This window comes from Caenimonas sp. SL110 (genome assembly GCF_001044395.1).
Classification (GTDB): domain Bacteria; phylum Pseudomonadota; class Gammaproteobacteria; order Burkholderiales; family Burkholderiaceae_C; genus Ramlibacter.
On the sequence record NZ_JANU01000042.1, the window covers coordinates 56306 to 169304 of the forward strand.

The window sequence follows — 112999 nt, forward strand, 5'->3', positions numbered from 1 at the left end:
GCTTCGACGATCTGGGCGTGCTGCAGGTGTCGCGCGCATTCGAGCTGATACGGGATGCGCAGCATCCGTGGCCCGAGCCACCGTCCGAAGTGCTGCGCCATCTGGACTGACTGCCGGTTGAACCATGTTGGCTGACAGCCTGGGCAACCCCGTCACGCTGGAAGACGAGAGCGTCCTCTTGGCGGTGAACGACTTCGTCGAAGGCTTTATCGCCAGCGAGGCGCGGGCCGTGAACATCCTGGCCGCAGCCGAGACCGACCCGAGCGCGATCGTGCAGGCCTATGCAGCAGCGGTCCACATGTTTGCCGAGAGTCGGGACGCGCCATCGAACGCCCGGCCGTACCTTGATCGCGCGTTGCAGGCCCAGGCGCAATCCACACCCCGCGAGGGGCGCTTCATCGCCGCCATCGACGCGTGGGCGCGCGGCGACATCCCCGGTGCCATCCGGCTCCACCAGGAACAGGCGAACGAGCACCCACGCGATCTTGCATCGCTCAAGCTCGGTCACTATCACCTGTTCAACGCAGGCGATTCGCCCGGCATGCTTGCGATGGTCCAGCCTGCGCTCAAGGAAGCGGGCGATGTTTGCTACACACACGGCATGGCGGCCTTTGCGTGGGAGCAGTGCCACGGGCTGGCCGAAGCCGAAGAACAGGCGCGTCAAGCGATTGCGATGTGCCGCAAGGAGCCGTGGGCGCATCACGCGCTGGCGCACGTCATGCTGACGCAGGGCCGCATCGACGAAGGGCACGCTTTTCTGGCTGATGTGAGCGACACCTGGACGGGCCTGAACTCTTTCATGGTCACGCACAACTGGTGGCACCAGGCGCTGTTCGCCATCGAGATGGGCAGGCCGGACGAAGTGCTCGCGCTCTACGACCAGCAGATCTGGGGTGTTGCCCGGGAGTACTCGCAAGACCAGATCAATGCGGTGTCATTGCTGGCGCGCCTCGAACTCGCAGGTGTAGCTGTGGGCGACCGCTGGCAGGACGTGGGGCGTTACCTTGCGGCAAGGCAGCTGGACCATGTGCTGCCCTTCCTGGACATGCAGTACCTGTACGGCCTGGCGCGTGCCGGTCTTGATGCGAAGGCCGACGCCATGATGCGAGGGATAGCGGCGCACGCGGCGGGCGTGCCCGAACATGCGGCGCACGCCTGGCAACAGGTGTGCGTGCCCGCCAGCCGCGGCATGCTGGCGCACGCCAGGGGCAACTGGCAGGAAGCCGCAGTCGAACTGGACAAGGCCCTGCCCCATCTCGCCGAGATCGGCGGCAGCCATGCACAGCGCGACCTGTTCGTCCGCGTGCACCGCGATGCGGTCAAACGCAGCTCGGCTCAATAGCGCCATGCCTACGCTGGTCCTGCTCCCCGGGCTCGCGGGCGACGCCCAGATGTGGCGATCGCAGGTCGATGCGCTGGCAAAGTGGCGACCTGTGGTGACCGATGTCCACTCGCGGCACGACAGCATCCCCGAGATGGCGTCGGCCCTGCTGTCCGAACACGACGGCGACCTGGTGCTGTGCGGCGCGTCCATGGGCGGGATGCTGGCGATGGAGGTCGCGCGGCAGGCACCGGAGCGGATCGCCGGCCTCGCCCTGCTCGGCACCAACGCCAACCCTGAAACCCCAGCGATGCGAGACCTGCGCGAAGCGGCAATCATTCTGTTCGAACAGGGGCGCCTCGCCGAGGTGATAGAGCCCAATGTCGCAATGGCCTTTCACCCGGACCATGCGCGTGACGATGCGCTGGTCAATGCCTATCTGGAGTTTGTGTATCGCGCGGGCGCTGCCCAGTTGGTGGCGCAAAACCGCGCAGTGATCGCCCGGCCGGACGCCAGAAATCATCTGCCGACCGTACGCTGCCCCACCCTCGTGATGTGCGGCGACACCGACCGGCTGGCGCCCCTCATGCACTCCCAGGAAATTGCGTCGCTCATCCCCGGCGCGCAGCTGGTGATCGTGCCGCGCTGTGGGCACATGCTGACGATGGAGCGGCCTGCGTTCGTGAATGCCACGCTGGCCCAGTGGCTGGGCAGCCTTGCTTGATGAACCAGTTCGACTGACTGGTCGCGATCCTAGTCGCGACCCAGGCTTCTGACTTTTTCTGCGAGGCGTTGTTGCACGGTGGCGGAAACGAACTTGTCCACCTCGCCGCCCAGCACCGCAATTTCGCGCACGAAGGTGCTGCTGATGAACTGGAACTTGTCGCTGGGCGTGAGGAACACCGTTTCCACGTCTGGCATCAGGCTGCGGTTCATGCCGGCCAGCTGGAATTCGTAGTCGAAGTCGGTGACGGCCCGCAGTCCCCGGACCATTGCCTTGCCGCCTCGCGCCACCACGAAATCGCGCAGCAGGCCCGAAAAGCTTTCGACGGTGACCTGCTCGTAAGGCTCGGAGACGACCTTGGCCATCTCGATGCGCTCCTGCAGCGTGAACATGGCTTTTTTGTGGTGGCCCGCCGCGACCGCGACGATCACCTTGTCAAAAAGCTGGATGGCACGCCGGATCACATCTTCATGGCCCAGCGTCATGGGATCGAAGGTCCCGGGATAGACGGCGATTACGTTGGTGGCCATGGTTGTCTCCAGAGCGGGCGGGGGCACAATTTGTTGCAGTGCATTATGACGTGCGCCGCAGAAGGTGCGCATGCACCGCACCAGCCTTCACATGTCGCACTTGCGTCAGGCCAAAAGGCTCCAGTCGCGCGTCGTCCCAGGCGGTGGATGCCTCCAGGTAGATTGCACCGTCGGGCTTGATGGCGCTGGCTGCAGGCTTGAGCGCCTTGCTCCACAGGTCGGATTCAAAGGGCGGATCCAGAAGGACGAGGTCCATCGACGAGGGCGCGAGCCGCCCTAGCGCCGTGAGGCCGTTGCCGCGCTCGATGTGCACGGTCGTGGCCGCCAGCTTGGTTTGCAAGGAACGAAGTTGCGCGACGAGCTGCGGGTCCTGCTCCACGAGCAACACATCCACCGCGCCGCGCGAGGCCGCTTCAAACCCGAGCGCGCCGGTTCCTGCGAATGCATCGATGCAGCGCCATCCGGTGAGGTCCTGGCCGAGCCAGTTGAAGAGGGTTTCCCGGACGCGATCCGGCGTGGGCCGAAGGCCGGGCTTGTCGAGAACCGCAAGCCTTGTGCGCTTCCATTGGCCGCCGATGATCCGGATTTCGTGAGGAGGGATGCCCTGCTTTTTCATGGCGTGCAGCTTAAGCCCAAACCTGCGCGCAAAACAAAATGCCGGGGCCGCTTGAAGCGACCCCGGCATTTCCCCATTTCTTGTTTTTCAGAGCATCTACTAACTTGAACCCCGGCACCGCATTGAAGGGCACCGATCGTGTGACAGCGATAGACGGATTTTCGACCGCCTGAGACCCTTCGTGTTGCCAACCCCTGTCAACGTTGACAGGGGTTGGTCGTAAAAAAGTGCCCGAATCACACTGCTCTATCCTTTAGCCTCATTCAACGCGGGGCCGCCGCTGCGCCCACCGTGACCGTCACCATCCGTTGCGGCTGCAACTTGCGCGCGAATGCGGCCTTGATGTCAGCCGCTGTGATGCGCTGCATGTTGGCCGTCCAGGTGTCGAGGTAGTCGAGCGGCAAATCGTTCCAGGCGATGTTTGCAATGTTGTCCAGCAGCTTGCGATTGCTGTCGATCAGCAGCGGAAAGCCGCCAATCAGGTTGTCTTTCGCGGCCTTGAGCTCCTGCGGCGTGGGGCCGTCTGCGATGAACTTCGCCACCGCATCCTGCGCCACCTTCACGGCTTGCGCCGCCTGGTCCGGACGCGTCTGCAGTCCCACGGTGAACGCGCCCGCGTGAAGGCCGGGTGCGAAATAGCTGTAGACGCTGTAGCTCAGCCCGCGCTTTTCGCGAACTTCATCGGCCAGCCGTGAAACGAGGCCCCCGCCGCCGAGCACATAGTTGCCCAGCACGATCGCGAAGTGATCCGGATCATTGCGCTTGTAGCCGGGCTGGCCGATCAGCACATGCGCCTGAGCGGAAGAAAACGGCACGTCACGCACGACGGGCGCCGTGAGCGGCTGGACTTCGGTGACTGCAGGCAAGGCATCGCAGCGGCCCGCTGCGGGAAGGCGCGCCAGAATCGAAGTCACGATCGAATCGGCCTGCGCACGATTCACGGCGCCCACGACGCTGACCTTGGCACGGCAGGCCTGAACGAGTCCGTACATCTGCCTCATGTCCTCGACGCTGATCTTTGCCAGCGTTGCTTCGGTCGTGTCGTGTCCATAGGGATGGCTGCCGTACACCGCTGCGCTGAAGGCGCGGTTCGCGAGCGTTGCCGGCTTGGTATTGGCCTCACGGATTGACGCCGCCATCCGCTGGCGCTCGCGCTGCCAGATCGCTTCGGGAAACGAGGGTTCGCCCATCTGCCGCGCCGCCAATGCCACCGCCTTTGGAAGGATCTCCGGGTAGTTGAGCGTTCGCAGCGAAAAGCTCATGCGGTCGGCCCCGGCGCTCGCACCGAAACCCGCGCCCAGATCGGCCCAGGCTTCGCCCAGCTGGTTTTCGTCCAGGGCGGGTTCATTGCCGCGCGCGGCAACGCCCTTGGAGATCATGCCGGCGGTGACGCTGGCCAGACCCGCCTTGTCTGCAGGTTGGCGGCGCGAACCTGCATCGAACTCCAGTCGCACGTCCACCATCGGCAAGGTGGGGCTCTCGACGAGATAGACCTTCGCGCCGCTGGGCTGCACCCAGTGCTGGATCGGGATCGCGGCCCATGCCTGCGATGCGAGTGTCGACATTGCAACGAGAACCGCGGCAGATGCGGCCTTCAGGCCTGAAGAGAATTTGATGGGTGTGTTGCGCATGACTTTCAGCCCGTTCTAGTGGCGAAGGCCCGCTGGGGGCGTGCGCGGTTTGCGATTGGGATCGACCGGCTGCGGCCGCAGGATGCCCACGGTCAACTGGTCGTCACCAAAGTACTTCGCCGCCACGGCCCTGACCTGTGCAGCAGTGATCGCGCGAAGGCGCTGGATCAGGCGCTCGTCGGCGTCGAGCGGCAGTTGCTGTATCCAGTAGCTACCGAGTTCGCGCGCCTGGTTCATGACCGAGTCGCGCTTGTAGACCTGCGCAGAAATCCACTGCGTCTTCACGCGACTGAGTTCGGCTTCGCTGATGCCGTCGCGTGCGACCTTGGCGACTTCTGCGCGCAAGGCAGCTTCGACCTGTTCGGGCGTCTTGCCCGGTGCAGGCACGCCGTCGAGCGTGAACAGCTGCGGGCCGCGGCCCCACAAACCGTTGCCTGCGCCGACGCTGTCGGCAACCCGGTCCGGACCCTGCGTCAACGCGCGGTCCAGGCGTGCGCCGGAGTAGCCATCGAGCACAGCAGCGAGCACCGTGAGCGCGAGCGCATCGTCATTGCTCGGGCTTGCGTCAAACGACGTGAGCTGCGGCGCCTTGAACGCGAGTGCTACATAGGCCTGGTCCGCCGGTGCCTTGAACTCCAGGCGCCGCACACCGACCTGCTCGGGTTCGATGCGCGGCTTGCGCCCCGGCACAGGACGCGCAGGGATACCGCCGTAGTATTTCTGCGCAAGACGCCGCACCTGTGCGGGATCGACATCGCCGGCAACGACGATGACTGCATTGCCCGGCACATACCAGCGCTTGTAGAAGTCACGAGCATCCTGCGCGGTCATCGCATCGAGATCGCTCATCCAGCCGATGATGGGCCTGCGATACGGCGACGACTGATACACCGTGGCGTTGAGTGCTTCCCACATCAAGGAGCGCGGTTCATCTTCGGTGCGCATGCGGCGCTCTTCCTTCACCACTTCCAGTTCGCGCTTGAACTCGTCGTCAGGCCACTGGTTGTTCGCAAACCGGTCGGCCTCCAGCTTCATCACGTCTTCGAGCTTGTTGGCCGGAATCTGCTGGTAGTAGCTGGTCGCATCGTGCATCGTGAACGCGTTCTCCTGTCCGCCCAGGGCTGCAACGCGTTTTGAAAATTCATTGGGCTTGAGCTGTTTCGTGCCCTTGAAAAGCATGTGCTCGAGCATGTGAGCCAGGCCGGAGGAGCCATCGACCTCATCCATGGCCCCTACGCGCAGCCACACCATGTGGACGGCGGTTGGCGCTCGCTTGTCCGGCTTGACGATCAGCGTGAACCCGTTGTCGAGCTTGAATTGCTCGGTACGCGGTGGAGATGCCTGCGCAAGCGCCGATGGCGCAAATGCAAGAGGCAAAAGCAGGGAAAGGCCACAGAGGGCGAGTTGCAAGGTGCGTTTCATAGAATCCTGTGATTCTAGAAACCTTATCAATGTTCAGTTTCTTCCGAAAAAAGCCTGCAGCCACACCCGCCCCAACGCCGGCACCTGCGGCTTTTTCCACATCTCCATCCAGCGCGCCGCCCCCGGGTTACCCGTCCGGCGGCGGACTCATCGGCAGTGCGCTGGTGCAGCCGATGGAGATTCCGGTCCCCGCGCCGATCGCGCCAGAGCGCCAGCGCTGGGTCGACAAGCTGAGCGCCGGGCTGCGCAAGACCTCGACGGGCATCGCCCAGGTCTTCACCGGCGGCCAGATCGACGACCAGCTCTACGAAGAACTCGAATCTGCGCTGCTCATGGCCGACACCGGCGTCAGGGCCACCCAGCATCTGCTGGATGAAGTCAAGCGGCGCGTGCAGGCCAGTGGCGCCACGCGGCCCGTGCAGGTCAAGAACATATTGATCGATTCGCTCACGCAGCTCTTGAAGCCGCTGGAAAAGCCGCTGGTCATCGGCGAATTCAAGCCCACCATCATCATGGTCGCTGGTGTCAACGGCGCGGGCAAGACCACCTCGATCGGCAAGCTCACCAAACATCTCGCCGATGAAGGCGCATCGGTGCTGCTCGCGGCAGCCGACACCTTCCGCGCGGCCGCACGCGAACAGCTCGCTGTATGGGCAGACCGCAACACGGTGGAGATCGTGAGCCAGGCGGGCGGCGATCCGGCTGCGGTCACGTTCGATGCGGTCAGTGCCGGCAAGGCGCGCGGCAAGGACGTGGTGCTGGTCGACACGGCAGGCCGCCTGCCCACGCAGCTTCACCTGATGGAAGAACTGCGCAAGATCAAGCGCGTGGTTCAAAAAGCCGATCCAACGGCGCCTCATGAAGTGCTGCTGGTCATCGACGGCAACACCGGCCAGAACGCACTGGCCCAGGTGCGCTCGTTCGACGAAGCGCTAGGCCTCACGGGCCTCATCATCACCAAGCTCGACGGCACCGCCAAAGGCGGCGTGCTCGCAGCCATCGCCCAGGAAAAGCCCGTGCCGGTGTACTTCATCGGCGTCGGCGAGACGCTGGAAGACCTAGAAACCTTTAACGCGCGCGAGTTCGCCCTCGCCCTACTGCAATGACCGAACCACGCCTGACCTCGCTTTCCCACGGTGGAGGCTGCGGCTGCAAGATCGCCCCCGGTGTGCTGTCTGAAATCCTCAAGGGCACGGCGCGCATGCCGATGCCCAAGGAGCTGCTGGTCGGCATCGAAACCGCCGATGACGCGGCGGTCTACCAGCTCAATGACGAACAGGCGCTGATCGCCACCACCGACTTCTTCATGCCCATCGTTGACGATCCGTTCGACTTCGGGCGCATCGCAGCAACCAACGCGATCTCCGATGTCTATGCGATGGGGGGCCGGCCGATCATGGCGCTCGCGCTGGTCGGCATGCCGATCAATGTGCTCAGCACGGCCACCATAGGCCGCGTGCTGGAAGGCGGCGAGTCGGTCTGCCAGCAGGCGGGTATTCCGATCGCGGGCGGGCACACGATCGATTCTGTCGAGGCGATTTACGGGCTGGTCGTGATGGGACTCATCCACCCCAAGCGCGTCAAGCGCAATTCGGACGCGCAGGCCGGCGACGTTCTGGTCCTGGGCAAGCCGCTTGGCGTCGGCGTGCTGTCGGCGGCCCTCAAGAAGGAGGCGCTGGATGCGCAGGGCTACGCGCAAATGATTGATACCACGACGCGCCTGAACACACCGGGCCCTGAACTTGCGGCCCTGGAGGGTGTGCACGCGCTCACCGACATCACTGGTTTCGGTCTGGCGGGCCATGCGCTCGAACTGGCACGCGGGGCCAAGCTCGAAGTGCGAATCGACTGGTCCAGCGTTCCGCTCCTGGCAGGCGCGCGCGACCTGGCAGACCGCGGCTTCGTCACCGGCGCGTCGGGGCGCAACTGGGCCGGTTATGGCGAGAGCATTGCCTTGCCAACCGGTTTCGGCGCGACCGACCAGGCGCTCCTGACCGATCCCCAGACCAGCGGCGGCCTGCTGGTGTCATGCTCGCCGCAAGCCGTTGATGAAGTGCTTGCCATCTTCGCGCGCCACGGATTTGACCAGGCCGCCGTCGTTGGCGAAATGGCAGCGCAGTCCAGCGGCGCGCGAGTGGTTGTGGCTTGACGGCGCACTAGACACGGTACGCTCAAGTTCCGAGAATCGGGGCAGAACCAAAACTGCTGGAGACACCGATGGACACCCTCACCCATGGCGAAGGCCAAAGCGCCGCCACCCGCAAGGTCGACCAGCTGCTGGCGCACTATGGCGAGAGCCACCGGAACCCGCGCAACGAGACCATCCACTTCGTTGCCATCCCGCTCATCATGCTGAGCCTGGTCGGCCTGCTCTACGCTGCGCATCCGTGGATCGCCTATGCCTTCATTGCGGCGAGCATGGTTTATTACGCGCGGCTGTCGCTCGTGTTCCTGCTCACGATGGCTGCGCTGTCGGCCGTGGCCCTTGTGCTTGTGAACGCGATGGGCGCCCTGGTGCTTCCGGCGTCGATTGCGATCTTCGTCCTGGCCTGGATCGCGCAGTTCGTCGGGCACAAGATTGAAGGCAAGAAGCCGTCGTTTTTCGAAGACCTGCAGTACCTGTGGGTCGGCCCCCTGTTCGTCCTGAGCAGGCTGTTTCTCAAGCTCGGTATTCGCTGGTAGGCCGTCAGGGCGAAATTAGGCCTTTTAGGTCAATCTCACGGCCCCTGAGCGGCCGGATTGGTCCCTGTCCCACACACGGGAAAACCCTGAAGGCGTATGCTTTACAGGTGAACTTTCCATTGCTTGATCGGTCTGGCAGCAGCCTCGCTAACACCCGCCTAAGCATTGAACTTCACACTTAGCACTCGCTCTAACCGAGTGCTAATATTGTCTCCATACATGAAAGGAACTTCCAGCATGACCACTTCCACGGCACCTGGCACGGCGCTGGCGATGGCCAGCCCCTGGGCGGTTGTTCCCTCCCTGGGTAACCTGGACGCGTATATTTCGGCCGCCAACCGCCTGCCGATGCTGACGCTGCAGGAGGAGCAGGAATTCGCCCGCAAACTGCGCGATCACAACGACCTCGAAGCGGCAGGGAAGCTCGTGCTGTCCCACCTGCGCCTCGTCGTGTCGGTCTCGCGCAAGTACCTGGGTTACGGCCTTCCGCACGGCGACCTGATCCAGGAAGGCAACATCGGCCTGATGAAGGCCGTCAAGCGTTTCGACCCTGACCAGGGCGTGCGGCTGGTGAGCTACGCGCTGCACTGGATCAAGGCCGAGATTCACGAGTACATCCTGAAGAACTGGCGCATGGTCAAGGTCGCGACGACCAAGGCCCAGCGCAAGCTGTTTTTCAACCTGCGCTCGATGAAGCAGGGCTTCAAGGACGATGCCGACGCACAGACTCACCGCGACAGCCTGACCGACTCGCAGATCGAGTCGATGGCCAAGCAGCTGAACGTCAAGCGCGAGGAAGTCATCGAGATGGAAGCGCGGATGGCCGGCGGCGACGTGATGCTTGATCCCGCCCCCGGCGACGACGGAGACGAGGCGTTCGGCCCCATTGCCTACCTTGCCGACGCTGGCCATGAGCCCACCGAGGTGATCGAGTCACGCCAGCGTGATGTGATGGCCACCGACGGCATCGCCGCCGCGCTGAACCAGCTCGACGAGCGCAGCCGCCGCATCGTCGAAGAGCGCTGGCTCAAGGTGAACGACGATGGCTCGGGCGGCCTCACGCTGCACGACCTGGCCAGCGAGTACGGCGTGAGCGCCGAGCGCATCCGCCAGATCGAATCTGCAGCGATGAAGAAGATGAAGAAGGCGCTGGCCGCTTACGCGTAGTCGCGACGCGGCGGTTGCGCGACCAGAGCAGGCCCGGCATTGTCCGGGCCTTTTTTTGGGCTTCGTCATGGACCGATTGCGGTAACAATTGGCCGGTGAGGCGCATGCGAACGTTCCTGGGCTTGTGGGGCGCCCTGCTGATCCTGGCAGGGTGGTTGGGTCTGGCGCATGCACAGGCCCAAGCCCAGGCCCAACCCGTACCCGTGCCGGCTCTGGCCCCGATATCACTCACCCCCCAAAACCGCGTCTCCACCATCGATTTGCGCAGCCGGTTCTGGGTCGACCCCACCGCGCGGCGCACGGTCGAAGAAGTCGCCACCGGCGCGACGGCCTGGGCTGTGCGTGAACCAGGCCGCTCCTACAACATCGATGGCCGGGCGTTGTGGATCGAGTTTGTCGTACAGGCACCGGCTGGCGGGCGCTGGTTTGTGGAACTGCAAAGCTCGGGCATTGACCGGGTACAGCTGTTTCGGCCCACCGCCGATGGCCGGTGGGTGCAAGAAGAAGCCGGCGATTCACGCGCGGTATCGCGGTGGCCGCTGCCCGGGCGATTCCCCACGTTCGAGCTGGCGACGAGTGCATCGGTGCCCATGCGCCACTTCCTTCGCATTGAGCACGCACGAGTCGACTTCGCGACGCCCATCGCCATCTACGACCATGCCTCGCTGCTGGCATCGCGCGAGAGCGAGCAGTTCTTGCTGGGCGGTTATTTCGGCCTGGCCCTCCTGATCGGGGTGGTGTCTGCGGCCAACGCCATCGCGTTTCGTGACCGCAACTTCGGCGTGTATGCCGTATATGTCCTGGCGCTGGCGGTGGGCCAACTCGCGTACCTGGGCGTCGGCGCGCAACACATCTGGAACGAACAGCTGGACTGGAACCAGGTGGCAACCTTCGTGCTGCCGGGAATCTCCGCCGCTGCGGGGCTCTGGTTCGCGCGCACGGTCACCGAGCCTGCGCGCTTTTCGGCTCGGCTCGACCTGTTTGTTTGGGTGCTGATCGCCGTCCTGCTGGCCTGCGTCGCCCTGGATACCGCGCTTTCTACCCGCACCACGTTTGCGGTGCTAATGCTCCTGACAGTCGTCGCGCTGGTCGTCATCTTCGGACTGGTCGCGATGGTGTGGGCCAAGGGAGACGATCCGAATATCCGCCTCATTGCACTGGGCTTCGTGCCGGTTGTCGTGATGGCGCTGTTCCCGCTGGCACGCGGCCTCAACCTGGTTGCTGCGAGTGGCTGGACGCGGTATGGGCTTTCCATTGGCGCGGCGCTGGAGATGCCGATTCTTTTCTACGCGCTCAGCCTGCGGGGCAGCCGAAGGCGCGAGTCGCAGGTGCGCGCGGCAGCGCTGTCGCACAGCGATGCACTGACGGGACTGGCCCACGAACGCACGCTGCTGCAGCGCCTGGATGCTGCGCTGGTCCGCGCGCGAAGCATGCGCCATTCGTGCGCGCTGCTTGGCGTGCGCATCAGCAATTACGACGTGATCGTTGCAGATCTCGGCGCCGGGGTTGCCGAACGGGCGCTCGTGGTCGCAGCCTCACTGATGCGCGGGGCCATCACCGACATCGACCTGGCCTCCAGGGTTGGCGAACATGAATTCGTCCTGCTGCTGGAAGGACCGACCACCACTGAGAACGCGATGAGCCGCGCCCAGCAGCTGGTGGCCAGCGGTCTACGCCCATCGCCTGCGTTGCCACCGGGCACGACCCTGAAGTTCCACATTGCCGTGGCCGTGTTGCCCGAGGCCTCCCTGGACGCAATCTCCACCGTGAAATGGCTCCTTGACGGGCTCAAGACCATGCGAGCCGACACACGCAAGCTGATCCGGCCCCTGAACTTCTGACGGCACGCGCTAGCATTGACCCCATCTGAACATTCCAGGAAAGAAGTAGCCCCATGTCCTCGCGCCAGACTTTGCGTCAACCGCTTCGCCGCACCCTCCTCGCCCTGGCGCTTGCCGCCGTAGCCGGCACCTCCTTCGCCCAGAAGGCCAATGCACCCGCCAAGGCTGCGGCATGGCCGACCAAGACCTTGCGCATCATGGTCGGATTTCCGGGTGGCTCCACGCCGGACCTGGTCGCACGCACGATCGCCGAGCCACTGTCCCGGGCGCTCGGCCAGCCCGTCATCGTTGAAAACCGGCCGGGCGCGGGCGGCAACATCGCTGCAGACATCGTGGCGAAGTCGACCGACGAACACACCATCGGCGTGATGATCAACGGCAACATGACGATCGCGAAGCTGCTCAATCCAGCCACGCCTTTCGATCCGCTCACCGACCTCGCACCGATCAGCCTGATAGCAACCGCGCCACTGTTGCTGACCGCACCGACTTCGACGCCGTTCAACAACGCGCAGGAATTCTTTGAAGCAGCCAAGGCTGCCGGCAACAAGTGGAGCTACGGCACGCCGGGCGTGGGTACGGTCGGGCACATCGGCATGGAGTTGCTCAAGACCAAAGCGGGCATCGATCCTGTGCACGTCCCCTACCCTGGCAACCCACAGGTGATCAACGCGATGTTGAGCGGGCAGATCCAGCTGTCGCTGCTGCCGCCAGGTCTGGCTGCAGCGCAGATTCGCGCAGGCAAGCTCAAGGCGGTGGGCGTGACATCGAGCGGCCGCAGCTCGCTGGTGCCGGAGTATCCGAGCCTGGGTGATGGCGGCGTCAAGGGATTCCAGCTGGAGATCTGGACGGCGGCGGCAGGACCGGCTTCGCTGCCCAAGCCGATCGTCGCAAAGCTATCGTCACTGATCAGCGAGATCGCCCGCTCGCCTGAAGTTCGCCAGAAGCTGTTTCAACAGGGCTGGCAAGTAGCAGGCACTTCGTCCGAAGGGCTCGCCAACCGCATCAAGGCCGACACCGAACTGCTCGGCGGCGTGATCAGGATGCGGGGAATCAAGGCGGAGTGACATACCTGATGCCTGTCATCGGTGATCAACCGCAGTAGCCGCTTCGCAGTGGATGCCGGATCGAGTCCGGCATGACAGACCTGGCGTCATCCACCTCGCAGGCTTCGTCTCGCGCGTTTGGCGATGTACAAAGTCGCCGGCGCGCGTGACTCGCGCGTCCATCGCTCGCACAGCTCATCGACCCATTGCGGCTGCGTCTTGCTGGCATCGTTCAGCCAGTTGGCCACCGAGTTCTGCACGTAGCGGCTAGGGTCGGCTTTCAAGGGTTCGAGCAGCGACACAGCTCGCCAGGGCTGCGATTTCAGCAGCTCGATCTGCGCGCACCACACGCCGCGCGGCCTTGTGGCTTCACTGGCGAAGCGGCGGATGTTGGGGTCGGCATCGATCGCCCACGGCTGCAACAACCCGACCGCTGCATCGACATCGCCAGCGATCTCATCGCGCACCGCCATCCATGCGACCTCGCGAACACCATAATGCGCGTCGGCAGCGAAACGGCGGACGCACGAGAGCTTCGCCGCCAGCGGCATCGCTGAAAACATCACCCACTGCGCCGCCCACGCGCGCGCGACATCGCTGGCGTGGGTGGCCAGCGCATGCGCCACCCGGTCACGGTCTTCACGGACTTCGGTCAGGTCATAAAGCGCACGCGCCACATGTTCATGGCGCTTCACAGGCTTGAACGCGCCGAGCATGGCCAGCGTGTCGACGAGGCGTTCAACGTCGGACGGCAAGCCGATGTGCCGCGCCACCGCCGGTGCGAGGCGCGCGAGGTCGATTGCCAGAAATTCGTTGAGATTGACGGTCGGAATGACTCCGTCATGCAGCGCTTCGAGCACCTCGGCCGGTATCAGCGCGATGCGCGCCGCGCCGCGCCTGGCCAGAAGGTGCTCCGCCTGCAAGCTATGCCTGCTTGAGCAGCAGCCTCAGGTCGTCCGCCAGCGCTTGCGCACCGCTGCCGTAGCGCGTGTACAGGCGCAACTGGCCCTTGGTGTCGTACACGAAACTCGCGGCCGAGTGATCCATCGTGTAGCTGGTTGCGGTCTTGCCTTGCACCTTCTTGTAGAAGACCTTGAAGTCCTTGGTGGTTGCAACGACTTGCTCGGGCGTGCCGCGCAGCGCCAGGAAAGTCGGGTCGAAGTTGGCCATATAGGCCTTGAGCACCTCGGGCGTATCGCGCTCGGGGTCCACCGTCACGAGAATGCCCTGGATCTTCTCGCCGTCGGGGCCCAGAAGGCCCTTGGCCTGCGCGAGCTCGGCCATCGTGGTCGGGCAAACATCGGGGCACTGCGTGTAGCCGAAAAACAGCACGACGATCTTGCCCTTGAAGTCCTTCAACGTGCGCACCTGGCCGTTATGGTCAGGCAACTGGAAGTCCTTGGCGTAATCAGCGCCGGTCAGGTCGATCGACTTGAATTGCGCTTTAGGTTCCATGCAGCCGGCGAGAATCGCACCGGCACCGAGCGACGCGGCGATGGAAAGAACTGCATTGCGTCGATTCATGGGATTCTCAAAAAACGTAGTGGTCCACCAGCAGCGCCGCGAACAGCACGCTCAGGTGGATGAGTGAAAAACGGAAGGTCTTGCGGGCGAGCGCATCCGAGTAATTGCGCCACAGCGCAAACGCATACCCGGTGAAGCCAAAGCTCAACACCACTGCTGCGAACAGGTACAGCCACGAGCTCATGCCATAGGCGAACGGCATCAGGCAGGCCGCGAACAGGACCAGCGTGTAGAGCAAAACCTGCAGGCGCGTGAACTCATTGCCATGCGTCACCGGCAGCATCGGCAGGCCCGACTTGCGATAGTCCTCGACGCGGTAAAGCGCCAGCGCCCAGAAATGCGGCGGCGTCCACAGGAAGATGATGAGAAAAAGAATCATCGCCTCGGGACCGACATCGCCCGTCATCGCGGCCCAGCCCAGCACCGGAGGCATCGCGCCCGATGCACCACCGATCACGATGTTCTGCGGCGTGAGCGGCTTGAGGATCACGGTGTAGACCACGGCGTAGCCGACGAAGGTTGCGAACGTGAGCCACATCGTCAGCGGATTGACCCACGCATAGAGGAGCCACGACCCCATCGCACACAAGACCGCCGCGAAGAGCAGCGTCTGCCAGTCACTCATCTCGCCCTTGGCGGTGGGGCGCCATGCAGTACGGCGCATCTTGGCGTCGATGCTCTTTTCGACCAGGCAGTTGAACACCGCTGCGGCGCCGGCGACCAGCCAGATGCCCAGGCAGGCGATGGCAGCCGTGCGCAGGTTGCCGAGCGTCGGCACACCCGGCACGGCCAGCACCATGCCGATCAGCGCGCAGAACACGATCAGCTGGATCACGCGCGGCTTGGTCAGTGCGTTGAACTGGCGCCACTTTGACATCGCGGGCGAAGCGGCGGTTTGCGTGCTGGCGCTCATGCCGACATTCTCCGCGCGGTCAACAGGGCGCTTGCTTCGCTGGAAACACAAACGCGGCTCTCGCGGATCGCCCACGTGAGAACGACAACCATTGCCGCTGCGCCAGCGGTGTGCATCAACGCGGCGACCATCGGCCAGCCGAGGATGACGTTAGACAGGCCCGTTGCCAGTTGCAGCACTGCCAATCCCGCGAGCCAGTTGCCCTGCACACGAAGCACGCCCGCCTTGTGCATCAAGCCCACCACGGCGGCCAGCCCGAACAACACGACATAGGCAAACAGGCGGTGCACATAGTGAATCGCCGACAACGCGGCAAACGTGATGTGCTCACCGGCACCCGTCTTGCCCAGCTCGCGCCACAGCTCGAAGCCTTGCGAGAAATCCATCGCAGGCCACCAGCTGCCCTGGCATTTGGGGAACTCGCTGCAAGCCAGCACCGCGTAGTTGGTACTGACCCAGCCACCCAATGCGACCTGCACCCACAGCAATGCGAAAACCGTGATCAGCCATGCACGAAGCTTCGGGCTGATGATCGCCGCGGCGTGGTCACCACGGCTCGCCTGCGCATAGGCCACGGCCTGTGTGCACAGCAGCGCGAGCCCCAGCAAGCCGCCCAGGAGGTGGGTGGTCACGATCGCCGGGAAGAGGTTCATCGTGACGGTCAACGCGCCGAATGCGCCTTGCAGGCACACCCACACCAGCGTCGCAGTCGGCCACCACGGATTCACCGCGCCGGGCTCGCGCCGATGCTGGCGCCAGCTGGCCAGTGTGAGCGTGAGGATGAGAACACCAACACCGGTGGCAAGGTAACGGTGGATCATTTCGACCCAGGCCTTGGTGTGCGTCACGGGGCCGGTTGGCATCTCAGCCTGCGCGCGACTGATTTCGCCGTGTGCGCCAACCGGACTCGCATTGCCGTAACAGCCCGGCCAATCGGGGCAACCCAATCCGGAATCGGTGAGCCGTGTGAACGCACCGAACACAACGAGATCGAAAGTCAGGAACAGCGTGATCAGCGTCAACGCCTGCAAGCGGCGCGCCGGGGTCGCCTTTGCATTGCGCAGCCACACCCATGCCAGGGGGCCGAGCGCCAGGGCGATGCCCATCAGCATCATGCGTATCGCGGGAGAAAGGTCCAGGAGGGGTTGCGCGGCCATGGCGTCCTCAGCGGCTCTCGCGGCCGGGCTTGTCCCACGAAGCGGCGGCGCGCATCAGGCGGTCGAGATCGCGCTTGATGTTCTTGGCTGACACTGCTTCGGCCTCGGATGCGGGCAAGGCCGGGAAGCGCATCATCCAGTTGCCGATGGGGTCGACCAGGTAGAGATGATCTTCAAGGCGGGAGCCAGCAGCCGGTGCAAGCCATTGGCCCAGCTGCGCGGGATCGACACGCAAGATGGTTGCCTGCCCTTGCGTCAATGCAGGCAAGAGCGCGGGCTTGACCTGCGCCTGGTCAGTCACGAACCACACCCAGTCGAGCCGCTCCTTGTCCTTGCCCAGGCCCTCGCGCAGCTGGCGCTGCAGGTAGAGATGGCGCTCGCAGGCGGACTCGCACGCTCCACCGGAAACGCTGATGAGCAGCCATTGACCACGCAGCTGCGGCAGCTGCAGCGGCTTGCCGTCCAGTGAGTTCGCAGCGATTGCCGGGAGCGGCTTTTGCGGATCGATCAGATCGCCATGATTGCGACGGCCCTCGGGCCGGATGACGTAATACGTGAAGTACGAGGCCACCACCGGCGCAGCACACACGGCCAGCACCATCAGCATCTTGAGGCGGCCGATAGCGGTGCGGCGGCTGTCCCCTTCGGCCGCGTCCTGGGGGCGCGGAATGGAGTGCACGGTGAGGCCAAGCGGCTCGTCATGCATGGTGGCTCTGGCCGGCTGGGCGTTGCCGGCGGCGGGGGGCGATGAACTGGAACCAGGCATAGAGGATTGCGATCACGAGCGCGAGCGCCCACCACTGGAAAAGATAGCCGTAATGTTTTTCGACACCGGTGGCCGGCTGCGGCCAATTGCGCAGCAGGCCTTCGGAGGCATCACCCAATTGCTGCACGGTCAGGTCGGGCAGATCCAACCCTGTTTCCGAACGGAACAGGGCCAGGTCGAGATTTTGCCGGATGGCGCCCTTGGGCGCTCCGTCGAATTCATATAGCTTGGCTGGCGGCGGGGCCACACGGCCCCGGACCTCGACGAGGCCCGCCGGCGTCTCGACGGGCGGCAACTGGGTACGGTCCATGAAGTTGCGCTGCGCCCAGCCGCGCTCGACCAGCACGGCCTTGCCGCTGCCTTCCAGCTGGAGCGGCGTCAGCACATAGAAACCCGGCTTGCCCTGCATCTGGCGGTTGTCGAGAAACACTGTTAACGCGGGAAGCCAGGACCCGCGCAGCACGATGGGGCGGTGGACAACTTCGGCCAGTGGGCGCTCCAGGGCCTGCGCGGTCAAAGGCGGCATTGCGCGACGTCCGTCGATGGCGGCCTGCAGCGCCAGCTTGTCGTTGGCACGGCCGAGTTGCCAGAAACCCAGCGCGGCGGTGACCGCGATGCCGATCAGTGCGGCTGCAGTTATGACCCAGAAACGCCCCCCGGGTGGTGTCCGGTCTTTGCTCACGGGATAATCCTGCCCATGAAATACCTGGTGCTCGCAGCGTTTGTCCTCATCATCGGCAGCCTGGCTTCCGCGCTCTTTTTCATGATGCGCGACGGCCAGGACGGCAAACCCAAGACGAGCAACATGGCTCGCGCGCTCGCGTTCCGTGTCGGGTTCTCCATCCTGCTGTTCATCTGCATCCTCATCGCCTGGAAATTCGGCTACATACAGCCGACGGGCATACCGGTCGGCAAGTAACGACTTTCGGCTGGCCCGCAAGGACAAAGGGCCGCTTGCGCGGCCCTGTTGCTGGAATCATTTCCCGACCTAGAGCCAGTAAACGAGGGTGTAGAGGCCCAGCCAGACCACGTCCACAAAGTGCCAGTACCAGGCGGCGCCTTCAAACCCGAAATGCTTGTCGGCCGTGAAGTGACCCTTCATCAGGCGCAGCGTGATGAACAGCAGCATCAGCATGCCGATGAGCACGTGGAAGCCGTGGAATCCCGTCAGCATGAAGAAGGTCGAGCCATACGCGCCAGACGTGAGCTTGAGGTTCATGCCGGTGTACGCGTGGTAGTACTCGTAGCCCTGAACCGCAACGAAAGTCGCGCCCAGTGCCACGGTGATCCACATCCACATGATGGTGGGACCACGCTTGCCGTCGCGCAGCAGGTGATGCGCAATGGTCAAGGTCACACCGGAAGTCAGGAGCAGCGCCGTGTTGATCGTCGGCAGCCAGAACGGCGTCATGGTCTCGAAGGGCTCGATGATGCCGCCCGGCGAAGCCGTCGAGCCTGGGGCCACCGTCGGCCAGACAGCCTTGAAGTCAGGCCAGATCAGCGCGTTGTCGAGGCCCCCGAGCGCAGGAACCGAATGGGAACGCATCCACCACAGGGCGGTGAAGAACGCGCCGAAGAACATCACTTCAGAGAAGATGAACCAGCTCATGCTCCAGCGGAACGAGAGGTCGATCTTGTGGCCGTACAGGTGTCCTTCACTCTCGCCGATCGCCTCGCTGAACCACTGGTAGAGCACGTAGAACAGCCAGAGGAAGCCGAAGTACATGATCCACTTGGCCCAGTCGGCGCCGTTGATCCACTGGCCCGCGCCGAACATGATGCAAAGCAGGCCAAACGACGCCATCACCGGGTGGCGCGATGGCGCGGGAACGAAGTAATGGGGCGTTGTGCCGGGTGCGGTATTGCTCATCTCAACTCCTGATTTTCCGTATTCTCTGTTGTCTGTGTGCCAGGGCGAACCGGGTCAAACGACCCAATTCACCAACGCGATCAATCCGCCCACGAAGATGCCGACCCCGACCAACGCAACCAAAATGATGTGCAGCGGATTGAGCTTGCCCAGGTCATTGCGGTAGTCGCTGTTCTTGCGGATGCCCAGGAACGCCCAGGCAACGGCTTTGGCGGTATGCAAAACACTCATATCGGCGCCGGCGGCGTCTTGCCGCCTACTTCGAAGAATGTGTAGGAGAGCGTGATCGTCGTGACGTCTTTCGACAGCTTGGGATCGATCACGAACGCCACCGGCCATTCCTTGCGCTCCCCGGGCTCCAGCGTGTACTGCTGGAAGCAGAAGCACTGCACCTTGTTGAAGTGCGCGGCGGCCTGATTGGGCGCGTAGCTGGGAATGGCCTGCGCCGACATGCGACGGTTCTGGACATTCCTGAATTCGTACATGACCGTCGTGAGTTCGCCAGGATGCACCTGCACCGAGCTGCTCGCCGGCTTGAACTCCCATGGACCGCGCACATTCGCGTCGAATTCCACGGTAATGGTTCGGGTCTTGTCGACCTGTGTATTGGCCACGTCGACGTTGCGTCCTGCCGAGCCGCCGCCCGGCACCTGCTTTTCAGAAAGCGACAGGATATTGATTCCCGTCATTTCGCAGATGTGCTTGTAGATCGGGATCAGCGCGTACCCGAACGCAAACATGCCGACCGTGATCACGGCCAGCTTGCCCACCATCCGGAGATTCTCGCGGCGATTCGTCATGTGATTTCGGTTTGCCGGGTCAGTGCGAAAGCAGGACCATCTTGGCCATGAATCCAAAGAAGAACACAGCCACCACCGACGCCAGGATCAGTCCCAGCCGGCGGTTGCTCTTTTTCTGCTCTTGAGGCGTCATGGACAAGTTTCCCGCAGTTGCATCAGTGGGCGTGGGTGCCGGGTGTCACGTGTTCGACACGCTCGGGCATCACGCGTGCATCCAGCACCTTGGTCGCCGTGGGGTCCAGGCGGGGAGGCGTCTCGAAGGTGTGGAAAGGAGCCGGTGACGGCACTTCCCATTCCAGGCCTTCCGCGCCCTTGCCGTCCGCGTCGTTCCATGGACGCTGCGGGGCGGTTGCGCCCTTGCCGCGCATCATGGGCAGCACGACCCAGAAGAAGAAGTACACCTGTGCCAGGCCGAAAGCAAAACCGCCCAGCGAAGCCACCATGTTGAAGTCCGCGAACTGCATCGGATAGTCGGCGTAGCGGCGCGGCATACCGGCCAGCCCCAGGAAGTGCATCGGGAAGAAGGTGATGTTGAAAGCGATCAGCGACCACCAGAAGTGGATCTTGCCGCGCGTCTCGCTGTACATCACGCCCGTCCACTTCGGAGCCCAGAAGTAGAAACCGGAGAACATGGCGTAGAGCGATCCGGCCACCAGCACGTAGTGGAAGTGCGCCACCACGTAATAGGTGTCCTGCAGCAGCAGGTCAATCGGGGCCATGGCCAGGATGAGGCCGGTGAAGCCGCCCATCGTGAACACGAAGATGAAGCCAACCGCGAACAGCATGGGCGTCTCGAACGTCATCGAGCCCTGCCACATCGTTGCAATCCAGTTGAAGATCTTCACCGCTGTGGGCACCGCGATCAGCATGGTGGCGTACATGAAGAAGAGCTGGCCGGTCACCGGCATGCCGGTCGTGAACATGTGGTGCGCCCACACGATGAACGACAGGATGGCGATGGACGACGTGGCGTACACCATCGATGCGTAGCCGAACAGGCGCTTGCGTGCGAATGCGGGGACCACGTGGCTGATGATGCCGAAGGCCGGCAAGATCATGATGTAGACCTCGGGGTGACCGAAGAACCAGAAGATGTGCTGGTACATCACCGGGTCACCGCCGCCTGCGGGGTTGAAGAACACCGTGCCGAAGTGGCGGTCGGTCAGCGTCATGGTGATGGCGCCTGCCAGCACGGGCATCACGGCAATCAGCAGGTAAGCGGTGATGAGCCAGGTCCAGCAGAACATCGGCATCTTCATCAACGACATGCCGGGAGCGCGCATGTTGAGGATGGTGACGATGATGTTGATCGAGCCCATGATCGACGAAGCACCCAGGACGTGCATCGCGAAGATACCGGCGTCCATGGAGGGACCCATCTGGAGCGTGAGCGGTGCGTAGAGCGTCCAGCCTGCAGCGGGTGCGCCGCCAGGCATGAAGAACGAACCGACGAGCATGACGCCAGCCGGGATCAGCAGCCAGAAGCTGAAGTTGTTCATCCGCGCGAACGCCATGTCAGGCGCTCCGATCTGCAGCGGAATCATCCAGTTCGCGAAGCCCACGAAGGCCGGCATGATGGCGCCGAACACCATGATGAGGCCGTGCATGGTGGTGAGCTGGTTGAACAGTTCGGGGTTGATCAGCTGCAGGCCGGGCTGGAACAGCTCGACGCGGATCAGCATGGCCAGAAGCCCGCCAAACATCAGCATGAAGAACGAGAACAGCAGGTAGAGCGTACCGATGTCCTTGTGGTTGGTCGCATAGACCCAACGGCGCCAGCCTGTCGGCGCGTGGTGGGCATCGTGATCGTGGTGATCGTCGTGGGCAGGATGTTCGAGAACGGCGCTCATCTTGGATTCCTAGTCGATTCTTTGCGGGTCACTTGCCGCGCTGGGCCAAAATTTCGGACGGCTGCACGAGCTGGCCGGTCTTGTTGGACCAATTGTTCTTGGTGTAGGTGATGACTGCTGCGATATCCGTATCGGACAGTTGCTTCCATGCAGGCATTGCACCCTTGCCATTGAGCAGCATCTGGATTTGCTGGTTCTTGTCCGCATCGAGCACGATCGCCGAACCGTCAAGCGCCTTGATCGGGCCTGCGCCCTTGCCATTGGCCTGGTGGCAGGCCGCGCAGTTCGCTGCGTAGACCTTCTCGCCGCGTTGCGAGATATCGGCCTGCGTCCAGACCTTGGCCGGATCGTCCAGCTTCGCGGCCATCAGCTTCTTCTGGCCATCGACCCAGGCGGTGTATTCAGCCGTGGAAACCACTTTGACATGGATCGGCATGTAGGCGTGTTCCTTGCCGCACAACTCGTAGCACTGGCCGTAGAAATCGCCCGTCTTTTCGCTGCGAAACCAGGTGTCGCGAACGAAGCCGGGGATCGCATCCTGCTTGACGCCGAATGCGGGCACGCCCCAGGCGTGGATCACGTCGTTGGCGGTGGTGATGATGCGAATCTTCTTGCCGACGGGCACGACCAGCGGGTTGTCGACCTTGAGCAGGTAGTTGTCGGGCACGTCGCCACGGGCGCCATCGTTGGACATTTCGCGGTGGGTGCTGTCGAGCGTGGCAAGGAACGCAATGCCTTCGCCTTCGCCCTTGAGGTAGTCGTAGCCCCACTTCCACTGGTAACCGGTTGCCTTGATGGTCAATTCGGCGTTCGTCGTGTCCTTGGACGCCACCAGCACCTTGGTGGCCGGAAGTGCCATGCCGATGACGATGAGGAAGGGGACGATGGTCCAGATCACTTCGACGGTGACGGACTCGTGGAAGTTGGCCGGTTTGTGGCCCACCGACTTGCGGTGCTTCCAGATCGAATAGAACATGACCGCGAAGACCGCGATGAAGATCACGATGCAGGTGATCAGCATGAACCAGTGCAGCCAGGCCTGTTCTTCAGCGATGCGCGTGACCGCCGGATGCAGGTTGAGCTGCCGCACGGCCGGGCCGCCCGGCAGGTCATTGACTGCGTGTGCCGCAGTGCCCAGCGCGCCGAGTGCTACCGCCGACGCCACGGCCGGTGCTTTGTGCAGCAGCGAAGCAAACTTGTTGGAAATGCTCATCATGGTTTTTAACTAGCTAAAGCCTTTAATCAAACCTACGCACCACGGTCCCGTGCACCGCAGCCCTATGCACCGCGGCCCTATACACCGCGAAGGGCCCTGCGGATTTCCCTCGCCAGCGCCGGACGCAGCTCAGGCCGCACATAGCGCCCCACATTCACCCTCCGTCCCTGCCCCGACAACTCGATCAGCGACCGGTCGTCGGCACTGGGCTCAACCCGCACCCAGTCGCGGTTGAATTCAGCTCGCTCCAGGTGGCCGGCGTTTTCCAGCTCCACCACCAATTGCCTGCCCTTCAGCGATATCCGCTCGCCATCGCCTGCGTGGCGAGCGTAGATCATGAAGGCGAATCCGACAGCTGCCAATTCGATCCATGCAAACGGCAACACAAGCGGCGCGCCCTGGAACCAGAAAAAAACCCCGATTCCAAGCGAGACAACGCACAGCGACGCGTAAAGCCAACCCAGCTGGGCCGGCGTTACCGAGCAGTTGCGCTTCAGGAACCAGATGATGTTCTGGTCCTGGACAGTGGCGAAATGAAACACAGGGTTCGACACGGGTGACGCTCAAAAATCAACCCGGCATTGTAGCGCGGCTTCTTTTTGCACCCCGCAGAGGCCGGGGCCATTGCTACACCTCATGACGGTGTGCGCCCACCGCGCAGGAGCGTTCGCATGTCCTGCAGCGACACCGAGCTGCTTTCGCTCATGCGAACCCTGGGCGCCGGCTTGAAGGCGTGGCCATAGATGATCTCGAAGATCAGGGCGAGACGGCCGTCCGCACCGGTGAGCGCTGCGGCGAGTTCGTGCTCCAGCCGCAACCGGAATGCGCGCCCGCGCAACGCGCCAAAGCGGTGCGGATGCAGGTTCGCGCCCAGTTCGCGCAGTTCCTGCAGCAGCCGCGCGGGTGTCTCCCAGGTGAGCGTGATGCGCTCCATGTCCATGACAGGCTCGGCAAATCCGGCATGGACCAGCATGTCGCCCCAATCGTGCATGTCGGTGAAGTCATGCGCTGGCGGTGGCCATCCCAGCGCCCGATAGACCGCGCGCAGCTCACGCAGGCTGTCCGGTCCCAGGCACGAAAACATCAGGAATCCGTCGGTTGCGACTGCGCGATGCCACTGTCCGATCAGCGCCTGAGGTTGCGCCGACATGTGCAGCGCCATGTTCGCCCAGAGCATCTGGACGCCCGAATCCGGCAAGGTGCCGATGCTCAAGGCTGGCGCACCCATGCGCCGCCACCACGGCCTGGACAGTTGCTGCGCTGCGACACCCGCGCGCACCGGCTGCATTTCGTGGACGAAGCACCTGGCCTGCGGGTAACGCTGCTGGACCAGCGCGTGCGCCTCCATGCCGCCTCGCACCGGCTCCCAGTCGGCCCAGGCCCCAGGCCGCAGCTTGATCCATTCCAGCCGTTCCTGCATCCGGCGACCTACTTCTTCGTGCAGCCACGGCGAGCGAGCCGGCGCAGCGCGATGCCAGTGGTCGGCGGCGGCCGGGTCTATGGTGGGCGGGCGGTCTTCGGTCATGGGGCACAGCAGTGCGAACGAGTATATTGACCCGATGCTCGGCCGATTGACCCAAGGGCTTGCTTCCCGCCTGCCGGGCCAATGTGCGGTATGCCGCCGCTGGCCCGCGCAGCCCGTTTGCGAGCCGTGCGTGTCGCGGTTCGCGCAGCCGGCGGCACGCTGCCGTCGCTGCGCCCTGCCGGTCCAGGGCGGGATCGCCGAATGCGGCCGCTGCGTCGCATCGGCCCCGCCGCTCGATGCATGCCATGCGGCGGTGTCGTACGACTACCCGTGGTCGTCGCTCATCACGCAATTCAAGTTCAACGGCCAGGCAGGATGGGCCCAACCCTTTGGCGTGCTGATGCGAAGCGCCCCCTGGATGGAGCCCGCACTCGATTCGGCGGACGTGGTGGTACCCATGCCGCTGTCGGATGAACGGCTTGCAGAACGCGGCTTCAACCAGGCCTTGCTGCTCGCACGCGAACTCGCGCCTGCGAAGACCTGGCCGGACTTGCTGCTCAGGATTCGCCACACCACACCGCAAGCGGCGCTCAACCGGCAGGGCCGGCTTGCCAATGTCCTGGATGCTTTCGCCGTCGATCCTTTGCGAACGGGCGATGTGCGCGGCAAACGCATCGCACTGATCGACGATGTGATGACGAGTGGCGCTTCCCTGTTTGCCGCAGCGCTCGCATTGCGCCAGGCCGGCGCTGTCCACATCGCGGCGCTGGTATTCGCCCGCACCGATGAGTCAGCCTGACCTCATATTCCCCAGATTCCCATGTTCCCATGTTCCCATGTTCCATATCGTCCTGGTCAACCCCGAAATCCCTCCCAACACCGGCAACATCATCCGGCTCGCGGCCAACACAGGCTGCACCCTCGACCTGATCGAGCCGCTTGGTTTTTCGATGGAGGACCGGCTCATGCGACGCGCCGGGCTGGACTATCACGAGTACGCACAAGGGCGAAAGCACGCGAGCTGGGATGCATTCATCGCAGCACACGCGCCTGAACCGGCGCGCATGTTCGCGCTCACCACACGCGGCACGCGAATCGTTCACGACACGGCATTCCAGCCGGGCGACTGGTTCGTCTTCGGTTCAGAGACAAGCGGACTGCCGCCTGCGCTGCGCGATTCATTTGACGATGCACAGCGACTGAAGTTGCCGATGCGAGAAGGCCAGCGAAGCCTCAACCTGTCGAACGCGGTCGCGGTGACGGTGTTCGAGGCGTGGCGGCAAAACGGATTCGCCAGCGGATGACGTAAATGCGTGATTCGTGATGGAAGTCCGGATGCACATCTCGTTACCAGCGAAGTGACATCCAGTGGGGGTGATGCCTGCGTAAAGGAATCACTTCAACCCAAAAGGAACTTCATCATGAACACCACCCGCCAACTCGCTATCGCCGCCTTCGCCGCCTTTGCAGGATTCGCCACGGCACCGGCCATGGCCGACGAAGCCGACGCATCCCAATTCGCGCATCCCTCGACGGTTGTGCGCGCAGTCGCCGACGTCAAGGCCGAAGCGCGCAATCCCGTTCGCATCACCAATGGCGGCACCGGGTTCATCGGCGTCATGCAATCGGCAGTCGATCCCGTGGCCGTCAAGACCGAGGGCGTGAAATCTGCCCGCAACGGCCAGACGGCGCGCGGCGAATTCGGCCCGATGTAAATACCTGCTCAGGGATAGCGCCGGGTCAGCGATTCGGCGATGCATGCCGGCTTGTCGCTGCCCTCGCGCTCCACGGTGACGAGCCATGTCATCTGCATGCCGCCGTTATCGATGGCATCGCAAGCCAGCAGCTTCATGTGGCCGCGCAGCCGGCTGCCCACCGGCACCGGCGACGTGAAGCGAACCTTGTTCAGTCCGTAGTTCACGCCCATGCGCGTCTCGCGAATTTCCATCGAGGTTTCAAAGAACTTCGGAATCAGTGACAGCGTGAGAAACCCGTGCGCGATCGGCCCGCCGAAAGGCCCGGCCTTTGCGCGTTCGACGTCCACGTGAATCCATTGATGGTCACCGGTTGCCTGCGCGAACAGGTTGACCTGCTCCTGCGTGATGGTGACCCAGTCGCTCACGGCGACGTCCTGGCCGACCAGGGTGGTGAGTTCGGCAAGATTCTGGAATGACTTCATCCCTGCAATGTAGCAAGCCGCACGCTCGCTACTTGTCCAGCCAGCGACAGATGCCTTCCCACTGCTGCAGGTCGCGCTCGACACGACCGGCGGCTACATCAAACAGCGTCAGGCCCCGCGCCGCCAGGTGGATGTAGTTCTGCGTATGCCGCAAATAGCCAAGCACGGGCAGCCCCAGGCTGTCGACGAACTCGTGCAGTTTGTCGGCGGCGATGGTGCGCGGATCAACCCGCATCCCTACGATGCCCACCTGCATCTTGCCCGCCTTGCGATGCTCGGCAAGGTCGTCGAGAAATTGCCGGGTCGCAAAGATGTCGAACACGCTCGGCTGCAGCGGCACCACAACCTTGTCAGCGAGCGCCAGCGCACTGTGGAACAGCTTGCCCTGCATGCCGGCCGGCGTGTCCAGCACCACGTGCGTCGTGCCCTTGGGCGGCTTTGCAATGTGCGAGTCGCCCGCCTCCCAGGTCGAGATCGGCCGGGCCCCTGGCGGTCGCAACTTCAGCCAGAGCGCGGACGACTGCTGGCGATCGGCATCACCGAGCATGACGGCGTGGCCCTTCGACGCGAAGTAGCCCGCGATGTTGGTAGCCATCGTCGACTTTCCGACACCGCCCTTGGGATTGGCAACGACCACGACAGGCATTGAGCTCTCCTCGATTCGCGGCTTGTGCAGATGGATGACCCGCGATGCGCTATGTTAACGACATGGATCAGTTGACAACACAGGCAGCCAGCGCACACATCGTTGTGCTGGCTGCGCACCCGAACTGGCGCGAGTCGCGCGTGAACCGCCGCCTGTTCGAAGCGGCGCGTACCATGAGCGCGGCAATCGAGGTTCGCGACCTTTACTCGACCTACCCCGATTACGACATCGACGTCACCGCCGAAAAGCGCGCCGTTGCCGGCGCCAGCCTCATCGTGCTGCTGCATCCGGTGCAGTGGTATTCGATGCCCGCCCTGCTCAAGCTCTGGCTGGACGAAGTGCTCACTTACGGCTGGGCCTATGGTCCGGGCGGACAGGCACTGCAAGGCAAGGACCTCTGGCTGGTGGCGACCACCGGCGGTCCCGAGCATTCGTACCACCCGCAAAGCTACAACCGCTACTTCTTCGACGCTTTCCTGCCGCCCTATGAGCAGACCGCCGCCCTGTGCGGCATGCGGTTCCTGCCGCCGCTCCTGCTGCACGGCGCCCGCAGCGCCAGCGAAGACGCCGTGAAGCAGCACGTGGACGTCTTCAGCGAGCGGCTGCGAAGCTACCCGGACTGGCCGGAAATGGATGACATCGAGAGTTGTCCCGCGTGCGCAGTGCCCACGACCGACCGACCGCACAAAACGCCCGAGTGAACATGGAACACGCCCCCTCCTGGCTCATCAACAGCCTGATCTACCTGAGCGCAGCCGTCATCGCCGTGCCGGTGTCGCGTGCACTCGGCCTAGGCTCGATCATCGGCTACCTCGCCGCTGGCATCGCCATCGGGCCCTGGGGGCTGGGCCTGGTGAAGAACGTGCAGGACATCCTGCACTTCGCTGAATTCGGCGTCGTCCTGATGCTGTTCCTGGTCGGGCTGGAGCTGGAGCCCCGGCGCCTGTGGAACCTGCGCCGGCCGATCTTCGGCTGGGGCAGCGCGCAGGTGCTGGGCTGCGCGGCCCTGCTGGGTGCCGCGGCCATGATGGCTGGCGTGCCATGGCGCATCGCGGTTGTGGCCGCTCTGGGACTGGCGTTGTCCTCCACCGCCATCGCACTGCAGGTCATGGGCGAGCGCAACATGCTGCCTACCTCCAGCGGCCAGGCGGGCTTCTCGATCCTGCTGTTCCAGGACGTGGCCGCAATTCCCATCCTGGCCTTGCTGCCGCTGCTCGCCACTGCGCCGCAAGCCAACGGCGCGCCAGCCAGCGTCTGGTTCGAGGCGGGCCGCATCGTCGTCGTCGTGGGCGGCATCATCCTGGGTGGCCGGCTGTTGCTCAGGCCACTGCTGCGCTGGATCGCCAAGAGCAACACGCCGGAGATCTTCACGGCGGCCGCATTGCTGCTGGTGGTGGCGATCGCTGCGCTGATGCAGCTGGTGGGCCTGTCGATGGCGCTGGGCGCTTTTCTCGCGGGCGTGCTGCTGGCAGAAAGCGAATACCGGCGCGAACTCGAAACCGACATCGAGCCTTTCAAGGGCCTGTTGCTGGGCCTGTTCTTCATCGCGGTGGGCATGAGCATCGACTTCGGCGTGCTCGCAAAATCACCCGGCCTGATGGCCCTCATCGTCATTGGTTTTCTGGCGATCAAGGCGGCGGTGATCTACGGCCTGGCGCGCGCCATGGACCTGCCCCTGCAGGAGCGCCCGGTCTTCACGCTGCTGCTGGCGCAAGGCGGTGAATTCGCGTTCGTCGTCTTCCAGACCGCCACCGGCGCACAGGTGATTTCACCGTCGGTTTCTTCGCTGCTGATCGGCGCGGTCGCCGTCTCGATGCTGGTGAGCCCTCTGCTCCTTGTGGCCGTCGACAAGCTGCTGCTGCCGCGCTGGGCCAACTGCAACACGCCGCAGCTCCAGGAGATCAGCGAACAGCAGGACAAGCCGGTCATCATCGCGGGCTTCGGCCGCTACGGCCAGATCATCGGGCGCATGCTGGCCATGCAGGGCATAGGCGCCACGGTGCTGGACCACGACGCCGACATGATCGAAGCCGCGCGGTCATTCGGCTACAAGGTCTTCTACGGCGATGCGACGCGCCTGGACCTGCTGCGCACGGCAGGCGCATCGACAGCAAAAATCCTGGTCGTCGCGGTGGATGACACCCGGCAGTCGCTGGCCATCGTGGACCTCGCGCGCGAGCACTTCCCGCACCTGGAACTGGTCGCGCGGGCCAGGGACGTGACCCACTGGAACGAGTTGCGCGATCGCGGCATCCTGCGCGTGGAACGCGAAGTGTTCGAGGCCAGCCTGCGCAGCGGCCGCACGGTGCTCGAAGTGCTGGGCTTCACGCCACATGAAGCCCGCAATCAGGCGATGCGGTTTCGCCGGCACAACATCGACCTGTTCGAGCAGATGTACCCGCACCACCTGGACCGCGCAAAAGTCATCGCAGTCGCCAAGCAGGGCCGCCGCCAGCTCGAAGAGCAGATGGCGCAGGAGCGCGCCGAGAACGAACGGCGACGGGCCGAGACGCAGGCGCGCCCTCCCGGCTGGGGCGATTGACCGGGCATCCCGCCAAAACACCTACCCGCGTTAGGCAATTTGCCTATGAGTTGCACCCCCCCGGATGGTCTCATCGGTTCTTTCGAAACCGCGAAAGAGCCGCATGGATCGCGCCCCCGACGACCTGACAGCCGCGCTGGCCGACTCCGGCCGCGTCGCCACGACGCTGGAAAGCGAACTGGCACAGGCACGTCAGGCGCTCGCCGAGGCGCTGCAGCGGTCCAGCGAATTCGAAAAGCGCCTGGAAACGCGTAACCGGCAGTTCGAGGCACTGCGCAGCGGGCATGAAGTGCTCGAATCCACGCTCGACGCGGCCAGTGACGGCATCCTCACGCTGCAGTTCTCGGACGACTCGATCTACTACAACATCCGCTTCATCGAGCTGTGGCGCCTGCCCGAAGAAGAACTGGACACGCTGAACGCCGCGCGCCTGCTCGCGCTGCAGACCGGACGTGTCAAAGATCCCGCAGGGCTTGTCGCGCTCGTCGAGCAGGGGCGCACCAATCCCGATGCAGAGGACCTTTCCATCGTTGAGCTGCAGGACGGCCGTACCCTGGAGCGTCATTCGATTCCGCAGCGGGTCCACGGCAAATGCGTAGGCAGCGTCATCACCTATCGCGACATCACCGAGCGTCTTCGATACGAGGACAAGATGATGTTCAACCACCTCGTGCTCGAGAGCTCGGGGCCGATGTTCTGGCTCGGCAAGGACACGCTGACGGTGACCTACGCCAATCCGGCTGCATGCAAGCATCTCGGCTATCCGCCGCAGGAGCTGCTGGGATTGCACCTGACGGACTTCGACGTGAAGTTCCAGGTGTCGCAGGACCTGCCGCTGGTGAACGCAGCGCTTTCAGAGCTTCGCCGCCCGCTCACCATGGAGACGCGCCATCGGCGCAAGGACGGCACGCTGCGCGACATGGAAGTCACCGTGTTCCTGGCCCAATCCGCCGGCAATGCGATGTACATCTGCTCGGTGAAGGACATCACCGCACAAAAGCGCGCGGAGGCCGAGCGCAACAAGCAGGAGGCCACGCTCGAAGCACTCATCAACTCCATATCCGACCTCATCGTCTACAAGGACCGGGAAGGCCGCTACATCCGATGCAACACGGCGTTCGCCGCGATGGTGGGCCGTCCGGTCGATGAGCTTCGGGGTCTGACCGCCAGCGACCTGTATCCCGCCGACGTTGCAGCAAGGGTGCGGGAAACCGACGAGCGCACGATGACGCTGCTGCGCGAACAGTCGTCCGAGGAATGGATTGGGTCGTTCGACGGCCATCGGACGCTCTACGACACCGTCACCTCGCCGCTGTGGGACGAAGATGGCAATGCGCAGGGCGTGCTTGCGATCAGCCGCGACGTGACCGCCCGCCGCAAGGAAGAAGAAGAGCTTCGCCGCGCCAAGGAAATCGCGGAAGACGCGACGCGCATGAAGTCGGACTTTCTGGCCAACATGAGCCACGAGATCCGCACGCCAATGAACGCGATCATCGGGCTGTCGCACCTGGTGCTCAAGACCGACCTGACCGAACGCCAGCGCGACTACATCGCCAAGGTCCAGACTTCGGGCAAGCACCTGCTGGGCCTGATCAACGACATCCTGGATTTCTCCAAGGTCGAGGCAGGCAAGCTCGATCTGGAGCAGGCCGATTTCGAACTGCAGAACCTGCTGGACACCACAGGCAGCCTCATCGGCGAAAAGAGCCACGCCAAGGGCCTGGAGCTCGTGTTTGAAGTCGCACCCGATGTACCGGCGCACCTCACTGGCGACTCGCTGCGCCTGGGGCAGATCCTGCTGAACTACGCCAACAACGCAGTGAAGTTCACCGAAAAAGGCGAGATCGTGGTGTCGGTCCGGGCCAGCGAACGCACGGCCACGAGCGTGTTGCTGCACTTTCGGGTGCGCGATACCGGCATCGGCCTCACCGCAGAGCAGCGCTCGCGGCTGTTCCAGAGCTTCTCGCAGGCAGACACGTCCACCACGCGGCGCTTTGGCGGCACTGGCCTTGGGCTGGCGATCTCCAAGCGGCTGGCCGAACTGATGGGCGGCGAAGTGGGGGTCGAGAGCGAATTCGGCAAGGGCAGCACCTTCTGGTTCAGTGCCCGCGTGGGCATTGGCGCCGCAGCCCAGCGCGATCTCATGCCCAACCCCGACCTGCGCGGGCGGCGCGCGCTGGTGGTGGACGACAACGACCACGCGCGTGCGGTGATCACGGACATGCTGAAGGGGATGACCTTCATGGCAAGCGCAGCATCGACGGGAGCCGGCGCCATCGAGGAAGTGCGCCGCGCTGCCGCCGCCGGCTCACCGTATGACGTTGTCTATCTCGACTGGCGCATGCCCGGCATGGACGGCATGGAAACTGCGCGGCGAATCCGCTCGCTGGGCCTGCAGTCCACACCCATCTTCCTGATGGTGACGGCGCACGGTCGCGAGGAAGTGATCAAGGAAGCCACGTCAGCCGGCATCCAGAACGTATTGGTCAAGCCAGTCAATGCCTCGGTGCTGTTCGACACGACGATGGACGTGCTGGGCGGCCGCCGGCACGCGGGCACCGCGCGGATCGAGTCCGCCGTGGTCGCGCCCGACGACCGCATCGCGCAGCGTCGCGGCGCACGGCTGCTGCTGGTGGAAGACAACGACATCAACCAGCAGGTCGCGCGCGAACTCCTTGAAGACGCCGGGTTCGTCGTTGACGTCGCCGACAACGGCCTGGTCGCATTTGAAAAAGCAAGCACGAGCCCCTACGACCTGGTCTTCATGGACATGCAGATGCCGGTGATGGACGGACTGACCTGCACTCGCCAGATTCGCAAGCTGGCCCGCCTGAAGCACTTGCCGATCGTCGCGATGACGGCGAACGCGATGGAACAGGACCGTCGCCGTTGCATGGAGGCCGGCATGGACGACTTCCTGGTCAAGCCTATCGACCCCGACGCGATGAGGGCGATCCTTGTGCGCTGGATTCAGCCACGGCAGGCATCGGCGGCAGTGGTCCCCGGCCTGCCTGCAGCAGCAACGGGAGCCGATGGCATCCCGGTGGGCATCGCAGGCCTGGACACCGCGCTGGGTCTCACGCGCATGATGAACAAGAAGCCGCTGTACCTGGCGATGCTCAAGCGCTACCTGGCGGGCCAGCAGCACATTGCGCGCGACATCCGTGCCGCACTGTCGGCTGGTGACGTCGAGACCGCATTGCGACATGCGCATACGAGCAAGGCAGTCGCAGGAAACATCGGCGCGTCGCTGGTGCAGCAGGCTGCCGGCGCGCTCGAAACCGCGCTGGGCAGCGGTGCGCCCTGCGCCCAGGTCAACGACCTGCTCGCTGATTTTGAAACCCCGCTGGGCGCGCTATTGCACGACCTGGCTCACGTCCTGTCTGAAGAAACCGCACCCGCATGACCACAAAAGAAGCAACACGTGCGCCCCAGGCGCAGACAGTCGGCATGGGAGACCTGGTCAATCGCCTGACGCAGGAGCTGGCCCACGAACGGCGCGCGCTCGCGCAGGCAACGCGCAAGCTTGCAACGGCCAGTCGCAGCCTGGAATGCCGCACACAGGACCTGACCGAAGCCAAAGCCGCGCTTGCGCTGCTGCTGGCCACGCTCGACTCGACGACCGACGGCATCGTCGCCATGGGTTACTTCGGCCGCGCGATGCATTTCAATTCGCGCTTCATCTCGATCTGGGGCATTGCCCCGGACAAGCTGGCCACCCTCAGCGACGCGAGCCTGATGGCGATACAGCTGTCGCAAGTGACGGACCCCGCGCGCTTCCTGGCCAATGCAGAAGCACGAAAGGCCAACCCCGATGAGCCGCAGCAAAGCATCGTCGAGCTGACCGACGGCCGCATTCTCGAATGCAACGTGATCGCACACCGCGTGAACGGCAAGCGCGCAGGTTCGGTCATGAGCTATCGCGACATCACCGAGCTGTATCGCCTGAAGAACCCCTTGAAAGAGCCGCTCAAACCCGCTCGAGGATGACGGCGATGCCCTGCCCCACGCCGATGCACATCGTGCACAGGGCGTAACGGCCGCCGGTGCGGTGCAGCTGGTTCACCGCTGTCGTCGCCAGTCTCGCGCCCGACGCGCCCAGCGGATGGCCCAGCGCGATTGCGCCGCCGTTGGCATTCACGCGCGGGTCGTCATCAGGCAGGCCCAGCGTGCGCAGCACGGCGAGTCCCTGCGCCGCAAACGCCTCGTTCAACTCGATCACGTCGAGTTGCGCGAGCGTGAGGCCGGTGAGCGCCAGCACTTTTTGCGTCGCCGGCGCGGGGCCGATGCCCATGATGCGCGGCGCGACGCCGGCCGTGGCCATGCCCACCACACGCGCTTTGGGCGTCAGGCCGTTCTTCGCTGCGGTCGCCTCGTCGGCCAGCAGCAACGCGCACGAGCCGTCGTTGACGCCACTGGCGTTGCCCGCGGTGACAGTGCCATCGGGCCTGACCACGCCCTTGAGCCTGGCCAGTGCCTCCATCGAGGTTTCGCGCGGATGCTCGTCCTTGCCGACGACGATGGCTTCGCCCTTCTTTTGCGCAATGCTGACCGGCGTGATCTCGGCGTCGAAAAAGCCAGCCTTCTGCGCCGCAACAGCCTTCATCTGGGACGCGAGGGCCATGCGGTCCTGCGCCTCGCGTTCGATGCCGTAGTCGGTGGCGACGTTCTCGGCGGTTTCGGGCATGGAATCAACGCCGTGCATTTCCTTCATCAGCTTGTTGACGAAGCGCCAGCCGATGGTGGTGTCGTAGATGGATGCGGCGCGGCTGAAGGCGCTATCGGCCTTGGGCATCACGAAGGGCGCGCGGCTCATGCTCTCGACGCCGCCAGCGATCATGAGCGTCGCCTCGCCCGCGCGGATCGCGCGCGCTGCCGTGCCGACCGCGTCCAGCCCGGAGCCGCACAGTCGGTTGATGGTGGCGCCGGGCACCTCGATCGGCAGGCCGGCCAACAGGCTTGCCATGTGCGCGACGTTGCGGTTGTCTTCACCGGCCTGGTTGGCGCAGCCGTAAAGCACATCGCTCACCGATTGCCAGTCGACATTCGGGTTGCGCGCCATCAACGCCTTGATGGGAATGGCCCCAAGATCGTCGGTGCGCACCGAGGACAGCGCCCCGCCGTAACGACCGAAGGGCGTGCGAATGGCATCGCAGATGAAGGCGTGATTCATGGGTACTCCTGAAAATGATGGGGTGATGGCTATGGCGCAATGTCGAAGCCGACCATTGAGACGAGTTCGGCGTGTGACAGGCCATCGACGCGGTCGATGCAATGCAAGCCGGTCGCTGTGACTTCGAGTGTGGCCACGTCGGTGTAGATGCGCTTGACGCACGCGAGTCCCGTGAGCGGGTAGCTGCATTCGCGCACCACCTTGCTGGTGCCCTCGCGGGTGAGCAGGTCCATCATGACCCAGGTCTGCAATGCCCCAGTGGCCAGATCCATCGCTCCTCCGACGGCTGGAATCGCCCCGGGCTCGCCGGTGTGCCAGTTGGCCAGGTCGCCCTTCTCGCTGACCTGGAACGCGCCCAGCACGCAGATATCCAGGTGCCCGCCGCGCATCATCGCGAAGCTGTCGGCATGATGAAAGAACGAGGCGCCCGGCAGGAGCGTCACCGGTTGCTTGCCTGCGTTGATGAGGTCGTAGTCTTCCTCGCCCTTGGGCGGCGCCGGCCCCATGCCAAGGATGCCGTTCTCGCTCTGGAGAATGACTTCGCGGCCGGCCGGAATGTGATTGGCCACCAGCGTGGGCATGCCGATGCCCAGGTTGACATAGGCGCCCTCCGGAATGTCGCGTGCGACACGGGCGGCGAGTTGATCCTTGGTACGGCGCTGGAAGGTCATGGCACGACTTCGTTGTTCTTGTTTTCAGGCCGTGTTGCGGATGCCGCCGGCCTGCGTGGCGACGCGAGGCACCTTCACGATGCGGTGCACGAAGATGCCCGGCGTCACGACTGCCTCGGGGTCCAGCGCACCGAGTTCGACAATCTCGTGCACGCTGGCCACGGTTTGCTTCGCGGCCATCGCCATCACGGGGCCGAAGTTGCGCGCGGCCATGCGGTAGGTGAGGTTGCCCCACCGGTCACCGCGCTCGGCCTTGATGAGCGCCAGGTCGGCGTGGATCGCATGTTCGAGCACATGCATCCGGCCGTTGATTTCGCGGGTCTCCTTGCCCTTTGCAAGCTCGGTGCCGTAACCGGTGGGGGTGAAAAACGCGCCAATGCCCGCGCCTGCAGCCCGGATCCGCTCGGCAAGATTGCCCTGCGGCACGAGTTCGAGCTCGACCTTGCCCGCGCGGTACAGCGCATCGAACACATGGCTGTCGGCCTGTCGCGGAAAACTGCAGATGATCTTGCGAACGCAGCCTGCGGCCAGCAAGGCAGCAAGTCCCTCATCGCCGTTGCCCGCGTTGTTGTTGACCACTGTCAATCCGCGCGGTCGTTGCTCAATGAGCCCTGCAATGAGTTCGGAAGGAATGCCTGCCGTGCCGAAGCCACCGATCATCACGGTGGCGCCTTCGGCAACGCGGGGAAGTGCTTGCGCCACCGAAGCGGCGATCTTGTCGATCATTTGAATGTCCTGGCGAAATTCTATGACCTCCCGGCACGGCGCTGCTCGCACAGGGGGCAATCCGTGCGTGCTAGGCTGCGCGCATGTTCAATCCTTCCCAGTCGGACGTGCGGCGCTTTTTCTGCGCGGTGCACGCGAAATCAACGGACGGGCAGCCGATGGACGCGCTGGAAACACTGGCGGGTCAGTGGCTGGCCGAGCATCCTGAATACCACCCGGATGTGGGTGATGCGGACGCGGCCGTGGCCCGCGCCTATGACGGCGCCGACGGCAAGACCAATCCGTTCCTGCACCTGTCGATGCACCTGTCGATCAGCGAGCAGTGCTCCATCGACCAACCGCGCGGCATCAGGCAAGCGGTCGAGTTGCTGGCTGCGCGCCGGGGATCCTTGCACGACGCGCATCACGAGGCGATGGAGTGCCTGGGCACCATGCTGTGGGAGAGCCAGCGATCGGGCCGGCCCCCGGACGGCAATGCGTATGTGGAGTGTGTGCAGCGGCGGGCGACCAGCGACTGATCAAAGCCCCGCCCCAATAGAAAAGGCCCCTCGCGGGGCCTTTTGACTGTTCGCTGCGGCTGGAACCGGGTTCAGCGAGCGCCCGTACGGAACCGGCTCTCAGGCTTGGTTTCGAGGTCGCCATTGAGCGAGCCGATGTAGCCGGCCATGGCCTTGAGTTCGGCGTTGGTGAATTGCTTGGCGATGCCGGCCATGATGCCGTTGCTGCGGCCGGTGGTGGCGTTGCCTTCGACCTTGTACGCCTTCAGTGCAACGAACAGGTAATCGGGGTGCTGACCTGCAATCTTGGGATAGCTCGGATCGATAGGGCTCGCAAAATTGGCGCCGTGGCAGGAGACGCATGCGGCCTTCTGCATCAGGGCAGCGACTTGCGGGCTGGCGTCGCGGTTGGGAGTCTTGGCCAGCGGCTTGGCATCTTCCATGCCTTCGCGCTCGTAGTAGCCAGAAATGTCGGCGATGTCCTGGTCGGACAGGCTGGCCGCGACGCCGCGCATGGTCGGGTGCTTGCGGTCACCGTTCTTGTAGGCGTTGAGTGCGCTGGCGATGTACTTGGCACCCTGGCCCGCAATCATCGGCACACGGTACACCTCGGGGAAGGTCGCGTGGTAGCCCTTGATGGCGTGGCAGCCGACGCACATGGCGATCTTGGCTTCCAGGGACTTGGCGCTGGCCGGTGTGGCCGGCGCCGCCTTGGCAGCAGGCGCGGGCGCAGCTGCTGCGGGCGCGGACGCCTGGGCGTACGACGATACCGTCACGGAAGCGACAGCCAGGGCGAAAAGCGTGGTCAACAACTTGTTCATTTTGCGCGCACAATTGAGTGAGAGGTCAGACTTCGAATCAACCTTTGATTATATCGGGCGCGGCGCGATGCCCATTTCCATACCCTCCGTTCAAGCTCACCACATGAAGTTCCAAGGCTCCCAGAACTACGTCGCCACGCAAGACCTGATGCTTGCAGTGAACGCATCCATCACTCTCCAGCGCCCACTCCTGGTCAAGGGCGAGCCCGGCACCGGCAAGACCATGCTGGCTGAGGAAGTGGCCCAGGCACTGGACATGCCGCTGTTGCAATGGCACATCAAATCGACCACCAAGGCGCAGCAGGGCCTGTACGAATACGACGCGGTGAGCCGCCTGCGCGACTCGCAATTGAAGGACCTGGACGGCGGCGAAAAGGTCAAGGACATCCATAACTACATCGTCAAGGGTGTGCTGTGGCAGGCCTTCACAGCCGACAGGCCTGTCGCGCTGCTCATTGACGAAATCGACAAGGCCGACATCGAATTTCCGAACGACCTGCTGCGCGAACTCGACCGCATGGAGTTCTACGTGTATGAGACGCGCGAAATGGTGCGCGCCAAACACCGGCCGCTCGTTTTCATCACCTCCAACAACGAAAAGGAACTGCCCGACGCATTCTTGCGCCGGTGCTTTTTCCACTACATCAAGTTTCCCGATGCGGAAACGATGCAGCAGATCGTGGACGTGCATTTCCCCGGCCTGAAAAAGGAATTGCTGACGGCCGCGATGAAGACGTTTTATGACGTGCGCAATTTGCCGGGCTTGAAGAAAAAGCCCTCGACCAGCGAACTGCTCGACTGGCTCAAGCTTCTGGTGGCCGAAGACATTCCCCTGGCCGCCCTGCAAAGCAAGGACGACAAGGTTGCGGTGCCGCCTCTGGTGGGCGCGCTGCTCAAGAACGAGCAGGACGTGACGCTGTTCGAAAAGCTCGTGTTCATGCAGCGTCACAACCGCTAGGACCGCGACATGCATCCGCTTCTCGTTGAAGGATTGACTGACGCCGTGGGTTTCATGGGCGGAGTCCTCATCGCCTACTTGCTGGGCAAGCTGGTCGGCTTCGATCCACTGGCGCAGGGCTACGACGGCAGTGCCATCGGCGGCATCCTGATGGCCGGCATTGGCGGCGGCCTCGGGCTGCAGGGCGCCAGGCGCTGGCGCGCGTCTCGAAGGAAAAAGGAAGACTGAGTTGAAGACACCGGAACCCTGCACCCTCGCAACGCCGCTGGTGCGGCTGGAACCGATGACGGCCGATCACGCCGGCGAGATCGAAGCCGCAGCGCATGACGGGCAGTTGTGGAACCTGCGCATCACCTCCGTGCCCGCACCTGGCGAAGCGGCCGCTTATGTTGCCTTCGCATTGAAGGGGCAGGCCGAGGGACACATGCTGCCGTTCGTTGTGCGTGATGTCGCCAGCGGCAAGCTCGTCGGCACGACGCGCTATCACGACATCGTCCCCGCCATCGAGCGCCTGGAGATCGGCTACACCTGGTATGCGAAAAGCTGGCAACGCAGCCACGTCAACACCACCTGCAAGCTGCTTCTCATGACGCACGCATTCGAGACGCTGGGCGCAAAGCTTGTGGGGTGGCGAACCGACAACTACAACTTTGCGAGCCAGCGCGCGATCGAGCGGCTGGGCGCACGAAAAGACGGCGTGCTGCGTCACCACGCGCCACGGCGTGACGGCACTGTTCGCGACACGGTGATGTACAGCATGACAGCCGGTGAATGGCCGGAAGCCAAGTCGCAGCTTCAATACCTTTTGTCCAGGGACCGAAGCGAATGATCGCTTTCTCGACACCCGCCAACGCCACGAAATGGAATCGCTGGCTCGTCTATTCGCCGGGCGCGCGCATTGCGATTTTCATCGGCATCTTCGCAGGCGCGATGTTTCTGCTGAGCGTCCTGTTCGCGGCACTCGGATGGGATGGCAGGCAAGCCCCGCAGCCACAGCGCAGCATCGGCATCTTCCTGCGGCAACTGGTTCCCGCGCTGTTGGCTTACCTCTTTCTTGTCTATGTGATCGAACGGCGCAAACCGGTTGAACTGGCATGGCGCCGGGTGGTGCCGGACGGCCTGCTGGGCTCGGTTCTGGGCGTGCTCTTCATTGGAAGCGTGGTGGGCGTTCTGTGGCTTGCAGGCAGCTACGAAGTGACGGGCACCAACCCGCAGTTCGACTGGATCAGGCCGCTGCTGCTCACGGGGCTGGGCACGGCCATCGCCGAAGAAATCATCTTTCGCGGCGTTCTGTTTCGTATCAGCGAAGAGGGATTGGGCACCTGGTGGGCGCTGGCCATCTCGGCGCTGTTCTTCGGCGGTGTGCACATCATGAACAAGGGCGCGACCGTCTGGAGTTCGATTGCCATCGCCGTCGAGGCGGGTGTATTGCTGGGGCTGGCGTACAACGTCACGCGCTCGCTGCCGCTCGTGATGGGCATTCACATGACCTGGAATTTCACACAGGGCGCGATCTTTGGCATACCCGTATCGGGCACCAACGCATCGGGTTATCTGGTCTCGACGCGACCCGGCCCCGAGTGGCTGTCGGGTGGCGGCTTCGGCGCAGAGGCATCTGTTGTCGCGGTGCTGATCAGCATCATCGCCTCTGCGTGGCTGGTGATGCAGGCCCGCCGCAAGGACACGATATTCGTTCGCCGATGGGGCAAGTCGCACGCTCCCACCATCGCCGCAACCCCCACGCAAGGAGCGCCATGCTGACCGACTTTTTCTACACGCTGCGCAGCGCAAAGCTGCCGGTGTCAGTCAAGGAATACCTGGTGCTGCTGGAAGCGCTGAAGAAAGGCGTGGTTGGCCCGGCAAGCCAGGATGAAGACGGCGGCGGCTGGAGCATCGACGACTTCTACTACCTCTCGCGCACGACGCTGGTCAAAGACGAAAAGCACTACGACAAGTTCGACCGTGCGTTTGCTTCGTACTTCAAGGGCGTCGAGATGGTTGCCGACTTCACCAAGGACTTGCCGCTCGAATGGCTGCGCAAGAACCTGGAGCTGGAACTCAGCCCCGAGGAGCGCGCCAAAATCGAGAAGATGGGCTGGGATGAGCTCATGGAAACGCTCAAGAAGCGCTTCGAAGAGCAGAAGGAGCGTCACGAAGGCGGCAGCAAGATGATAGGCACGGGCGGCACATCGCCGTTTGGCGCGTATGGCGTGAATCCGCAGGGCATCCGCATCGGCCAGGAAAAAAGCCGCAACAAGAGCGCGGTGAAAGTGTGGGACCAGCGCGCCTACAAGGACTACGACGACACGCAGGAACTCGGCACGCGCAACATCAAGGTCGCGCTGCGCAGGCTGCGCAAGTTCGCGCGCGAGGGCGCTGCCGACGAGCTGGACCTGGACGACACGATCAAGTCCACGGCCGCCAATGCGGGCTGGCTCGACATCAAGATGATTCCCGAGCGGCACAACAACGTGAAGATCCTGCTGCTCATGGACGTGGGCGGCACGATGGACGAGCACATCCACCGGGTCGAGGAAATGTTCTCGGCTGCCAAGGCGGAGTTCAAGCACCTGGAGTTCTATTACTTCCACAACTGCGTCTATGACTTCATGTGGAAGAACAACCGCCGCCGCTTCTCCGAGAAGTTCGCGACCTGGGACATCATCAGGAAGTACAACAAGGACTACAAGCTGATCTTCGTGGGCGACGCGACGATGAGCCCTTACGAGATCCTGCAGCCTGGCGGCAGCGTTGAGTACAACAACGAAGAAGCCGGTGCGGAATGGATGCAGCGCCTGACCAATGCGTTTCCGAAGTTCGCCTGGATCAACCCCGAGCCGCAGGGCGTCTGGCAATACCGGCAAAGCATCAGCGTGATCCAGCAACTGGTGAACCAGCGGATGTACCCGCTCACGATCAAGGGGCTGGAAGAGGCGATGCGGTTGTTGTCGAAGTAGCGGCTTTCGCTGGCTCTCCGGGCCTTTGGTACCACCGACGGGAATCGAACCCATATCTAGCGCTTAGGAGGCGCTCGTTCTATCCATTGAACTACGGCGGCAGGCGGTCCAATTGTAGTTGGCCGCAAGTTGCCGGTTTTTTTCGCGGCGTCGGCGCTGTCCTACAGACAGGCATCTCGCAAGGAGTAAATTGCTCCCAGCCCCAGGGGAATCCAATGACGTCAGCCGACTACCGCATTGAAAGCAACCAGCCCATCAACGGCCTGCTCTGGCCCGCCCGAGGCGCTCACCGGTTCGAGGTGAAAGACCGCGCATTGGCCGTCACCCTCGCAGCGAAATCATTCACGCTGCCTTCCAGTGAAATCCGCGTGGTTCATGTGCCCACGGGCGAGATCGTTTTCCGGAAACAGGCTTCTTCGCAGGCCGGCATTTCCGACGAAGCGTGATCAGCGCTCACCGCTCCTGAGCGTGCGGCTGAGCAGCATCACCGGCACCAGCCCCACCAGCACCAGCGCGAGCGACGGCAAGGCCGCCTCGCCCAGGCGCTCATCGCGTGCCAGCTGATAGGCAACCACCGCGAGCGTATCGGTGTTGAAGGGCCGCAGCACCATCGTCGCGGGCAGCTCCTTCATCACGTCGACAAACACCAGCAAGGCTGCGGCCATCGACGAGCGCCGAAGCAGCGGCCAGTGCACACGCGACAGCAGGCGCGCGCTGCCTGAACCCAGTACACGCGCCGTGTCATCAAAGCTGGCAGGGATGCGCGCGTACCCGCTCTGGATGGATTGCAGCGCGACGGACACGAACCGCACGAGGTAAGCCCACACCACCCCCAGCACGGTGGCTGTGACCAGCCCGCCGATGCCCGATTGCGGAGCCACCGACTGCAACCAGCCCACCGGCAACAACAGGCCCACCACGATCACCGCGCCCGGCACCGCATAGCCAAGACCCGCCAGTTGCACGACGCCCCGATTGATCGAATGGGGCGCGCGCCGCAGGCTGAACGCCATCAGTACCGCGATGACGACGGCGGCGATCGCGCTGATCGCGCCGAGCCGCACACTGTTGAACGACCACTGCAGGAATCGATCCCAGGGCAGCACTGACCAGTCGGCTGCCAGCGGCCTGAGCATGAAGACGACCGGCAGCACGAAGCCGAGCAGCACCGGCAGGCCGCACAGCAGCCATGCCATGACCAGTTGCGATCCATGCAAGCGCATCGCCTGCGCGTCGCGGGCATGGGGACGCCCTGCGCGCGTGGACGAAAACCGCAGTCGTCGCTGCGCCTTGCGCTCCAGTGCCAGCAGGAATGCGACGACCACGAGCAGCATGGTGGCCAGTTGCGCAGCGGCAATGCGGTTGTCCATCGCCAACCACGCCTTGTAGATGCCGGTCGTGAACGTCTGGATGCCGAAGTAGCTCGACACGCCGAAGTCCGCAAGTGTCTCCATCAGCGCAAGCGCGATTCCGGCCGCGATGGCGGGGCGGGCCAGGGGCATCGCGACTTCGCGGATGCGACGGCCCAGCGGCGCACCCAACAGGCGCGCGGCCTCCATCAGGTGCCCGGCTCGCTCGCTCAACGCGGTGCGAACGAGCAGGTAAACATAGGGGTAGAGCGAGACGATGAACACCACCGCCGCGCCGCCAAAGCTGCGCACCTCTGGAAGCACGCGGCCTTCGAGCCCGAAGCTGGATCGAAGCCATGTCTGCGCTGGCCCGGCGAACTGAAGGAAGTCGGTGTACGCGTAAGCCACCACATAAGCAGGCATGGCCAACGGCAAGAGCAGCATCCACTCGAGGGTGCGTCTGCCCTGGAAATCAAACAGCGTGACCGCTGCTGCCGTCGCACCGCCCACCAGTGCCACGCCAACGCCGACGACCACGCAAAGCCCCAGGCTGGTCCACGCATAGCCAGGCAGCACGGTCGATGCCATCTCGCCCAGGATCTGCGCGCTGCGGCTGTCCCATTGCGTCCAAGACGCAAGCACGGCCAGCACCGGCAAGACCAGCAAGCCCGCGAACAGCAAAAGGATCAGGTCCTGGACCCGGAGCGAGCGCATGAGGGGTGTGAAATGAAGAGCGCTGGGCTCTTGGACGCAAATGAGAATTGTAAGCATCTAGAATTGCGGCATGTTCGTCGAGGTCAAGCAGTTGTCCATCCAATATCCGTCGCGGTCGACGCCGGCGGTGGACGACGTGACGTTCGGGCTTCGCGCCGGGCAGATCGGGGTGTTGATCGGGCCTTCAGGATGCGGCAAGACGACGCTCTTGCGCGCCATCGCGGGCCTCGAACGCGTGACGGCCGGCGAAATTCGCATCGCAGGCCAGGTCGTGGGCAGTGCCCAGGTCGACCTGCCCGCCGAGCAGCGGCGCGTGGGCATGGTGTTCCAGGACTACGCGCTGTTTCCCCATCTCGATGTCGGCCAGAACGTCGCGTTCGGATTGCATCACCTGCCCAAGAGCGAACGCGCGTCTCGCGTGGCGGAAGTCCTGCAGCTGGTGGGACTCGCGGGGATACAGCGCCAGTTTCCGCATGAGTTGTCTGGCGGCCAACAGCAGCGAGTGGCGCTGGCGCGTGCGCTCGCTCCCAAACCGCGCCTGCTGCTTCTGGACGAGCCGTTTTCCAATCTCGATGTCGATCTGCGTGAACGCCTCGCGCACGAGATTCGCGCCATCCTCAAGGCCGCGCAAGCCACGGCCCTGTTCGTCACGCACGACCAGCTGGAGGCATTTGCCACCGGCGACTTCATCGGCGTGATGCACCAGGGACATCTGCACCAGTGGGCCGATGCGTACACCCTCTACCACCAGCCCGCCACGCGCTTCGTCGCTGACTTCATCGGGCACGGCGTGTTTGCACCGGCCACGCTGCGCGAAGTCGGCAAGCGGCTGGTCGTCCACACACCGCTGGGCGACCTCACCGATGTCGCGTCACTGGCGCCGGGACTTGTCGAAGGTGACTACGACGTGCTGCTGCGCGCCGATGACATCGTGCATGACGACGATGCACCGGTAAAGGCAGAGATCATCCGCAAGGCGTTTCGCGGTTCGGAATTTCTCTACACGCTGCGCCTTGCCAGCGGAGAGATCGTGATGGCCCATGTGCCCAGCCATCACGACCACAAGATCGGCGAGTGGATCGGCATTCGCGCCAAGGTTGATCACATCGTCACGTTTGCACGGGGCGGCACCGACGAAGCAGAAGGCTCAGGGCTGCCGCAAGGCATTCACGGCTGAACGCAGATCTTCGGCCCACGCGCGCCGGTTGCGTCCGTCGTGGGTCTGCGGTTCGCCGAAGTTCACCACGGCTGTGATCGGCGGCGACGTCAATGCGCGCCAGAGCGACCCGACCAGCGTGTCGTCATCGATGTAGAGAGCCCCGAAGCTGATCTCTCGCGTCTTCGCGTCGAGGTAATCCAGCGACACCGGTTGCACTGGCGCTTGGGCGGAGATCGCCGCCTGGATCAGGTTGGCGTGAAAGGGCAGCAGCGTCTTGCCGTCGCTCGTGGTGCCTTCGGGGAAGACGGCGACCACTTCGCCGGCCTTCAGGCTCTCTGTGATGCGATGCACGACCCGCATCGCATCGCGCCTGGATGCGCGCTCGATGTAGATCGTTCCCCCGCCTGTTGCCAGCATCCCGATCAGGGGCCAGTCCTTGACGTCGGCCTTGGAGACGAAGCGGCAATAGCGCGCCGCGTGCATCACCAGAATGTCGAGCCACGAGATGTGATTGGCGACCAGCAGCAGGGGGCCGCCTGCAGGAGGCCCTCCATGCACTTCCAGCTTGATGCCCAGCACCTTCAGCATTTCCAGCGACCAGGCCTGCACACGCGCCTCTCGCTCGACCTGCGACATGCGCGGAAAGAGCAAGGTGATCGTGAGCAGCCCCGCGATGCCATGCACCAGAGCGCGCATCAGTTTCCACGCGGCGCGCAGCGACTTCATCGGGCTCAGTGCGCGCGCGGCCGGCTTTCAAACGCCACCTGGCCGGCGGCAATCGTCCAGCGAACGCGTCCCGGCAGCTCGTAGCCCGAGAACGGCGTGTGCTTGCCCTGGCTGCGCAGCGCCTCATCGGTGACCGTCCACGCGTCCTGCGCATCGAACACGCAAACATCTGCGATACCGCCTTCCACCAGCTGGCCGACGCTCGCCTGCAAGGTGCCCAGCGAAGCACCCAACACGCGCGCGGGTTCGCTCGTGATCACTCCAAAGCCGCGCGCAAGACCCACGCCGCTTTCCTGCGCCCACTTGAGCGACAGGCCCAGCAGCAACTCGAGGCCGGTCGCGCCCGCCTCGGCTTCTGCGAAGGGCAAGGTCTTGCCGTCTTCATCGACCGGTGTGTGATCGGATACAAGCGCATCGATGGTGCCGTCGGCCAGGCCGGCGCGCAAGGCATCGCGATCGCGTTGCTGGCGCAGCGGCGGATTCAGGCGCATGCGGCTGTCGAAGTAGCCGATGTCGTTGTCAGTGAGGTGCAGCGAATTGATGCTGATGTCGCAGGTGACCGGCAGCTTCTGCGCCTTCGCTTGCCGGACCAGTTCGACGCCTGCCGCGCTGCTCAAACGGCAAATGTGAACGCTCGCGCCGGTGACCTTCATCAGCTCGAAGATCGTGTGCAGCGCAATCGTCTCTGCGGCCACAGGCACACCCGAAAGCCCCAGCCGGGTTGCGAGTGCGCCGCTGGCCGCGACACCGCCGCCCAGATGAAGCTCCTGCGGGCGAAGCCACACCGTGTAGCCATAAGTCGCCGCATAAAGCAGCGCGCGTTGCTGGACCTGCGTGTTCGCAAGCGGTATCTCCGCCTGGCTGAAACCGACGCAGCCGGCCTCGGTCAACTCCACCATCTCGGTCAGGATCTCGCCGTGCAGGCCTCGGGTGAGCGCACCGAGCGGAAACACGCGTGCCTGGTGCAGCTTCTCGGCGCGAAATTTCAGCATCTCGACCAGGCCCGGCTCATCGAGCACAGGGTCGGTATCAGGCGGGCACACCACGCTGGTGACACCGCCAGCGACCGCAGCCGCCATCTCGCTTTCCAGCATGCCTTCATGCTCGTAACCGGGTTCGCGCAGCCGCACGGCCAGGTCAACCAGGCCAGGCGCCACGATGCAGCCGCTCGCGTCCATCACCTTGCTCGGCGTGAAGCCGGGCGGTGTGTTGGCGATTGACACGATACGGCCCGCCGCAATCGCGATGTCGCATACCTCGTCAAAGTTCGATGCTGGATCGATGACACGTCCGTTCTTGATGAGGATTTTCATGTTGTGTTCTGACCTCTGTTCAAGCCTGCGCTCAGGCCTCATTGCCCGCAACAATGCTCATCACCGCCATGCGTACCGCGATGCCGAAAGTGACCTGCGGCAAGATGACGCTCTGCTTGCCATCGACCACGGCAGAGTCGATCTCCACGCCGCGATTGATCGGACCCGGGTGCATCACGATGGCATCGGGTTTGGCCAGTTGCAGCTTCTCTTGCGTCAGGCCGAAGCTCTTGAAGAATTCCTGCGACGAAGGCAGCAGCGCGCCGCTCATGCGTTCGTTTTGCAGGCGCAGCATGATGACGACATCGCAGCCCCGTATGCCCTCTTCGAGCGAGTGGCACACACGCACGCCCATCTGCGCCATGTCGCTGGGCACCAGGGTCTTGGGCCCGACCACGCGCACCTCGGCGCAGCCCAGCGTGGTGAGCGCGTGGATGTCCGATCGCGCAACACGCGAATGCAGCACATCACCGACGATGGCCACGGTGAGATTGGAGAAGTCTTTCTTGTAGTGCCGGATCGTGTACATGTCCAGCAAGCCCTGGGTCGGGTGCGCGTGCCTCCCATCACCTGCGTTGATGACGTGGACATGCGGCGCGACATGCTGTGCGATCAGATAGGGCGCACCGGATTCGCTGTGCCGCACGACGAACAGGTCGGCGGCCATCGCCGAGAGATTCGCAATGGTGTCCAGCAGGGACTCGCCCTTGGATGCCGACGAGCGCGCGATATCGAGATTGATCACGTCGGCCGACAGGCGCGTCGCCGCAATCTCGAACGTGGTTCGCGTGCGCGTGGAGTTCTCGAAGAAGAGGTTGAACACGCTCTTGCCTCGAAGCAGCGGCACCTTCTTGACTTCACGGTCGCTCACGCTGACGAAGCTCGCTGCGGTATCGAGGATGTGCGTGACGATGTCGCGCGGCAGGCCCTCGACCGAGAGCAGGTGAACCAGCTCGCCGTTTTTATTGAGTTGGGGATTGCGCTTGTAGAGCATCAGGATTCCTCGATGCGGAAACTGAACTCGCCGGCATCGCCCTGCGCCAGCGAGAGCGACTGCGATGACGGCAGCGTCACGCGGGCGGCGGCGAAATCGGCCTGGACTGGCAACTCGCGCCCGCCACGGTCCACCAGCACCGCGAGCTTCACGCTGGCGGGACGGCCGTAGTCGAACAGCTCGTTGATGACCGCGCGAATCGTGCGACCGGTGAACAGCACGTCGTCCAGCAGGATGATGTGCGCGTCGTTCACGTCGAACTCGAGCTGCGTCTGCTGGCCCGCGCCCGACAGGCCGCGCTTGGCGAAATCGTCGCGATGCATCGCCGACGAAATCACGCCCGCGCTGCCGGGAAGATTCATGTCTTTGTGCAGGCGTTGCGCGAGCCATGCGCCGCCGGAGGTGATGCCCACCAGGCGCGCATTCGCGATGCCCATCTGCTGCACGCCTCGCAGCAGCTCGCGGTACAAAGCCTCTGCGTCGAGGTACAAGGCCCCCACGCCAGGTGCCAAAGCACCGGGTACTGCGTTGGTCGGACTGCTCACGGCAGGCTCCTCAAGAACTGTTCAAGAATCACGCAGGCAGCGCCCGCATCGGCGTCGGCGCTGCCGGACGAAAGCGCTTCGGTGGTGCTGTAGCGCTCGTCCACTTCATAGACTTGCAGCTTCAGCCTGCCGCGCAATTGCCGGGCGAATTTTCGCGCCCGCGCCGTATTGTCGTGGCTCGCGCCGTCAGGGTGAAAGGGAACGCCGACGACCAATGCATCGGGCTGCCACTCTTTGACGCGAAGCTCGGCCTGGACCAGCCGCGCGTCGCCTTCGGCCTTGATCGTGGCTTGCGGCGTCGCGGTGCGCAGCATGCGATTGCCCACGGCCACGCCGGTTCGCTTCAATCCGTAATCGAAAGCAAGAAACGTCTGGAAATGGGAAGGGACGGTGGCAGGAAGCTCGCTCACGCGTGCCCCGCGTCGGGAGAGAGCATCCAGGACTGAAGGCCCAGGAGGGAGAGCGCCTTTTCATACCGCTGCTCAACCGGCGTATCGAAGATGACTGCGATGTCCGCACCCACCGTCAGCCAGCTGTTCTCAGCCAGTTCGGATTCGAGCTGGCCCTCGCCCCAGGCCGAGTAGCCCAGCGACACCAGCACCTTGCGCGGGCCGGCTCCGGTGGACAGCGCCTCCAGGACATCTTTGGAGGTGGTCATCTCCAGACCGCCGGGGATTGTCATGGTCGAGGCGTAGACCGGCTCGCTGGGCGCCGATTCGCGCGTGAAGACGGCTTCATGCAAGACGAAGCCGCGCTCGGTCTGCACCGGGCCGCCCTGGAAGACGGGCGTTCGCGCCAAGTCGTTGCGCCCCAGCGGCAGTTCGACCTTGTCAAAGAGATTGCCCAGGTTGATGTCGCTGGGCTTGTTGATCACCAGGCCCAGCGCGCCGCGCGCACTGTGTTCGCAGAGGTAAACAACGGATTTGGAAAAGGCTGCGTCCTGAAGCCCCGGCATCGCTATGAGGAAATGATGCGTCAGGTTGATGGACGATTCGTCGGCAGGCATGATCGAACATTTTAACGCCTCGATGAACTCAACTTACGCTGCGGGTCTTGTGTGGTTCCGCCGGGACTTGCGCGCCCACGACAACGCGGCGCTGTCGCATGCGCTGCAGGCGTGCGGGCAGGTCCACTGCGCATTCGTCTTCGACAAGGACATCCTGGATTCACTGCCCCGGCGCGACCGGCGAGTCGAGTTCATTCGCGAGTCGGTCGCGTCCCTCGACGAGGATCTGCGCGCGCTGGCCGGGCGGGCTGGCGCAGGCCTCATCACCTGCCATGCGGCGGCGGCGAAAGAGATCGTGCGGCTCGCCGTTCAACTCGGCGCGCGCGCGGTGTTCGCCAACCATGACGACGAGCCGCTGGCGTTGCAGCGCGATAGCGAAGTTCGCACGGCGCTGGCTTCACACGGCATCGCGTTCCACACATTCAAGGACCACACGATCTTCGAGCGGCGTGAGGTGCTGACCCAGGCGCAATCACCCTATACCGTGTTCACACCGTACAAGCGGGCCTGGCTGGCCAAATTGGGGCCTGCCGGGATTGCGCCGCACCCTGTGGACGCTGGAGCAAGCCGCTTGGCAGAACGGCCTGCTGACTTGCGCGGCCCTGTCCCATCGCTCGCTGAACTCGGGTTCGAGCCCAGCAACTTCAAAGACCTCCAGATTGCCACGGGCACATCCGGCGGCCGCACGCTCCTGAAGACCTTCGCAGGGCGCATCGACGCCTACGACGAAACGCGCAACTTTCCCGCCATCAATGGCCCGAGCTACCTGGGTGTGCACTTGCGGTTCGGCACGATCTCGATTCGCGAAGCAGTCGCCAGTGCGTTGCCGCGTTACGAAGCCGGCTCAGTGGGCGCCGCGACCTGGCTGAGCGAGCTGGTCTGGCGCGACTTCTTCTTCCAGGTGCTCGCCAATTTTCCGCATGTCGCAGGACACAACCACGGCGGCGCGAGTTTTCGGCCCGCGTACGACGCGATCCAGTGGGAAGAAGGACCGAAGGCCGACGAACACTTCGCGGCCTGGTGCGAGGGCCGCACCGGCTATCCGCTGGTCGATGCCGCGATGGCGCAGATCAACAGCACCGGCTACATGCACAACCGCCTGCGCATGGTCGTTGCGAGTTTCCTGACGAAAGACCTGGGCATCGACTGGCGGCGGGGAGAACGCTACTTCGCGCAGCAACTGAACGACTACGACCTGTCTGCCAACAATGGCAACTGGCAATGGGCGTCATCCAGCGGTTGCGACGCGCAGCCGTACTTTCGCATCTTCAACCCGGTCAGCCAGAGCCGCCGGTTCGACCCCGATGGGAAGTTCATCGCGATCTACCTGCCGCAATTGGCAGCGTTAGGCCCCCGCCTGATTCACGAGCCGTGGACGGCAGCCCCCACAAAAAACTATGCCGCGCCCATCGTGATGCACGACGAAGCGCGGGAAAAGACTTTGAAGCGTTACGCCGTCGTCAAAGGCCAGTAGGTTGATGGGCCAGCGGGACTAGGCCAGCGCTGCCGCGTTGCAGTAGTGCTTGACCAGCGATAGCAACTCTTCTTCCGAATAAGGCTTGCCCAGGTAGTGGTCGACGCCCAGTTCCCGGGCGTGCTCGCGGTGCTTCTCAGCAATACGCGAGGTGATCATGATGATCGGCAGGTCTTTGAGCCGCTGGTCGCCACGAATGTTGCGCGCCAGGTCAAATCCGTCCATGCGCGGCATCTCGATGTCGGACAGCACCACCGTTGGCTTTTCTTCAGCCAGCCGTTCGAGCGCCTGGAGGCCATCGGCAGCCATCGCCACGCGGTAGCCTTCGCGCTGCAGCAGGCGCTGCGTCACGCGGCGCACTGTGATCGAATCGTCCACCACCAGTACCAGCGGAATCTGCGGTGCAACCGGCACCGGCTCTGCCGGCGTTTCCACCGCACCACCCGCGTCAAGCGACTCGGGCTGCGCTGCGTCGGCACTCATGGTGCGGGCCTGGTCGCCATACACCGTGGTCAGCGCCACGGGGTTGTAAATCAGCACCACCGCGCCTGAAGCAAGCACGGTCATGCCGGCAAGACCCGGCAAGCGCGCAAGCTGCGGGCCCAGGTTCTTCACCACCACTTCCTGGTTGCCCAGCACTTCGTCGACGTGCATGGCAACGCGCTGTGCAGCGCTTCGGAACACAACAACCGGAAGCGTGCGGCCCTGCGGCTCCAGGCTTCGCGTCGAAGATTGCAGCAGCGCACCCGACCAGTAGAAAGGAACTTTCTCGCCGCCGACGTCGTAGGTGCCGGTGGCATAGGCCTGTTCGAGTTCCTTGGGCGTCGCGCGGCGAACCACTTCCACCACGTTGGCAGGAACACCAATGGACAGCTTGCCGGTGCGGATCATCACCACCTGCGTTACGGCAGTCGTCAGAGGCAGCACCAGTTTGAAACTCGTGCCCTGCCCCGACTTCGTGGTCGTTTCGATACGGCCGCCGAGCGCGTTGACTTCGGCGCGAACCACGTCCATGCCGATACCACGCCCCGAAAGCTCGGTGATTTCCGTGGCCGTTGAAAAGCCCGGCATGAAGATGAGATTGGCCGCTTCCTGGTCGGACAGCTCCTGGTCCGCCGTGATGAGTCCCTGCTGCAAGGCCTTGTCGCGGATGCGCGGCACGTTCAGGCCGGCGCCGTCATCGCGGAACTCGACCGACACGTCATTGCCCTCGTGGTGCAGGCCAATGAGGATGGTGCCCGCCGCATCCTTGCCGGCTGCGGTGCGCGCAACCGGGTCTTCGATGCCGTGCGCCACGCAGTTGCGCAGCAAGTGCTCGAACGCGGGCGTCATGCGGTCCAGTACGCCGCGGTCCATTTCGATCGAGCCGCCGGTGATGTCCAGCTTCACCTGCTTGCCGGTTTCCTTGGAGGCCAGGCGGATCACACGGTACAGGCGTTCGGAGATACCTTCGAACTCCACCATGCGGGTACGAAGCAGGTCGCGCTGCAATTCGCGCGTCTGGCGAGCCTGCGCAATCAGGTCGTCTTCCGTCGACTCCACCGTTCGCTGCAAATTGCGCTGCACGGTTGCCACGTCGTTCACCGACTCGGCCATCATGCGCGTCAGTTCCTGCACGCGGGTGAAGCGGTCGAATTCGAGCGGATCGAATCCGGCTGCCGAATCCTTGGCTTGAGCAAGGCGCGACTGCATCTGCGATTCAGCCTGCAGCTCGATGTCGCGCAGCTGTGCGCGCAGCCGGTCCAGGTTGCCTGTGAGGTCGGTGAGCGAGCTGCGCAATTGCCGCAGTTCTGCCTCCAGGCGCGAACGGGTGATCATCACCTCGCCGGCCTGGTTGACCAGGCGGTCCAGCAGTTGCGAGCGAACGCGAACGGCCTGGTTGGCGGCTGCGCGTTGCGGCGCGATGTTGGTGGTGACCGGGCGGGCGATCAGCGCGCGCGCCATCGGCTGCGGTTGCTGCTGCGCTGACTCGGCGAACGCATCTTGCGCTGCGGCAAGTGACTCCGGCTCGGCCACGGGTTGCTCATACAGCGTTGGCGCTACCGCGTCGGCGGCATTGGCGATGCCGGCAAGCCCTGTGACCCGCAAGGTCTCGAAGGTCGCCTGCATGCTGTCATGGCGTTGCAGGATCGGCTCGATGTTTTCGGTGCTCACCGCGTCCATGCCGAGATACTCGATCTCGGATTCCATGCGGTGCGCGAGCTCGCCCAGCCGCAAGGCGCCGGCCAGCCGCGCGCTGCCCTTGAGCGTGTGCAAGGCGCGCAACGCTTCGTCGCGCGCGCTGCGATTGTCCGGACGCGCACTCCACTGGCGCAGCGCGCCACCGAGCTGCGGCATCAGCTCGATCGCTTCTTCCTCGAAGATCGGGAAGAGATCGGGATCAAGCGCGTCTTCAACGTCGATATCGTCGTCATCATCATTCAGGGCGACGACGGTACGCCGGGCCGCCTCCGGCACATCGGATACCGGCTGGAAAACCGGCACCGGCTCGAACGACCTGGAGGACACCATCGGCTCGATCGGCTCGATTGGCCGAATGGGCGCTTGAGCGGCAGGCTCTTCGAATACAAATTCCTCGATGAGGGGCGCTTCGAGGGAAATTTCCTCGCCCGCTGGCTCAGACAGTGGTTCGATTACAGGCTCAGCCGGCGACTCGAACATGGGCTGTGCGACGGCTTCGACCGCCTCAGGCACGGTATCGGGAACGGTGACAGCAATCGGCTGCGGCGCAACCGCAGGCTCCTGCGCCGCGAAATCGAGATCACCAAATCCGCTCATGCCCGGCATGGCCGGCATGGCCGAGTCTGGGGCGTCATCGCGCTTTGCGATGTCCAGTTCACCCAGGGCTTGCAGCGATTCCACAATCCCGAAGGCAGGTTCTTTCAGGAAGCCTGCGGCGAACTGATGTAGCAGACGACGGATTTCTTCCGCCGCATCGGTGAACGCCGCGCCGTGCGCTGGCGTGCAATAGGCCAGGGTCTGGGCGTGTGCCAGCGAGTCCTCCAGCGCCCGGGCGATATCCGACAAGGCGTGAAAGCCGACCGTGGCCGAACTGCCTGCCAGCGCATGCGCCAGGCCCACGGTGGAATCAGGCACGGGCTGATCAAGTTCGAGCGCCCACTCGCTGACCTCATTGGCCAGGCGGCGGGACCACTCATCGGCCTCGTTCAGGTACACGTTGTACAAGGGGATGCCGATTCGAAGCGACCCAATCACCTTCACCTGCTCGTCAACTTCGTCAGGCGGCTCCAGGTCCGGGTGTGCGGCTTCGGCTGCAAACTGCTCGTCGGCTTCGACGCTGGCCGAGGGCTGCAGGGCGGCAGGGCCTGCGACAGCTGCCAGGCTGTCGAAATCGATGCCGTCAATCTCTGACGGTAGCTCGGTGACCAGGGCCGCAGGGACGGGGACGGGATCGGCTTCGAAATCAAAGTCGAAATCGGCACCCAACGCTTCAACCGAAACTTCTACCGGCGGCGCCGGCTCGGTGAGCGCGGGCCGAATGATCTGCGTCGAATCAAATCCTGCTGGCTCGAATTCGGGCAAAGCGGGTGCATCGAGCTCGATTGTTTCGTCCACGTCCTGCGCAACTTCGGGCAGTTCAAACACCGGTGCATCGGCAGCATCGGTATCAACGGCCTGCACTTCGCTCGCAACCACTGGCAGGTCGATCTCCTGCACTGCATCTTCAATGTCAACGGCCTCGATCTCAACGGGCTCTTGTGGCGCCGCGCCGAGGTCACCGAATCCGGACATGGCGACCGGAAAGTCAAATGCAACCAGCTTGTTGTCGACTCGCAGTGCGTCGGCAGGAGCACGAAAGACGCCTGCCTTCCACATCGCGTCGTCGTGCCGGGCGATATCTTCAGTCCAGCGACCGAAGCCGCGCATCGCGTCACGGGCCAGCACGCGCAGCTCGTCTGTCGCGTGTTTCTGGTCTGCAAGCCAGGTGTTGATCAGTTGCTCGAGCGACCAGGCGGCCTCGCCGTATTCGTCCAGGCCGACCATGCGCGAACTGCCCTTGAGCGTGTGGAAGGCGCGGCGCAGCGTGGTGAGCTCGCCCAGGTCCGCAGGATTGACGGCCAGTGCATCCAGGGCCGACAGGCCGGTCTGCACAACCTCGCGCGCTTCCTCCAGGAAGATGTCGAGCAGGTCGTCTTCTTCGATGTCGGGTTCGGGTGCGGCAGCGGGTGTGGCTGCGGCAGCCTGCATCGCGACGGTCGGGTGCTCCTTCGTCGCCTCCGGCGCAGCCGATGCGGCGGGCAGATCAAATCCATCGAGCGCCTGCGCCAACTCGCCAAAAGCGGCCTCCGGCAATGGCTCGAGTACCGGCGCAGATGCCTGTTCGACCGGCTCGGGCTGCACCCCCGGCGTCTGGTCGGCATCGCCGGTGCGACCCATCAGGGGACGCAGCTCGCCGGTGCTGTCGTCATAGACGAACAGCTTTTTGGCCAGCGCCGGCTGGTAGTTCAGCATGTCGATCAGAAAGCCGAGAGCGCCCAGGTTGTTGCCCAGCTTGTCGAACGTACCGGCGCTACGCGCCTGTGCCTCATTGACCTGGGTGACGATGATTTCTTCGACGGCTTCGCGCATGCGACCCACGGCCTGGGCGGCCTGATCCAGGCCCAGCACCGACAGCACACCACGCATCTGCGCCAGGTGGGCCGGCGCATCGCGCAGCGGCGTCTTGTCCTGCAGGTTCCGGAAGTACTGATCCAACAGTTTTTCGAGTTCGCCCAGGGTGCCACGCAATTCGCCCACCACAGAACCCATGGTCTGGCGGTCGCTCACACGCCGGTAGAGCTCTTCCATCCAGCTTTCGAGGGGCTCGGGCTGCCCGCCCTGGCGAACCTGGTCGAGTCGTTCTGCCAGTCGCGCCGTGCGCACCGCCAGCTGGGGGTCGTTGGGATCGAGATCCTGGAAGGCCGCTTCAAGATAGAGCACAGCGGTAGCGACTTCCATCGCGACCTCGGCGCCTGGCGGACGCGCAGTGCGGGCTATGCCTTCGACCACATTGGTGAGCGCCTGCGCCAGCGGCCCGCTTGGCGGATGGAGCTTGAGCAGTGAATCGCTGACCAGATGAAACTGGTCCACCACACTCTTGAGCTTGTTGGCATCGCCTCCGGAGAGCGAGGACCACGTCTCCTTGGCGGACGTGATGCGCTTGCGCGCCTGCGCCAGGAGCACCGGATCGAACCTGCCGTATTGAGTCGCGTGATAGTCCACGGGTACAAACCGACCCAGCGACCAGGCATGGCGAACAGCATCCAGGCAAGGGCTTTCATCGCCCGGACGCGGAACCGCCTGGGAACAAAAGAACACCAGATCGTGTGCCAGCCTGTCCGACACGCCCTGCTCGCCCTTGGCAAGTGATGCGTACTGCTGGAGGATGCGTGAGGCCGCGCGCTTGACATACAGGTCAAGTGGCAAAAGCCCGATCGCGAGTGCCTCGAAGTAGGCGGCGCAGATTTTCCAGAAAATCTTGGGCTGGCGAGCCGACTGCGTCGCCGAGAGCGACAGGGTCACGGCTGCGAGGTCTGCAGCGGCTTCCACATCACCGGTCTTGACGAGTTTGAGCACGCCCTGGTCCATGCGAGAGCGCACGGCCGGGTCGTAAATGATGGCTTCTCTGGACGGAGGCGTCTGCGGATCATTCCAGCGCCAGTCCAGCGACCAGAGGTCGGCAGGATGCACACGATCGGCGCCTGCGAGTTCCTGCGTATCGCGGTACTGGGGAAACAGTCCGACAGCCGACGCAGGCTTGCCCAAAAGCACGCCTTCCAGATACTCGGCCAGCGCATAGCCGGCTCGCTCCACCTTGGCAGCGGCCGTCTCGGTGCACAACTCAGGCTGCTCGATGAATCTCTGGACCGCCGACTCCATGGAACGCAGCATGTGGGCTGGCGCGCCCAGTCCCACCATTTCAAGGGCGCCTACCGCCTGGTGCAACTGCTGGCGCGCGATACGAAGCTGGCCGCCATCGACGGAAGCCATATCCTGGCCTCGCGCAAGGGCCGTGTCACGCACGAAACGCCTGAGCGCCGCCGACGCAGATTCGAGTGATTTGCGAAGCTCGTCCAGCACCCAGGCCAACGGGCCCAGGTCATTGGTAGCGACATCGATTTCGGTAGTTGATTCCATTGCTCACCTATGCCAGACGGCCAACCGACCTTTTACGGCGCTTCGGGGGAGGACCACACTAGGCGATCTTGAATCGCGATACCGACTGGCGCAGTTCTTCGGCCATCCGGGAGAGTTCACGCACCTGCTGCGCCGTGGAACGCGTACCTTCACCGGTCTGTTCCGTCACCGCAAAAATGTGCTGGATGTTGCCGGCCACCACGTTGGCCGATTCGGCTTCGCGTGCAGCGGTGGTCGAAATCTGCTCAATCAGCTCGGCCAGTTTTCGTGACACCTGGTCAATCTCGGTCAGCGCGGTACCTGCGTTGTCGGAGAGCTTTGCTCCTTCCACCACACCCTGCGTGGATCGCTCCATGGCGGCCACTGCATCCTGTGTGTCGGTCTGAATCGCCTTCACCAGCGCCGAGATCTGCCGCGTAGCGTCTGCGGAGCGTTCAGCCAGTCGCTGCACTTCTTCGGCCACCACCGAGAAACCTCGTCCGGCTTCACCGGCTGACGCCGCCTGAATTGCGGCGTTGAGCGCCAGCACGTTGGTCTGTTCGGTAATGTCGGAAATCAGCTCGGTGATTTCGCCAATCTCCTGGGACGATTCGCCCAGTCGCTTGATCCGCTTGGAGGTTTCCTGGATCTGGTCGCGAATCGAGTTCATACCGCCGATGGCGTTCTGCACGGCCGCAAGGCCCGACTCGGCAGCCATCAGCGACTGGCGCGCAACCTGGGCCGATTCCTGCGCCTGGCCGGACACCTGGTTAATCCGGCCTGCCATGTCGAGCACCGACTGGCCGGTTTCGCGAATTTCCCGCAGCTGCTCGGTAGAAGCCGCCAGCAGCTCGGTGGAGGTGCTTTCCACCTGCGCCGTCGTCTGCGCCACCTTGGTAGCCGTGTTCTGCACGTTACCCACCAGCTGGCGCAACTCTTCAACCGTGTAGTTCACCGAGTCGGCGATGGCGCCCGTGATGTCCTCGGTCACCGTGGCTTCCTGGGTCAAATCGCCTTCAGCCACTGTCTGCAATTCGTTCATCAGTCGCAAAATTGCGGCCTGGTTCGCGTCGTTCACGCGCTTGGCTTCCTGCTCCTGCTGCTCGGCTTCGAGTCGCTGCTGCTCCGCAACCACCTGCCGCTTGCGCGAGTCCTGCAGCTGCACGTAGGCCAGGCCCACGGCGCAGAGAATGGCGAAGATCGACGACAGCGCCAGCGTTGTGAGAGCGCCTGCGCCAAGGCCGGTGCGCGACGACAGCTTGCCCTGCAGGTCTTCCATCGAGCGGCGCAGCGGCTCGCTGTCTGCAATGATCGCGGCCTGCGCTTCACGCGCGGACACCAGACCCTGCAGGTTGCCCAGAATGGCGCCAGCCTGCGTGCGGGTCTGCTCGTACAACTTCATCAGCGCTTCCAGGCGCTCACGGGTCTGCGGGTCTTTCGAACCGGTCAGGCGCAGTTCGGGGCTGCCGTCAAGCAAGCCCTGTGCGATTTCCTTGAACGAGTTCAAGTCCTTGCCCAGCAGGAACACCGCCTCGGGCGACACGCCCTCCATCGTCAGGAACTCGTTGGCCGACTTACCGATACGCTGGGTCAACATCACCAGCTGGCCGGCTGCGGAGATCTCGGCAGGCGCGGCGTTTTGCTGGAGCTTGAGCGACGAAACTGTCTCGGCGATTTCCAGCAGGTCGGAGGATTGACGGTTGATGGTGCGAAGCGCGGTACCCACCTGCGTCAAGATCTTCTGCTGCGCCATCACGGTCGCCGCATTCTTTTCGGCGCGCTCCATGAGCGGCGTGATCTTGGTGACGTCTTCCTGGTATTCGGTTGAGACGGGCTGGATACGCAAGGCTTCGTCGCCGTCTTTCAATCCACGGACCGTACGAGCCAGCACGTCCGCGCTTTCCTTCACGTCAGGAAACGCCTGCGGGCTGCCCACCAGCGCCTGTGAAACCGATTTTGCGAGGCGCTGCGACTGCATCAGCGACTGACCGGTGCCTGCCACCTGCTGCGCAACGGTGTCAGCCTGGCGCACCGAAAAGATAGCCACAGAACCCAGCACCACCAGCGACAGGGCCAGCAAGGTGAAGAGGATGCGCTGGTGCGTGACGATGGTGCGGCGACCCAGGAGCGGCACCGAGATGAGGTCGGCCTCATCGACTGTTTCCATAGGCGCACCCGAATCGTCGGTCACGCTATCGGGATCGGCCTGCGCAGCCAGCATGCGTGCATCGGCGGAACTCGGGTTACCCGGATCCACCGATGGGTCGGGCATGCCGAGACTGAGTTCACCGGAGTGATCGACCGAAGGCTCGGCGTCTTTTTTCGAGAACAGGTTTTTCAGGGAGTCAACGACGGACATGGTGCGGGCCTTCCGGGGAATGCTGTTCTATGCGCTTCAAGCGCTGATGCTCAGAAACTGGGGTTGCTGGGAGAGCGCCTGCAGGTTGAGTTCCTGCCAGAAGACGCCGTTGGCATCGGTATAACCGCTGCCGAAATAGTCCGGCGCGCCCTCGGGGGGCGCGCTCGATGAAGTGAAGGCGTCGATGTTTCGCAAGCCTGCGAGTCGATCGATCAGCAACGCGCAATTGACTTCGAGCATGGCATTGAGGGCCACCAGCCGCGACTCGGCACGCGTTGCATCGGAGCGCATCGCAGGCGCGCCGCCGGCCAGAAAGCCCGACAGGTCGACCACGCCGTACAAACCACCGCGCAAGTTGGCCACACCCATGAACCATGCCTGCGTATAGGGCACATGCAAAGGATTGGCGTAAGGAAAAATCTCGCCGGACTGCGCGAGCGGGAACAGGTACTTGCTACCAGCGGATTCCACGGCGAGCCACGACGCCTGCACGCCCTCGGTCCGTGCCGCCTGTAGCCGGCTCGCAAGCCGGCTTTGGAGTTCTCTGAGGGCTTCGCGATTGGCCATGTATGGGAAGGCTCGCTAGGCGATCAGCTCAGGGCCTTGATCTTGGCCATCAGCTCGTCGGCATCCACGGGTTTCGTGATGTAGTCACGAGCGCCCTGGCGCATACCCCAGACACGGTCGGTCTCCTGGTTCTTGCTGGTGCACATGATGATGGGAACGTCTGCGTAGAGCGGGTCGCGCGTGATGGCGCGTGTCAGCTGGAAACCGTTCTGGCCGGGCATGACCACATCCATCAGGATCAGGTCGGGCTTGTCTTCGGCAAGACGCTTGAATGCGTCTTCCGCGTTTTCGGCGGTCTTCACGGCAAAGCCGTTTTTCTGGAGCAGGTCCGTCATGAACATCAACTCGGTCTTGGAATCATCCACAACGAGCACTTTTTGTATTGGCATCACGCCACTCCTTCTCTGGCGGATCCGAACTGCTGCACGGTCTGCAGCAATTGGTCCTTGGTAAATGGTTTGGTCAGGTAGTCCTGTGAGCCGACCATGCGGCCCCTGGCCTTGTCGAACACACCGTCCTTGGAAGACAGCATCACGACCGGCACCGAGGCGAACCTTGCGTTGCGCTTGATGATGGCGCAGGTTTGATAACCATCCAGGCGGGGCATGAGGATGTCGCAGAAGATCAGGTTCGGTTGATAGTCGTTGACCTTGGCCAACGCATCAAAGCCGTCTTCAGCCAACAGCACGTCGTGGCCACCCTGCTTCAGGAAGATCTCCGCACTTCGCCGGATCGTGTTGCTGTCGTCGATCACCAGCACCTTGAACCCAGTCGTGCTCACTTGACGCTGCTCCTCATACTTGTAACTTCCCGGGGCGCGGCATCATCCGAAGATGTAACAACCCACCGCTTAAATTTGCACCATTTCAAAATCTTCCTTGCGTGCACCGCACTCAGGGCAAGTCCAGTTCATCGGCACTGCAGACCAAGGCGTTCCTGGCGCAATACCATCATCAGGAGAACCGGCGGCTTCGTCGTAAATCCAGCCGCAGATAAGACACATCCACGTTTTAGTATCAGTCACAGCTTAAAGGGCCTTCGAATAGAATGCAACGATTGTATCGAGGCCCTTCGCTGCACTTTTGCATTGACGCGACTTAGGCATTGCACAAGAACAAAGCGTGCCGTCGGCTGGAAGATTCGAGGCCTATGACAAACCCCAACATGCCTGACGAAACCGGCTCCGATCCGGCCGTTGAAGACGACGACAACGACGGCAATCCCGCATGCGTCATCGTGTTCAACGCGAGCGATCCGAGCGGCGCAGGCGGCCTTGCCGCCGACATCAGCGCGATTGCATCCGTCGGCGCTCATGCGCTTCCCGTTGTCACCGGTGCCTATGCACGCGACACCGCCGAAGTGTTCGACCATTTCGCATTTGATGAAGAAGCCGTTGCTGAACAGGCCCGCGCCATTCTGGAAGATGTGCAGGTCCAGGTGTTCAAGGTCGGATTCGTCGGAAGCCCCGAAGCGGTCAGCACCATCGCCGAGATCGCGGCCGACTATGCAGAGATTCCACTGATCGCCTACATGCCCAACCTGTCATGGTGGGAAGAGTCGCAGATCGACCTGTACCTCGATGCCTTTCGCGAACTGTTGCTGCCCCAGACAACCGTGTTGGTAGGAAACCACAGCACGCTCTGGCGCTGGCTGCTGCCCGACTGGAGCAGCGACAAGAGCCCCACTGCGCGTGACATCGCAAAGGCCGCATCCGAGATGGGTGTGCCCTATACGTTGGTCACAGGCATTCCGTTGCCGGATCAATACATCGACAACGTACTGGCCACGCCGGAGTCGGTTTTGGGCAGCGAAAAATTCGAACGCTTCGAAGCAACTTTTTCCGGCGCCGGCGACACTCTCTCGGCAGCACTCGCCGCGCTGGTTGCGAGCGGCAGCGACCTGGTGGGCGCCGCCAGTGAAGCGCTGGCCTATCTCGATCGTTCGCTGGATGCGGGCTTTCGTCCCGGCATGGGCAACGTCGTGCCCGACCGGCTCTTCTGGGCCCAGCCCGAAGGCGACCCTGGCGAGCTGACACCCGAAGAAGCCCAGGCCCTCCAAGTTCTCGACATGCCAGCCAATGACACCAAACACTGATCGCAACCAGCAACTCTTTGACCGCGCAAAGGCGCTGATTCCCGGCGGCGTGAATTCGCCCGTGCGTGCGTTTCGCGCGGTGGGCGGCACGCCGCGGTTCGTGCAACGCGCGCAGGGGCCGCATTTCTGGGACGCGAACGGCAAGCGCTACATCGACTACATCGGTTCCTGGGGTCCGATGATCCTCGGGCACGGCCACCCAGCAGTGGTTGAAGCCGTGCAGCGCGCGGTGCTCGACGGTTTTTCGTTCGGCGCGCCGACCGAGCGCGAGGTCGATCTCGCGCAGGCCATCATCGACCTGGTGCCCTCCATCGAGATGGTCCGCCTCGTCAGCTCCGGCACTGAAGCCGCGATGAGTGCGATACGCCTGGCGCGCGGCGCGACAGGTCGCAGCAAGCTGATCAAGTTCGAGGGTTGCTACCACGGCCATGCCGATGCGCTGCTCGTGAAGGCGGGCTCCGGCCTTGCAACATTCGGCAACCCCACCAGCGCCGGCGTGCCGCCCGAAGTCGTGCAGCACACGCTCGTGCTCGAATACAACAACATCCAGCAGCTTGAAGAAGCGTTCGCGCTTCACGGACCTGAGCTTGCGTGCCTGATCATCGAGCCGATCGCCGGCAACATGAACTTCGTGCGCGCGAGCGTGCCCTTCATGCGGCGCTGCCGCGAGCTGTGCACGCAGCACGGCGCGCTGCTGGTGTTCGATGAAGTCATGACGGGATTTCGCGTGGCCCTCGGTGGCGCGCAGTCCATCTACGCACGCGACATCCCCGGCTTTGCGCCCGACGTCACCGTGCTCGGAAAAGTGATCGGCGGCGGCATGCCGCTGGCTGCGTTTGGCGGCAAACGCGCCGTCATGGAAATGCTGGCGCCGCTCGGGCCCGTCTATCAGGCAGGGACGCTGTCAGGCAACCCGGTCGCCACCGCATGCGGTCTTGCGACCCTGAACGAAATTCGCAAGCCCGATTTCTATGACCAGCTCGCTGCAAAGACGCGTTCGCTCGCGACGGGTCTGCAAGCCGAGGCCGACGCGCAGGGCGTCGCATTTGCCAGCGACTGCGAAGGCGGCATGTTCGGCTTTTTTCTGCTGCCTGAATTGCCGCAGAACTACCCCGCCGTCATGAAGAGCGACGGCGCGCGATTCAACCAGCTGTTCCACGGCTTGCTGGACCGCGGCGTCTACATCGCACCTGCCCTTTATGAAGCAGGGTTCGTGAGTTCGGCCCACGGCGATGACGACATCGCGCAAACACTTCAAGCCGCTCGCGAAGTGTTCGCCGAAGGGTTCGGCGCCCGGGTCAGTGGCGAAAGTGCCGCACGCCCGTGAAGACCATGGCCACGTCGCGCTCATCGGCGGCGGCGATCACCTGGTCATCGCGCATGCTGCCGCCTGGCTGAATCACGCAGGTCGCGCCTGCATCAACGATCACATCCAGGCCGTCGCGAAACGGAAAGAACGCATCGCTCGCCGCCACGGTCCCCACCAGCGACAAGCCGGCATGCTTTGCCTTGATGTCAGCGATGCGCGCGGAATCGAGCCGGCTCATCTGGCCGGCCCCCACGCCCATGGTCATGCCGTCCTTGCAAAAGACGATGGCGTTGGACTTCACGTACTTGGCGACCTTCCAGGCGAACAGCAAGTCTTCCAGCTGCTGGGGCGTCGGCTGCTTCCTGGTCACGACCTTCAGCTCGCCAACGGACATCTGGCGGTTGTCTGCGGTCTGCACCAGAAGCCCTGAGCCGACACGCTTGACGTCCACCGCATTGCGGCCGTTGTCCCAATCGGTGGTGCCGCCGGGCGGCAATGCAATTTCAAGGATGCGGACGTTCACCTTGGACTTGAAAACAGCCAGCGCCTCACGCGTGAACGAAGGCGCCATCAGCACTTCCACAAACTGTTTGGCAACCGCCTGCGCGGCTTCCTCGTCGACTTCGCGATTGAAGGCAATGATGCCGCCGAACGCAGACGTCGGATCGGTCTGCAACGCCTTCGAGTAAGCCGCCAGCGATGTCCTGCCCAGCGCCACACCGCACGGATTGGCGTGCTTGACGATGACGCACGCGCCCACATCGAAACTCTTGACGCACTCCCAGGCCGCATCAGCATCGGCGATGTTGTTGTACGACAGCTCCTTGCCCTGCAACTGCTTCGCGCTCACGAGCGAGCCCGGCGCTGGATACAGGTCGCGGTAGAACGCTGCGTGTTGATGCGGGTTTTCGCCGTAACGCAGGTCCTGCAGCTTGACGAATCGGCCGTTCGATTGCGCGGGGAACAAGCTGCGGCTTCCATCTTCCTGGATGCTGGACAGATAGTCGCTGATCGCGCCGTCGTAATTGCTGATGCGATTGAACGCAGCCACCGACAGCGAAAAGCGCGTCTTGTCCGAGAGCTTGCCGGCCGTCTGCAACTCCTGCAGCACCAGCGGGTATTGCGATGCGTCCGTCACGACGCCCACATCCTTCCAGTTCTTGGCCGCCGAGCGCACCATCGCAGGTCCGCCGATGTCGATGTTCTCGATCGCGTCTTCGAGCGTGCAACCCGCCTTGGCGACCGTGGCCTCGAACGGATAGAGATTCACCACCAGCAGGTCGATCGTGTCGATCGAATGCGCCTTCAGCGCGGCCATGTGCTCGGGCAGATCACGGCGCGCGAGCAGCCCGCCGTGCACCTTGGGATGCAGCGTCTTCACGCGGCCGTCAAGCATCTCCGGAAATTCGGTGACCTCGGCGACTTCGGTGACAGGAAGGCCCTGCTCGGCCAGCAACTTCGCAGTGCCACCCGTGGAGATGAGCCGAATGCCAAGCGCATGCAGCGCCCGCGCAAATTCAACGATGCCGGCTTTGTCGGAAACAGAAATGAGTGCGTTCATGTGGATAGAAATAAAGGGCGTTCAACCCTTGAGGAGCCGGTGTTCCAGAAGCTTCTTGCGCAGCGTGTTGCGGTTCAGGCCCAGCCACTCGGCGGCCTTGGACTGGTTCTGGTCGGCCTTGTCCATCACGACTTCCAGCAGCGGCTTTTCGACCGCCTTGACCAGCATTTCGTACATGCCGTCCGGCTCGATGCCGCGCAGGTCGCGGAAATAGCTTTCGAGGCTGGCGCGAACGCACTCTTCAATATGTTTCTTGCTCATGCGGATTGCACGTCTCTTGTTGTTGTTCGTCGTCACAGATGGCGGCCGACACGGCGGGCATGCGGTCGCCGCAAGCCGCAAGCGCATCGAAATACTCGCCCACGGCTCGCAGCTGCTCGCCGCAGTCCTCGATCAGGTTCATGCGCGCGCGAAACTCCGGCGCGCCAGCGAGCCCCTTCACATACCAGGCGATGTGCTTGCGCGCGCTGCGCACACCGGTGAACTCGCCATAGAGGGCGTAGTGATCCTGCAGGTGTTCGATGAGAAGCCTGCGCACTTCGGCCACGAGCGGCGGCGCCAGGTGCGTGCCGGTTTCCAGAAAATGCGCCACCTCGCGAAAGATCCACGGGCGACCCTGAGCGGCGCGACCGATCATGATCGCGTCGGCCCGCGTGTAGGCCAGTACATCGCGCGCTTTTTCCGGCGAAGTGATGTCGCCGTTGGCCACGACCGGAATGCTTACCGCCGCTTTCACGGCTGCGATGGTGTCGTACTCGGCGAACCCGCGATAGCCCTGCTCGCGGGTGCGGCCATGCACGGTGAGCATCTGTATGCCGGCATCTTCAAAGGCGCGAGCCAGCGTCACGGCATTTCGATTGGCCTGCGACCAGCCGGTGCGCATCTTGAGCGTGACCGGCACGCCGCGCGGCGCGCATGCATCGACGACTGCGCGCGCGATGGCCACCGCCAGCGGCTCGTCCTGCATGAGTGCCGAGCCCGCCCACTTGGTACACACCTTCTTGGCAGGACAGCCCATGTTGATGTCGATGATCTGCGCGCCGCGGTCAATGTTGTAGACCGCAGCATCCGCCATCATGGCTGCTTCAGTGCCCGCGATCTGCACCGCGATGGGACCGGGCTCGCCATCGTGATTGGCACGGCGCGATGTCTTGAGGCTGTTCCACAGATCGCGCTGCGAGGTCACCATCTCGCTCACCGCATACCCAGCGCCGAGCGCACGGCACAGCTGCCGGAACGGTCGGTCCGTCACGCCCGCCATCGGCGCTGCGAACAGGTTGTTCGCCAGGGTGTACGGGCCGATGTTCATGGAGGTGAGAAGGCTGGGTGCTGCTGAAAAATGAGGCACGATTGTATGCCCGCCCGATTTCAGCGGCTGAAATCAATTGCGTGCCGCTTCGGCGCGCTTGCGTGCCAGTCAACAGGGCACCTGCACCTACACGACGTGGCTCGCGCCATCTGTAAACTCGTGCACGCATGCAAGACTGGCTCGCCCCTATCCTCGCGCTCCTGGCGCTCCCCCGATTCGGCCTGACCACGCTCTTTGTCGCGGCATTCATATCGGCAACGCTGGTGCCCGTCGGGTCCGAGCCGGTGCTCTACGGCCTGCTGCGGCTCAACCCCGAGATGTTCTGGAGCGCGATCTTCGTGGCAACCGCCGGCAATACGCTGGGCGGAATGCTCGACTGGTGGATCGGCTACGGCGCGCATGAGGTGGTGGACAAGTACAGCCACTCCAAACACCACACCCGGGCGCTCGACTGGCTGGCGCGGCTCGGCCCCAAGGCCTGCCTGCTCTCATGGTTGCCACTGGTGGGCGACCCGCTGTGCGCGGTAGCCGGCTGGCTGAAACTGCCCTTCTGGCCCTGCGCGTTCTACATGCTGATCGGCAAGTTCCTGCGTTACATCACCATGACCACGGCGCTCTTGTATATCTGGCCGGTGGCGCCGGGGTAATTAATCGGCATCGCGGCTAAACGGCGGCGAGATTCGCGGGATATGTGGGAAGAGAACCTCCCATTAACTTCCCAAGGATCCATGCCCCATGAAAGACGCCCTCGCGACCGCGCCCCGGAACACACCCAAGACACCCAACACACCGCTCAAGGAAGTCATGGCCCAGTGCGAAATCTCGCAGGCCTGGCCCGAAGCCGCGCTGAAATTTGCACAGGGAGCTGGCGATTCGCCGACGTTTCTGCAAGAGCTCGCGCGAGACTGTGTGTTGAAGAAAAAGCCCGCTGAAACCAGGGTGACCGGCGACACGTAACATGGGCTGATGCACAACGCGAAGCCTTCAGGTGGCGATACCAACCGTGGCAACCAGCACCGCGGCAACAAGGCCGACCTGCCGAGCAAGCCATGCGCCACCTGCGGCCTGCCGATGACCTGGCGCCGCAGATGGGCGAAGAACTGGTCCGAGGTGAAGTACTGCAGCGAGGCTTGCCGACGCGGCAAGGCTTGACGATGAAGACGCCTCGATCGCTGGTGCTGGTGCTCGGCGACCAGCTCGACCTGGACGCCGCTGCCTTCGATGGCTTCGATCCAGCGCTGGACGCGGTCTGGATGGCCGAGGTGGCGCAGGAGTCGACGCATGTGTGGTCCAGCAAACAGCGCACGGCCTTGTTTCTGTCGGCGATGCGTCACTTTGCGGCTCAACTGCGCCAAGCAGGCCGGGTGCTGCACTACACGCGGCTTGATGAAGCAGACAACGCAGGCAGCCTGGGTGCGCAGCTGAAGACCGACATCCTTCGCCTGAAACCCACGCAACTGATCATGACGGCGCCGGGTGACTGGCGCGTGTTGCAGGACATCAAGGCGGTTGCTGCCGCGATGCAGCTACCGCTCGATGTCCGCGAGGACCGTCACTTCTTTACCACCGTGCGCGAATTTGCAGCCCATGCCAAGGGCCGCAAATCCCTGCGCATGGAGTACTTCTACCGGGAGCAGCGCAAGCGCCATGGCGTGCTGATGGAAGGTGGCGGTGCGATTGCACAGCCCACCGGCGGCCAGTGGAACTACGACAGCGACAACCGTGAGTCATTCGGCGCCGATGGGCCGGGCTTCGTGCCCGCGCGTGCCTCTTTCGAGGCCGATGAGATCACGCGCGAAGTGATCGCACTGGTCAACACGCAATTCGCCGACCATCCCGGCCAGCTCGACAGCTTCGCCTGGCCTGTCACGCGCGAGCAGGCGCTTGCGTCGCTTCAATCATTCATTGACGACCGGCTACCTCTTTTTGGCCGCTACCAGGATGCGATCTGGCCGGGCGACCCCTGGCTCTACCACTCGCATATTTCCTGCGCGCTCAACCTGAAGCTGCTCAATCCGCGCGAGGTGGTCGCAGCCGCCGAGCTCGCGTTGCGGGAAGGACGCGCACCCCTGGCCAGTGTCGAGGGCTTCATCCGCCAGATCCTGGGCTGGCGCGAATACGTGCGCGGCATCTACTGGACGCAGATGCCGGACTACGCCGGGCGCAACACACTGGGGGCCCACCACGACCTGCCGGCCTGGTACTGGAGCGGCGAGACGAACTTCGCCTGCCTGCGCGATGCACTCGCGCAGACGCTGACCCACGGCTACGCCAACCACATCCAGCGCCTGATGGTCACCGGCCTCTATGCGCTCATGCTCGGCGTCGAACCGAAGCAGGTCCACGAGTGGTACCTCGCGGTGTACGTCGATGCGGTGGAGTGGGTCGAATTGCCCAATACGCTGGGCATGAGCCAGTACGCCGATGGCGGCCTGATGGGCAGCAAGCCCTATGTGGCGACCGGCAAGTACATCCAGCGCATGAGCCCGCACTGCAAGGGCTGCCGCTACGACCCGGCCCTGAAGACCGGCGAGCGGGCCTGTCCGTTCACCACGCTGTACTGGGACTTGCTGATGCGCCACGAAACGCTGCTCGCGGCGAATCCGCGCATGGCGTTGCAGGTGAAAAACCTCGCCCGAATCACCGAGGCTGAACGGCAGGCTGTGAAGGATCGTGCGGGCGAGATTCGCAGCGGAAAAGTTGCTTGAACCTCAAGCGGGCTATTTGCAGGGCACTACTGGCAGGGCTCGAACCGCTCGCACGGCGCTGCAGTGCGAATGGCCGTGATCGTGTTTTCGCCATCTCGGCGCTCGGCGCGAAACTGCACGCTGGCCCCGTCCTTCAGACCCGATACCAGCTTGGGATCCACCACCCGAAACGTGATCGTTGAAAACGGCAGCTTGCCATTGGGCACGAGCTTCAGGCGGATGTAGTGACGCTTGCCGCCGTCCTCGGTGAAGACCGAGCGGACGACTGCGCGCGTGAAGACCGGCTCGGCTGGTTGCGCTGAAGCTGCAGGCCCCTGCACCAGCACGACCATTGCAAAGAACAGCGCCAGGCATTTGCGAAACGCCGTCACTGCAAGCCCGCGACTAGACGTTGAACAGGAAGTTCAGCACGTCGCCATCCTTGACCACGTACTCCTTGCCTTCGCTGCGCATCTTGCCTGCGTCCTTGGCGCCCTGCTCGCCCTTGAACCCGATGAAGTCGTCAAAGGCAATCGTCTGCGCACGGATGAATCCGCGTTCGAAATCAGTGTGAATCACGCCTGCCGCTTGCGGCGCGGTATCGCCGATATGAATCGTCCAGGCGCGAACTTCCTTCACGCCCGCCGTGAAGTACGTCTGCAGGCCGAGCAGCTTGAACGCCGAGCGGATCAGGCGGTTGAGGCCCGGCTCGTCCTGCCCGATCTCGGCCAGGAACATCTGCTTGTCTTCATCGCTCATGTCGGCCATTTCGGCTTCCATCTTGGCGCAGATGGCGACCACCGGGGCGTTCTGCTTTTGCGCATAGGCGCGCAACTGGTCGAGGTGGGCGTTGTTCTCGAATCCGGTTTCGTCCACGTTGCCCACGAACATCGCAGGCTTGGCGGTGATGAGGCACAGCGGCTTGAGCAGCGCCATTTCTTCATCGGTGAATTTCATCGCACGAACCGGCACCGCTTCGTTCAGGCCGGCCTGCACGCGCGGCAGCAGCTTGGCCAGCTTTTCGGCTTCCTTGTCGTTGCCCGAGCGCGCGTTCTTGGCCGCGCGATGCAGCGTCTTGTCAACGGTGCCCAGGTCGGCCAGGCACAGCTCGGTCTGGATGACCTCGATATCGGCGACGGGGTCGATCTTGTTGTTGACGTGGATGACGTTGGCGTCGTCAAAGCAGCGCACCACGTTCACGATCGCGTCCGTCTCGCGGATGTGCGCCAGGAACTGGTTGCCCAGGCCCTCGCCCTTGCTCGCACCGGCCACCAGGCCGGCAATATCGACGAACTCGACAATGGCCGGAACCACGCGTTCTGGCTTGACGACGGCTGCGAGCTGCGTCAGCCGCGGATCAGGCAATTCGACGATGCCCACATTGGGCTCGATGGTGCAGAAAGGGTAGTTTTCCGCAGCGATACCCGCCTTGGTCAAGGCATTGAACAAGGTGGACTTGCCCACGTTGGGCAGACCGACAATCCCGCACTTCAAACTCATGAATGTTCCAGCAAATCTAGGGGCAAAGTGTATGCCATGCGCTTTCAGTCAAAGCGCCAGTCGGCAGTGACGCGCTGGCCGACCCGCAGTACCTCATCAAAGCCCTTGAGCGTGACGAGATTCATGCCGAATGAGACCGCGCCCTGGACGACCGGGTTGCTTCGATAGGTTTGCAGTGCATCCGAAACGTGAGGAGCCACTTCGCCTGTCGCCGGGTCGACATTGGGAATCGGGCAGCGCGCGCAGGGCTTCACGCCCTTGAGCTCGATGGCGCCGTCGTCCCCGATCCGCATCACGTCCATCCTGTCTTCGTCATGCGCTTCCAGGCCCGCCAGCACGATGTTCGGCCTGAACCGCTCGATGCCCACCGCGCCATGACCGGCCGCCTCCAGGCGCCGGTTGAGTTCGGCCAGCGAGCCTTCGCTGGCAACCAGGATCGGGTAGCCGTCGCTGAACTGGTTGAGTGCCTCCACGTCCCCTGTCCATTGCCGGCTCGATGCGCGGCGCTCGTCGGGATCGAACCGCACCAGCCGCAGCTTCTGCCCGAGGAAGTCGGTAAACCACTGGGCCGCCGTGTTGCCCATGTCGTAGGCCTTGACTTCGTCGTCCCAGATGCGAACACGCGTCGGCTCTTCCACAGCCTCGATCGACAGGTGCAGCGCCAGCATGCCGGGGGCGCGCAGCACCACTTCGCTGTGCTTGAGCTGGACCTTCACCAGCGCCATGCGCGGCAGCTCGCGCTGGCTCATGAACTCGCCCTGCTCATCGACCACCATCCAGGCCCGGTCCAGGTCGAGCCCGGTTTCGGTCAGGACCGACTCCGTCAACTCCACGCCAGCGCAGGATTTCAGGGGGTAGACAAAGATTCGCGCAATGCGCGTGGTGACGTCGGGCGTATCGGTGGTCATGGGATTGGAAAACCGGGGGGCTTGGTGGTGTGCAGTGCCGCGATTGTGCCCGCCTCCTACAATCCCCACATGGCCCTCGATGTCTGTATCCGCGGTGCCGGCGTAGTGGGCCGGACCCTGGCTTTGCTGCTGGCGCGAGAGCGACTGCGAGTAGGGCTCGTGCGCGACACCACCACCCCCTCATCCCCTGCGTCCGGCGCGAACAGCGACGTGCGCGCCTTTGCGCTCAACGCGGCTTCCAGGGATTTGCTGGAGCAGTTGCGCGCCTGGCCCGACCTGCAGCACGCCACGCCGGTCACAGGCATGCGCGTGCATGGCGATGAAGGCGGCGAAGTCCAGTTCGACTCCGAGGCCACGCAGGCAGCAGCGCTCGCCTGGATTGTCGATGTGCCCGCGCTGCAGGACCGGCTGGCGCAGGCCCTTCAATTCCAGCCGCTCGTCCAGTGGCTCGATGAGCCCCAGCCCGCAACCCTGACTGTCGTTTGCGAAGGCCGCTCCAGTGCAACGCGTGCCGACTACGGTGTGCAATACGCTGTCACCCCCTACCCCCAGAAAGCCATTGCCGCCCGGCTCAATTGCGAACGGCCTCACGGATCGCTCGCCCGACAGTGGTTCGACGATGGCGAAATCCTCGCTTTCCTGCCCATGGCCGGGAACTCGGTGGCGCTTGTGTGGTCAGTCCATGGCGACAGGGCGTCCGGGTTGCTCGAACTCGATGCTGCGGCATTCGAGACGCAGCTCGAAGCAGCCAGCCACCACGAATTGGGCAAGCTCACCCTGACCAGCGAACGCGCCGCATGGCCGCTGCAACTGGCCACGGCCGACCGCTGGTGCGGACAGGGCTGGGTGCTGGCCGGAGATGCGGCGCATACCGTGCATCCGCTGGCCGGCCAGGGGCTGAACCTGGGATTGGCCGATGCGCGAGAGCTGGCACAGGCTGTGCACGAGCGTGAGTACTGGCGAGGCGTCGGCGACCTGGCCTTGCTCAGGCGCTATGAGCGTTCGCGCAAGGCCGACGTGATGGCGATGGGCGCGGCGACCGACGGCCTGCAGCAACTGTTCGCGCAGCAGGCGGAACCGTGGGCGAGCTTGCGCAACTGGGGCATGACGGCCTTCAACCGCAGCGGCCCGATCAAGGACTGGGTCGCACGGCAAGCCATGGGGCGCCTTTAGAACAACCGGATTGAACGACAGAGTGACTGGAATTTCGATGAACCTGATCAAGAATGTGGCGGCCTGTCTGCTGATGGCCGCGGGCCTGATTTCCACGGCGGGCGCGCAGGCCGATGAAGCGCAAATTCGCAAGACGCTGCAAGAGCGCCTGCCGCGCCTGGGCAAGATTGACGATGTGACCAAGGCGCCGATGCCGGGGCTTTACGAAATCCGTGTCGGCACCGACCTGTTCTACAGCGACGCCGATGGCAACTACCTCATCCACGGCATGCTGATCGACACCAAGGGCCAGAAGAACCTGACCGAAGCGCGCCAGGAAAAGCTGCTCGCAATCGACTTCAACCAGCTGCCGCTGAAAGACGCATTCACCATCGTGCGCGGCAACGGCAAGCGCAAGATCGCGATTTTCGAAGACCCCAACTGCGGCTACTGCAAGCGCTTTGAACGCGACCTGCTCAAGGTCGATAACGTGACCGTGCACATGTTCCTCTATCCGATCCTGGGGCCTGACTCCACCGACAAGTCGCGCAACATCTGGTGCGCCGCCGACAAGGGCGCCGCATGGCTCGACTGGATGGTGCGCGACAAGGCTGCTCCACGCGCGACCTGCGACAGCGCCGCAGTGACCCGCAACGTCGAATTCGGCAAGAAGTACAAGATCTCCGGCACGCCCACATTGATCATGGCAAACGGCACACGCGTGCCCGGCGCCATCACCGCAGCCGACCTGGAAAAGCTGCTGGCCGAGGCGAAGTGAGCCTGACCGCACGCACAGCAGGCACCGCAGGCGTTCACTACCAGGTCGAAGCCGCCGACCTGAACGCGCATCTGTGGCGCGTGACCCTCACTGTCGAACAACCCGCCGCGCAGCAAACGGTGTCGCTGCCCGCGTGGATTCCCGGCAGCTACCTGCTGCGCGAGTTTGCAAAGAACCTGCAGCGGCTTGCCGCTCGCCAGGGCAGCAAGGCCGTCAACCTGCAGCAACTCGACAAGGCGACCTGGCAAGTCGAATGCGTGCCCAGCAGCCCTCTCGTGCTGACGTACGAGGTTTACGCCTTCGACAATTCGGTGCGCACGGCTTGGCTCGACGCCAACCGCGGGTTCTTCAACGGCACCAGCCTGTGCCTGAAAGTGCATGGACAGGAGACATCGCCGCACTCGGTCGAGTTGCTCCCGGTCGCGAGCAAGCCCAACTGGGAGGCCGCCACCGGTCTGCCCGCGTACAAGGTCGGCAAGCGCGGCTTTGGCACCTATGTCGCAAGCGACTACGACGAGCTGGTGGATTGCCCGGTTGAAATGGGCGCATTCTGGAGCGCGGACTTCAAGGCGGGTGGCGTGCCGCACCGCGTTGTCGTCGCAGGTGCGGCCGAGTCGTTCGATGGCGCCCGATTCACGGCTGACGTGCAGAAGATCTGCGAAGCCGAGATCCGCTTCTGGCACGCATCCAAAGGCCCGGCGAGCCGCACCGGCAAGCGCACGCCGCACAAGAGCTACCTGTTCATGCTCAATTGCGTGGACGACGGCTATGGCGGCCTGGAGCATCGCAATTCGACAGCCTTGATTGCATCGCGCCGCGACCTTCCGCGCGTGGGCGAATCGCGCAAGACCGATGGCTACGTCACGCTGCTGGGCCTGGTCAGCCACGAGTATTTCCACACCTGGAACGTCAAGCACCTGCGGCCTGCCGAGTTCACCAACTACGACTACGCGCGTGAGAACTACACGCAGCTGCTGTGGTTTTTTGAAGGCTTCACCAGCTACTACGACGACGTGCTGCTGCGCCGCGCAGGCGTCATCGACGACACGGTGTATTTCAAGCTGCTCAACAAGACCATCAACCAGGTCATGCAGACGCCCGGCCGCGAAGTGCAGGCGGTGGCGCAGGCGAGCTTCGATGCCTGGGTGAAGTACTACCGCCAGGACGAGAACACACCCAATGCCACGGTGAGCTACTACACCAAGGGTTCGCTGGTGGCCCTGTGCTTTGACCTCACGCTGCGTGCCGAGGGACGCACCACGCTCGATGACGTGATGCGCGCGCTGTGGCAGCGCTGCAAGGCCGGGCCGATGACAGAGGCGGACTTTGCAGCCGTGCTCAAGGAACTGGGCGGCCGGGCGTTCACGCGCGAGATCGCGGCCTGGGTTCACGGCACCAAAGAGCTGCCGCTGGAAGAGCTGCTCAAGCCCTTTGGCGTCAACGTTGTGCAGGACCCTTCGCAACTGCAGCAGCGCCTGGGCGTTCGGGTGACAGAAAACTCCGGCATCCAGGTCAAGACGGTGCTGCGCGGCGGCGCAGCGGAGCAGGCGGGCATCGCAGCGGGCGACGAATGGATCGGCGTCGAGGTGGCGGGCCACGGATGGCGCATGGGCAAGCTCGACGACCTGCTGCTCTATGCGGGCCATCACAAGAAGATGCAGGTGCTCGTCTCGCGTGACCGCCGCCTCATGCGGCTGGAGTTGAACCTGCCGGCTTCTTCCATCACCTGGCGGCTGGTCGTGCGCGATGCCGCATTGGTCCAGCCATGGCTGGCTCCGCAGACCTGAGGACCCGCCGCGAGGCGCGCTCTCCCAAGGGCAGGGGCGTGCGCTTGCTGGCCCTGGCGCTGTTCGTTCTGCTGGCGCATCTGCTGGTCGTCGAGCTCATGTGGCACACCATCACCGACGCATCCGAACTGCGGTCGATGACCACGCCGATGTTCACGCGCATGCTCACGCCCGAAGCGCCGCCGGTCGTCGTGGCGCAGGCACCGCCGCCGCCAGCGCGCAAGGCCACACCACGCCGGCCGTCGATCACCACGGTGCCTTCAGCCGTCGCACCTGTGCCCGTTGCGTCCGAGCCGGCGCCGCCCGATATCCCCGTGGCAGCGACACCTGCGCCACCCGAGCCCGCCCCGGCGCCCGCTGAACCTGCGGTCCCTCCAGAAGCCGCGCAGGCGCAGGCCAACGCGATCCCGCCCGTCATTGGCATGGACGCGGTCGCAGCGCCCGCCTACCTGAACGACTGGCCTGCGGACACGCGGCTGACTTACCGGCTGAGCGGCATCTTTCGCGGACCGCTGCATGGCAAGGCCCAGGTGCAATGGCAACGCGAGGGCGCGCAGTACCAGGTGCGAGTCGCGATCGATCCAAACCTGCTACCTGGCTGGGTGATGACGAGCCAGGGCGAGGTGCTCGCTGAAGGACTCTCGCCGCGTGTTTACGAGGAAGTGCAGATCAATCGCACGCGCACGGTGCGGGTCGGCGAATCGGCCGTGACCCTGAACGACGGCCGCAGTGTGCCCAAGCCGGCCAACGTGCAGGACACAGCCAGCCAGTTCATCGAGTTGAGCCACCGGTTCGCAACCGGGCAGGTTGCCCTCGCGGCTGCGGGGCAGATCAGCGTGTATCTCGCAAGGCCGGGCGCCGTGGACCTGTGGACCTACGACATCACCGGACCGGAGTTTCTGGAGACGAAACTCGGACGCCTGGAGACCTGGCACCTCAAGCCCCGGCCGATTGCCAACCCGCGCGGCAACATCACGCCGGAAATCTGGTTTGCACCGGCGCTGCGGTTTCTGCCGGTGCGGATTCGGGTGAATCAGGGGGAGGAGAATTTTGTCGACCTGGTGGTGGAGCAGATCGAGCAGCGGTGAGATGGCAGCAAGAGTGGTTGCATCAGGCGCTGCATGGATTGCGGGTCGAGCCCGCAATGACAGCCCTACCCTTGTCATGCCGGACTCGATCCGGCATCCACCGCGAAGCGACAACCGCCTCACCGATCTACAACTTGCGCTGATCCACCACCCGCTTGGCCTTGCCCAGGCTGCGCTCAACACCTCCGGTCGCGCGCAGCTCGATCACTGCACTGGTGCCGATGTACGTCTTGATTTCGTGCGCAAGCCTCTGCGCAGCGGCTTGCGCCTCGGACGACTCATGCGACAAATCCTGCCGCGTCTCCACGGCCACCGTCAATGAATCCATCGGCCCTTCGCGCGTGAGAATGCACTGGTAGTGTGGCGCAAGCTCGGCGCACTTGAGGATCAACTCTTCGATCTGCGTGGGGAACACATTCACGCCGCGCACGATCATCATGTCGTCGCTGCGACCGGTGATCTTTTCCATGCGCCGCATCGTGCGCGCTGTACCGGGTAGCAGGCGCGTGAGGTCGCGCGTGCGGTAACGAATGATGGGAAGCGCTTCCTTGGTGAGGCTGGTGAAAACCAGCTCACCGAATTGCCCGTCGGGCATCAGCTCGCCGGTTTCGGGGTCGATGATCTCCGGATAGAAATGATCTTCCCAGATCGTGGGGCCGTCCTTGGTCTCGATGCATTCATTGGCCACGCCCGGCCCCATCACTTCCGACAGGCCATAGATATCGACCGCATCCATGCCCATGCGCGCTTCGATGTTGGTGCGCATGTCGTTGGTCCAGGGCTCCGCGCCGAAGATGCCCAGACGCAGGCTCGACTTGTTGGGATCCAGCCCCTGCCGCTCGAATTCATCGGCGATCGCGAGCATGTAGCTGGGTGTCACCATGATGATGTCGGGGCGGAAATCGTGGATCAGTTGCACCTGCCGTTCGGTTTGCCCGCCACCGAAAGGCACGACCGTGAGGCCGAGTTTTTCCGCACCGTAATGCGCGCCCAGTCCGCCGGTAAAAAGCCCGTAGCCATAGCTCACATGCACCATGTCGCCGCGCATCGCCCCCGATGCGCGAATGCTGCGCGCCATGACGTGTGCCCATGTGTCGATGTCGCCCTGGGTGTAGCCAACCACCGTCGGCTTGCCGGTGGTGCCGCTGGAGGCATGGATGCGCGCGCATTGCTCGCGTGGCACCGCGAACATGCCGAAGGGATAGGCGCCTCGAAGATCGTCCTTGGTGGTGAACGGAAACTTCGCGAGATCGGCCAGCGAGGTGCAGTCATCGGGATGAACGCCGGCTGCATCGAACTTGGCGCGATAGACAGGCGAGTTCGCGTAAGCATGGGCGAGCGTTGCGCGCAGCCGCTTGAACTGCAAGGCGCGCAGCTCATCGATGGAGGCCGTTTCAATGGGTTCAAGTGCGAATGGGTTCATGGCTGTTGAATGACTTGCCCTGTGATCGCCGCGCTCTTGCCGCGAAACATCGCGACGATCTCATCGCGCTGGTTGGTCACCTTCATGTCGTAGATGCCATGCCGTCCCTGGAGCATCTGCTCCACGCCCTCGCAGGTCAGCACATCACCGAGCTTGCCGGCCTTGAGGAATTCAATGCTGCAACCGGCTGCAACCGTCACCTGGTTGCGGCTGTTGCACGCAAACGCAAAGGTCGAATCGGCCAGCGTGAAGATGAATCCACCGTGGCAGATGAGGTGGCCGTTGAGCATGCATTCGCGAACCGGCATGCGCATCACGGCACGGCCCGGCTCGCAACTCACCAGCTCCATCTGCATGAAGTCGCGGCTGGCACGGTCTGCAGCGAACATCGATTCGCCGACCCTGGCGGCGAGGGCTTCGGGCGTCATCAGTTGCCCCTGAATTGCGCAGGACGTTTTTGCAGGAAGGCCGTCACGCCTTCGATGTAATCGTGCGTGCGGCCCAGCGCCGATTGCGTATCGCGCTCCAGGTCCAACTGCTGGTCGAGGTTGTTGCTGGCCGCGGCGCCAAGCAGCTGGCGGGTGGCGACGAGGGCCTGGGTCGGCATGGCTGCAAGGCGTTCGGCCAGCTTCATCGCCGACTCCACGCAGTCCTGGCCCTCGGGCGCGACGTCCCAGATCATTCCCCACTCTTTCGCGTCTTTGGCGCTGAGCTTGTCGCCGAGCATCGCGGCGCCCATCGCGCGGGCGAGGCCGAGCTTCTTGACGAGAAACCAGCTGCCGCCCGCGTCGGGGATGAGCCCGATCTTGCTGAATGCCTGGATGAAACTCGCGTTCGATGCAGCGACGGCCAGATCGCAGGTCATCGCCAGCGATGCACCTGCACCGGCCGCCACGCCATTGACCGCAGCAATGGTGGGCACGCGCAGCGCCTGCAATTTGCGAACGGTCGGATTGAAGGCCTGGTCGATGACCGGGCCGGGGTTGGCCCGCTCGACGAGATTCGGGCCTTCCGCGAAATCGAACTCGGCAAGATCGGCGCCCGCGCAAAACCCGCGCCCTGCACCGGTGATGACCAGCGCCCGGATCGACTCATCGGCCTGGATCTTTTCAAAGGCAGCCCACAGCTCCTGGTGCATCTGCCGCGTGAAACTGTTGAGTGCCTGGGGGCGGTTCAGCGTGATGAGCGCGACAGCGCCACGCGTCGAAAAAAGGACGGACGATTCGGACATGCAGGTCTCCTTGGGAGGCACTCTAACATTGGCCGACCGCGTGGTCGGTTAACGTTTTCACTGGCGATATAGTCGTGCGATCCAATCCGAGGAGTTGAGTCATGGCATACGAAATGATCGAAGTGCGCACCGAAGCGGGCAAGGTGGGCATCGTCACGCTGAACCGGCCCAAGCAGATGAACGCGTTGAACAACCAGTTGATGGACGAGATGGGCGCAGCGCTCAAGGCATTCGATGCCGACGAAGCCATCGGCTGCATGATCGTCACGGGCAGCGAGAAGGCTTTTGCTGCCGGTGCGGACATCGGCGCCATGGCGACCTATTCGTTCGCAGATGTCTACAAGGGCGACTACATCACCCGCAACTGGGAGACGATCCGTTCGATCCGCAAGCCGGTGATTGCCGCTGTCAGCGGATTTGCGCTCGGTGGCGGATGCGAGCTGGCCATGATGTGCGACTTCATCATCGCCGCCGACAACGCGCGCTTCGGCCAGCCCGAGATCAAGCTCGGCATCATCCCTGGTGCTGGCGGCACGCAGCGCCTGCCGCGCGCTGTCGGCAAGGCCAAGGCGATGGACCTCGCGCTGACCGGCCGCATGATGAATGCCGATGAAGCCGAGCGCGGCGGGCTTGTGAGCCGCGTCGTGCCGCTGGACAAGCTGATGGAAGAAGCGCTGGGCGCGGCGCTGATGATCTGCGACTACTCGCAGATCGCCGTGATGGCCGCCAAGGAATCCATCAACCGCTCTTTTGAATCAGGCCTGTCCGACGGCGTGATGTTCGAGCGCCGCATCTTCCACGCCCTCTTTGCAACCACCGACCAGAAGGAAGGCATGGATGCCTTCGTGAACAAGCGCAAGGCGCAGTTCAAGCACCAATAACCGGATTCATCAGGTCGTCAGCGCACCAGCAGGCGGTCAACCTCTTCCTGCAGCGCGCGCATTGCTTCGGGTTGCGGTTGTCCGGCAACGGTCGATCCTGGAGGGGATCGCGGCGCCCATCGGATTGAAGGTCCGGCGACATCGACGATGACGCGCAACTCGTCGCCCTCGCGCACTTCGATGCGGATGGCTTGTGCATCGATGACGCCGGTCGCCGCGATGGAGCGGGCCGCTGCCTCCATCAGCGCAGCAAGCCTCGCGCCCTGTTCGCGCGAGACCTCTACGACCCGACCTCCACTGACGACACGAAGCTGCGTCCAACCCGCGGGAAGCGTGGGCGGCGCGGCGCGCAAGTCCTGCCGGAGCGCTGTAGATGGCGCGGCTGCGCGCGCGGCAGGCGGCGGCGGTGCAGCCTGTGGCGCGGCGGTGCCAGCCGCGCGCGACTCACTCGCCTCGGCTCGTTCCGGCGCCGCCGGCCGTGATGCTTCGGCTGGCGCGGGTGCGGGGGCCGGTACAAGCGAAGGTGCGGGCGATGACTTCGACAGCGCATCGGACGGCTTGTCGCGCACGGCATCCGCATTGTCTGCGCGCTCGCGGGGCGCTTGCGCCTTGCGAGATTCAGTAGTCGGCGGCTGCGCCGAGGCGGCAGCGGGCACGGTTGGCGAACTGGACGCTGGCGCTGGTTGCGGGGTTGGCGCAACCGTCGCAGGCCGGTCCGCATCCGTCTTCGCGCCGGGAATCTCTTCATCGCGCCACAAGAGTGTGACCAGCGTTGCAAGCGCGATGGTGGCCAGGACGGCATTCCACGGCATGCGGCGATCGCCCGTCGCAGGCCACAGCTTTCGCCACCACTGCACTGCGACAGGCGCCGGCCGCGATGCCACTGCGCGATGTGCAAAGTCGCGCACCTTGGCACGCGTGACTTCTGCGGGGCGCAGTCCGTCGTCGGGCGCAGCCTCCAGCGCCTGGTGCAATCGTGCGTCTCGCAGATCGGTCATCGCGCCGGCTCCATGACCTGCAGGTACTGCTGCATGCAGCCGCGCAACTTCTGCAGCGCATAGCGCAGGCGACTCTTGGCGGTTTCGAATTGAAGCCCCAGGCGCTGAGCCAGGTCCTCCACGCTTGCACCGTCTTCATGATGCAAGAGGAACGCAGCGCGCTGCGCATCGGGCAATTCATCGAGGCAGTGCAAAAGCTGCTGGCCCGCAGCACGCCAGAATGCCGTGTCCTCGCTCGACGGATGCGTCATGTCCAGCTTGCCGGCGATCCAGTCGAGCGGATCGTCACCCTCTTCATCACCCTGCACAACGATCTCGCGACCACTCACGCGCAGCCGGTCCATCGCCGCGTTATGCGCGATGGTGAAGGCCCAGGTGCGCCACTTCGCGCCCTGCGGCTGGAACGTGTCGCGCGCCGAAACGATACGCATCCACGTGTCCTGGAACACCTCGTCGGCCTGGGACGCGAGCGACGCGCCCAGCACACGCCGCACGAACCGGAACAACGCCGATTCATTGCGCGCATAGAGCATGTCGAACGCAGCGGCGTCGCCTTGTGCGTAGGCCAGCATCAGTTGCTCATCGGAAGTGAGGGGCTGGACAGAGGTGTCGCGCAAGTCGCGATGGGCGCGGGGCATGAAGTGATTCTCACACCAGCTGATACGGGCCATGCGTGCGCAGGGGGTTGAGGCGGCCGAAATTAAATTTGCGCGCGATTAACCCCATGCCGCATCCAGCGCCGTAAGAGCTTCATCGCCAACCCAAGGAGCCTTCATGAAACACCGCCTCGCACGACCGATTGCCACGGTGCTTGCTGTCCAGTTGCTGCTCAGTGCCTGCAGTGCAACGGCCCACTCACCGCCGCTGTCACCCGTGAGCACCTGGCCCGAGCCGAAGCCACAAGTCGGACCATCGCACGCCCAGCAATACCAACACTACCCACAGTACCCGGTGTACCCGGTTGTGCGCACCGTGCCCAACTTCCAGGCGCCTTCCGGGGCGCATTGCTCGCGGCCCGTGCAGACGAAGGAGGTGCCGGGCCGGCGCGCGGATGAACAGGTCGCAGCAGGGCGAACAGAGCCGCTGCGCGATCGCATGGCGAAGGCCGCGCCCGGCGAAGCAGCCCCTGCTGCGCCATCGGTGCGGGCCGAGTCCAGCGCAGGCGTGGCCGCCGGATCCAGCCGATCCGCAGATTCGTTCGCGCCCCCGGCGCCGCCGCAATCCAGGCCGTGGCCCGCGCCTGCACAACCTGCGCCGCAGATGCAAAGGCCGCCTTCCGGCGGTCCGGTGACCGCTGGCATGGTCGATGACAACGCCGACTTCACCGCCTACCTCGCGTTTCGAAACCGCACCCGCGTGCAGCACCGGCCGCGCGACATTCGTGAGCGCTACCTGCTCGAAGTCAAGGATGTGCGCGGGACAGGCATACCCGACGCGGAAGTCGCGGTGCAAAGCGCGAGCGGTCATGCGATGTGGGCGCGTACCGACGCCGCCGGGCGCGCATGGATTCACCCCAATGCGTTCGATCCATCGCAGGCAGCGAGTTACGAAGCGGCGGTTCGCAAGGAGGGGCGGCAGGCATGGGGCCGCCTTGCGCGCGGCCAGAAAAGCAGCGTTGAAGTGACGCTCGATGCGCGTCCTGCGCAGGCCCGCGCGCGGCTGGACCTGGTGTTCATGATCGACGCCACCGGCTCCATGGCCGACGAGATCGACAAACTCAAGACGACGCTGCGCAGCATTTCCGCCGAGGTTTCCAGGCTGCCAAGCGACCCCGACCTGTGCTTCGGGCTGGTCGCCTACCGCGATCGCGGTGATGCGTTTCTCACGCGAACGCACGACCTCACCGACGACCTGGGCGGATTCCTGCAAGGCGCACTGATTCCCCTGCAAGCGGGCGGCGGCGGCGACTACCCGGAGGCGATGAACGAGGCCTTTCACGAGACGGTGCACAACATCAGCTGGCGCGGTGAAGGCGCAACGCGCATGGTGATCCTGCTGGCCGATGCGCCCCCGCACCTGGACTATGGCGGGCCCCAGTACGACGAGGCGATGATGGCCGCGCTCGGCAAGGGCATCAAGGTCCACAGCGTCGGCGCGAGCGGACTGGACAAACAGGGGGAGTTCATCCAGCGGCAGATCGCGCAGTACACCGGTGGACAATTCGTTTTCCTGACCTACGACCAGGCGCGCAATCCATCGAGCGGGCCGGGCCGCGAAACGGTGCACGATGTGAAGAATTACTCGGTGGACACGCTGGACCGGCTGATCGTGCGGCTGGTTTCGCAGGAGCTGGGGAAGCTGGCGCACCGATAGCCCGGCATTGGCTATAATCTGCGGCTCGGCGCTTTTTCAAAAAAGCGCCTGAGATGGCGCTTACAAAAAAGCGCCTGAAATGGCGCTTTAGCTCAGTCGGTTAGAGCGATGGAATCATAATCCACAGGTCCGCGGTTCGAATCCGTGAAGCGCCACCAGAATCCACCAAACCCGCATCAGCGCCAGCTGGTGCGGGTTTTTTTCAGTCCATCTGCGTCACGAATTTTGTCGTCAGGTAGCTCTGCAATGTCTCGGCCCCGCCTTCGCTGCCGAACCCGCTATCTTTGACGCCGCCGAACGGCGTTTCGGCCATCCCGATCCCGATGTGATTGAGGCTGACCATCCCTGCTTCGATCCCGTTTTGCAACGCCAGCGCAGTGCGCGTGGAGGTCGTGAATGCGTACGCCGCCAGACCGTACGGCAGCGCGTTCGAGCGCTGCACCACCTCATCGATTTCACGGAACGTCGTGCACGCCGCCACCGGGCCGAACGGCTCACTGTTCATCACGTTCGCGCCGTCCGGAACACCACTGAGCACCGTCGGGGCAAAGTAGTTGCTTCCAGCGTGCAGTCGCGCGCCTCCATGCTCGACGCTGGCGCCCTGAGCGACCGCATCGCCAACCAGTTCCTCGATCGCCTGCGTCCTGCGGGAGTGCGCGAGCGGTCCCATCGTGGAATTGCTTTCCAGTCCGTGGCCCACGCGAATGGTTCGCGTGCGCTCGACGAAGCGCGCAAGAAACCGGTCTTGAATTGACTCGTGCAGGAAGAACCGCGTCGGCGAAACGCAGACCTGTCCAGCATTGCGAAATTTCCACGCGGCCAGCAGGTCGGCTGCGCGCTCCACATCGGCGTCGCCGGCGACGATGACTGGCGCATGACCGCCCAGCTCCATCGTGACCCGCTTCATGTGCATGCCCGCCAGCGCCGCCAGCTGCTTGCCAACCGGGACCGAGCCCGTGAACGAAACCTTGCGGGTCAGCGCAGATTCGATGAGGTGCCGCGACACTTCGGCCGGCTTTCCGAACACCACGTTGAGCACGCCATGCGGCAAGCCCGCCTCGTGGAACAGTCGGGCGATGGCCAGCACCGCGCTGGGCGCCTCTTCGGAGCCCTTGATCACGATCGTGCATCCAGCCGCCACTGCAGCGGAGATCTTGCGAATGGCCTGGTTGAACGGGAAGTTCCACGGCGTGAACGCGGCGCAAACACCAATGGGTTCGTGCAGCACCATCTGCCGCACGTTGGGCAGCCGAGCCGGGATGACGCGCCCATAAATGCGACGGGCCTCCTCTGCGTGCCAGTCGCTGTGGTCTGCGCAGTTGGTGACCTCGGCGATGGCTTCGGCCAGCGGCTTGCCCATCTCGCGCGTGATGCAAGCGCCAATTTCAGGTGCCCGCTCCCGGCTGAGCGTGCCTACCGTGCGAAGGATGCGCGACCGATCCATCGGCGAGCTGTGTCGCCAGCTCCTGAACGCACGGTCAGCCGCACGCAGTGCGCGATCCAGGTCGTCCCTGGTCGCCAGCGGCAATGCACCGATGACCTGTCCTGTTCCGGGATCCCTCAGCTCAACTGTCTCGCGTCCCTGGGCATTCAGGAATTCTCCATCGATATAGAGACACAGCGATGATGGGTCAGGTTGAGGAGTTGAGCTCATTCGTTCAGGGTCCGGTTGGTCGGTGGTCGTCCAGGCGCAGTCCTGTTTCGGCATCGAAGAAATGAAAATGCTCGCTCAACAAATGGATCGGCAAGCGATCACCCACCCTGGCCTGCGTGCGCGGCAGCAACGCCCGAAAACGCTGCTCGCCCAGTTGGCCAGACAACAATGTCGTGGTTCCCAGTTGCTCGCAAACATCGACAGTCAACCAGGCGGACGCGTCGCTTTCATTTACTGCCAGCTGCACGTGATCCGGCCTGATGCCGACCTTGACCGGCACACCGTCCTTGACAGCCGGCAGGGGTCCGCCCGGCTGCACACTCAGCCCAGGAGCGAGCAAACGGTTGCCCTCGCGCCGCATCGTGAGGATGTTCATCTCGGGTGTCCCGATGAAGGTGGCGACATAGAGATTGACCGGCTTGTCAAAAATCTCCAGCGGCGATGCGACCTGCTGGACCTGACCGTCGCGCATGATGGCGATCTGGTCGGCCAGCGTCATCGCCTCGACCTGGTCGTGCGTGACATAAACCATGCTCTTGCCCAGGCGCCGCTGCAGCTTGTAGATCTCTTCGCGCATCTGGACGCGAAGCTTGGCATCGAGGTTGGAGAGCGGCTCGTCGAGCAGGAAAACTTCAGCATCGCGAACCAGCGCACGGCCCAATGCGACGCGCTGCATTTGTCCTCCGGACAGCTGGCGTGGCCGGCGCTCAAGCAGCTGCGACAGGCCCAGCAGCTGCGACGCCGTGCGTATCCTGCGCTCGATCTCCGCCGGATCGACCTTGCGCACGCGCAGGCCAAAGGCCATGTTCTCGGCAACCGTCTTGTGCGGATACAGCGCGTAGTTCTGGAACACCATGGCGATGTTGCGATCTCGCGGGTCGAGGTCGGTGACATCGTTGTCGCCAATGTAGATGCGGCCGCTCGATACCGACTCCAGGCCGGCGAGCATGCGCAAGGTGGTGGTCTTGCCGCAACCGGAGGGGCCCAGGAACACCGTGAGGCTGCCCGTGGGCAAGTCAAGACTGACATCTCTCACGACGGGTACGTCGCCGAACGCTTTGCAGACCTTCTCAAGTCGAACAGTTGACATGAATGTTCACTACCCTTTGATGCTTCCCGCCGCCAGGCCGTGGACCAGGTAGCGACGAACCAGAATTGCAAAGATGACCACGGGAGCCATCACCAATGTGCCCGCTGCCGCCATGCGCCCCCATTCCCAGCCGGCGTACTGGATGAAGCCGACGATGGCGACCGGTGCGGTCGAAGCCTGGGTGCGGGTCAGGATCAAGGCAAAGAAAAAGTCGTTCCAGGCCTGGATGAAACAGATCACGGCCGTCGCGGCCAGGCCGGGGGCCGTCAGCGGCAAGGTGATGGAGAAAAATGCCCGCCAGGTACTGCAGCCATCGATTGCTGCAGCTTCTTCCAGGGCCGTTGGCACCGCATCGAAGAACGGCTTCATCATCCAGATCACCAGGGCCAGGCTGAACGTGAGGTAAACGATGACCAGGCCCAGGCGGGTGTCGTGCAGCTGCATGAACTTGAACGCGATGAACAGCGGAATGGTGAACGCAACAGGTGGCGCCATTCGCGTGACCAATATCCACATCCGGATGCCGCGGCTTGCACGAAACTGCGCACGCGAAAGCGCATAGGCTGCAGGCACCCCGATCAGCATCGCCAGCACGGTCGCCGAGACACTGGAGACGATGCTGTTGATGAAAGAGCCGGGAAAGTTGCCCTTCCACAGCGCACGGTAGTGCTCCAGCGTAGGGCTAAAGAGGATGCCGCTGCCGAAGATGTCTTCGTTGGGCCTGAATGAGACCTGGATCAGCCAGAAGAACGGGAACAGTACCGCGAGCGTCAGCACGACAGTGAACGCGTCTCCGACGCGGCGCGCGTGCAGCTTGCGCAGCGGCCTGCCGGGTCGCGGCAATGATGAATCGGCCCGCGTCGTCATGAGAGTGAGTCCTGGGTTTTGTCCAGGCGCGAAGTCAGCCTGTCGATGGCGTAGCTCAGCAGGAATACCGCAGCCACAAGGGTGATGGCGATTGAGCTGGCGTAGCCCCAGAGGGAAAAGCTGAACGCCTGCCTGTAGACGTAGTAGTTGGTCACCTCGGTCACGTTGCCCGGCCCGCCATCGGTCATGATGAATATCAGCGGGAACGCCTTGACGCTATCGATCAGCATGAACAGACCCGCGACGACCAGCGTGGGCGCAATGAAGGGCAGGCGCACATGCCAGAAGACCTGCCACGCGCTCGCACCATCGATGCGAGCGGCCTCCAGCGGGCTCGCGGGCACCATCTGAAGCGCGGCGAGCGACATCAGCATGGCGAACGGAAAGTTCTGCCACGTTCCCGCCAGCACCACCGCCCACAATGCGCTGGCCGGATTCGTCAACAACGGCCCGACCGGCATCCCCAGCCATGCCAGCCCCCTGTGGATCGGGCTGATATCCACCGTGAAAAGCGCGAGCCAGACAATGCCGACGACGATGGGCGGCAGCACCATCGGGATCAGCAGGAGCGAACGCGCCACATCCCGAATGCGTGTGGAGGTATGCAGGAGCAACGCGACCGCCAGGCCGATCAGCAGCTGCAGAACGACCGATGCCGCCGACAGGTGAGCCTGCACCTTCACCGAATGAAGAAAGCTCGGGTCTTCCAGCATGCTGCGGAAGTTTCCGAGCGGATCCTCGAAGTTCCACGCGGTGGCCGGATTGGCGAGGTTCAGCGGGGTCAGGGCCGTGAGCGCCAGGTAGATGCCCGGCACCACGGTCAGCGCAGCCAGCACGAGCAGTGCGGGCCCCAGGCCCAGCAGCAGCTGCCCGCGGCGTCGCTCCGCCCACCCCTGTCCTGGCATCACGGCGGCCATGTTCAAACCTTGACGCCTGCCCGGCGGAAGTCAGCCAGAACCGAGGTCTGCGCCATGTTCATGGATTCCTTCGCACTCATCTGGCCGGAGACGATCCGGCCTATGGCCTGGTTCAGCTGCACATTGACCTGCGGATACACAGGCACCGTGCGGTACTTCATGTGTCCCTGGTCGCTCAGTTTGATCGTGTCGAGGACGAGTTGTCCAGTGTCCTGGCCATTGACGGTAATGAGCTTGCGGTAATCGGGCGAGTCGTAGATGGATCGACGGGTCACCGAGCCCAGCTGCTTTTCGGTCACCATGCGCGACAGCAGTTCTTTCGACGTGGCCCAGCGGATGAACTCCCAGGCGGCATCCTTGTTGCGGGAACCCTCGGGTATGCCCCAGCCATGCGAGGCGATCCCCGGGAAGCGCCCCTTGGGCCCGCGCGGGCACAGGGCAAAGCGCAGCGTGCTGGCAACCCTGGACCCTGGCCCGGCCATCTCCATACCGGCCACATGCGTGACCGTGGACATGTTGGCCTTGCCTGACTTGAGCAACTCCTGCGACTGACCGAAGGCCATCCCGGCCGCACCCGCCGGTCCAAACTTTGAAACGATGCGAGAGAGCTGTTCGGCCGCCGCAATCGCTTCCGGGGAGTTGAGGGTCGGCATCAGGTCGTTGGGGGCATTGCGGAAGATATCGCCGCCCATGCCTTGCAGCAGCGGCGGATACCAGAAGCCCCAATGGTTGTCGGTCAGGAAGCCGTCCACACCGTCTTTGCGGTGCACAAGCCCAGCCATCTTCTCCAGGTCGTCGAAGGTGTCCGGCATGGCCAGCCCCTGCGCCTTGAGCAGGTCGAAACGCGTGGCGATCGTCATGCCCGAATCCGTGACCCACGGCACGCCGTACGCGCCGCCTTTGGCATCGCGCAGGGGAGAGACAGCGCCCGGCAGGAAGTCCGCAAAGTCCCAGCCGTCGGGGGTCTTGTTGCGATCGGCGATGTACGGGTCCAGCGGCGTGAGCCAGCCGTTGCCAATCCATCGGTTGGTAAACACGAAGGTGATGTTCAGGACGTCGAACCCGGCGCCCTTGGTCGAGAGTTCCAGGTCAGCCCGCTGGTTGTAGATCTGCAGGCCCGGTGTTTCGTAATTGACCTTGGCGCCGGTGAGCGCCGTGAACTCCGGCAGGTAGTCCGCCAGCAATACCGGGTACTTGGCGTTCCAGCAAGCGACGTTCAACGTCACGCCGCTAAAGCGCTTGGCCTGCCCCAGCACTGCGGGGGCGTAGCCCATCAGGGCTGCGCCGGCAACTCCTGCCCCGGCCTTGAGAATGGCGCGCCGACCCGTCACAGCCTCCTGGGGGACGGCGACATGCGGAAGTTGAAACCGATCTGTGCGAGTCATGGTGGATTCCTTTCTACTGAGCAGTGAACCAGGTGCAGAACGCCACCGAATGGTAACGCTAGCATTTTTGCTGCGACACCTAGGTTTTCCCTAACTTCCATCACGTCATCGGCCGGTCGCCAGACTCTCAGTTCGCGCCCAGCGGGTCCTTGCCCGTCGGGCGCCGGGTAGAGGAACGCGGCACGATCTCATAGCCGAGATCCACCACCGGCGTCTCGGGCGAGCCACCCTGGATCCGATCGAGCAGCATCGAAGCGGACACCGACCCAACCTCGTAACGCTTAAGCCGGATCGTCGTCAGCGCGGGGGTGAACTCCTGCGCCAGTTCGATGTCATCGAAGCCGGCGAAGCCGATGTCCTCCGGCACACGGATTCCGCGCCGCCGCGCCTCCAGCATGCCGCCAACGGCGAGCACGTCGTTGGCGCAGAAGATGGCCTCGACGTCGGGCACGGTGGAGATCACATCCACAAATGCCTTGGCGCCCAGCGCCAGGCTGGTCTCGGACCTGAATACCGCCTCGGGGCCTACCGCGACGCCCGAAGCCCGCATGCCATCCAGAAAGCCGCGCTCCCGGGCCAGGGTGCGGTCGTGGCGCTGCTGGGCATTGATCATCGCCACCTTGCGGTATCCACACGATACGAGGTATTCGGCCATGGCGCGTGCAGCCTGCTCATTGGAGTAACCCACCGCCATATCGATGAACGGCCCCACCAAAGTGGATGTCTCGACCACGGGAATGCCCGCGCGCATCAGCAACGCGCGCGTCTGAGCCGCATGGCTCGTTCCGGTCAGGGACAAGCCGGCGACCCGCTGACCCAGGAACGCTGTCACCTGCTCGAATTCAGCCTCTTCCGAGTAGCCGCTCAGGCCCAGCAGCAGGTTGTAGCCGGCGCGATGCAGCACATCCGTCATGCCTTGCACCCGGTCCGCGAAGGTGGAATTCCTGATGTGCGGAATGACCAACCCGACAGTGCGGGACCTGCGCGAGGCCAACCCGCCCGCCACATGATTGGGGATATAGCCGACCTTTGCGATCGCCTCCATCACCGCCTTGCGCGTCTTCTCGGACACGGTCTCGGGTTTGTTGATGGCGCGCGACACGGTCATCGGCGCCACGCCCGCCTCCCGCGCCACCTCCTCGATGCGAACGCTCTGCACTCCGTCGCGCTTCGCGCGCCTGCGTGGTTTGTCCATGAATTAATGATAGCGCACTACTTCCAGCAACCAGCGGCAGACATAAACGCTTCAACCCCGCCCGATCCATCGCGCACCAGTCGCTCAAACCTGCATATTTACCGGGCTTGACGGACTAAACTTGATAGCGCTATCATTTCTTCAAATCAACCACACGCCCGACACCCATGTCCCGAATCGAATCCATCGAGCTGTATCTGGTGCAGACCCCGTTGCCAGCCCCCTTTTCCCCGGCCTGGGTTGTTGGCGGCACGCGAAGCTCCAGCGCCTATTACCTGATCCGGCTGCGCACGGACGATGGGGTTGAAGGATTCAGCGCCTTCACGGCCATGGGGCGCGAGCGGGCGGGGATTGGCGACTTTCTGGCCCACGCCTTTCTCGGCAAGGACCCGACCGACATCGACCATGTCCTGGAGATGCTGCGCGTGCCCGGATACGGGGGCTTGCGCAACTTCTGGATCGAACCGGCCTTCTGGGACATCAAGGGCAAACTCGCTGGGCAGCCTGTGTATCGCCTGCTCGGCGGTGAACCGACGCCACTGCGCCTCTATGCATCTTCCGGCGAGGTCAAGGATGTCGGGGCTCGCATCGATGAATGCTGGGCTCGCCACGAAGAAGGGTTCTCGACCTTGAAGGTGCGCGTCCACGACTTCGACGAGCGCGTGGACATTCGCCAGATCCAGGAACCGGCCGAGGCGCTGCGCGGCAAACTCAAGCTCGCCGTGGATTGCAACCAGGCGTTCTGGCACACCGCCAACGGACCCGGGCCCAAGTGGGATCTGGCCAGGGCCAAGCGCTTTTGTGATGCAGCCTACGAAGCGGACCTGGCATGGGTCGAAGAACCGCTGTTCATGGAGTGGTACGACCAGATGGCTGAACTGAGGGCGTACTCCCGAGTCGACGTCTCCGGCGGAGAGCTTCACACTTGCGGCTTTCCGGAGCTGAAATACATGGTCGAAAAGCGCTGCTACGACATCTTCCAGCCAGATGCCATGTGGACCGGCGGAATCTCGCAAACCCTGCAGGTCGCAAAGCTGGTGCGCGAGGCGGGCCTGAAGTTCACCGGTCACAGCTGGAGCAATGGCATCGGTTTCGCGGTGAACATGCACGTGCTGCTCGCCAGTGGTTTCGCCAGCGAGATGGAATATGAGTATCCGCTCAGCCCGCCGGGATGGACTGCCGAGGCCAGGGATTCGATCCTGACCGAACCCTGGCGTCACGACCGCGGCACCCTGCAGCCGCCGACGCTGCCCGGGCTCGGCTTCGAGATCGACGAGGCCGCGCTGGCGCACTACGGGCGCTGCTTTTTCAAAGCCAACCGAACCGTGCGCAGCTGGATGCCCGAATCGCTGCACGACCTGTCGATCCCGACGACGCCCGTCCCTCGCGAAGGCTGAAGGAATGCAAACGACACCCGGCCCTTCTGCCGAATTTGTCATTGTGGGTGGCGGCACAGCGGGCTGCGTGCTGGCGGCCCGGCTCAGCGAAGCGGGCTATTGCGTGCTGGTGCTCGAAGCCGGCGGCACCCACGACCGGTTCTTCGTGAACATGCCCCTGGGCTACGGAAAACTGTTCCATGACGACAGCCTCAACTGGTCCTACACCACGGCGCCCGACGCACGCCTGGACGGCCGCACCGACTACTGGCCGCGCGGAAAACTGCTCGGCGGCTCCAGCGCGATCAATGCGATGGTGTACATCCGTGGACAGCGCGAAGACTACGACGAGTGGGCGCGCCTGGGCAATGACGGCTGGTCGTGGGACGACGTGCTGCCTTACTTTCGCCGCTCCGAAGACAACGATCTCGGCGCCAGCCAGTGGCACGGTGCCGGCGGGCCGCTTAAGGTCTCCAGCATCAGGGGGCGGCACCACCCGCTGGTTCAACGCGTCATCGACGCTGGCAAGCTCCTGGGGCATCCGGAAAACACCGACTTCAATGGTGCCCGGCAAGAGGGTTTCGGCCTGTACCAGTTCACCTTGCGCAATGGCCGCCGGGTCAGCAACGCGCACGCCTTCCTCGATGGGGCCAGGCGTTCGCCAAATGTGCAGGTGGTCACCGGCGCAGTGGTCGCACGGATCATCTTCGAAGGCACCCGTGCGGTCGGCGTGGAGTACCTGCAAAACGGCCGGCGCTGGCTTGCCACAGCGACCCGGGAAGTTGTGGTGGCCGCAGGCGCAATTGCATCGCCCACCTTGCTGCAACGCTCGGGCATCGGGCCAGGCGCACTGCTGCAACGGCTGGGCATCCCTGTTGTGCGGGCCAATGACGCAGTCGGCGCCAACCTCCAGGATCACGCGCAGGCCGGATTCGCCTTTCGCACCCAGGTGCCGTCATTGAACGAGCGGTTGCGCAGCCCGTTCGGCCAGGTGTTCGCCGGCATGCAGTACCTGATTTCAAGAACAGGGCCATTGACTCTGAGCATCAACCAGGGCGGCGCATTTTTTCGCTCTCGCCCCGGGCTGGATCGACCCGATTGCCAGCTCTACATCCTGCCCATGAGCTTTGCAACCAATCCGGGCAAGGAGAAGACCCAGCTTCGACCCGACGCGTTCAGTGGGTTGACGATGACGGTGAGTCCGTGCCGCCCGCAGAGCCGGGGGCAGGTCGACATAGCGTCGACCGACCCCGACGTCGCGCCACTGATCCAGCCCAACTACCTCAGCACACCGGAGGACATGCGGGTGATGGTCGACAGCCTGAAGTTCGTGCTGCAACTGGCCGCCGCCCGCCCGCTCGCGCAGGTCATCCACTCGCGCGCGCGCCCGGCCGGGCCGCTCGACTGCGACGAAGCACTGGCCGCGCATGCCCGCGCCAACTGCAAGACAACCTACCACCCGTCATGCACCTGCGCGATGGGGCCAGACCCGCAATCATCTGTTGTGGACCCGACGCTGCGTGTTCACGGCGTGCAGGGGCTGCGCGTGATCGATGCATCAGTGATGCCGAACGTGATCTCGGGCAACACGTGTGCCCCCACGACGATGATCGCGGAAAAAGGCGCGGACCTCCTGCGCGCGGCGCACGCGCGTTGACGGACGGCACGCATGATTCACGTCGCAACAGCTGCTAATGCACTGCGGCCCGCACCATGTCGCTGGCCTTCTCGGCAATCATGATGGTGGGCGCATTGGTGTTGCCTGAAGTGATCTGCGGCATGACCGACGCATCGACCACGCGCAGCGCCTGCAAACCGTGGACGCGCAATTGCGCATCGACCACATCGCCAGGTCCCGGGCCCATCCTGCAGGTCCCCACGGGGTGCCAGATGCACCCGCTGGACAAACGCAGGGCCGCTTCCATCGCCGCGTCCGACTGAACTCCCGCCCCCGGCGCGAATTCAGCGCCAACGAAGCTGCGCATCACAGGGCTCGCAAAGATCTTTCGCAAGGTGCGTATGCCTTCGATCTGCAGCTTGAGATCGTCAGCGTGCGTGAAGTAGGCCGGATCGATCAATGGCGTATCCATCGGATCGGCCGAGCGCAGGCGCACCGTCCCGCGGCTCCTGGGCCGCAGCGCCTGTGCAATCGCCATGGCACCCACCGGGCGGCCGCGAGCGGCGTTCGTCAGTGGGCCATAGGGCATCAGGAAATACTGGATGTGGTTGTCATAGCCGTCGTCGATCTGCTCGCTGCGCGTGAACAGCCCCGCTTCGGCATGCACGCTGGATGCGGGCATGGGCCGGGGCTCGTTCACGCCCGTGACCAGGCCCGAGCCTGGATGGTCGCAAAGGTTGCGGCCAACGCCGGGAAGCGAATGGCGAACGCCGATGCCCAGCGCCTGAAGTTCTGTCGCATCGCCGACGCCCGAGAGCATCAGCAGGCGCGGCGAGTCGATGGCGCCGGCGCAAAGCAGCACTTCCCGGCGAGCGCGCATACAACGCACCTGTGTCCCGTCGAAGAACTCGACGGCCACCGCCCGATCTTTCTCGATCACGATGCGCAGCACGCGCGCGCGGGTCAGCACTTGAAGATTGGCGCGATGCCGCGCGGGGTCCAGGAATGCACGCGCCGTGCTGAACCGCTCGCCGCCTCGGGTGGTGGTCTGGTACAGGCCAGCTCCACCCTGCCGGGGTCCATTGAAGTCCGGGTTGACGCCATGACCCTGCGCTTGCGCAGCGTCAATGAACGCCAGGGACATCGGATGGGGATCGATCTGGTCTGAGACGGGCAACTCGCCCCCGATCCCGTGCAGGGCCGATGCGCCCCGCGCCTGGTCCTGCGATCGCTTGAAACAGGCAAGCACATCGTCCCAGCCCCAACCCGGGTTGCCTGCATCGCGCCAGCCGTCGAAGTCGCGCGGGTCACCGCGTATGTAGAGCATCGCGTTGATGGCGCTGGTGCCACCAAGCCCCTTGCCACGCGGGCAAGGCACGCTGCGCGAAGCGTAGCCGGGTTGCAGCGTGGTCGAGTAGCCGTAGCCCTCATCGCGATCCCAGAGCAGCGGCCACTGACTCGGCTGGCGCACCTGCTCGCCCTGAGCCTGCCCGCCCGCCTCCAGAAGTGCCACCTCACAGCCTGCATCTCCAGACAACCGCGCGGCTAGCACGCAGCCAGCAGAGCCGGCGCCCACGATCACGTAATCAGCGCTATCCATGGCGTCTCCTTTGACACGACCTTCTTGCTGCCCTGATTGCTGGAGGGCCGCTGCGGCCAAGGCAGAGTAGCCCATTGCGCCGTGCGACTCAAGCGGCATCGCCAACCGGCAGCCAATTGCGACGTCCCCTACAATCGCGCCTCCACCGGAGCATCGCTGTGCGGTGCTCCACCAGATTCCTTGAAGGGTTAGCGAGTTCAATGCCGCTAGCCCTTCGCTCTTTGGGAAAGCCGCCATGGAACAAGACCCGTTCGACGCCATCCGCTACGTCATCGCCGAAGATAAAAAGGCCGTGACGCTCACAGTGCCCGACATCAAGCTCGATGCCGCGCAGTTCGACCAGTTGCTGCTGTCACTGGCCGTGCTGCGAGCCGGCCTGGAGCCCGCGCACCCCGACCAGCCTCCCGGAATCGACGAATGGGTCTACCACCCGATGGACGCCTGGCAGCTGTTGCCCCGCGCGGACAGCAAGGGAACGCCCGCTGAAGACGGCTTCCTCCTGGTGATGCGCTCGCCAGGCATGGGGTGGTGCCAGTTGCAGGTGCCTGCTGCCGATGCACAGGCCATGGTGACCTACCTGCAGACCCCACGCGTGCCGAAGGCCGACATCTAGACCAGGATGAAGTCGGCGGGTGTGAGCAGCGGATGCTGGTCAACGCCGATCACCGCAACCGCAATCGCGGCAGCAATGCCGCTGCCATCGGAGTCGTAGTACAGCGTGCCGGTGGTCGTGTCATACACGATGCGGTCGGTGGTGTCGTGGCCCTTGACCACACCCGCCCCTGACCAGAACTTCGCTTCATCCAGCACCCCTGCCAGGCCCAACTTGGTGAAGATCGACACCTTGAACTGCAGGATGTCGGTGCCGCTGACGAAATCCACAACGATGTCCTTGTTGGTCGTCGCATGGGGAAAGGTGTCGAACCGGAACTTGTCTGCGCCCTGGCCGCCGGTCAACCAGTCATTGCCCTTGCCGCCTGCGAGCGTGTCATCACCGCCTGCGCCGTCGATCGTGTCGTGGCCGTCCATTCCACTCAGCACATTCGCGCCTGCATTGCCTGCGAGGGTATTGGCTGACGCGTTGCCAGTGCCGTTCAATGCGCTGCCCGCCAGCACGAGCGACTCGACGTTGGCTGCGATGGTGTAAGAGACGCTCGCGATCACCGTGTCGAAGCCACCGGTGCTGGATGAATCGAGGGCCTTGTCGCCTGCGTTGTCCACGTAGAAGGTGTCATCGCCGTTGCCGCCCGTCATGACGTCGGCGCCAGGACCGCCGTCGATCGTGTCGTTGAATCGGGTGCCGGTCAGGGGGTTGACGCCGGCATTGCCGAGCATGGATACGGCAGCGCCCAGCGCCGAAGCGTTGGCGCCCGCCCCTGCGACGCCGCTGGTATTGGCAACCAGCCCGCCACCGGTACCGATCACCACACGTTCGACTCCAATGTCACCAGCCATGAGCAGCAAGGTGGTCGTCGTTGTCGCTGCAAAGCGCACCTCGTCAACGCCGGTCAAGCCGTTGTCAAAGATCTCTGCTGCCGGGTGTTCCGACGCCAGGAACATGTACACATCGGAGCCATCGCCGCCATTGAGCGAATCGGTGCCCGAGCCACCGTCGATCACGTCGTCACCCGCCAGTCCGAGCAATGTGTCGTTGCCTCCAAGCCCGCGAATCGTGTCGTTGCCCACGCCACCGCTGAGGTAGTCTGCGCCACTGGTCCCGGAGGCTGCCGACCCGGGGTCGCTGATGGTGATGGAGACCGGCACGGCTGCGGTGGATTCGGCGCCCGCGCTGTCTCGAGCCACCACGGTGAATGCGGTCACAGTGCCGGTCGATTGCAGGTCGGGTGTCCAGAAGGCGTGGCGCGACGCGTCGATCACGTCGTTGGCCCCGACGCCGTTGACCCCGGCGCTCCAGGCCGTTGCCACCCCCGCACTCGTCCCGATGAGCAAGGTCCCGCTGCTTACCGCACGCACGACAAACCCGCTCACGGCTCCATCGACATCGGCCTCATTGCCCTTGGCGGCCAGCTCAGCCATCGTGACCTGCGTCTGGCCGCCGGGCAAGGCGGTGTCGACTGCGGACGCGAAGGCAGTCAGCGTGGGAGCGTCATTGACAGGCGTCACCGACACTTGCGCCTGCACAGATGACGACACCAGGCTCTCATCGTCTCTCACGATCACTGTGAAAGCGTTCAAGGTGCCGCTTGCATTGGCTGCCGGCGTCCAGTACGCGTTCAAGGTCGCCGTGACAGCGTCATTGGTTCCAGCGGCCCATGCCGTCGCAGATGCCTCATCGACGCCGATGCGCATCGTGCCCGTCGTGACAGTCTTCACGACGAATGTGTTGAGCGGGCCTTCTGCGTCCGACTCGTTGGCCGTTGCCTGCAGGCCGGCGAGCGTGATTACCGCGGCAGTGTCTTCAGCCGTCGTCGCGACCGGCCCGGCCATGGCCGACATCGTGGGCTTGTCGTTGATGGAATTGACCGTCACCTGCACCTGCACCGGCGCCGTCACCGACTCCGCGCCGCTGTTGTCTTTTGCCACGACGGTGAAGGCGTTAAACACGCCGTTCGCGTTGGGCCCTGCCTTCCAGTAGGCGCCGTGCGTGGCGTCAATGGTGTCGTTGGAACCTGGCGCCCACGCCACCGCGTTGCCCGCGCTGTCGCGGATCAGCAAGGTGCCGCTGGTCACCGACTTGACGACGAATGCGTCAACGCTTCCGTTGACATCGGCTTCGTCGCCCTGCGCCTTCAGGTTGGCCAGCGAGATGAACACCTGCACATCTTCGTCTACGCTCACCACAGGGGCGGCCATCGATGTAAGTGTGGGGATGGTATTGGGCAGGGTCACCGTGACCTGTACCTGCACGGGCGGCAGCGACGATGCGCCATCGTCATCCTTGACCACCACCTTGAATGCGTTGACCATGCCCGACGCACCAGGGTCACTGGTCCAGAAGGCCTTGAGGTTCACATTTGAATTGGGGTCGGTCGTGATGGTGTCATTGGCCGACGGTATCCATGCCACTGCGCTTGCACGGGTCTCGCCAATCCACAGTGTTCCACTCGTCACCGAAGTCACGACGTAAGACACCACAGTCCCATCGCTATCGGCCTCGTTGCCGCTGGTCATCAGCGACGAGAAAGGGATCTCGACTTCCACCGCCGAAGCCGTGCTGGCCACCGGCGTGGCCATAGCCGTGAGCGTGGGGCTGCGATTGGGCTGCTCGATGAAGAAATTGACCGAGACCGCAGCCGTGGTCGACATCGCGCCCGAACTGTCCACCACCCCAATCACGAACGCCGACAGATTGCCAAGTGTCGTGGCATTGCTGGTCCACAGTCCCGGATGCATCGCGTCGATGACCTGGTTGTCCCAGCTCCACGGCGCGTAGATACCGGCGTCGTTTCGCACCAGCAGCGATCCGCTGAAAACCTGCTGCACGACGAAGCCCGTCACCGCGCCATCCACATCCGCGGCGTTCGAGTGCGTCCTGAGCAGATCCAGCGTGATCGGGTACTGTGTGTTGGGCGCCAGCGTGGCGATCGGGTCCGTGAGCATCGCAGTGACCGTGGGGATGTCATTGACCGACTCCGCGAACACCTGGACCAGCACTTCGGCAGCCGAAGTGGCACCTTCATCGTCACGGGCAACGACAGTGAATGCGTTGAGAGTTCCGTTCTCATTCGCCGCGCCCGACCAGTAGGCGTTGTTGTCCGCGTCGATCGTGTCGTTGGTGTCGATCGCCCAGGGCAATGCAGTGGCCGCGTCGGCACCAATGAGCAGCGCTCCACCCACCACGGCCTTGACGACGAAATCGACCACATCGCCGTCGACGTCTGACTCGTTGCCCTGTGCCATCAGGTTCTGGAGTGTGATTTCGACCTGCCCGTCTTCCAGGGTGGAGGCAGCCGGTCTGCTCATCGCGGTGAGCGTGGGCTTGTCGTTGACCGAAGTCACATTCACCTCGACCTGTACCGGTACCAGCGACACGTCACCTTCGGTATCGCGCGCGACAACGGTGAAAGCATCCAGCACACCGTTCCAGTCGGCAGGCGGGGTCCAGTAGGCGCTGTGTTCGACATCGATGATGTCATTGACGCCTGCAACCCAGGGGGCGGCCACGCGATCCACGGTGTCGCGGATCAGGAGCGTTCCGCTGGTGACTGAGCGCACGACGAATGCATCGACAGGCGCGTCTTCATTGGACTCGTTGCCCTGGATCATCAGGTCCACCCAGGTGACCAGGCCGAGCGTATCTTCTTTCACCGTGGTGACTGGGCCCGCCATGGTCGTCAGGACGGGCGCAGGCTCCACGGTGAACTTCACCTGGTGCGAAGTAGAAACTCCGCCCATGTTGTCCTTCGCAGCCACGCTGAACGGGTATACGAGGCCGCCCGGCGCAGGAGCATTCGCCCAGTAAGGCGTCCAGTAAGCCTGATGGGTCGCATCGATCGTGTCATTCGAACCCGCCACCCACGGCTGCGCGGTGGCAGCATCGGTTCCGATTCGCATGACGCCCATCGACAGGCCGGAGACAACGAACGCCACGACCGTGCCATCGATATCCGCTTCGTCCGCGACCTCCAGGACCTGATCCAGTGTCAACGTGCGCTGCTGCGCCTCTTTCGCGAAGAACTCAAGGCCGCTCTGCGAGAGCGTCGGCGGGTCGTTCACAGGCGTCACCACAATCTTCGCCTGCACGGGGGGCGAAGACAGGCCTCCAGCGGTGTCACGCGCGATGACGGTGAATGCGTCTATCGTTCCCGTCACGTTTGCAGGAGGAATCCAGTAAAAGTCAGATCCTCGTATCCAGTCGTTGACTTCAGCTTGCCACGGCAGATAACCGCCATCGGGTTGGCGGGTGTACAAGGTCCCGCTTGTCACCTCCTTAACGACCCACACACCAAATTCGCTGTCAAGGTCCTGAAAATTCGAAGCGAGGTTGAGGTTGTAGGTGGAGATGTAGCTTCCCTGGTCTTCAACCGCGGTGCCGACCGGGCCGCTCAGCGTGGTGAACGTCGGCAGATCATTGACCGCCTGAACCTGAACCGCGAAGGACGAATTCGCCGAAGTCGCATTGTTGGCATCGGTGGCACTCACCTCCAGGTAAGTGATGAACGGCGACTCGAGCGGGTTGTCAGACGTGTTGGTGTACTTGAGGTTCTCGAGCACATACGAGAAATCTGCGATTGCGCCGTTACCAACCACTTTGGAAATTTCGACGACACGGGTCGAATCGCGATCGAAGACCTGATACTGGAACTGCCTCCCGTTCACGTCCAGGGTGCCAGTTGCACCCGACGACGAGAGATCGATCAAAGTGCCCCGAAAAACAAGCCCGGTGCCTTCCTGATTGAGAACTGTGCCGCTTGGGCTAATCGCGCCACGCAGGGTAATCGTCAGTTTGGCCAGCTCCGTCGAGTCCACATCTGTGATGGTTGGTGAGACAGCCATTGAAACAGCGTTTGATATCTGGCCCGGCCCTTGTGATTCGTAAAGAACATCGAAGTCCAGGCCCAGGTTGACCTGCGGGGCATCATTGACTGCCGTGAGGTTGACTTGCGCTGTCACGGGGACCGTGGTCCGTCCGCCGTCGTTGTCCTGCGCGACGATGGTGAACGCATTCTTCACGCCGTTTGCATTCGCAGGCGGGAACCACCACCCATAGTGCGTGGCGTCAATCGAGGCGCCAAGGCCATCGGTGTAAATGCCGTCCTCACTGACAACATACAAGGTACCGCTGGTAACCGAGGTGATGACATACGAAGTCACACTTCCATCCGCATCGGCTGCATTGCTCGCGGCAGCGATATCGGCCAGTGAAATCCTGATGGATGCGTCTTCCGGCCCGTTTGCGACGGGGCCAGTCATTGCGGTGAACGTTGGATTGATGACCGCCTTCACGTTGACCGCGACAGGCAGCGCCGACACCCCGCCGGATGCGTCTTTTGCAACGACGGCGAATGGATTGAAACTACCGGTCTGGCCCACCGGCGGAAACCACAAGGCGGATCGGGTGGCATCAATCACCCCATCTCCTAAGTACCAATGGACCCCATTGACGATCAGCGTCCCACTCACCACCGAATTGACGACGAAAGCGGTCACCGCATTGTCAACATCCTGTTCATTGCCAGCGGCAAGAAGACTTTGCAGGGTGATCGGCACACCGGAAGTGGCAATTCCTTTGATCGCGCCAGGTGTGAAGGCTGACAGGGTCGGCGCCTCATTGGCAGAGGCCACGACCACTGTCACTGGCGTGGGGGTGTTCCCATCGGGAATAAACGAGAAATTGACCTGGCTGACCAAGGCGTCGCCCGTCGGATCGTCGGAGGTATTCGAATAGTGGAGCGCCTGGAAGAGGTCCGTCCAAAAAGAGTCTCCGCCAAACGACGGCCGGATGGATATTTCGCGAACGCCAGAAAAATCCTGAACCGCCAATGTGAAGGCGCCCAGAGCACCGCCTACCGACAGGTTGAACTGCCGGGCCGTCGGGGCCGCAGTGCTGATGTCGATGCTGACGGTAGGTTGACCCGGCTGGACCAGCAGGAGATAGGCTGGTCCGTTGGTTGCGGCGGGCAGTGGCATCTCGATCAGGAGCTCGTTCTGAATGCTCCAGGTGCCCGTGACCAGACGTACCGAATTCGAAATCGTGCCCGGACCCTGAGTCTCGATGAAAGTCACCGCCGCAGGGGTTGTGATGTACGAACCGAAAACGAACGCGAGGGGTCCGGCATTGCTGGGGCGGGACGCATCCGGGCTCGCGGCCGTCGTCGCTTGCGGTTCCTCGCCAGGACCGTCAAATTCGTTTTCGAACTTCATGAGCACTCCAGAGTGCGCCACCACTTCAAAGGGCTGACGTCAAATCAGTCTAGAGATGCCTCGGAAAGGGCGTAACGATCCTTTGGTCTAGGCCATGCGGTCTGGGTCAGGGATGTGTAGTACCAAGCGACTCATCAGGTGGTGATTCTTCACGCGGCGTCACCGTCCCGCGACGCCGCTCGAGCATGCGAAGGCGCGACAACGCGGTGACGGAACCCCTGCCAGACGCCTGATCGTCCGCAACACGCGAGATGGAGCGGCGCTCGATGTCGCGGTTCGCACCCAGGCCTTGCGGCCCGCGGCGTGATTGGCTATCTCCCTTGGAACTCATTTTTTATACCCGATTCAGAGTGTTGAAGTCACTCTATCGCTCGCCCTCGCTCAACCTTGTGGGGGCACAGGATCGTCATTCGTAGGCGTGCTCTGATAGAACACCCTCCAACCCGGCGCACGGGTTGTCAGCCGCGCCGACCGCGCACCATGGCGTAGATGAACAGGAGCACCATCGCGCCCAGCACAGACGCGATCCAGCCCGCAGGCTCATTGGCTGTGTAGAGACCCATCGCCTGGCCGACATAACGGGCGATGAACGCCCCCGCGATGCCCAGCAGCGTGGTCATGATGAGGCCCAGCTTGTCGTTGCCCGGCTTGAGCGCGCGCGCGATCAGCCCCACGATGAAGCCGACGATGATGGTTCCAATGATCGAGAACATGGAAGTGAATCTCCAGAAAGTTGTGTGAAGGGTGAGGATGGCAATGTACCCACTGCATCAGGCCCTGTGACGTCAGCCGCCGCCGACAACAACCGGTAAAATTCTCCCAGCCCGAAGGCGCGCAGCGCCCTCGATGTTCTTCACCCCAGCCTCTGGATGTACACCATGAATCGCTGCCAAGGGAACCGGGCCCGCCACGCCGCCGCATCATTTGCGGCGCTGGCCGGCCTTCCCATCGCCATCTCGTTGTCCCTTGCCTTGCCTGTGCCCTCCTTCGCACAGACCGACGCGCAGTCAGCCGCAGTTCCCACCATGCAGCGCTCGGTGCCACGCGACGTGGTGCTCGGCCGCATGGTCATCACGGCCCCGCCGGAAATCCTGCTCAACGGCAAACCCGATCGCCTGTCGCCAGGTTCGCGCATCCGCAATGTGCAAAACATGATGGTGCTGTCGGGCGGCATCGTGAACCAGGACCTGCCCATCGTCTACAAGCGAGACGCGACCGGACTGGTGCATGAAGTCTGGGTGCTCACGCCCGAGGAATACAAGAAGCTGGGCGGCGTCAACACGAACGACCCGCTGGGTGTGCAGCAGTTCTTCGAGCTGCTCGCGCTCATCTTCGGCGCGCGCCGTTAAGGGGACAGTCGTGTCAAAGAAAGTCTTTATCAAAACCTTCGGCTGCCAGATGAACGAGTACGACTCGGACAAGATGGCCGATGTGATGAACGCAGCGCAAGGCTACGAGCCGACGCAGGATATCGAACAGGCCGATCTCATCCTCTTCAACACCTGCTCAGTTCGCGAGAAGGCGCAGGAGAAGGTCTTCAGCGACCTGGGCCGGGTCAAGCACCTCAAGGCCAAGGGCGTGCTGATCGGAGTCGGCGGTTGCGTGGCCAGCCAGGAAGGCGCAGCCATCATCGAGCGTGCGCCCTACGTCGATGTGGTGTTCGGGCCGCAGACCTTGCACCGCCTGCCGCAGCTGCTGGCGCAACGCGAACGTCTGCAGCGCCCGCAAGTGGACATCACCTTCCCCGAAATCGAGAAGTTCGACCATCTGCCCCCAGCGCGTGTCGATGGTGCAGCAGCATTCGTGAGCATCATGGAAGGCTGCTCCAAATACTGCAGCTACTGCGTGGTTCCGTACACGCGCGGCGAGGAAGTGTCTCGGCCCTTCGAGGACGTGCTCGTCGAAGTGGCCGGGCTGGCCGACCAGGGCGTGAAGGAAGTCACCCTGCTCGGACAGAACGTGAACGCCTACCGCGGCAAGATGGGTGACACCGCCGAGATCGCCGACTTCGCCTTGCTCATCGAATATGTCGCCGATATCCCCGGCATCGAACGCATCCGCTACACCACCAGCCATCCCAACGAATTCACCCAGCGCCTCATCGACGTCTATGCCAAGGTGCCCAAGCTGGTGAGCCATCTTCATCTTCCGGTGCAGCACGGCAGCGACCGCATCCTCATGGCCATGAAGCGCGGCTACACCGCGATGGAATACAAAAGCACCGTGCGCAAGCTGCGCGCGATCCGCCCTGACATGGCGATGTCGAGCGACTTCATCGTGGGCTTTCCCGGTGAGACCGAAGAAGACTTCGGCAAGATGATGAAGCTCATCGACGACATCGGCTACGACAACAGCTTCAGCTTCATCTTCAGCCCGCGCCCCGGCACGCCTGCTGCCACGCTGCACGACGACACGCCGCACGCGATCAAGCTGCAACGCCTGCAACTGGTGCAGCGCACCATCGACGCGAGCATGAAACGCATCAGCGAAAGCCGCATCGGCACGGTGCAGCGCATCCTGGTCGAAGGTCCGTCGCGCAAGGACGCGACCGAGCTTGCTGGACGTACCGAGTGCAACCGGATGGTGAACTTCAAGGGGCCTGCGCGCCTGGTCGGCCAGATGATCGATGTGCGGATCACCTCCACCGGCACGTACTCGCTGCGTGGGGAAGTCCTGATCACGGAGCATGTCGCCGCCTGATTGCACCTCGCCGGACGCCGGCGAGAATTCTTTGAAGCGCGATGGAACCGGCAGCCACGGGCTGTTACTCAGGTTCCATGAGCCAGGAAAACCTCGAAATCCAGTTGCAACGGCTGGCGCAGGCCAAGGGTCTGCCCGACCTGCGCCTGGACGCCGACGGCTACTGCATGGTGCGCATCGACAACCTGCTGGACCTGTCGTTCCAGTTCGAGGAAGACAGCCAGTCACTCGTGCTCAGCGTGTGCTGCGGCATGCTGCCCGCCACGCGGCGCGAACGAGTGCTCCACGCCCTGCTCGATGCCAACTTCCACTGGTCCGGTTCGGGCGGTGCGACGATTTCCACCAACTCCGCAGAAGGCACCGTCTACCTGCAACTGCGGGAACCTACTGCGCAGCTTGACGCGGATCGACTTGAAGACCTGCTGCAAGGATTGATTCTCAACGGTGAAATCTGGGTGGCTCGTCTGGCCCGGCTTTCCGCTTCTGGCACGCAGGCCAAGACACCACCGCACTTCTCCGACCCGTTCCAGATCCGGGCCTGAAGACACATGCCTGTCATTCCACCGTCGACTTCCGGGCTGCGTTCAACAGCTGATTCGGGCGCCCGCGTGGCCACAGGGGCGAGCAAGCCCATCAGGCGCAGCGGGCTTGGGCAGGCCGACGATGTGTTCGCACGCACCTGGGATACACCGACGTCAGCAGAAGTGGATTCCCACAAGCAGAACAGCCGCACATTCGCGCAAGGCCAGCGCGAAGCCTACGACGAGAAGACCGCAGACGCCGGTTCACGAGAACTCAAGGGCCGGCTCAAGGACGCGCGTCCCCTGGCCTCACACCATTTCGAGCGTCTGCACTCGCACGCCATGATGGGCCGAACAGAGGCGGCCGGTCGACACGCGCTGGATCGAACGTTCGAAGATTCCATCGCGTCGATGCGATTCACGCCTCAAGGCAATCCCCGGATGGCAGCGCGCAGCGTTGCGACACATGTTGTCGACAGGCTTCTGGGATTCAACCTGGTGCCCGACACACAACTCGCCACGGCGGATGGCAAAGCGGGCATCGTCATCGACTTCGCCCCGCTTGGTCATGCCGCTGCGCGCCAGAAGCGGGACGTTCACGATGAGGCGTTGGGCGTCGCATTGCTTCACATCTCCAGCTCGGACCCCGAAGCGTTCCAGGATGCGCTGGCGAGCGCGGATTGCAAGTTCGAAGACGGCAGGGTTGTGCAGCTTTCAGATTTCGGTGCACAGGAACTCAACCCCGATGATCCGGGCATGCGGCGGGCCCTTGCAAAGCTCGACGTGCTGGACGCACTCACGGCAAACACCGGCAGGCATCCGGGCAACTGCGTCATCGAACGCAATGACCAGGGCGCAGTCGTCCAACTACACGCCGTCGACAACGGACACGCGTTCGGCCCCGAACCGGCCCCCCTGCCCCCACTCGTTGACACCCAGATGAAGTCGGCCATCCACGCCATCTCGCCGGACAACCTGCGGCAGGAACTCGCCGGACTGCTCACCAAAGATGAAGTGGACGCCACGGTGGTGCGGCTCGACAAATTGAAGACGCACATCGATGAGCTGGAGAAGACGGGCAACGTCATCGATCCCGCCGATTGGGATTCACCAGAGGCACGGTCGTGATCGACGCGCGCATCGAAGCGGCCGAACTGTTCGCCGCTGAGGGCCTGGAGTGTTCGCGAATCCCCGACACCCAGCCGCTCGTGCGCCTGGGCCCGGCGGCCTATGCAACGCGGCCGCTTCCGTGGAGCCTCTACGACTTCCAGGATTGGGTTTCCGCCTGGAGCACCGAACAACCCGCCGTGTACCGCGCATTCGGCTTCGCGGGTCACGGCTTTCTGTCCAACGCGGTCCACTACTACAGCCTGGGCAACGAATTGGCCTTCGCCATGCAACTGCGCTGGGGCAGCGTCGCAGACGATCCGGATGCGGTGCGCAGGCGCTATCACGGCCTGATGAAACTGGTGGGCACGCTGGAGCGCACAGCAGCACAACTTCGCGCCAGCGGCAAGCTGCCTGCGGGACTTCGACTGGCCGTAGCTCACAGCAGCTTTCACGGTTCGCGTTGGGCCTGGCTGGATCGGGGCAGTGAGCCCCAGTGGATCGTGACGCGCGAAGCCGCAGTCGAGGCGCTCTCGCAAACGGTCAGACTGCTGCGCGATGCGCGCGAGCCGGTGCTGGAACGCTAGAGCGTCAGAACGGCAGCTTGGGCATCCCGCCGCCGCCCTTGCCGCCCATCGCTCCCATGCGTTTCATCATCTTCATCATCCCGCCGCCCTTCATCTTCTTCATCATCCCCTGCATCTGCTCGAATTCATTGAGCAGGCGGTTGACTTCCTGAACATGGACGCCGGCGCCACCGGCGATGCGGCGCTTGCGGGTTGCCTTGATGAGTTCGGGCTTGCGGCGCTCCAGCGGCGTCATGCTCTGGATGATGCCTTCCTTGCGGCGGATGTCTTTCTCGGCCTTGTTCATGTCGACCGCGCCCGCCTTGGCCTGCATCTGCGCTGGCATCTTGTCCATCAGGCTGGACAGGCCGCCCATGCTCTTCATCTGCTGGATCTGCGAGAGGAAATCATTGAGGTCGAAGTCGCCGCTCTTGACCTTGGCCGCCAGCTTTTGCGCAGCCGCCATGTCGACACCGGCGGTGACCTGTTCGACCAGCGCGACGATATCGCCCATGCCCAGGATGCGGCCCGCATGGCGCTCGGCATCGAAGACTTCGAGCCCATCGATCTTTTCGCTGACACCGGCGAACTTGATCGGCGCGCCGGTGATCTGGCGCACGGACAGCGCCGCGCCGCCGCGTGAGTCGCCGTCCATCTTGGTCAGGATGATGCCCGTCAGCGGCAATGCCTCCTTGAATGCCTTGGCCGTGTTGACCGCGTCCTGGCCCTGCATCGCGTCGACGACAAAGAGCGTCTCGACCGGATTGAGTACCGCGTGCAGTTCCTTGATCTCGCGCATCAGCGCTTCATCGATCGCCAGGCGGCCCGCCGTATCGACCAGCAGCACATCGAAGTATTGCTTGCGCGCGTAATCGAGTGCGGCGCGCGCGATATCCACCGGCTTCTGGTCGGGTGAACTCGGGAACCACTCGGCGCCGGCTTGCGCGGTGACGGTCTTCAATTGCTCGATCGCCGCCGGACGGTACACGTCGCCCGACACGGTCAACACCTTTTTCTTGCGCTTTTCAATCAGGTGCTTGGCGAGCTTGGCCGTGGTGGTCGTCTTGCCCGCACCCTGCAGGCCCGCCATCAGGATCACTGCCGGCGGCTGCGCCTGCAGGTTGATGTCTGCGACACCCTGTCCCATCGTCGCGGACAACTCGCGATTGACGATGCCCACCAGCGCCTGGCCGGGCGACAGGGAACCCAGCACTTCCTGCCCGAGCGCCTTGTCCTTGACGCGCGCGATGAAGTCGCGCACCACGGGCAGGGCGACGTCGGCCTCCAGCAGGGCCATGCGCACTTCGCGCAGCATGTCCTGCACGTTCGCTTCGGTGATGCGGGCCTGGCCGCGAAGTTCCTTGGCCAGGCGTGAGAGCTTGTCAGTAAGAGCGGACGTGGCCATAGGATTGGAGTTGGGGGCGGTCGCCGCAAGAGCATGGCGATAAACTGTGGAACTTCATTCTAAAGGTCCTGTGATCAACGCATTCGCCAGTGCGCCCGCTGCCAGCATCGTGCTGGCACTTGCTGCGGCAGCTGCCTACGCCGTTCCGGCAGCCGCTGCAGGCCGCCTGTCCGAGCGTGCCTCACGCATCGCCCTGCTCGTTGCATGGTCGCTCCACGCCCTCGTATTGCTGTGGGGCCTGGGCGGAGACCCACCCCGATTCGGCTTTGCACCCGCCATTTCCGTCACAGCCTGGCTGGTGATGACTGTCTATGCTGTTGAGCGCCAGTTGTTCCCGCAGTTACAGGCGAGATGGGCGCTGGCCGGGCTGGGTTCGGCAGCGGTCTTGCTCGCGCTTGCGTTCCCCGGCACCGCGCTGCACGCCAACGCGTCGCCGTGGCTGCCTGTGCATCTGGCGCTGGGTATCGCTTCATACGGCCTGTTTGCCGCAGCTGTGGTCCACGCGTGGCTGATGACACGCGCTGAACGCCAGATCCGGCAGGCAACCGATCCGCACGCCGGTGTGCCGCTGCTGACCCTGGAACGGTTGACGTTCCGCTTTGCCTACGCCGGGTTTGTGGTGCTCACCGCCACCTTGCTCGCAGGACTGTTCTTTTCCGACACGCTGTACGGCCAGGTGCGTGGCTGGCGCTGGGATCACAAGACTGTCTTTTCGGTGCTGGCCTGGGTCGTCTTTGCGGGCCTGCTGCTGGGCCGCCTGAAATTCGGCTGGCGTGGTCGCAAGGCCGTTCGCGTCCTTTATATAGGAGCGCTGTTGCTCCTGCTGGCCTATGCAGGCTCGCGCTTCGTGCTCGAAGTCGTCCTGGGACGCGCCTCATGAAATACGTGATCGTCATCGCTGTCGTGGTCTTTGCCGTGTGGCTCTGGCGCAATGGCCGGGACCGCGCGGCCCGCGAGCGCGATGAGCAACAGGCAAAGCCCCGCGCGCAGGGAAATCCGAAGCTGCAAGAGCCCCAGGACATGGTGCAGTGCCCCGTGTGCTCGGTGCACCTGCCGCGCGTCGATGCGCTGCCCGGTCCGGGCGGCCAGCTGTACTGCTGCCCCGAACACAGCCGGCAGGCCGGCAGCTGAGATGGCCAGGCCGCCCGCAGCCAAAGCCGAGCCTGCGGTCAAGGCCGATGATGGCCCGGCACTGACGCCCGACTCTGCTTTCTCGCGGCTGTGGCGCGGCTTCATGACGGCCCGCGTCGCGATTGCGATCGTGCTGTCGCTGCTGCTCGCTTCGCTCTACACCCTGTCGCCCTCGCTCAACGTGAGCCACTGGCTGGTGGCCCTGTGCATGTCGTACCTTGCGGCAGCACTCGCCGTACGCATGTTCGCGCGCGCCTTGCCACCGGGTCACACATTCGATCCGCAATGGGTGTCCACCATTGGCGTCGACCTGGTCGCGTTTTCGACGCTGCAATTCCTGCAGGCGGCGGGAATCAACTACTCGCCGCTGTTTGCGCTGCCGGTGCTCATGGGCGGCGTGCTCGGCTCCGCGTTGCTCGCGCTCGGCACTGCGGCCGGTGTCACGCTGCTGCTGCTGACCGACGCATGGGTCCAATCACTGCACGCGCCCACCGAGACAGCCGCACGATTCCTGCAGGCAGGGCTGACCGGCACCGGCTTTTTTGCGCTCGCCGTGCTGGTCAACCAGCTCGCGGGACGGCTTGCACGCGAAGAACAGGCCGCTCGCGAAGGCCAGCAGGCCGCACGCATCCAGGCGCAGGTCAACGAACTCGTCATCGAAACACTCAACGACGGCGTGCTCGTCATTGACACCGGCAGCAACGTTCGCGCTGCCAACCCCGCCGCGCGAACGATGCTGGGGGCAGGACACGCACATTCCAGGGAACAGTTCGACCTGTCGGTGCAGGCTGGCTGGCAGCCGCTGATGCGCCTGGCGCAAGAAACTTTCGCCATTCGCGCCCCGATGGTCGGCGAAGTCGCCATCAACGATGGGGCAGCCACCCGGCGCCGCATCCATGTACGCACACGGTTGACCGACGCCGAAGGGGACCACGGCGAAAGCCTGTGCGTGATGTTCCTCGAAGACCTGCGCGAGATGGAAGCGCGCCTTCGCACCGAAAAGCTGGCCGCGATGGGCCGCATGTCGGCGGCAGTGGCCCATGAGTTTCGCAATCCACTGGCAGCGATCGCGCAGGCCAACGCGCTGATGGAAGAAGACCTGCACGACCCCGGCCTGCAGCAGCTCAGCGCGCTGGTGCGCAAGAACGCCCAGCGCCTGGCCCAGATCGTCGATGAGATTCTGGACGTGTCGCGTGTGCATCCTTATGGCGCTGCCACGTCACCGGCGCTTGATCTCGACGCAGCCGTCAATGCCGCCTGCAGCGACTGGGCCACCCAAACCCGAAGCAGCGAACGCCTGCAAGTCGCATTGGCTGCGCCGGGCGTGCGCGTGCCGTTCGATGCCGACCACCTGCGCCGCGTGCTGGTCAACCTGCTCGACAACGCGCTGCGCTACGCGGGCCACGGGAGCGATTCGATCCAGGTCTCCACGCAGTTGTCAGGCGGTCGCGCGCGGCTGCATGTCTGGAGCGATGGCGCACCGCTCGAATCCACCGTGCAGCAGCATCTTTTCGAACCCTTCTTTTCTTCCGAGAGCCGGTCCAGCGGCCTGGGCCTGTACATCTGCCGCGAACTGTGCGAGCGGCATCGCGCAAGCATGAGCTATGAGCGCGTCATCGCGGGCCCTGCCGGTCACGCGCGCGAGGGCAATGACTTCAGCGTGGCGTTCGCAATTGCGAGTCCACTGGCCGGTACCGCTTCATTTGACACAATAGCCGGCTGAATAAAGCGCAACTGATGTCCTCCGCCCCTGCATCCGCCCATGTCCTTGTCGTCGACGACGAGCCCGACCTGCGCACCCTGTACGAACTCACGCTGCTGCGCGAGGGCTATCGCGTCGAAGCCGCAGGCTCGCTCGCCGAGGCGTGGGCACAGCTGGACAACCGCAAGTTCGACGCAGTCATCACCGACATGCGCCTGCCGGATGGCCTGGGCCTGGACCTGCTCAACGGCATGCTCGCCGGCCAGCGCACCGAGCGCTGCATCGTGATGACCGCCTACGGCTCGGCCGAAAACGCAGTTGAAGCGCTCAAGGCGGGCGCATTCGACTACCTCACCAAGCCGGTGGACCTCAAGCAATTCCGCACGGTTGTCGCATCGGCCATCCAGGATGGAGGCGCTGCTGCACGCGCCCGCCCTTCCACAGGCGCGCCCCGGCAGGCCCCGGTCGAACGACCCGCAGGCAGCCAGGCCTCGCTCGGGCGGCTCGTTGGCGATTCGCAGACCATGCGCATCGTCAAGGAGCGCATCGCCAAGGTCGCGCGCAGCATGGCGCCCGTGCTGGTGCGCGGCGAGTCCGGCACCGGCAAGGAACTGGTGGCGCGCGCCATTCACGCCTGCAGCCATCGCAGCGACGGCCCTTTCGTTGCGGTCAACTGCAGTGCCATCCCCGAAGCCCTGCTCGAAGCCGAATTCTTTGGCGCGAAAAAGGGCTCCTACACCGGCGCCACGCAGGATCGCGAAGGCTACTTCCAGGCTGCGCGCAGCGGCACCCTCTTTCTCGACGAAATCGGCGATCTTCCGCTGGCGATGCAGTCCAAGCTTTTGCGCGCGATCCAGGAGCGGCAGGTTCGCGCGCTCGGCTCCACGCAGGAAGACGCCGTGGATGTGCGCATCGTCAGCGCCACGCACAAGGACCTCGCCGCCGATGTGCATGCGGGGCGCTTCCGGCAAGACCTGTACTACCGCCTCAACGTGATCGAGATCCTGGTGCCGCCGCTGCGCGAGCGCCGTGAAGACCTGCCCGCGCTGTGCGAGGCACTGCTCGCGCGCATCGCGCACGAGTCGGGCATGCCGGTGCCCACGCTGTCGCCGTCGGTCGTGCAGCAGCTGTGCGATCACCCGCTCAGCGGCAACGTGCGCGAGCTGGAGAACCTGCTCCATCGCGCCGTCGCGCTGTCCGACGGGGAAGAACTGCAAGTCGATTTCGCGCCCACGCAGGCACCTGCATTGATGCGCGAAACATCTGCGCCTTCCGCCGCTGTGTCTGCTGCACCACTGACGACGCCAGCACCCTTGCCGCATCCCATGCCGGCAGACCTGCAGGCCTACCTCGACCAGCAAGAGCGCGAGATCCTGGTGAAGGCGCTGCGCGACAGCGGCTTCAATCGCACCGCTGCGGCGCAGCGCCTGGGGCTGTCGCTGCGCCAGATCCGCTACCGGATCGCGCGCCTCTCGATCTCGGCGCCAGGTGACGACGGGCATGGCGATTCGGCCTGAAGCGCCGGCACCGGCCCTGTGGAACGCCGGACGGTACGGCTATGCGAGGCAGCTCGCCTCTCCCAATTTCGGGCCGCGTCCGCCGGGCACGGTCATCGACCTGATCGTCGTGCACTCGATCAGCCTGCCGCCCGGTGTGTACGGCGGCCAAGAAGTGCAGCAGCTCTTTACCAACACGCTCGACTGGAATGCACACCCCTACTTCAAGAGCATTGAGGGCATGCAGGTTTCGTCGCACTTCTACATCCGCCGCGGCGGTGAACTGTGGCAGTTCGTGAGCTGCGATGAGCGCGCATGGCACGCCGGCAAGTCCTGCTATCGCGGCCGCGATAACTGCAACGACGACTCCATCGGCATCGAACTCGAAGGTCTGGAAGGCGAGTTGTTCGAGCCCGCGCAATACGAAGCCCTTGCCAGCCTGTCGGCGGCCATCGCGGCCAACTACCCGATCGCCCACATCGCCGGCCATGAGCACATCGCGCCCGGCCGCAAGAGTGATCCCGGTCCCGGATTCGACTGGCCGTTGATGCAAAGGGCCCTGGCCTGGAACCGCGCGCAGTTTCCAGACGCCGCGCTGTTTCAACCCGACACAAAAGAACCCGGCGCGCGCTGATCAAGTTGTCCACTGCCGCGCGCAGGGGCTGAATCTGCACACGCAATAGGCAGTGCTGATCAAACACGCGCTCCTGCGCCTCACGCGGGGCTGCGCGTCACTGCCAGCCTGTTGATATCACTGTGGACTTCCTGTCGGCAACCGCTCGGAGCCTGTG

General features: G+C 63.8%; 109 protein-coding genes and 2 tRNA genes (1 of these 111 only partly in view). 52 read left to right on the plus strand and 59 right to left on the minus strand.

Going from position 1 to position 112999, the window contains the following annotated elements:
• The 3 genes in view from AQ12_RS18290 to AQ12_RS18300 are tightly spaced (at most 14 nt apart) and all read left to right on the plus strand, a layout consistent with a single transcriptional unit that may run on beyond the window.
• On the plus strand, nt 1-110 hold the 3' portion of the coding sequence (locus AQ12_RS18290; RefSeq protein ID WP_048441396.1) for an amidase. Its footprint begins 1327 nt before the window's first position; the window shows 110 of its 1437 coding nt (coding positions 1328-1437); its start codon lies off the left edge, out of view; the stop codon is at nt 108-110.
• A 14-nt stretch (nt 111-124) separates the two neighbouring features.
• Complete coding sequence (locus tag AQ12_RS18295) at nt 125-1342, plus strand: tetratricopeptide repeat protein (RefSeq protein WP_048441500.1); 1218 nt, start codon at nt 125-127, stop codon at nt 1340-1342.
• 4 nt (nt 1343-1346) lie between these two features.
• The gene (locus AQ12_RS18300) at nt 1347-2045 is read left to right on the plus strand and encodes an alpha/beta fold hydrolase (protein WP_082151678.1); all 699 of its coding nucleotides are present in this window, start codon (nt 1347-1349) and stop codon (nt 2043-2045) included.
• Between the two features lie 29 nt (nt 2046-2074).
• Here AQ12_RS18300 and coaD read toward each other — a convergent pair whose 3' ends face one another.
• From coaD to AQ12_RS18320, 4 genes are all read right to left on the minus strand, one after another.
• On the minus strand, nt 2075-2575 hold the full coding sequence (coaD, locus tag AQ12_RS18305; RefSeq protein WP_048441398.1) for a pantetheine-phosphate adenylyltransferase: 501 nt from the start codon (nt 2573-2575) through the stop codon (nt 2075-2077).
• 43 nt (nt 2576-2618) lie between these two features.
• A complete protein-coding gene (rsmD, locus tag AQ12_RS18310; RefSeq protein ID WP_048441399.1) occupies nt 2619-3191 on the minus strand; it encodes a 16S rRNA (guanine(966)-N(2))-methyltransferase RsmD in 573 nt (190 codons plus the stop codon).
• A 263-nt stretch (nt 3192-3454) separates the two neighbouring features.
• Nucleotides 3455-4822, minus strand: coding sequence for a pitrilysin family protein (locus AQ12_RS18315; protein ID WP_048441400.1), 1368 nt, complete (start codon nt 4820-4822; stop codon nt 3455-3457).
• Nucleotides 4823-4837: 15 nt separating this feature from the next.
• Nucleotides 4838-6244: a pitrilysin family protein gene (locus AQ12_RS18320; RefSeq protein WP_048441401.1), complete on the minus strand. Its 1407-nt coding sequence runs from the start codon at nt 6242-6244 to the stop codon at nt 4838-4840.
• Between the two features lie 29 nt (nt 6245-6273).
• On the opposite strand from AQ12_RS18320, the gene ftsY reads away from it, so the two are divergent.
• The 6 genes from ftsY (at nt 6274) to AQ12_RS18350 (ending at nt 13001) form a co-directional block, all read left to right on the plus strand.
• A complete protein-coding gene (gene ftsY, locus AQ12_RS18325) occupies nt 6274-7350 on the plus strand; it encodes a signal recognition particle-docking protein FtsY (protein WP_048441402.1) in 1077 nt (358 codons plus the stop codon).
• Nucleotides 7347-8393, plus strand: coding sequence for a selenide, water dikinase SelD (selD, locus tag AQ12_RS18330; protein ID WP_048441403.1), 1047 nt, complete (start codon nt 7347-7349; stop codon nt 8391-8393). The genes ftsY and selD overlap by 4 nt, the downstream gene beginning before the upstream one ends.
• A gap of 68 nt (nt 8394-8461) precedes the next feature.
• Nucleotides 8462-8926 (plus strand): DUF962 domain-containing protein, encoded by a 465-nt coding sequence (locus AQ12_RS18335; RefSeq protein WP_048441404.1) that lies wholly within the window; start codon nt 8462-8464, stop codon nt 8924-8926.
• A 237-nt stretch (nt 8927-9163) separates the two neighbouring features.
• Nucleotides 9164-10093, plus strand: a complete 930-nt coding sequence (gene rpoH / locus AQ12_RS18340) for an RNA polymerase sigma factor RpoH (protein ID WP_048441405.1) — start codon at nt 9164-9166, stop codon at nt 10091-10093.
• A gap of 104 nt (nt 10094-10197) precedes the next feature.
• Entirely contained in the window at nt 10198-11934 is a 1737-nt protein-coding gene (locus tag AQ12_RS18345) for a 7TM diverse intracellular signaling domain-containing protein (protein WP_048441406.1), read from the plus strand.
• A gap of 53 nt (nt 11935-11987) precedes the next feature.
• Nucleotides 11988-13001, plus strand: coding sequence for a tripartite tricarboxylate transporter substrate binding protein (locus tag AQ12_RS18350; RefSeq protein ID WP_048441407.1), 1014 nt, complete (start codon nt 11988-11990; stop codon nt 12999-13001).
• An 86-nt stretch (nt 13002-13087) separates the two neighbouring features.
• Here the strand turns inward: AQ12_RS18350 and AQ12_RS18355 are convergent, their stop codons facing one another.
• From AQ12_RS18355 to AQ12_RS18380, 6 genes are read right to left on the minus strand one after another with little or no spacing between them, the layout of a single operon-like run.
• Nucleotides 13088-13903, minus strand: coding sequence for a DNA alkylation repair protein (locus AQ12_RS18355; protein WP_048441408.1), 816 nt, complete (start codon nt 13901-13903; stop codon nt 13088-13090).
• Nucleotide 13904: 1 nt separating this feature from the next.
• On the minus strand, nt 13905-14504 hold the full coding sequence (locus tag AQ12_RS18360; RefSeq protein ID WP_048441409.1) for an SCO family protein: 600 nt from the start codon (nt 14502-14504) through the stop codon (nt 13905-13907).
• Between the two features lie 7 nt (nt 14505-14511).
• Nucleotides 14512-15417 carry a heme o synthase gene (gene cyoE / locus AQ12_RS18365; RefSeq protein ID WP_048441410.1) on the minus strand — a complete coding sequence of 302 codons (906 nt, stop codon included), beginning with the start codon at nt 15415-15417 and terminating at the stop codon, nt 14512-14514.
• A complete protein-coding gene (locus AQ12_RS18370; RefSeq protein ID WP_048441411.1) occupies nt 15414-16574 on the minus strand; it encodes a heme A synthase in 1161 nt (386 codons plus the stop codon). Before AQ12_RS18370 ends, cyoE begins: the two co-directional genes overlap by 4 nt.
• A 7-nt stretch (nt 16575-16581) precedes the next feature.
• Nucleotides 16582-17280, minus strand: coding sequence for a hypothetical protein (locus tag AQ12_RS18375; RefSeq protein WP_152682852.1), 699 nt, complete (start codon nt 17278-17280; stop codon nt 16582-16584).
• The gene (locus tag AQ12_RS18380) at nt 17273-18022 is read right to left on the minus strand and encodes an SURF1 family protein (protein ID WP_048441413.1); all 750 of its coding nucleotides are present in this window, start codon (nt 18020-18022) and stop codon (nt 17273-17275) included. The genes AQ12_RS18375 and AQ12_RS18380 overlap by 8 nt, the downstream gene beginning before the upstream one ends.
• Nucleotides 18023-18037: 15 nt before the next feature.
• Here AQ12_RS18380 and AQ12_RS18385 point away from each other — a divergent pair, with 15 nt between their 5' ends.
• Nucleotides 18038-18259 carry a twin transmembrane helix small protein gene (locus AQ12_RS18385; protein WP_048441414.1) on the plus strand — a complete coding sequence of 74 codons (222 nt, stop codon included), beginning with the start codon at nt 18038-18040 and terminating at the stop codon, nt 18257-18259.
• 69 nt (nt 18260-18328) lie between these two features.
• Here the strand turns inward: AQ12_RS18385 and AQ12_RS18390 are convergent, their stop codons facing one another.
• The 8 genes from AQ12_RS18390 to AQ12_RS18420 all read right to left on the minus strand — a co-directional run bounded on the left by AQ12_RS18390 (nt 18329) and on the right by AQ12_RS18420 (nt 24601).
• Nucleotides 18329-19210, minus strand: a complete 882-nt coding sequence (locus tag AQ12_RS18390) for a cytochrome c oxidase subunit 3 (protein WP_048441415.1) — start codon at nt 19208-19210, stop codon at nt 18329-18331.
• A 54-nt stretch (nt 19211-19264) separates the two neighbouring features.
• The gene (locus AQ12_RS22540; RefSeq protein ID WP_048441416.1) at nt 19265-19441 is read right to left on the minus strand and encodes a DUF2970 domain-containing protein; all 177 of its coding nucleotides are present in this window, start codon (nt 19439-19441) and stop codon (nt 19265-19267) included.
• The gene (locus AQ12_RS18400) at nt 19438-20010 is read right to left on the minus strand and encodes a cytochrome c oxidase assembly protein (RefSeq protein WP_048441417.1); all 573 of its coding nucleotides are present in this window, start codon (nt 20008-20010) and stop codon (nt 19438-19440) included. Before AQ12_RS18400 ends, AQ12_RS22540 begins: the two co-directional genes overlap by 4 nt.
• Nucleotides 20011-20029: 19 nt before the next feature.
• The gene (locus tag AQ12_RS23360; protein ID WP_238587762.1) at nt 20030-20143 is read right to left on the minus strand and encodes a cytochrome oxidase small assembly protein; all 114 of its coding nucleotides are present in this window, start codon (nt 20141-20143) and stop codon (nt 20030-20032) included.
• Nucleotides 20144-20165: 22 nt separating this feature from the next.
• A complete protein-coding gene (ctaD, locus tag AQ12_RS18405) occupies nt 20166-21860 on the minus strand; it encodes a cytochrome c oxidase subunit I (protein ID WP_048441418.1) in 1695 nt (564 codons plus the stop codon).
• A 28-nt stretch (nt 21861-21888) separates the two neighbouring features.
• The gene (coxB, locus tag AQ12_RS18410; protein WP_048441419.1) at nt 21889-23076 is read right to left on the minus strand and encodes a cytochrome c oxidase subunit II; all 1188 of its coding nucleotides are present in this window, start codon (nt 23074-23076) and stop codon (nt 21889-21891) included.
• 77 nt (nt 23077-23153) lie between these two features.
• Nucleotides 23154-23630: a DUF2244 domain-containing protein gene (locus AQ12_RS18415; RefSeq protein WP_048441420.1), complete on the minus strand. Its 477-nt coding sequence runs from the start codon at nt 23628-23630 to the stop codon at nt 23154-23156.
• Between the two features lie 80 nt (nt 23631-23710).
• Complete coding sequence (locus tag AQ12_RS18420) at nt 23711-24601, minus strand: hypothetical protein (RefSeq protein WP_048441421.1); 891 nt, start codon at nt 24599-24601, stop codon at nt 23711-23713.
• Between the two features lie 34 nt (nt 24602-24635).
• Between AQ12_RS18420 and AQ12_RS18425 the strand changes: the two genes are divergently transcribed.
• The 3 genes from AQ12_RS18425 (at nt 24636) to AQ12_RS23365 (ending at nt 26256) form a co-directional block, all read left to right on the plus strand.
• Nucleotides 24636-25340, plus strand: coding sequence for a ComF family protein (locus AQ12_RS18425; RefSeq protein ID WP_048441422.1), 705 nt, complete (start codon nt 24636-24638; stop codon nt 25338-25340).
• A gap of 37 nt (nt 25341-25377) precedes the next feature.
• Nucleotides 25378-25845: a tRNA (cytidine(34)-2'-O)-methyltransferase gene (locus AQ12_RS18430; protein ID WP_048441423.1), complete on the plus strand. Its 468-nt coding sequence runs from the start codon at nt 25378-25380 to the stop codon at nt 25843-25845.
• A gap of 117 nt (nt 25846-25962) precedes the next feature.
• The gene (locus AQ12_RS23365; protein ID WP_053076794.1) at nt 25963-26256 is read left to right on the plus strand and encodes a hypothetical protein; all 294 of its coding nucleotides are present in this window, start codon (nt 25963-25965) and stop codon (nt 26254-26256) included.
• An 8-nt stretch (nt 26257-26264) separates the two neighbouring features.
• Here the strand turns inward: AQ12_RS23365 and AQ12_RS18440 are convergent, their stop codons facing one another.
• Together AQ12_RS18440 and AQ12_RS18445 are read right to left on the minus strand one after the other, a co-directional pair.
• A complete protein-coding gene (locus tag AQ12_RS18440; protein ID WP_048441424.1) occupies nt 26265-26720 on the minus strand; it encodes a MaoC family dehydratase in 456 nt (151 codons plus the stop codon).
• A 28-nt stretch (nt 26721-26748) separates the two neighbouring features.
• Nucleotides 26749-27366: a ParA family protein gene (locus tag AQ12_RS18445; RefSeq protein WP_048441425.1), complete on the minus strand. Its 618-nt coding sequence runs from the start codon at nt 27364-27366 to the stop codon at nt 26749-26751.
• Between the two features lie 62 nt (nt 27367-27428).
• Between AQ12_RS18445 and AQ12_RS18450 the strand changes: the two genes are divergently transcribed.
• From AQ12_RS18450 to AQ12_RS18465, 4 genes are all read left to right on the plus strand, one after another.
• Entirely contained in the window at nt 27429-28067 is a 639-nt protein-coding gene (locus tag AQ12_RS18450; RefSeq protein ID WP_053076804.1) for an NAD(P)H-dependent oxidoreductase, read from the plus strand.
• Nucleotides 28068-28069: 2 nt separating this feature from the next.
• Nucleotides 28070-29908 (plus strand): glutathione-regulated potassium-efflux system protein KefC, encoded by a 1839-nt coding sequence (gene kefC, locus AQ12_RS18455; protein ID WP_048441426.1) that lies wholly within the window; start codon nt 28070-28072, stop codon nt 29906-29908.
• Between the two features lie 103 nt (nt 29909-30011).
• On the plus strand, nt 30012-33314 hold the full coding sequence (locus AQ12_RS18460; protein ID WP_053076795.1) for a PAS domain-containing hybrid sensor histidine kinase/response regulator: 3303 nt from the start codon (nt 30012-30014) through the stop codon (nt 33312-33314).
• On the plus strand, nt 33311-33898 hold the full coding sequence (locus AQ12_RS18465; protein ID WP_048441427.1) for a PAS domain S-box protein: 588 nt from the start codon (nt 33311-33313) through the stop codon (nt 33896-33898). The genes AQ12_RS18460 and AQ12_RS18465 overlap by 4 nt, the downstream gene beginning before the upstream one ends.
• Here the strand turns inward: AQ12_RS18465 and pcaF are convergent.
• From pcaF to AQ12_RS18480, 3 genes are read right to left on the minus strand one after another with little or no spacing between them, the layout of a single operon-like run.
• On the minus strand, nt 33879-35081 hold the full coding sequence (gene pcaF / locus AQ12_RS18470) for a 3-oxoadipyl-CoA thiolase (RefSeq protein WP_048441428.1): 1203 nt from the start codon (nt 35079-35081) through the stop codon (nt 33879-33881). The genes AQ12_RS18465 and pcaF overlap by 20 nt on opposite strands.
• Before the next feature lie 29 nt (nt 35082-35110).
• Nucleotides 35111-35752, minus strand: coding sequence for a 3-oxoacid CoA-transferase subunit B (locus tag AQ12_RS18475; RefSeq protein WP_048441429.1), 642 nt, complete (start codon nt 35750-35752; stop codon nt 35111-35113).
• A gap of 24 nt (nt 35753-35776) precedes the next feature.
• Complete coding sequence (locus AQ12_RS18480; RefSeq protein ID WP_048441430.1) at nt 35777-36478, minus strand: 3-oxoacid CoA-transferase subunit A; 702 nt, start codon at nt 36476-36478, stop codon at nt 35777-35779.
• Nucleotides 36479-36561: 83 nt separating this feature from the next.
• On the opposite strand from AQ12_RS18480, the gene AQ12_RS18485 reads away from it, so the two are divergent.
• Nucleotides 36562-36996 (plus strand): DUF1841 family protein, encoded by a 435-nt coding sequence (locus tag AQ12_RS18485; RefSeq protein WP_048441431.1) that lies wholly within the window; start codon nt 36562-36564, stop codon nt 36994-36996.
• Between the two features lie 71 nt (nt 36997-37067).
• Here AQ12_RS18485 and AQ12_RS18490 read toward each other — a convergent pair whose 3' ends face one another.
• Entirely contained in the window at nt 37068-37796 is a 729-nt protein-coding gene (locus AQ12_RS18490) for a c-type cytochrome (RefSeq protein WP_048441432.1), read from the minus strand.
• A 103-nt stretch (nt 37797-37899) separates the two neighbouring features.
• Here AQ12_RS18490 and AQ12_RS18495 point away from each other — a divergent pair, with 103 nt between their 5' ends.
• The 5 genes from AQ12_RS18495 to AQ12_RS18515 are packed head-to-tail and all read left to right on the plus strand — an operon-like array spanning nt 37900 to nt 41711.
• The gene (locus AQ12_RS18495) at nt 37900-38754 is read left to right on the plus strand and encodes a MoxR family ATPase (protein WP_048441433.1); all 855 of its coding nucleotides are present in this window, start codon (nt 37900-37902) and stop codon (nt 38752-38754) included.
• Between the two features lie 9 nt (nt 38755-38763).
• Nucleotides 38764-38982, plus strand: a complete 219-nt coding sequence (locus AQ12_RS18500; protein WP_048441434.1) for a hypothetical protein — start codon at nt 38764-38766, stop codon at nt 38980-38982.
• 55 nt (nt 38983-39037) lie between these two features.
• Complete coding sequence (locus AQ12_RS18505) at nt 39038-39583, plus strand: GNAT family N-acetyltransferase (RefSeq protein ID WP_048441504.1); 546 nt, start codon at nt 39038-39040, stop codon at nt 39581-39583.
• Nucleotides 39580-40515, plus strand: coding sequence for a CPBP family intramembrane glutamic endopeptidase (locus AQ12_RS18510; protein ID WP_202967517.1), 936 nt, complete (start codon nt 39580-39582; stop codon nt 40513-40515). The genes AQ12_RS18505 and AQ12_RS18510 overlap by 4 nt, the downstream gene beginning before the upstream one ends.
• On the plus strand, nt 40509-41711 hold the full coding sequence (locus AQ12_RS18515) for a VWA domain-containing protein (RefSeq protein ID WP_048441436.1): 1203 nt from the start codon (nt 40509-40511) through the stop codon (nt 41709-41711). The genes AQ12_RS18510 and AQ12_RS18515 overlap by 7 nt, the downstream gene beginning before the upstream one ends.
• A 26-nt stretch (nt 41712-41737) precedes the next feature.
• Here the strand turns inward: AQ12_RS18515 and AQ12_RS18520 are convergent.
• Nucleotides 41738-41812 (minus strand) — tRNA-Arg (locus AQ12_RS18520).
• A gap of 114 nt (nt 41813-41926) precedes the next feature.
• Here AQ12_RS18520 and AQ12_RS18525 point away from each other — a divergent pair.
• Nucleotides 41927-42157 (plus strand): hypothetical protein, encoded by a 231-nt coding sequence (locus AQ12_RS18525; protein ID WP_048441437.1) that lies wholly within the window; start codon nt 41927-41929, stop codon nt 42155-42157.
• Here AQ12_RS18525 and AQ12_RS18530 read toward each other — a convergent pair whose 3' ends face one another.
• Nucleotides 42158-43774, minus strand: coding sequence for an iron ABC transporter permease (locus AQ12_RS18530; protein ID WP_048441438.1), 1617 nt, complete (start codon nt 43772-43774; stop codon nt 42158-42160).
• Between the two features lie 70 nt (nt 43775-43844).
• On the opposite strand from AQ12_RS18530, the gene AQ12_RS18535 reads away from it, so the two are divergent.
• Complete coding sequence (locus tag AQ12_RS18535; protein WP_048441439.1) at nt 43845-44951, plus strand: ABC transporter ATP-binding protein; 1107 nt, start codon at nt 43845-43847, stop codon at nt 44949-44951.
• Here AQ12_RS18535 and AQ12_RS18540 read toward each other — a convergent pair.
• The 6 genes from AQ12_RS18540 to AQ12_RS18565 are packed head-to-tail and all read right to left on the minus strand — an operon-like array spanning nt 44922 to nt 49517.
• On the minus strand, nt 44922-45659 hold the full coding sequence (locus AQ12_RS18540) for a 1-acyl-sn-glycerol-3-phosphate acyltransferase (RefSeq protein WP_048441440.1): 738 nt from the start codon (nt 45657-45659) through the stop codon (nt 44922-44924). The two genes, AQ12_RS18535 and AQ12_RS18540, sit on opposite strands and share 30 nt — an antisense overlap.
• A gap of 5 nt (nt 45660-45664) precedes the next feature.
• The gene (locus AQ12_RS18545; RefSeq protein WP_048441441.1) at nt 45665-46972 is read right to left on the minus strand and encodes a dihydroorotase; all 1308 of its coding nucleotides are present in this window, start codon (nt 46970-46972) and stop codon (nt 45665-45667) included.
• Between the two features lie 31 nt (nt 46973-47003).
• Entirely contained in the window at nt 47004-47966 is a 963-nt protein-coding gene (locus tag AQ12_RS18550; RefSeq protein ID WP_048441442.1) for an aspartate carbamoyltransferase catalytic subunit, read from the minus strand.
• Nucleotides 47966-48511, minus strand: a complete 546-nt coding sequence (gene pyrR / locus AQ12_RS18555) for a bifunctional pyr operon transcriptional regulator/uracil phosphoribosyltransferase PyrR (RefSeq protein WP_082151680.1) — start codon at nt 48509-48511, stop codon at nt 47966-47968. The genes AQ12_RS18550 and pyrR overlap by 1 nt, the downstream gene beginning before the upstream one ends.
• On the minus strand, nt 48508-48921 hold the full coding sequence (gene ruvX, locus AQ12_RS18560; protein ID WP_082151681.1) for a Holliday junction resolvase RuvX: 414 nt from the start codon (nt 48919-48921) through the stop codon (nt 48508-48510). The genes pyrR and ruvX overlap by 4 nt, the downstream gene beginning before the upstream one ends.
• Nucleotides 48918-49517, minus strand: coding sequence for a YqgE/AlgH family protein (locus AQ12_RS18565; RefSeq protein ID WP_048441444.1), 600 nt, complete (start codon nt 49515-49517; stop codon nt 48918-48920). The genes ruvX and AQ12_RS18565 overlap by 4 nt, the downstream gene beginning before the upstream one ends.
• 22 nt (nt 49518-49539) lie before the next feature.
• On the opposite strand from AQ12_RS18565, the gene AQ12_RS18570 reads away from it, so the two are divergent.
• The gene (locus tag AQ12_RS18570; protein ID WP_048441506.1) at nt 49540-50991 is read left to right on the plus strand and encodes a deoxyribodipyrimidine photo-lyase; all 1452 of its coding nucleotides are present in this window, start codon (nt 49540-49542) and stop codon (nt 50989-50991) included.
• Nucleotides 50992-51009: 18 nt separating this feature from the next.
• On the opposite strand, the gene AQ12_RS18575 is transcribed toward AQ12_RS18570, so the two are convergent.
• The 6 genes from AQ12_RS18575 to AQ12_RS22545 all read right to left on the minus strand — a co-directional run bounded on the left by AQ12_RS18575 (nt 51010) and on the right by AQ12_RS22545 (nt 61037).
• Entirely contained in the window at nt 51010-57129 is a 6120-nt protein-coding gene (locus AQ12_RS18575; protein ID WP_048441445.1) for an Hpt domain-containing protein, read from the minus strand.
• Between the two features lie 58 nt (nt 57130-57187).
• Entirely contained in the window at nt 57188-59467 is a 2280-nt protein-coding gene (locus AQ12_RS18580; protein WP_048441446.1) for a methyl-accepting chemotaxis protein, read from the minus strand.
• 36 nt (nt 59468-59503) lie between these two features.
• Nucleotides 59504-60034, minus strand: a complete 531-nt coding sequence (locus AQ12_RS18585) for a chemotaxis protein CheW (protein ID WP_048441447.1) — start codon at nt 60032-60034, stop codon at nt 59504-59506.
• A gap of 23 nt (nt 60035-60057) precedes the next feature.
• Nucleotides 60058-60423, minus strand: coding sequence for a response regulator transcription factor (locus tag AQ12_RS18590; RefSeq protein ID WP_048441448.1), 366 nt, complete (start codon nt 60421-60423; stop codon nt 60058-60060).
• Nucleotides 60423-60815, minus strand: coding sequence for a PleD family two-component system response regulator (locus AQ12_RS18595; protein ID WP_048441449.1), 393 nt, complete (start codon nt 60813-60815; stop codon nt 60423-60425). Before AQ12_RS18595 ends, AQ12_RS18590 begins: the two co-directional genes overlap by 1 nt.
• Before the next feature lie 69 nt (nt 60816-60884).
• On the minus strand, nt 60885-61037 hold the full coding sequence (locus AQ12_RS22545; RefSeq protein WP_082151682.1) for a rubredoxin: 153 nt from the start codon (nt 61035-61037) through the stop codon (nt 60885-60887).
• A gap of 161 nt (nt 61038-61198) precedes the next feature.
• Between AQ12_RS22545 and AQ12_RS18600 the strand changes: the two genes are divergently transcribed.
• Together AQ12_RS18600 and hemL are read left to right on the plus strand one after the other, a co-directional pair.
• Nucleotides 61199-62128 carry a bifunctional hydroxymethylpyrimidine kinase/phosphomethylpyrimidine kinase gene (locus tag AQ12_RS18600; RefSeq protein WP_238587764.1) on the plus strand — a complete coding sequence of 310 codons (930 nt, stop codon included), beginning with the start codon at nt 61199-61201 and terminating at the stop codon, nt 62126-62128.
• The gene (hemL, locus tag AQ12_RS18605) at nt 62112-63455 is read left to right on the plus strand and encodes a glutamate-1-semialdehyde 2,1-aminomutase (RefSeq protein WP_048441451.1); all 1344 of its coding nucleotides are present in this window, start codon (nt 62112-62114) and stop codon (nt 63453-63455) included. The genes AQ12_RS18600 and hemL overlap by 17 nt, the downstream gene beginning before the upstream one ends.
• Here hemL and purH read toward each other — a convergent pair.
• The 3 genes from purH to dusB are packed head-to-tail and all read right to left on the minus strand — an operon-like array spanning nt 63427 to nt 66307.
• Nucleotides 63427-65004: a bifunctional phosphoribosylaminoimidazolecarboxamide formyltransferase/IMP cyclohydrolase gene (purH, locus tag AQ12_RS18610; protein WP_193388007.1), complete on the minus strand. Its 1578-nt coding sequence runs from the start codon at nt 65002-65004 to the stop codon at nt 63427-63429. The genes hemL and purH overlap by 29 nt on opposite strands.
• Before the next feature lie 15 nt (nt 65005-65019).
• A complete protein-coding gene (locus AQ12_RS18615; RefSeq protein WP_048441453.1) occupies nt 65020-65259 on the minus strand; it encodes a Fis family transcriptional regulator in 240 nt (79 codons plus the stop codon).
• Nucleotides 65240-66307, minus strand: a complete 1068-nt coding sequence (gene dusB, locus AQ12_RS18620) for a tRNA dihydrouridine synthase DusB (RefSeq protein WP_048441454.1) — start codon at nt 66305-66307, stop codon at nt 65240-65242. Before dusB ends, AQ12_RS18615 begins: the two co-directional genes overlap by 20 nt.
• A gap of 167 nt (nt 66308-66474) precedes the next feature.
• On the opposite strand from dusB, the gene AQ12_RS18625 reads away from it, so the two are divergent.
• The 4 genes from AQ12_RS18625 (at nt 66475) to AQ12_RS18640 (ending at nt 69015) form a co-directional block, all read left to right on the plus strand.
• Entirely contained in the window at nt 66475-66954 is a 480-nt protein-coding gene (locus tag AQ12_RS18625; protein WP_048441455.1) for a YqaA family protein, read from the plus strand.
• Nucleotides 66955-67042: 88 nt separating this feature from the next.
• The gene (locus AQ12_RS18630; RefSeq protein WP_048441456.1) at nt 67043-67264 is read left to right on the plus strand and encodes a hypothetical protein; all 222 of its coding nucleotides are present in this window, start codon (nt 67043-67045) and stop codon (nt 67262-67264) included.
• Nucleotides 67265-67273: 9 nt separating this feature from the next.
• Nucleotides 67274-67459, plus strand: a complete 186-nt coding sequence (locus AQ12_RS18635; protein ID WP_048441457.1) for a DUF2256 domain-containing protein — start codon at nt 67274-67276, stop codon at nt 67457-67459.
• A gap of 2 nt (nt 67460-67461) precedes the next feature.
• A complete protein-coding gene (locus tag AQ12_RS18640) occupies nt 67462-69015 on the plus strand; it encodes a cryptochrome/photolyase family protein (protein ID WP_048441458.1) in 1554 nt (517 codons plus the stop codon).
• Nucleotides 69016-69041: 26 nt separating this feature from the next.
• On the opposite strand, the gene AQ12_RS18645 is transcribed toward AQ12_RS18640, so the two are convergent.
• Genes AQ12_RS18645 through AQ12_RS18655 form a run of 3 tightly spaced genes read right to left on the minus strand, consistent with a single transcriptional unit; the run spans nt 69042 to nt 71402 of the window.
• Nucleotides 69042-69386: a copper-binding protein gene (locus AQ12_RS18645; protein WP_053076796.1), complete on the minus strand. Its 345-nt coding sequence runs from the start codon at nt 69384-69386 to the stop codon at nt 69042-69044.
• Nucleotides 69387-69399: 13 nt separating this feature from the next.
• Nucleotides 69400-70494, minus strand: a complete 1095-nt coding sequence (gene ychF, locus AQ12_RS18650) for a redox-regulated ATPase YchF (RefSeq protein ID WP_048441459.1) — start codon at nt 70492-70494, stop codon at nt 69400-69402.
• Between the two features lie 44 nt (nt 70495-70538).
• Nucleotides 70539-71402: an MOSC domain-containing protein gene (locus tag AQ12_RS18655; RefSeq protein ID WP_048441460.1), complete on the minus strand. Its 864-nt coding sequence runs from the start codon at nt 71400-71402 to the stop codon at nt 70539-70541.
• 69 nt (nt 71403-71471) lie between these two features.
• Here AQ12_RS18655 and AQ12_RS18660 point away from each other — a divergent pair, with 69 nt between their 5' ends.
• From AQ12_RS18660 to AQ12_RS23485, 4 genes are read left to right on the plus strand one after another with little or no spacing between them, the layout of a single operon-like run.
• The gene (locus tag AQ12_RS18660; RefSeq protein WP_048441508.1) at nt 71472-72575 is read left to right on the plus strand and encodes an FAD-dependent monooxygenase; all 1104 of its coding nucleotides are present in this window, start codon (nt 71472-71474) and stop codon (nt 72573-72575) included.
• A gap of 37 nt (nt 72576-72612) precedes the next feature.
• Nucleotides 72613-73332 carry a DsbC family protein gene (locus AQ12_RS18665; RefSeq protein ID WP_048441461.1) on the plus strand — a complete coding sequence of 240 codons (720 nt, stop codon included), beginning with the start codon at nt 72613-72615 and terminating at the stop codon, nt 73330-73332.
• A gap of 2 nt (nt 73333-73334) precedes the next feature.
• Nucleotides 73335-75119, plus strand: a complete 1785-nt coding sequence (locus AQ12_RS18670) for a M61 family metallopeptidase (protein WP_048441509.1) — start codon at nt 73335-73337, stop codon at nt 75117-75119.
• The gene (locus tag AQ12_RS23485; RefSeq protein ID WP_048441462.1) at nt 75098-76207 is read left to right on the plus strand and encodes a DUF3108 domain-containing protein; all 1110 of its coding nucleotides are present in this window, start codon (nt 75098-75100) and stop codon (nt 76205-76207) included. The genes AQ12_RS18670 and AQ12_RS23485 overlap by 22 nt, the downstream gene beginning before the upstream one ends.
• A gap of 127 nt (nt 76208-76334) precedes the next feature.
• Here the strand turns inward: AQ12_RS23485 and paaK are convergent, their stop codons facing one another.
• Genes paaK through AQ12_RS18690 form a run of 3 tightly spaced genes read right to left on the minus strand, consistent with a single transcriptional unit; the run spans nt 76335 to nt 78861 of the window.
• Entirely contained in the window at nt 76335-77630 is a 1296-nt protein-coding gene (paaK, locus tag AQ12_RS18680) for a phenylacetate--CoA ligase PaaK (protein WP_048441463.1), read from the minus strand.
• Entirely contained in the window at nt 77627-78058 is a 432-nt protein-coding gene (gene paaI, locus AQ12_RS18685) for a hydroxyphenylacetyl-CoA thioesterase PaaI (protein WP_048441464.1), read from the minus strand. The genes paaK and paaI overlap by 4 nt, the downstream gene beginning before the upstream one ends.
• The gene (locus AQ12_RS18690) at nt 78058-78861 is read right to left on the minus strand and encodes an enoyl-CoA hydratase-related protein (RefSeq protein ID WP_048441465.1); all 804 of its coding nucleotides are present in this window, start codon (nt 78859-78861) and stop codon (nt 78058-78060) included. The genes paaI and AQ12_RS18690 overlap by 1 nt, the downstream gene beginning before the upstream one ends.
• A 101-nt stretch (nt 78862-78962) precedes the next feature.
• Between AQ12_RS18690 and AQ12_RS18695 the strand changes: the two genes are divergently transcribed.
• Nucleotides 78963-79742, plus strand: a complete 780-nt coding sequence (locus AQ12_RS18695) for an enoyl-CoA hydratase (RefSeq protein ID WP_048441466.1) — start codon at nt 78963-78965, stop codon at nt 79740-79742.
• 17 nt (nt 79743-79759) lie between these two features.
• Here AQ12_RS18695 and AQ12_RS22255 read toward each other — a convergent pair whose 3' ends face one another.
• Nucleotides 79760-80740, minus strand: coding sequence for a hypothetical protein (locus tag AQ12_RS22255; protein WP_053076797.1), 981 nt, complete (start codon nt 80738-80740; stop codon nt 79760-79762).
• Complete coding sequence (locus AQ12_RS18705) at nt 80737-81378, minus strand: sigma-70 family RNA polymerase sigma factor (protein ID WP_048441467.1); 642 nt, start codon at nt 81376-81378, stop codon at nt 80737-80739. Before AQ12_RS18705 ends, AQ12_RS22255 begins: the two co-directional genes overlap by 4 nt.
• A gap of 136 nt (nt 81379-81514) precedes the next feature.
• Here AQ12_RS18705 and AQ12_RS22260 point away from each other — a divergent pair, with 136 nt between their 5' ends.
• Nucleotides 81515-83053, plus strand: coding sequence for a VWA domain-containing protein (locus tag AQ12_RS22260; RefSeq protein WP_053076798.1), 1539 nt, complete (start codon nt 81515-81517; stop codon nt 83051-83053).
• Nucleotides 83054-83134: 81 nt separating this feature from the next.
• Nucleotides 83135-83211 (plus strand) — tRNA-Met (locus AQ12_RS18715).
• A 44-nt stretch (nt 83212-83255) separates the two neighbouring features.
• Here AQ12_RS18715 and AQ12_RS18720 read toward each other — a convergent pair.
• The 6 genes from AQ12_RS18720 to AQ12_RS18745 all read right to left on the minus strand — a co-directional run bounded on the left by AQ12_RS18720 (nt 83256) and on the right by AQ12_RS18745 (nt 90161).
• Nucleotides 83256-84707, minus strand: a complete 1452-nt coding sequence (locus AQ12_RS18720; protein ID WP_048441512.1) for an NAD-dependent succinate-semialdehyde dehydrogenase — start codon at nt 84705-84707, stop codon at nt 83256-83258.
• Between the two features lie 4 nt (nt 84708-84711).
• Nucleotides 84712-85797, minus strand: a complete 1086-nt coding sequence (locus tag AQ12_RS18725; protein ID WP_048441468.1) for an ABC transporter ATP-binding protein — start codon at nt 85795-85797, stop codon at nt 84712-84714.
• 9 nt (nt 85798-85806) lie between these two features.
• Nucleotides 85807-86664, minus strand: a complete 858-nt coding sequence (locus tag AQ12_RS18730; RefSeq protein ID WP_048441469.1) for a carbohydrate ABC transporter permease — start codon at nt 86662-86664, stop codon at nt 85807-85809.
• A complete protein-coding gene (locus AQ12_RS18735; protein ID WP_048441470.1) occupies nt 86661-87581 on the minus strand; it encodes a carbohydrate ABC transporter permease in 921 nt (306 codons plus the stop codon). The genes AQ12_RS18730 and AQ12_RS18735 overlap by 4 nt, the downstream gene beginning before the upstream one ends.
• 2 nt (nt 87582-87583) lie before the next feature.
• Nucleotides 87584-88966 (minus strand): ABC transporter substrate-binding protein, encoded by a 1383-nt coding sequence (locus AQ12_RS18740; protein ID WP_053076799.1) that lies wholly within the window; start codon nt 88964-88966, stop codon nt 87584-87586.
• A gap of 127 nt (nt 88967-89093) precedes the next feature.
• A complete protein-coding gene (locus AQ12_RS18745) occupies nt 89094-90161 on the minus strand; it encodes a LacI family DNA-binding transcriptional regulator (RefSeq protein WP_048441471.1) in 1068 nt (355 codons plus the stop codon).
• Nucleotides 90162-90328: 167 nt separating this feature from the next.
• On the opposite strand from AQ12_RS18745, the gene AQ12_RS18750 reads away from it, so the two are divergent.
• Nucleotides 90329-91558, plus strand: a complete 1230-nt coding sequence (locus tag AQ12_RS18750) for a mandelate racemase/muconate lactonizing enzyme family protein (protein WP_053076800.1) — start codon at nt 90329-90331, stop codon at nt 91556-91558.
• A 4-nt stretch (nt 91559-91562) separates the two neighbouring features.
• The gene (locus tag AQ12_RS18755; RefSeq protein ID WP_048441472.1) at nt 91563-93194 is read left to right on the plus strand and encodes a GMC family oxidoreductase; all 1632 of its coding nucleotides are present in this window, start codon (nt 91563-91565) and stop codon (nt 93192-93194) included.
• Nucleotides 93195-93228: 34 nt separating this feature from the next.
• Here AQ12_RS18755 and AQ12_RS18760 read toward each other — a convergent pair whose 3' ends face one another.
• Nucleotides 93229-94755: a GMC family oxidoreductase gene (locus AQ12_RS18760; RefSeq protein WP_048441515.1), complete on the minus strand. Its 1527-nt coding sequence runs from the start codon at nt 94753-94755 to the stop codon at nt 93229-93231.
• Between the two features lie 235 nt (nt 94756-94990).
• Between AQ12_RS18760 and AQ12_RS18765 the strand changes: the two genes are divergently transcribed.
• Nucleotides 94991-95368: a hypothetical protein gene (locus AQ12_RS18765; protein ID WP_048441473.1), complete on the plus strand. Its 378-nt coding sequence runs from the start codon at nt 94991-94993 to the stop codon at nt 95366-95368.
• Here the strand turns inward: AQ12_RS18765 and AQ12_RS18770 are convergent.
• Together AQ12_RS18770 and AQ12_RS18775 are read right to left on the minus strand one after the other, a co-directional pair.
• Complete coding sequence (locus tag AQ12_RS18770; RefSeq protein WP_048441474.1) at nt 95365-101580, minus strand: calcium-binding protein; 6216 nt, start codon at nt 101578-101580, stop codon at nt 95365-95367. The genes AQ12_RS18765 and AQ12_RS18770 overlap by 4 nt on opposite strands.
• Nucleotides 101581-102038: 458 nt before the next feature.
• Nucleotides 102039-102293, minus strand: a complete 255-nt coding sequence (locus tag AQ12_RS18775; protein ID WP_048441475.1) for a GlsB/YeaQ/YmgE family stress response membrane protein — start codon at nt 102291-102293, stop codon at nt 102039-102041.
• A gap of 165 nt (nt 102294-102458) precedes the next feature.
• On the opposite strand from AQ12_RS18775, the gene AQ12_RS18780 reads away from it, so the two are divergent.
• The 5 genes from AQ12_RS18780 to AQ12_RS18800 all read left to right on the plus strand — a co-directional run bounded on the left by AQ12_RS18780 (nt 102459) and on the right by AQ12_RS18800 (nt 106495).
• The gene (locus AQ12_RS18780; RefSeq protein ID WP_152682853.1) at nt 102459-102929 is read left to right on the plus strand and encodes a hypothetical protein; all 471 of its coding nucleotides are present in this window, start codon (nt 102459-102461) and stop codon (nt 102927-102929) included.
• Between the two features lie 10 nt (nt 102930-102939).
• On the plus strand, nt 102940-104280 hold the full coding sequence (gene miaB, locus AQ12_RS18785) for a tRNA (N6-isopentenyl adenosine(37)-C2)-methylthiotransferase MiaB (protein WP_048441476.1): 1341 nt from the start codon (nt 102940-102942) through the stop codon (nt 104278-104280).
• 77 nt (nt 104281-104357) lie between these two features.
• Nucleotides 104358-104822 carry a type III secretion system chaperone gene (locus tag AQ12_RS18790; protein WP_161799045.1) on the plus strand — a complete coding sequence of 155 codons (465 nt, stop codon included), beginning with the start codon at nt 104358-104360 and terminating at the stop codon, nt 104820-104822.
• 6 nt (nt 104823-104828) lie between these two features.
• On the plus strand, nt 104829-105929 hold the full coding sequence (locus AQ12_RS18795; RefSeq protein ID WP_152682854.1) for a hypothetical protein: 1101 nt from the start codon (nt 104829-104831) through the stop codon (nt 105927-105929).
• Nucleotides 105902-106495 (plus strand): hypothetical protein, encoded by a 594-nt coding sequence (locus AQ12_RS18800; RefSeq protein WP_152682855.1) that lies wholly within the window; start codon nt 105902-105904, stop codon nt 106493-106495. Before AQ12_RS18795 ends, AQ12_RS18800 begins: the two co-directional genes overlap by 28 nt.
• 4 nt (nt 106496-106499) lie before the next feature.
• On the opposite strand, the gene ffh is transcribed toward AQ12_RS18800, so the two are convergent.
• Nucleotides 106500-107879: a signal recognition particle protein gene (gene ffh, locus AQ12_RS18805; RefSeq protein WP_048441480.1), complete on the minus strand. Its 1380-nt coding sequence runs from the start codon at nt 107877-107879 to the stop codon at nt 106500-106502.
• Between the two features lie 70 nt (nt 107880-107949).
• Between ffh and AQ12_RS18810 the strand changes: the two genes are divergently transcribed.
• Genes AQ12_RS18810 through ampD form a run of 5 tightly spaced genes read left to right on the plus strand, consistent with a single transcriptional unit; the run spans nt 107950 to nt 112842 of the window.
• Nucleotides 107950-108759, plus strand: a complete 810-nt coding sequence (locus AQ12_RS18810; RefSeq protein WP_161799046.1) for an inner membrane protein YpjD — start codon at nt 107950-107952, stop codon at nt 108757-108759.
• A complete protein-coding gene (locus AQ12_RS18815; RefSeq protein WP_048441481.1) occupies nt 108756-109010 on the plus strand; it encodes a PP0621 family protein in 255 nt (84 codons plus the stop codon). Before AQ12_RS18810 ends, AQ12_RS18815 begins: the two co-directional genes overlap by 4 nt.
• Nucleotide 109011: 1 nt before the next feature.
• Nucleotides 109012-110733, plus strand: coding sequence for a PAS domain-containing sensor histidine kinase (locus tag AQ12_RS18820; RefSeq protein ID WP_048441482.1), 1722 nt, complete (start codon nt 109012-109014; stop codon nt 110731-110733).
• A gap of 14 nt (nt 110734-110747) precedes the next feature.
• Nucleotides 110748-112229 (plus strand): sigma-54 dependent transcriptional regulator, encoded by a 1482-nt coding sequence (locus tag AQ12_RS18825; protein WP_048441483.1) that lies wholly within the window; start codon nt 110748-110750, stop codon nt 112227-112229.
• Nucleotides 112213-112842 carry a 1,6-anhydro-N-acetylmuramyl-L-alanine amidase AmpD gene (gene ampD / locus AQ12_RS18830; RefSeq protein WP_048441484.1) on the plus strand — a complete coding sequence of 210 codons (630 nt, stop codon included), beginning with the start codon at nt 112213-112215 and terminating at the stop codon, nt 112840-112842. The genes AQ12_RS18825 and ampD overlap by 17 nt, the downstream gene beginning before the upstream one ends.
• The last annotated feature ends 157 nt before the right edge of the window (nt 112843-112999 follow it).

Coding starts and splice junctions, on each gene's coding strand:
- AQ12_RS18295 (WP_048441500.1), top strand. CDS start 125: ATGTTGGCTGACAGCCTGGGCAACCCCGTCACGCTGGAAGACGAGAGC.
- AQ12_RS18300 (WP_082151678.1), top strand. CDS start 1,347: ATGCCTACGCTGGTCCTGCTCCCCGGGCTCGCGGGCGACGCCCAGATG.
- coaD (WP_048441398.1), bottom strand. CDS start 2,575: ATGGCCACCAACGTAATCGCCGTCTATCCCGGGACCTTCGATCCCATG.
- rsmD (WP_048441399.1), bottom strand. CDS start 3,191: ATGAAAAAGCAGGGCATCCCTCCTCACGAAATCCGGATCATCGGCGGC.
- AQ12_RS18315 (WP_048441400.1), bottom strand. CDS start 4,822: ATGCGCAACACACCCATCAAATTCTCTTCAGGCCTGAAGGCCGCATCT.
- AQ12_RS18320 (WP_048441401.1), bottom strand. CDS start 6,244: ATGAAACGCACCTTGCAACTCGCCCTCTGTGGCCTTTCCCTGCTTTTG.
- ftsY (WP_048441402.1), top strand. CDS start 6,274: ATGTTCAGTTTCTTCCGAAAAAAGCCTGCAGCCACACCCGCCCCAACG.
- selD (WP_048441403.1), top strand. CDS start 7,347: ATGACCGAACCACGCCTGACCTCGCTTTCCCACGGTGGAGGCTGCGGC.
- AQ12_RS18335 (WP_048441404.1), top strand. CDS start 8,462: ATGGACACCCTCACCCATGGCGAAGGCCAAAGCGCCGCCACCCGCAAG.
- rpoH (WP_048441405.1), top strand. CDS start 9,164: ATGACCACTTCCACGGCACCTGGCACGGCGCTGGCGATGGCCAGCCCC.
- AQ12_RS18345 (WP_048441406.1), top strand. CDS start 10,198: ATGCGAACGTTCCTGGGCTTGTGGGGCGCCCTGCTGATCCTGGCAGGG.
- AQ12_RS18350 (WP_048441407.1), top strand. CDS start 11,988: ATGTCCTCGCGCCAGACTTTGCGTCAACCGCTTCGCCGCACCCTCCTC.
- AQ12_RS18360 (WP_048441409.1), bottom strand. CDS start 14,504: ATGAATCGACGCAATGCAGTTCTTTCCATCGCCGCGTCGCTCGGTGCC.
- cyoE (WP_048441410.1), bottom strand. CDS start 15,417: ATGAGCGCCAGCACGCAAACCGCCGCTTCGCCCGCGATGTCAAAGTGG.
- AQ12_RS18370 (WP_048441411.1), bottom strand. CDS start 16,574: ATGGCCGCGCAACCCCTCCTGGACCTTTCTCCCGCGATACGCATGATG.
- AQ12_RS18375 (WP_152682852.1), bottom strand. CDS start 17,280: ATGCATGACGAGCCGCTTGGCCTCACCGTGCACTCCATTCCGCGCCCC.
- AQ12_RS18385 (WP_048441414.1), top strand. CDS start 18,038: ATGAAATACCTGGTGCTCGCAGCGTTTGTCCTCATCATCGGCAGCCTG.
- AQ12_RS18390 (WP_048441415.1), bottom strand. CDS start 19,210: ATGAGCAATACCGCACCCGGCACAACGCCCCATTACTTCGTTCCCGCG.
- AQ12_RS22540 (WP_048441416.1), bottom strand. CDS start 19,441: ATGAGTGTTTTGCATACCGCCAAAGCCGTTGCCTGGGCGTTCCTGGGC.
- AQ12_RS18400 (WP_048441417.1), bottom strand. CDS start 20,010: ATGACGAATCGCCGCGAGAATCTCCGGATGGTGGGCAAGCTGGCCGTG.
- AQ12_RS23360 (WP_238587762.1), bottom strand. CDS start 20,143: ATGACGCCTCAAGAGCAGAAAAAGAGCAACCGCCGGCTGGGACTGATC.
- ctaD (WP_048441418.1), bottom strand. CDS start 21,860: ATGAGCGCCGTTCTCGAACATCCTGCCCACGACGATCACCACGATCAC.
- coxB (WP_048441419.1), bottom strand. CDS start 23,076: ATGATGAGCATTTCCAACAAGTTTGCTTCGCTGCTGCACAAAGCACCG.
- AQ12_RS18420 (WP_048441421.1), bottom strand. CDS start 24,601: ATGACCGAAGACCGCCCGCCCACCATAGACCCGGCCGCCGCCGACCAC.
- AQ12_RS18425 (WP_048441422.1), top strand. CDS start 24,636: ATGCTCGGCCGATTGACCCAAGGGCTTGCTTCCCGCCTGCCGGGCCAA.
- AQ12_RS18430 (WP_048441423.1), top strand. CDS start 25,378: ATGTTCCATATCGTCCTGGTCAACCCCGAAATCCCTCCCAACACCGGC.
- AQ12_RS23365 (WP_053076794.1), top strand. CDS start 25,963: ATGAACACCACCCGCCAACTCGCTATCGCCGCCTTCGCCGCCTTTGCA.
- AQ12_RS18440 (WP_048441424.1), bottom strand. CDS start 26,720: ATGAAGTCATTCCAGAATCTTGCCGAACTCACCACCCTGGTCGGCCAG.
- AQ12_RS18445 (WP_048441425.1), bottom strand. CDS start 27,366: ATGCCTGTCGTGGTCGTTGCCAATCCCAAGGGCGGTGTCGGAAAGTCG.
- AQ12_RS18450 (WP_053076804.1), top strand. CDS start 27,429: ATGGATCAGTTGACAACACAGGCAGCCAGCGCACACATCGTTGTGCTG.
- kefC (WP_048441426.1), top strand. CDS start 28,070: ATGGAACACGCCCCCTCCTGGCTCATCAACAGCCTGATCTACCTGAGC.
- AQ12_RS18460 (WP_053076795.1), top strand. CDS start 30,012: ATGGATCGCGCCCCCGACGACCTGACAGCCGCGCTGGCCGACTCCGGC.
- AQ12_RS18465 (WP_048441427.1), top strand. CDS start 33,311: ATGACCACAAAAGAAGCAACACGTGCGCCCCAGGCGCAGACAGTCGGC.
- pcaF (WP_048441428.1), bottom strand. CDS start 35,081: ATGAATCACGCCTTCATCTGCGATGCCATTCGCACGCCCTTCGGTCGT.
- AQ12_RS18475 (WP_048441429.1), bottom strand. CDS start 35,752: ATGACCTTCCAGCGCCGTACCAAGGATCAACTCGCCGCCCGTGTCGCA.
- AQ12_RS18480 (WP_048441430.1), bottom strand. CDS start 36,478: ATGATCGACAAGATCGCCGCTTCGGTGGCGCAAGCACTTCCCCGCGTT.
- AQ12_RS18485 (WP_048441431.1), top strand. CDS start 36,562: ATGTTCAATCCTTCCCAGTCGGACGTGCGGCGCTTTTTCTGCGCGGTG.
- AQ12_RS18490 (WP_048441432.1), bottom strand. CDS start 37,796: ATGAACAAGTTGTTGACCACGCTTTTCGCCCTGGCTGTCGCTTCCGTG.
- AQ12_RS18495 (WP_048441433.1), top strand. CDS start 37,900: ATGAAGTTCCAAGGCTCCCAGAACTACGTCGCCACGCAAGACCTGATG.
- AQ12_RS18500 (WP_048441434.1), top strand. CDS start 38,764: ATGCATCCGCTTCTCGTTGAAGGATTGACTGACGCCGTGGGTTTCATG.
- AQ12_RS18505 (WP_048441504.1), top strand. CDS start 39,038: ATGACGGCCGATCACGCCGGCGAGATCGAAGCCGCAGCGCATGACGGG.
- AQ12_RS18510 (WP_202967517.1), top strand. CDS start 39,580: ATGATCGCTTTCTCGACACCCGCCAACGCCACGAAATGGAATCGCTGG.
- AQ12_RS18515 (WP_048441436.1), top strand. CDS start 40,509: ATGCTGACCGACTTTTTCTACACGCTGCGCAGCGCAAAGCTGCCGGTG.
- AQ12_RS18525 (WP_048441437.1), top strand. CDS start 41,927: ATGACGTCAGCCGACTACCGCATTGAAAGCAACCAGCCCATCAACGGC.
- AQ12_RS18530 (WP_048441438.1), bottom strand. CDS start 43,774: ATGCGCTCGCTCCGGGTCCAGGACCTGATCCTTTTGCTGTTCGCGGGC.
- AQ12_RS18535 (WP_048441439.1), top strand. CDS start 43,845: ATGTTCGTCGAGGTCAAGCAGTTGTCCATCCAATATCCGTCGCGGTCG.
- AQ12_RS18540 (WP_048441440.1), bottom strand. CDS start 45,659: ATGAAGTCGCTGCGCGCCGCGTGGAAACTGATGCGCGCTCTGGTGCAT.
- AQ12_RS18545 (WP_048441441.1), bottom strand. CDS start 46,972: ATGAAAATCCTCATCAAGAACGGACGTGTCATCGATCCAGCATCGAAC.
- AQ12_RS18550 (WP_048441442.1), bottom strand. CDS start 47,966: ATGCTCTACAAGCGCAATCCCCAACTCAATAAAAACGGCGAGCTGGTT.
- AQ12_RS18565 (WP_048441444.1), bottom strand. CDS start 49,517: ATGCCTGCCGACGAATCGTCCATCAACCTGACGCATCATTTCCTCATA.
- AQ12_RS18570 (WP_048441506.1), top strand. CDS start 49,540: ATGAACTCAACTTACGCTGCGGGTCTTGTGTGGTTCCGCCGGGACTTG.
- AQ12_RS18575 (WP_048441445.1), bottom strand. CDS start 57,129: ATGGAATCAACTACCGAAATCGATGTCGCTACCAATGACCTGGGCCCG.
- AQ12_RS18580 (WP_048441446.1), bottom strand. CDS start 59,467: ATGTCCGTCGTTGACTCCCTGAAAAACCTGTTCTCGAAAAAAGACGCC.
- AQ12_RS18585 (WP_048441447.1), bottom strand. CDS start 60,034: ATGGCCAATCGCGAAGCCCTCAGAGAACTCCAAAGCCGGCTTGCGAGC.
- AQ12_RS18590 (WP_048441448.1), bottom strand. CDS start 60,423: ATGCCAATACAAAAAGTGCTCGTTGTGGATGATTCCAAGACCGAGTTG.
- AQ12_RS22545 (WP_082151682.1), bottom strand. CDS start 61,037: ATGTGTCTTATCTGCGGCTGGATTTACGACGAAGCCGCCGGTTCTCCT.
- AQ12_RS18600 (WP_238587764.1), top strand. CDS start 61,199: ATGCCTGACGAAACCGGCTCCGATCCGGCCGTTGAAGACGACGACAAC.
- hemL (WP_048441451.1), top strand. CDS start 62,112: ATGACACCAAACACTGATCGCAACCAGCAACTCTTTGACCGCGCAAAG.
- AQ12_RS18615 (WP_048441453.1), bottom strand. CDS start 65,259: ATGAGCAAGAAACATATTGAAGAGTGCGTTCGCGCCAGCCTCGAAAGC.
- dusB (WP_048441454.1), bottom strand. CDS start 66,307: ATGAACATCGGCCCGTACACCCTGGCGAACAACCTGTTCGCAGCGCCG.
- AQ12_RS18625 (WP_048441455.1), top strand. CDS start 66,475: ATGCAAGACTGGCTCGCCCCTATCCTCGCGCTCCTGGCGCTCCCCCGA.
- AQ12_RS18630 (WP_048441456.1), top strand. CDS start 67,043: ATGAAAGACGCCCTCGCGACCGCGCCCCGGAACACACCCAAGACACCC.
- AQ12_RS18635 (WP_048441457.1), top strand. CDS start 67,274: ATGCACAACGCGAAGCCTTCAGGTGGCGATACCAACCGTGGCAACCAG.
- AQ12_RS18640 (WP_048441458.1), top strand. CDS start 67,462: ATGAAGACGCCTCGATCGCTGGTGCTGGTGCTCGGCGACCAGCTCGAC.
- ychF (WP_048441459.1), bottom strand. CDS start 70,494: ATGAGTTTGAAGTGCGGGATTGTCGGTCTGCCCAACGTGGGCAAGTCC.
- AQ12_RS18655 (WP_048441460.1), bottom strand. CDS start 71,402: ATGACCACCGATACGCCCGACGTCACCACGCGCATTGCGCGAATCTTT.
- AQ12_RS18660 (WP_048441508.1), top strand. CDS start 71,472: ATGGCCCTCGATGTCTGTATCCGCGGTGCCGGCGTAGTGGGCCGGACC.
- AQ12_RS18665 (WP_048441461.1), top strand. CDS start 72,613: ATGAACCTGATCAAGAATGTGGCGGCCTGTCTGCTGATGGCCGCGGGC.
- AQ12_RS23485 (WP_048441462.1), top strand. CDS start 75,098: ATGGCTGGCTCCGCAGACCTGAGGACCCGCCGCGAGGCGCGCTCTCCC.
- paaK (WP_048441463.1), bottom strand. CDS start 77,630: ATGAACCCATTCGCACTTGAACCCATTGAAACGGCCTCCATCGATGAG.
- paaI (WP_048441464.1), bottom strand. CDS start 78,058: ATGACGCCCGAAGCCCTCGCCGCCAGGGTCGGCGAATCGATGTTCGCT.
- AQ12_RS18690 (WP_048441465.1), bottom strand. CDS start 78,861: ATGTCCGAATCGTCCGTCCTTTTTTCGACGCGTGGCGCTGTCGCGCTC.
- AQ12_RS18695 (WP_048441466.1), top strand. CDS start 78,963: ATGGCATACGAAATGATCGAAGTGCGCACCGAAGCGGGCAAGGTGGGC.
- AQ12_RS22255 (WP_053076797.1), bottom strand. CDS start 80,740: ATGACCGATCTGCGAGACGCACGATTGCACCAGGCGCTGGAGGCTGCG.
- AQ12_RS18705 (WP_048441467.1), bottom strand. CDS start 81,378: ATGCCCCGCGCCCATCGCGACTTGCGCGACACCTCTGTCCAGCCCCTC.
- AQ12_RS22260 (WP_053076798.1), top strand. CDS start 81,515: ATGAAACACCGCCTCGCACGACCGATTGCCACGGTGCTTGCTGTCCAG.
- AQ12_RS18720 (WP_048441512.1), bottom strand. CDS start 84,707: ATGAGCTCAACTCCTCAACCTGACCCATCATCGCTGTGTCTCTATATC.
- AQ12_RS18725 (WP_048441468.1), bottom strand. CDS start 85,797: ATGTCAACTGTTCGACTTGAGAAGGTCTGCAAAGCGTTCGGCGACGTA.
- AQ12_RS18730 (WP_048441469.1), bottom strand. CDS start 86,664: ATGACGACGCGGGCCGATTCATCATTGCCGCGACCCGGCAGGCCGCTG.
- AQ12_RS18735 (WP_048441470.1), bottom strand. CDS start 87,581: ATGGCCGCCGTGATGCCAGGACAGGGGTGGGCGGAGCGACGCCGCGGG.
- AQ12_RS18740 (WP_053076799.1), bottom strand. CDS start 88,966: ATGACTCGCACAGATCGGTTTCAACTTCCGCATGTCGCCGTCCCCCAG.
- AQ12_RS18745 (WP_048441471.1), bottom strand. CDS start 90,161: ATGGACAAACCACGCAGGCGCGCGAAGCGCGACGGAGTGCAGAGCGTT.
- AQ12_RS18750 (WP_053076800.1), top strand. CDS start 90,329: ATGTCCCGAATCGAATCCATCGAGCTGTATCTGGTGCAGACCCCGTTG.
- AQ12_RS18755 (WP_048441472.1), top strand. CDS start 91,563: ATGCAAACGACACCCGGCCCTTCTGCCGAATTTGTCATTGTGGGTGGC.
- AQ12_RS18760 (WP_048441515.1), bottom strand. CDS start 94,755: ATGGATAGCGCTGATTACGTGATCGTGGGCGCCGGCTCTGCTGGCTGC.
- AQ12_RS18765 (WP_048441473.1), top strand. CDS start 94,991: ATGGAACAAGACCCGTTCGACGCCATCCGCTACGTCATCGCCGAAGAT.
- AQ12_RS18770 (WP_048441474.1), bottom strand. CDS start 101,580: ATGAAGTTCGAAAACGAATTTGACGGTCCTGGCGAGGAACCGCAAGCG.
- AQ12_RS18775 (WP_048441475.1), bottom strand. CDS start 102,293: ATGTTCTCGATCATTGGAACCATCATCGTCGGCTTCATCGTGGGGCTG.
- AQ12_RS18780 (WP_152682853.1), top strand. CDS start 102,459: ATGAATCGCTGCCAAGGGAACCGGGCCCGCCACGCCGCCGCATCATTT.
- AQ12_RS18790 (WP_161799045.1), top strand. CDS start 104,358: ATGAGCCAGGAAAACCTCGAAATCCAGTTGCAACGGCTGGCGCAGGCC.
- AQ12_RS18795 (WP_152682854.1), top strand. CDS start 104,829: ATGCCTGTCATTCCACCGTCGACTTCCGGGCTGCGTTCAACAGCTGAT.
- ffh (WP_048441480.1), bottom strand. CDS start 107,879: ATGGCCACGTCCGCTCTTACTGACAAGCTCTCACGCCTGGCCAAGGAA.
- AQ12_RS18815 (WP_048441481.1), top strand. CDS start 108,756: ATGAAATACGTGATCGTCATCGCTGTCGTGGTCTTTGCCGTGTGGCTC.
- AQ12_RS18820 (WP_048441482.1), top strand. CDS start 109,012: ATGGCCAGGCCGCCCGCAGCCAAAGCCGAGCCTGCGGTCAAGGCCGAT.
- AQ12_RS18825 (WP_048441483.1), top strand. CDS start 110,748: ATGTCCTCCGCCCCTGCATCCGCCCATGTCCTTGTCGTCGACGACGAG.
- ampD (WP_048441484.1), top strand. CDS start 112,213: ATGGCGATTCGGCCTGAAGCGCCGGCACCGGCCCTGTGGAACGCCGGA.